The following is a 115,343-nucleotide window of genomic DNA, read 5'->3' as shown; positions in this document are numbered from 1 at the left end:
CGGGTGAATGCTCTAAATAGCGCGATCCCGGGCGGTTTGAAGTTTTCAGAACTGTACGACGAATTCGTAGTCATCTACGTGAGGGCAATCACTTTTGTGAATTCGCGACGGTGGGTTCGAGCGTTACGAATCATGGAAAAGGGCGATCAATTCGTTAGCCAGCTATTTTTCAAGGATGGTCTACCCTCACATCAGACGGTCTGAAACTAGAGGGACTCTCCATGCTCGCGCACCTTCCTCCGGCCTTACAGAATCTGCAGCTACCGTTACGCCTGCGACTCTGGGACGGCCATGAATTCAATCTGGGGCCGACGCCCAGCGTCACTATTGTGGTCAAGGACCCACAAATGGTTACCCAGTTCACTCACCCAAGCCTGGACGCGCTCGGAGCGGCGTTTGTCGAAGGTAAACTTGAGCTGGAAGGCTCCATCAGCGACGTGATTCGCGTCTGCGATGAATGGAGCCAGGCGCTGGTGAGCGAGGACGACGACAGTCAGCCGGTGCGCACCGTTCACGACAAGGAAACCGACGCCAAGGCGATTTCCTACCACTACGACCTATCCAACGCGTTTTATCAGCTATGGCTCGACAGTGACATGGCGTATTCCTGCGCCTATTTCGAGACCGGCAGCGAAACGCTGGAACAAGCCCAGCAAGCCAAATTCCGCCACCTGTGCCGCAAGCTGCGGCTGCAACCGGGGGAATATCTGCTGGATGTCGGCTGCGGTTGGGGCGGGCTGGCACGCTATGCCGCCCGGGAGTTTGGCGCGAAGGTATTCGGGATCACGCTCAGTAAAGCGCAACTGGAACTCGCCCGTGAACGGGTGACCGCCGAAGGCCTGGACGACCTGATCGAACTGCAACTGTTGGACTACCGTGACCTGCCTCAGGACGGGCGCTTCGACAAAGTGGTCAGTGTCGGCATGTTCGAACACGTCGGCCACGCCAATCTGGCCGAGTACTGCAAGACCTTGTTCGGTGCGGTGAAGGAGGGTGGCCTGGTGATGAACCACGGGATCACCGCCAAACACATCGACGGCCGTCCGGTGGGGCGCGGTGCCGGCGAATTCATCGAGAAGTATGTGTTCCCCAATGGCGAGCTGCCGCACCTGTCGATGATCTCTGCCGAGATCAGCGAAGCTGGGCTGGAGATTGTCGACGTCGAAAGTCTGCGCCTGCATTACGCGCGTACGCTGGACCATTGGAGCGAACGCCTGGAAGACAATCTGGAAGCGGCTTCCAGGCTGGTGCCAGAGCAGGCGTTGCGGATCTGGCGGCTGTACCTGGCGGGATGCGCCTACGCATTCGCCAAGGGCTGGATCAATCTGCACCAGATTCTCGCGGTAAAAACCCACCCCGATGGCAGCCATGAACTGCCATGGACGCGAGACGATATCTACAACCCTTAAAGGATCGGGGAAATAAGCCGGGCGACCCGCATGCCGATTTGTTGCAGGCGGCGGGTCTCCCGGCTTTCTTCTTTGGCAATCTCGTGAGCCTGGGCGAAGTCATCGTTGAGCATCTGTTCTACTTCGGCGGCAAAGGCGCTGTCGACCGTCAACAACATCACTTCAAAATTCAGCCGGAACGAGCGGTTGTCCAGATTGGCACTGCCAATGGCGCTGATTTCGCTGTCGATCAACACCACTTTCTGATGCAGGAAGCCCGGCTCGTAGCGGAACACCCGCACACCGGCGCGCACGGCTTCGAAGGCATAAAGGCTGGAAGCGGCGTAGACGATTCGGTGGTCCGGTCGTGAGGGCAGGAGCAATCGCACATCGACACCGCGCAGAACAGCCAGCCGCAACGCAGCGAACACAGCTTCGTCAGGGATGAAATAGGGGCTGGTGATCCACACTCGTTCGGTGGCGGCGTGGATGGCTTCGACGAAGAATAACGAACAGGTTTCGTAGGAATCCGCCGGGCCGCTGGCGAGCAATTGGCAGAGCACGCCATCGTCCGGGTAAACGTCCGGCAGAATCAGCGGCGGCAATGAGCGGGCAGCCCAAAACCAGTCTTCGGCAAAAGATTCCTGCATGCAGGCCACCACTGGCCCGCGGACTTGCACATGGGTATCGCGCCACGGTGCCAGCGGAGGTTTCTCGCCCATGTATTCGTCGCCGACATTGTGCCCACCGACGAAACCCAGCACTCCATCGACCACCACAATCTTGCGGTGGTTGCGGAAGTTGACCTGGAAGCGGTTGAGCCAGCCACTGCGGGTGGCAAAGGCTTTGACTTCGACGCCGGCATCGCGCAGTGGCTGCACGTAACTGTGAGGCAGGGAATGGCTGCCGATGCGGTCGTACAACAAATAAACCGCCACGCCTTCGGCGGCTTTCTTCAGCAGCAAGGTTTGCAGGCGTTGCCCGAGGCGATCGTCGTGGATGATGAAAAACTGAATCAGTACCGCTTCCTTCGCGTTGCTGATGGCTTCAAATATGGCGTTGAAGGTGGCCTGGCCATCGATCAACAAACGCACTTCGTTGTTCGCCAGGCACGGCATCCGTCCCAGTTTCGGCATGGCCCTCAAGGACGCGTAGGCACTTGAGGCGCGAGCGGTCAGCGCCTCTTCTACCCAAGGACGCCAGTTGAGTTCGGAGATCGCCTTGCGCATTTCTTCGTTGGCCTGGCGCCGGGCCTTGATGTAGCCATCGAAGGTGCTGCGGCCGAAGACCAGATAGGGGATGAGCGTGAGGTAGGGAATAAACACCAACGACAGGGCCCAGGCGATTGATCCCTGGGCGGTCCGGACGGTGAGCACGGCGTGGAGGGCAGCGACCAGGCCCAGCGTGTGAAGCAGTGCAATCATGTAGCCGAAAATATGCGGTCCAAAGTAATCCATGGGGCATGCCTTGCTCCTGAAGATTCAATGCTTAACAGACCATGTTCCGTGCAGAATGTCGCTATTTAATTGGCCCATGAACCGAAGCCACTGGCTGACGTCTAACGGCCACAACTGATCAGGAGTTACTCGATGAACGTTCGTCTGCTGGGTTTGGCCATGGCTGTTGGTTTGTCACTTCCTGTGGCCGCTCAGGCGCAGATGTTGCAGCCCGGTTTGTGGGAAATGACCACAAGCAACATGAAGGTCGATGACCAGAACCTCCCGGATTTGCAGCTGATCCTTGGCCAGATACAGAGCCAGATGACCCCTCAGCAGCGCGCGCAGCTCGAAAAACAGGGCATCACCATGGGCGGTAAAGGGATTCGGGCGTGCTTGACGCCGGAACAGGTAAAGACCGACGACATTCCGCTGACCGATCCGCAGTCGGGCTGCAAGCAGGAAATCACCGACCGCACCGGTAATCAGTGGAAATTCCGCTTCAGCTGTCCGAAAGCGCAGGGCGCTGGCGTCGCCACTTTCCTTAGCGATCGTGAGTTCACTACCAAGGTTAACGGCACGTTCAACGCTACCGGTATTCAGCAGAAGGGTAGCCTCGAAAGCCGCGCCGTGTGGTTGGGGCAGGATTGCGGGACCGTCAAGCCGAGAGCTTAAAAACTCGTCAGCAGGCCCGCGCCCTACACGACCGTGTGGGAGCGGGCCTGATTCAACCACTCACACACCGTCTCAACGCTCATCCTTCCGAAATCCTCTCCAGCGCGACTGCGCACACTGACAAACTTACCTACTTTTTCTTTCTCCCCGATCACCAGCAGATACGGCACGTGCCGACTGTGCTCGCGAATTTTTTGGCGGACTTTCTCGTGACGCAGGTCCGCACGGGCGCGCACGCCACTTCTGCGCAATGCCTCGGTTACCGACTGCGCGTAATCCGCCTGACGTTGGTCCATGCTGACGATCATGACGTGTGGCGGTGTCCGCCAGTTATCAAGCTCTTGTTGGCAGGACCAGCACGTACCGTAAATCCGTTGCGGCAACGTACTGCTGATGTGATCGAGGGTGAACGCTTGCAGCACTCTGGTCGCGGGAACATGCGGGTCGGCAGTCGTAGATTCGACGTTCCCCAGGCGGTACAGCGGCGTCTTTTCTTGACGGCGAATCGAGTGATTGGTCGCCGCCAGCGTCTGCATACGGGCTTCGATTAGTGGCAGGTCTGTTCGCGTTAAGGGTTGCTCGGCAGATAACTCATGAAAGAACCCGTCGCCCAGCGCCGTTCCTGCGTGCAATTGCACCTGGGGATGGAGTTGTTTCACGGCCATGGCCAGCATCAGTACACAGGAGCGTCGCAGGATCTCCAGCCCGTCGGGCTCTTGAGGCGTGACGATGCTGACCCGGGCATCGGCTTCGATCATGTATTCACAGTCCACCAGGATGCCGTCTACCCGGCCGGCCACCGCCGCTTTCGCCAGTCCCGGTCCGATACTTGCGGCGAGCTCGTACACCGACAGTGGCTGGTCGTATTCACGCAGTGAACCATCGCTCAGGGTAATGTGGATCATGACGGTGCTCCCGAGTGCTAGCGCATAAACCGTAGGGGTAAACCCTGGCAGTTGTCATTAAGACGTTGGTCGTGCCAGGCAATTTGCCCCGACACGATCGTGGTGCTGACGCTGTGGCGAAAACGCTGTCGGGCAAAAGGTGTCCAGCCGCATTGAGACAGGATCGGCTGCTGGGAAACGGCGACGCCGCCGGGTTCGGGTTTGATCATAACGAGGTCAGCCCAATAGCCTTCGCGCAGATAACCGCGGTCGGGAATGGCGAACAGATCGGCAACCCGGTGACTGGTTTTTGCGACGAGCGTAGTGATCGGCACAATCGCATCCGCGACCAATTCCAGCAGTGCGGGCAGGGCGTGCTGCACCAATGGCAAACCGGAAGGCGCCTGGCTGTACGGCCTCTGTTTTTCAGCCCAGGTGTGAGGCGCGTGATCGCTGCCTATCACGTCGAGGCGATGGCTCAGCAGTGCTTCACGCAAGGCATCGCGGTCGGCCTGGGTTTTTATCGCCGGGTTGCACTTGATCAGGTTGCCGAGGCTCGGGTAATCCCGATCATCGAACAACAAATGGTGCAGACAGACTTCGGCGGTGATGCGTTTCTGGGCCAGCGGCTTGTCTTCAAACAACGCCAGTTCGCGGGCAGTGGTCAGGTGCAGAACGTGCAGTCGGGTGCCGTGACGCCTGGCCAGGTCTACCGCCATTGAGGAGGAGCGAAAGCAGGCCTCGGCGTTACGGATCAGCGGGTGGGCCGCCGCTGGAAGGTGTTCGCCGAACAAGTCACGCAGGTTCGCGGCATTGGCGTCGATGCTGGGCGTGTGTTCGCAGTGGGCCAACAAAAGGGTCGGCACCTCGGCGAATAGCCGCTCGAGAATCCTCGGGTCATCCACCAGCATATTGCCGGTGGAAGCACCCATGAACACTTTGACGCCGGCAACTTCACAGGGATTGAGACTGGCAACGGTGTCGAGATTGTCGTTGCTCACGCCGAAATGAAAGCCGTAATTGGCGACAGAGCTGATCGCCGCCCGATGCTTTTTGTCGGCCAATGCGCTGAGGGTCAGGGTCGCCGGATGGGTGTTGGGCATGTCCATGAAGCTGGTGATGCCACCGGCCACCGCAGCCCGCGATTCGCTGTAGAAGCTGCCCTTGTCTGGCGAGCCTGGATCGCGGAAGTGCACTTGGTCGTCGATCATTCCGGGCAGCAGCCATTCCCCTTGGGCATCGATTTCCACGTCGGCGTTTTCGCCGTGGATGCTGCTGGCGATCTTCACGATTCGCCCGTTGCTCACCAACAGATCACCGTCAAACTCCCGGCCTTCGTTCACCAGCCGGGCATTGCGAATCAGCACACTGCTCATGGTCAGAACTCGTTCTGCAGGGCTTTGTAGCCGCGCACCAGATCGACGTTGGTGCGCGCCACGTCCTCGGAAAACTCCGAGGCGCTGACGCTCACCGGTGGGAACTGCGACAGATCTGTCTTCGGGCCGATGCGGGTGGTGGAGGGCACATAGAAGTCTTCGGGCAGGTCGCGACCGTCGACCACCGAGTTGTGCCGCACCACGCAACCGTCACCCACTACGCAGTTGAACAGCACGCTGTTGAACCCGATAAACACCCGGTCGCCAACCTTGCACGGACCATGAACGATCGAGCGGTGGGCAATGGAACTGAATTCGCCGATGGTCACTGCCGCCCCGGACTTGGAGTGGATCACCACGCCATCCTGGATGTTCGAGTTGGCGCCGATGGTGATCGGCTCCATCTCGCCCGAGGCATCTACTTCGTCGGCCCGAATCACCGCGTAAGGGCCGACGAAGACGTTCTCACCGATTACCACTTTGCCGCAGATGATGGCGGTTTTATCCACGTAGGCAGATTCCGCGATCACCGGCAAATCACCGGAAGGGTTCTTGCGGATCATGGCTTGCTCAGCGCGTTGTACAGGATGTTGAGGTTGTACTCGAACAACCCGATGAAGGTGCTGGCCGGACCGGTCGCCGCGAGCGCATCGGAGTACAACGTGCCACCGATGTGCGCGCCGCTTTCATCGGCAATCTGCTTGAGCAGGCGGGCATCCTTGATGTTTTCCATGAACACCGCTTTGACCTTGGCCTGGCGAATCTGGGTGATCAGTGCAGCGACTTCGGCGGCTGACGGTTCACGTTCAGTGGACAGGCCTTGAGGCGCCATGAAGTCGATACCGTAAGCCTGACCGAGGTAACCGAAGGCGTCATGGGACGTCACGATTTTGCGATTGCCCGGTGGCAGCGAGCCGAGTTTGGCCTTGGCTTCGGCAAGCAGCGCGTAGACCTTTTTCAGGTAAGCCTGGCTGTTGCGTTCGTAGTCGGCTTTATTCGTCGGGTCGGCGGCGGTCAGCGCCTTGGTGATGTTGCCGATATACAGCTCAGCGTTCGCCAGATTGTGCCAGGCGTGCGGGTCGGGAATCGTCTCGCCATCTTCATCCAGGGCGCGCGGGATGACGCCGCGGCTCGCGCTGATCACTGGCGCTTGGGTCTCGGTGCTGGTCACCAGGCGGTCCAGCCATGGCTCGAAACCCAAGCCGTTTTTGATGATGAGTTTGGCTTTGAGCAACGCCTTGGCGTCGTCCGGTGTCGGCTCGTACGTGTGAGCATCGGCATCAGGGCCGACCATGTTGGTGATCTGGATATGGTCGCCGCCGACTTGGTGGGTCATGTCGGCGAGGATGCTGAAACTGGTGACTACCTGAAGTTTTTCCGCCGCAGACAACGACATCGACAGCAGCAAACTGAACAGCACGAGTAAAGCGCGCATCGGGTAACACCTCATTGGGATGTGAACAAAGGCGGGCGGCGCAGCAAACCGTGCACCGGTCCGAACACCACGGACAGCAGATACAAACCGCCAGCCACCAGCACGATCGCCGGGCCACTGGGGAGTGAGTAGTAGAACGACAGCAACAGTCCGAGCCACACCGAGAGGCAGCCGAGCAGGGCGGCGATGGCGATTAATGTCGGCAAGCGACGACTCCAGAAGCGCGACGCGGCGGCGGGCAACATCATCAAACCGACCACCATCAGCGCGCCGATGGCTTGAAAACCGATCACCAGGTTCAGCACCACCAGGGTCAGAAATACGCCATGAGCCAAGGGGCCGAGTCGGCTGACGGTTTGCAGAAAGAGTGGATCGAGGGTGTCCAGCAACAGCGGTTTATAGATGAAGGCCATGGCAATCAGGCTGAATGCCGAGACCCACACCATACCGGTCAACGTCGGGCCATCGACCGCCAGCGCCGACCCAAACAACAGGTGCAACAGGTCCAGACGTTTACCGGCGATGCCGAGGATCAGCACACCGCAGGCCAGGGAAATTGGGTAGATCGCGGCGAGGCTGGCGTCTTCTCGCAGGCCGGTTCGACGGGTGATCCAGGCAGCGAGTCCGGCCATGCCCAGACCGGCACCGAGCCCGCCGACGGTCAGCGCCGGCAAACTCAATCCGGCAAACCAGAAGCCCAATGCCGCCCCCGGCAAAATGCCGTGGGCCACCGCGTCGCCGATCAGACTCATGCGTCGCAGGATCAAAAACACGCCCAACGGTGCGGTGCTGCATGCCAGAACCAATCCGCCGAGAAGCGCTCGCCGCATGAACACGAACTCGTGGAACGGTTGCCAAAGATGAGCGGCTGCGAGCATCAGGCCACCCGCGTGTGGGGTTGTTGGTGGATCAGATCAACGCTCGATCCGAGGACGCAGCCGGTGCTTTTGATCAGCAACGTTTGAGGAATGTGTTGGCGAACGGCGGTCAGGTCATGGCACACGATCAACTGGGTTCGGCCTTCGGCATGCCAGGCGTGAATGTGTTTCCAGAGCAGTGCCTGACCGAGCTCGTCGAGGGCGGCGTGGGGTTCGTCGAGCAATAGCAATGGTGCGTCGGCGAGACTCAAACGGGCGAGCAGGGCACGTTGTAACTCACCGCCGGACAAGGCCATCAATGGGCGTTGTTCCAGTCCGCTCAGGCACCAGTTTTCCAGCACGGCTTTGAGGCGTTGTCTGCGTATCTCGGGAGACTGCGTGCTGCCCCAGAAACCAGCGGCCACAAGCTCTTGCAGGCTGATGGGGAATTGCCGGTCCAGGTGTTGTTGCTGGGGCAGGAACGAGAGGCTGCCCTTGCGTGGAACATCCAGGATGACTTTGCCGGTCAGCGGTTTTTGCAAGCCGGCGATGACTTTCAGCAGGCTGCTTTTACCCGAACCATTGGCACCGATGACCGCGGTCAGGCTTCCTTTGGCCAGTTCGAAATCCACGGGCGGAGTCAGTGGCTGGCCGGGTGCACCCCAACGCAAGGCTTGGCAATGAATCATGCGGCCTCCCAATTCCAGCGGCTTTCGGCGACCGCATCGTGGGCGTGGAGGCTTTCCGCGTGGACGACTCGTATGTGGAAGGCGTTGATGCCGGGGGCGCGTTTCAAGGCCAGGTTCAAACGTCGTGCGGCGTCTTCGCAGAACATCAGGTTCTGACCGTTGGCCAGCGCGAAGGCTTGTTCATCGGCGCGTTTTACAGCGGTTTGCACGGCGGTGCCGAGAGCCGCTTCGGCGTCGTTGATGATCGCGATCAGCGGCAAGTCATCCAGAAAATCGTCCAGTCGAAGCCGCAATCTCGCAGTGCTCCGTTGGCTGTGAGGCGTTGCGACGATGCCTTTTGTCGAGCCAAGCCAAGACAAAACATCGGCATGTTGCAGCGGCTTGTTGGCGAAGTCATCGACGAATTGCTGCTGAATCAGCTGCCGGGAAAGCGCGGCCGAACACGGACAAGTCGAGGAATAAGGCACGTCGATTTTTAGTTCCACGTGGAACATCGCGTTTTTCAAACGAGCTTTGATGCTCACTGGATAAGTTTTCCAGCCGGCCAATGGGCTGACCAGCGCTGGTCTTTTGAGCAGTAAATCAGTGTGGATTTTTATGTACGCGCTGTTGGAGAGTCCTTCATGAGTCTTGAGAAAACGCTGTAACACTTGCCGCAACAAAGCGGGTGTCAGGTTTTCTTGCTCGAGCATTTCCAGCGCCAAGTACAGCCGCGACATATGAATCCCGCGCGCCTCGCCATCGTCGAGGCTAACGCCGGCGTCAACCATTGCACTCAATCGTTGGCCATCGAACAAAACAGGAAGAGCAATGCCGCACATGCCTACCCAGTCGAGTGGCAGGGCTTGGCGTGATGCCTGCGCGGCAATATCCGGCAGAGTCAGCGCATTCATGAGCAGGTCCGTCGTGGAAGTTGATTCTCAATGTTATGTTATTACATTGAAATCGACCACGCCTTTTTTATGAACAGACTTTCATCATGTACAGGCCAGCGCGGAGTGAAACCTGAGTCATCTCCAACGCTCGCAACAATCAGAATGGGCTTGTGCATTGTGCTCTTTGTCATCGCAGGCAAGAGGAGAGTGGCTTGATTGTGTTGTTATACTATAACATCAGGTAAGCCCGACACTGCGACCGGGCATCTCTGTGAGGAATACCTGATGCCCAATCGTCTCCCCGTAACCGTCCTGTCGGGCTTTCTCGGCGCTGGCAAAAGCACGCTGCTCAACTACGTACTGCGTAATCGCGACAACCTGCGCGTCGCCGTGATCGTCAATGATATGAGCGAAATCAACATCGATGGCGGCGAGGTCCAGCGCGATGTCAGCCTGAATCGTGCCGAAGAAAAACTGGTGGAGATGAGCAATGGCTGCATCTGCTGCACCTTGCGCGAAGACTTGCTGGAGGAGGTGAGCAAACTCGCCAAAGAGGGTCGCTTTGATTATTTATTGATCGAGTCCACCGGCATTTCCGAGCCGCTGCCCGTGGCGGAAACCTTCACTTTCCGCGATGAAGAAGGGCAGAGCCTGGCCGACATCGCCCGGCTCGACACCATGGTCACCGTGGTCGATGGCATGAACTTCCTGCTCGACTATCAGGCCGCCGAAAGCCTCGCATCCCGTGGTGATACCTTGGGTGAAGAGGACGAACGCTCGATCACCGACCTGTTGATCGAGCAGATCGAATTCGCCGACGTGATTTTGATCAGCAAGATCGACTTGATCAGCAGCAGCGAACGCCAAGAGTTGATCGCGATCCTCGAACGGCTCAATGCCCAGGCCGAAATCATTCCGATGGTCATGGGTGAAGTGCCGCTGAAGAAAATCCTCAATACCGGTCGTTTCGACTTCGAAAAGGCCGCCCAGGCACCGGGCTGGCTTAAGGAGTTGCGTGGCGAACACGTGCCCGAAACCGAGGAATACGGCATCGCCTCGACAGCCTACCGAGCACGCCGACCGTTTCATCCGCAGCGCTTTTTCAGCTTCATCGACCGCCCGTGGGTGAACGGCAAACTGCTGCGCTCCAAGGGCTTCTTCTGGCTGGCCAGCAAGCACATGGACGCCGGTAGCTGGTCCCAGGCCGGCGGATTGATGCGCCATGGTTTCGCCGGGCGCTGGTGGCGTTTCGTGCCGAAAACCCAGTGGCCGCAGGACGAAGAAAGTACCGCCGGGATCATGGAAAACTGGACCGCAACCACTGGCGATTGCCGCCAGGAACTAGTGTTCATCGGCCAGAACATCGACTTCGCGCAACTCACCGACGAACTCGACAATTGCCTGCTGACCGACGATGAAATGGCGTTAGGCGTCGAGGGCTGGCGATTGCTGGCAGATCCATTTGGCCCGTGGCACGACGAGGAGGCAGCCTGATGTTGGCACCCAGTCTGAAGCTACGGCCGATCATTTATCAGGTTCAAGGTGAGACGCCCAAAGCGTTGACTCGAGTACTGGATGACGGCGTAAACCTAGCCGTTTGGCAGCGCCAACTGCCGGCGCACATCGCTGATTTCGGGAGTTTGCTGCTGTCCCTGAACGATCCGCTGGCCGAGTCGCTGGTCCTGGAACTGCCCAGCGATGACACCGAACCCAATCTTCACGGATTGGCCTCAGGTTTCAGCGATCTCGAAGGTTACGAAGGTTTCATCGCCGACATCTCCTGGCTGGTCAGTGCTTTCGCCTGTTTGCTGGGCGCCAAGCGTGTCGGCTTGCGCCTGCGGGTCCTGGACAAGGCCATGTGCCCGCGTTTCCACGTCGATCACGTGCCGGTGCGGCTGATCACCACGTATTGCGGGATCGGCAGCCAGTGGCTGAAGGAAGGTGCGATGGATCGCCGACAACTGGGCAAGCCCGAAGCCGAACCCCAGGACGGGCCGCTGATCGAGCAGATCGCCAGCGGCGAAGTTGCGTTGCTCAAAGGCGAGAAATGGCATGGCAACGAAGGCTTCGGCCTGATTCACCGCTCGCCACAGCTTGGGTCCGGTGAGCGGCGGCTGATCCTGACACTCGACTGGTTGAGCTAGCGGCTCACGGCTTGAGCCAGGTGCCCTGGCTCTGGGCTTCGCAAAACGGCTTCAAATACGCCGCATCCGTGGCTACGCCGTAATAGTGAATATCCTGCCGGTAAGGCATATTGGCGACTTGGGCGTTGCTGCACACGCCGAACGCACCGGTGGGGCATTGATCGACGTACTGCACCTCGACTTTCTGGCCAGGAAGGTTCGGCTGGCAGAAACCGTCGGCGAACAGTTTTTCCGGGATGTTGCGGTTTTGCTGGCAGACTTTCACGTCGAGTCGCGCAGCCGTGCTATGTACCACGCAAGCTTGGGCCAGCGCTTCACCTGAAGTGAGTGCCAGGAGCAACGACAATCCCATCAACCGCATCCTTACCTCCTCAGAAACTTTCGACCATGTTGCAGAACATTCCCACGCACGTCATTGCAGGCCCTTTGGGTGCCGGCAAGACCAGCCTGATCAAGCACCTGCTGGCGCAGCGGCCTGCGAATGAGCGCTGGGCGGTGCTGATCAACGAGTTCGGCCAGATCGGCCTCGACGCTGCGTTGTTGACCCGGGATGCCGATGGTATCGCACTGGGCGAAGTGGCCGGGGGCTGTTTGTGTTGCGTCAATGGTGCGCCATTTCAGATCGGCCTCGGGCGTTTGCTGCGCAAGGCGCGGCCGGATCGGCTGTTTATCGAGCCCTCTGGGCTTGGGCATCCGGCGCAATTGCTCAGGCAATTGAGTGAGGCGCCGTGGCAAGGTGTATTGGCTGTACAACCCTGCGTACTGGTGCTGGACGCCCTGGCGCTTGCCGCCGGTAAACCGCTGCCGGTGGCGCAACAGGAAGCACTGAGCAGCGCCGGTCTGTTGCTGATGAATAAAGCCGAAAATCTAGACGACGCCGATCGCCAGCGAATCGCTGCACGGTTGCCGGCACGCCCGTTGTACTGGACGCAGCAAGCCGCGTTGCCATTGAGTGAGTTACCTGGGCTTGGGGTTCAGGCTGTAGCGGGTGTGGATAACTTCGTTGCGCCCAAAGGATTGGCGCAGCTGCCGGCCATCTGGACCGAACTTGCGCTGCCAATTTGCTTGAGCCAGGAGCAGGAGGGCGGCTGGAGCGTGGGGTGGCGCTGGCATCCGAGTCAGACTTTCGATGCGACGCTCGTTGGTCGTTGGCTTGAAAGCCTTGCCTGGCGGCGGGCGAAGCTGGTTATCCACAGCGTCAACGGTTGGGTTTCGGTAAATGCGCTGGAAAATTCGATGCTGGATTGGCAGCCCAGCGAATGGCGGCGTGATTCGCGTATCGAGCTGATTTTCAGTGAGCCGCAGGATGTTGATTCATTGCAAAGTAATCTAGCCGACTGCCGGTCGAGCAAGACGTGAATCAAGGACGCCATTTAGTGTGTTCTTGCCGCCACTGGCTCATCTCGATCACCTCGGCGCGCGGTTTCACGACATCGTCTACCGCAGGCGTGTCGTCGAACGGCATCGGGTAGGGCGCCAGCTCAATCTGCGCACTGTGGGCACCGAACTGGGTGATGGTGCCGTTGTGACGGCTTTCTCCGGTGACGGTGAACTCGAAGTTATACACACGGGCGAGGCGCCGCCGGCCGTTGGCGTCTTTAATGAACGCAATCTTCTTCAAGGCCACATTGCCGTCCAGCAGCTCGATTCCGAGCTTGGTGCAATGCAGCTTGACCCGCTCCAGCGCGCGCTCGCGCAAGCCGTGGTTATGCCATAACCACGCGCCACCGGTGGCAAGCAGCATCAGGACGAAGATATTTCCAAGGGTCAGCATCAACACGTTGCTCCAACAAGATGGTGTCAGCTTAACTGCGTCGCCGGTCTGTCGTACAGGCTGCGTTTAGTCGCATACTGCGCGGCTTGAATTTCAATCGTTTGACGGAAAACCCACCGCATGAAACGTACGCCTCATCTGCTCGCCATCCAGTCCCACGTGGTGTTCGGCCACGCTGGCAACAGCGCCGCGGTTTTTCCGATGCAGCGGGTCGGGGTGAATGTCTGGCCGCTCAATACCGTGCAGTTCTCCAACCACACCCAGTACGGCCAATGGACCGGTGAAGTGCTGGCGCCGCATCAGATTCCCGACCTGGTCGAAGGCATCGCGGCGATTGGCGAGCTGGGCAACTGCGACGCCGTGTTGTCCGGCTATCTCGGCAGTGCTGCTCAGGGCCGGGCGATCCTGACGGGAGTGGCGCGGATCAAGTCGATGAATCCCAAGGCGCTGTATCTGTGTGACCCGGTGATGGGCCATCCGGAGAAGGGGTGCAGCGTGCCCGCCGAAGTCAGCGATTTTCTGCTGGAGGAAGCGGCTGCCGTGGCGGACTTCATGTGTCCGAACCAGCTGGAACTGGACAGCTTTTCGGGGCGCAAGCCGCAATCATTGTTTGATTGCCTGGCCATGGCGCGAGCGTTGCTGGCGCGTGGTCCGAAGGCTGTGCTGGTCAAGCATCTGGACTATCCCGGAAAACCGGCGGATGTTTTCGAGATGTTGTTGGTGACCGCCGAAGACAGCTGGCACTTGCGCCGTCCGCTGCTGGCGTTCCCGCGTCAGCCGGTGGGCGTCGGCGACCTGACCTCCGGACTGTTTCTGGCTCGCGTACTGTTGGGCGATAGCCTGGTGGCGGCTTTCGAATTCGCCGCGTCGGCGGTACATGAAGTGCTGCTGGAAACCCAGGCTTGCTCCAGCTATGAGCTGGAACTGGTACGGGCTCAGGACCGGATTGCCCATCCGCGGGTGCGGTTTGAAGCGACAGCGATAAGCCTTTAAAAGCTTCGCGGGCAAGCCTCGCGCCTACAGGTACGGTGAGAAATCTGTAGGAGCGAGGCTTGCCCGCGATGCGATCTAACGACCAAACATGTCAGGCGTCGCCCTTGATGTCCTGATAGCGCTTTTCCAGCTCCTGACGAATCTGCCGACGTTGCTGGGCCTGCATGAAGCGGCGTTTGTCTTCGCTGTTCTGCGGTTGCAGTGGCGGGACAGCAGCCGGTTTGCGGTCGTCATCCACGGCGACCATGGTGAAGAAGCAGCTGTTGGTGTGGCGCACCGAGCGCTCGCGGATGTTCTCGGTCACCACCTTGATGCCCACCTCCATGGAGGTGTTGCCGGTGTAGTTCACCGAGGCCAGAAAGGTCACCAGTTCGCCGACATGGATCGGCTCGCGGAAAATCACCTGGTCCACCGACAGTGTCACCACGTAGCGGCCGGCATAACGGCTGGCGCACGCGTAAGCCACTTCGTCGAGGTATTTGAGCAAGGTACCGCCGTGGACATTGCCAGAGAAGTTGGCCATGTCGGGGGTCATCAATACCGTCATCGACAGTTGTGCGTTTCCGGGTTCCATAGCGTTCTCACGGTTCAAGGCAGAATTTCGGGAGGGCGGCACCTCTGCGGGAGCCTTGTCAGCTTTTCAAACCAACCGTTATCGGGACGCCGGGCGGGTGGCTGCCGTCACGCCCGGATCGATCTGTTTCCATATATTGCGCCGCCTTTGTGCCAGAAGTCGCGGTGTTACCCTTCAAAAGCCCTTTCTCAAGGGTAATTTCCCACGCGGAAAGTGGTTTTTTTACCTTGCCCGAACAGACCTTTCCCACGTCTGTCGATTGAGCAATGTCAGCCAAGGAGCCCCACACCATGCACGCCATCAGTTTCATTCAAGACCTGGCAGTGATTATGTTGATCGCGGGTGTGGTGACCGTGCTGTTTCATCGCTTCAAACAACCGGTGGTGCTCGGCTACATCGTCGCCGGCTTCATCATCGGCCCGCACACTCCTCCGTTCAGCCTGATCCACGACGAAGACACCATCAAAACCCTCGCCGAACTCGGGGTGATTTTCCTGATGTTCTGTCTGGGCCTGGAGTTCAGCCTGCGCAAGTTGTTCAAGGTCGGCGCCACAGCATTCATTGCGGCGTTCCTGGAAATCGTACTGATGATCTGGATCGGCTACGAGATCGGTCGCTGGTTCGACTGGAACACCATGGACTCGCTGTTCCTCGGCGCGATCCTGGCGATTTCCTCAACCACCATCATCGTCAAGGCCCTCAACGATCTGAAGATGAAGAACGAGCGCTTCGCACAGCTGATTTTCGGCGTACTGATCGTTGAAGACATCCTTGGCATCGGCATCATCGCCTTGCTGTCGAGCATCGCGGTCAGCGGCACGGTCAGTTCCGGCGAAGTGTTTTCAACGGTCGGCAAGCTCTCGCTGTTCATGGTTGTCGCACTGGTCATCGGCATTCTGCTGGTGCCGCGATTGCTGGCTTACGTGGCGAAGTTCGACAGTAATGAAATGCTGCTGATCACGGTGTTAGGCCTGTGTTTCGGCTTCTGTTTGCTGGTGGTCAAACTTGAATACAGCATGGTGCTAGGCGCCTTCCTGATTGGCGCGATCATGGCTGAATCCCGGCAATTGCTGAAAATCGAGCGTTTGATCGAACCCGTTCGCGACCTGTTCAGTGCGATCTTTTTTGTCGCCATTGGGTTGATGCTCGATCCGATGATCCTGCTGCAATACGCGTGGCCGATTGCGGTGATCACCGTGGCCGTGGTGCTGGGCAAGATGTTTTCTTGTGGCCTTGGTGCCTTTATCGCTGGCAATGATGGACGCACCTCACTTCGAGTCGGGATGGGGCTTTCGCAGATTGGCGAATTTTCTTTCATCATCGCGGCGTTGGGCATGACGTTGCAGGTCACCAGCAACTTCCTTTACCCGGTCGCCGTTGCCGTCTCTGTGATCACCACATTGCTGACGCCTTACTTGATCCGCGCGGCTGATCCGCTGTCGATCAAGCTTGCCGCGGTGATGCCGAAGCGACTGGGCAGGGTATTGGGGATGTACGGCGAATGGCTGCGCAGCATCCAGCCCCAGGGCGAGGGCGCGCTGCTGGCGTCGATGATTCGGCGGATTCTGTTGCAGGTGGGCGTCAATCTGGCGCTGGTGATTGCGATCTTCTTCTCGGGTGCTTTTTTCGCCGAGCGCATGTCCGCTTACCTGCAAGACTGGATCAGCGACCCGAGCTGGCAGAAAGCGTTGATTTGGGGCGGGGCGTTGCTGTTGTCGCTGCCGTTCCTGATCGCCGCCTATCGCAAGCTCAAGGCGCTCTCGATGCTGTTGGCGGAGATGGGCGTGAAGCCGGAGATGGCCGGCCGCCATACGCAGCGTGTGCGTCGGGTGATCGCCGAAGTGATCCCGATCCTCTCGCTGCTGGTGATTTTTCTGCTGCTGGCAGCCTTGTCGGCCAGTATTCTGCCGACCAACAAGTTGCTGGTCCTGATCGTCGTCGTCGCGGCCGCTGTGGCGGCGCTGCTCTGGCGCTGGTTCATCCGCGTGCACACGCGGATGCAGGTGGCGTTGCTCGACACACTGGACAACCACAAGGATTCGTCCGGGCATTAACCCTGTAGCGCGTCAGGCGTCTCAGCTTTCCAGCCAGACGTCCCGCGCCCAGTGCCATACCGATTCCCAGGTTTCTTCGGCGATCAGCTCTTCTTCGGCCAACCACAGCACCACGGTGCCGTCTTCTTCGACCAGGTAGTAGTTGTCACCGTCCTGGCAGATCGGAATCATGCTGCGATCAACACCCGCATCCCAGGCATTGGCGGCAACGTCCGGCAGGTAGGTGTGGGATTGCGGGTCGGTAACGGTCACCGGCTCCAGGCTGCCGTAGACGACGTCGCTGACGGTCAGCAAAAACTCCCTGAAGACAAACGGAATGTCGATGAACAGCTGTTCTTCGATTTCCACCAGTTGATCTTCGTCGGGTAACTCCAAGGGGACCGGTACCGGTTCGTTGGCTTCACGCAGTTGTTCGATGATTTCTTCCACGTCCGGGATCCTCTTGCTTGATGGCGCGGTTTAGTTGGGGCGGTTTATACAGTAGCTCGCTATAGATGCAACCGCGAAATAGAAAACCCCAGCCGAGGCTGGGGTTTTTATTACAACATGCTTAACGCGGGAGGGGATCAGCCGTTCTGGCGGATACCGGCGACCAGCCAAGGCTGGTTCTCGCCCTGCGGACGTTCCATGTTCCAGCTTTCGCTGAACACTTCGCCCTGGTCGAAACGCGAGGTCTTCGACACACCGGTGAAGGTCAGGGTGGCGATGGTCTTGTCGGCCCGATCATCCACGCCGTCCAGTTGAACATTGAGGTTATCAATGTAGGTGGACTGGAAACCGTCGCCCAGATCGGCACGTTCGCGCTTGAGGAACTCCAGCAGTTGCGGAGTCACGAACTCGGCGATCTTGTCCATTTCGTTAGCGTCCCAGTGCTGCTGCAGGGACTGGAAGTGGTTGCGGGCCGCTTCAATGAAGTTGTTCTCATTGAACCAGGCCGGAGCATTGATTACCGGACGAGCGGCAACCGGTGCTGCCGAGCCGCCGAAGATCGAGCCCATGGCCGTTGGTTTCTGCTCGAACACTTCACGCTGCATCGGGGCGCCAGCTGGAGCCATGTGCTCCTGCTGCTTGCGACGCCGAGCGGCGATGAAACGGAAGACCAGGAAGGCGATGACCGCCATGATCAGGATGTCGAAGATCTGCATGCCCTGGAAGCCATCGCCCATGAACATGGAGGCCAGCAGGCCACCGGCCGCGATGCCGGCCAGAGGGCCGAGCCAGCGCGAAGCGCCGCCGGCCTTGGCGGCAGCGCCCGCGGCACCGGCCGCGCCCGCAGTGGCGGCAGCACCACCTGCGGCAGAAGAAGGAGCCATTTGGCTGGTCTGGTGAGTCGGCGCAGCGCCGGAGCTCTTGCCGCCACCAAAGCGCTTGGCGGCATTGGCGTCGAGGCTCATCGTCAGGCCAATGCACAACGCCATGGCGATGCTAAGAAAACGTTTCATAAAGGGAATTCCCATTTGTGGAAGGCACGCGCGCCATGTTGCACAGCTGGAGTGTTACTGGCTAGCGGCAGAGTGTTTCGGGCTTTTGCCTGACAGGTTGTGTTCAGCTTCAGTCAGCGCAATAAGACCTGTTAGTTTTGGTCTGTAGGACGAGTGGATTAGTTCTGTAGGAAAAGCGACAAGCGCCGCTGCACGATCAAACTGTGGGAGCGAGCCTGCTCGCGAATAGTTGCAGCGCGGAATAGCAGAAACACCGCGTCATCGTTCATCGCGAGCAGGCTCGCTCCCACAGAAATGTCCCTGACGGTCGCTTTTAGATCGCTTCCAGCTTCGCGTAACCCAGCATCAGCCACTTGCTGCCTTCGCTGAAGTTCACCTGCACCCGAGCCTGGGCCCCGGCGCCTTCGAAGTTCAGGATCACACCGTCGCCAAACACCGAATGCCGTACGGTCTGGCCGAGGCTGAACCCGGTGTCCGGGATCTCGCTACCGCCAAACAGGCTGCTGGAGCTCTGCTGCTGGCCGCCGCCGAACGGACGGCTGACACTGTTGGACAGCCGCACTTCCTGGATCAGGCCTTTCGGCACTTCACGTACGAAACGCGACACCTTGTTGTAAGTCTCGCTGCCGTACAGGCGTCGGGTTTCCGCATAGGTCATCACCAGGTTCTGCATGGCCCGGGTGATTCCGACGTAGGCCAAACGGCGCTCCTCTTCAAGACGACCCGGTTCTTCAAGGCTCATCTTGTGCGGGAACAGGCCTTCTTCCATGCCCACCAGGAACACGTAAGGGAATTCCAGGCCCTTGGCACTGTGCAAGGTCATCAGCTGAATGCTGTCTTCATGCTCGTCTGCCTGAGTATCTCCGGCCTCCAGTGACGCGTGACCGAGGAACGCCGCCAGTGGCGACAGGTCTTCGTCTTCTTCAGCATTTTCGAAGTTGCGCGCGGCGCTGACCAGTTCCTCAAGGTTTTCTACCCGTGCCTGGCCTTTCTCGCCTTTTTCCGCTTCGTGATAGGCGATCAGCCCGGACTGCTCGATGACAGTCTGGGTCATCAGATGCAGCGGCATATCCATGCACTTGGCGGCGAGGTTCTCGATCAACTCGATGAATGCGCCCAGCGCGCCGGCCGCACGGCCGGTCAGGCCTTTGTTAGCCACCAGCAGGCGCATGGCTTCCCACATCGACACATCGCTGTGGCGGGCATGGTCGCGGATCGCTTCAACGGTTTTCTCGCCGATACCGCGGGCGGGAACGTTGATCACCCGCTCCAGCGCTGCATCGTTGCCGCGACCTTCCAGCAAGCGCAGGTAGGCCATGGCGTTTTTGATTTCTGCCCGCTCGAAGAAGCGCTGGCCGCCATAAATGCGGTACGGAATACGCTCGCGTAGCAAGGCTTCTTCCAAAACGCGTGATTGGGCGTTGGAGCGGTACAAAATCGCGATATCGCTGCGGGCCAAGCCGGTTTTCAGCGCGCTTTCGATGGTTTCCACCACGTAGCGTGCTTCATCGTGTTCGTTGAACGCGGCGTATAGATTGATCGCTTCGCCTTCGCCGCCGTCGGTCCACAGCTCTTTGCCCATCCGTCCCGTGTTGTTGGCGATCAGGGCGTTGGCAGCCTTGAGAATCCCGGCAGTGGAGCGGTAGTTCTGCTCTAGACGAATGGTTTCGGCATCCGGGAAGTCGTCGGAATACTGATAAATGTTTTCGATTTTCGCGCCGCGCCAGCCGTAGATCGACTGATCGTCGTCGCCGACCACCATCAGGCTGTCGCCGCCCTTGGCCAGCAGCCGCAACCAGGCGTATTGCACGGCGTTGGTGTCCTGGAACTCGTCCACCAGAATGTGCCGGAAGCGCTTTTGGTAATGGGCCAGCAAGCCCGGATGATCGCGCCACAGATCGAGGGCGCGCAGCAGCAGTTCGGAGAAGTCGATCACGCCAGCGCGCAGGCACGCGGCCTCGTAGGCTTCATAAATGCTGCGCATGGTCGCCAGGAACAGGTCGCCGCTGGCTTGAATATGTTGCGGGCGCAGACCTTCGTCTTTCTGCCCGTTGATGAACCACTGGGCCTGACGGGCCGGCCAGCGCTGCTCGTCCAGGCCCAGCTCGCGGATCACCCGCTTGACCAGTCGTTGCTGGTCGTCGCTGTCGAGAATCTGAAACGTCTGGCTCAGGCCGGCTTCCTGCCAGTGCGCCCGCAACAAGCGGTGCGCCAGGCCGTGGAAGGTGCCGACCCACATGCCGGCCGGGTTGATACCCATCAGTTGCTCGATGCGGTGACGCATCTCCGCAGCGGCCTTATTGGTGAAGGTCACCGACAGGATTGAGTGGGGGGAGGCGTTTTCGACCTGGATCAACCAGGCGATACGGTGCACCAGCACTCGGGTTTTACCGGAACCAGCACCGGCCAGGACCAACTGACGACCCACGCGGGCAGCTACGGCCTGGCGTTGGGCATCGTTGAGGGAGTTCAGCAGAAGGGAGAGATCATCGCGCATCGGGGCATTCTAGGGGGCGGCGTCACACCGGGCAAACCCTGCATTGTTTTAGCCGATGAAAGATAAGTGCTGGACGACCGGTCAGTCACTGGCTGCAAGCGTTGGCGGGGCTCGCTTGGCTGCTTTTACACGGGGTCAGGCCGTCGATACTTTGGTCTATTTATGATCCGGGGCGGTTTGGCCGGGGCATTTGCTTGTGTATGCTCCGTCGACGTTTCGGGCTCATGCTCATCATTATAAGAACAAGAACATTGCCTATGACCCTCAGCACCGACCTGTCGGGCCCCGTTGTGGAACCCCGGGTTATCCGCAAACAGTACGCCATGGAAATGGCGGTCGAACGCACGCGTCTGCTTTATCAGGGCTCGTTGCTGCCCACGTTATTCATGTTGATCAACGGTCTGGTCTGCGCTGGCTTGCTTTGGAGCCCGCAGCGCTACTTCCTGGTCAGCGTCTGGCTGGTGTGGCTGTTGTCGCTGGTGGCGCTGCGGGTGATTCAGGTCGCGGCCTTCGATTCGGCGATACCCAACCGTCAGGCCCATCCGATCTGGCGCCGCATGTTTTTGCTGGGTTCGGCCATGACCGGCCTGACCCTGGCCGGCGCCGGCATTGCGCTGGTGCCCGTCGATAACTTCATGCAACAAGCCTGGGTGTTCGGCCTGATCGGCGCCGCCGCCCTTTCGGCCAGCGTTGCCTATGCCGTCAGTCTGCCGGCGTTCCTGTCCTTTACCTTGCCTTGTCTGTTGCCGGCCATTGGCTATCTGTTCTGGGGCGGCGATGAACAAAGTCAGGGCTGGGGCTGGTTTGGTCTGATTTTGCTCGGCGCGTTGAGTGTGGTCGCCTGGCAGGTCAATCGGCTCATCAATAACGGTCTATTACGGCGCTTCCAGAATCAGGCGCTGATCGAACACTTGCAGCAGGCTCAAAACTGCAGCGACCAGCTCAATCAAAAGCTGGCCAAGGAAATCGACCAGCGTCGTCGTGCCGAAGACGAGTTGCGGCAAATTCAGATCGAGCTGGAAAGCCGCGTCGCCCAGCGCAGCCTGGAACTGGATGCCGCCAACCAGGCCCTGAGCAAGAGTGAAGCGCGTCTCGCCCTGGCGTTGAAGGCCAGTGAATTGGGCTTGTGGGACTGGAACCTGCAAACCGACGAAGTTCATCACACCCAGCTTCAGGAGCTGTTTGGCCTGGAACCGGAACTCGTGACGGCAATGCTTCGCCACCTCAAGCCGCGGCTGCACCCCGATGACTTGCCGTCGCTCAAGCGCGCGCTGGTCGAGCATTTGAAAGGCCGCAGCGACGACTATCAGATTGAGTACCGCGTCCGCCACGGCGATGGCCATTGGGTCTGGATCGAGGACCGAGGTCGGGCGGTTGAGCGCGGCGAAAATGGCCGGGTGATCCGCATGGTCGGTACCCGTCGCGACATCAGCGTCAGCAAGGCTCTGGAAGAGCAACAACAACTGGCCGCAACGGTGTTCGAAGCCGCCAGTGAAGGCATCGTGATTTTCGATCCGAATTACGCGTTGATCGCGGTCAATCAGGCCTTCAGCCGGGTCACCGGCTATGACACTGACGACATGATCGGACGCAACGTGGTCGAGTTGCCGTGCAGCCGCGATGCTCGCCGACACTACGCTGCGATTCGTCAGGCGCTGGAGCAGCACGGCAGTTGGCAGGGCGAGTTGGTCGAAACCCGCAAGAATGGCGAGTTGTATCCGCAATGGTTGCAACTGAACGCGGTGCGCGATGCTCGGGGAAATGTAAGCCATATCGTAGGCTTCTTCGCCGATCTATCGGCCCGGCGCGAATCCGAGGAGCGCATGCGTTACCTGGCGCATTACGATGAATTGACGGGGCTGGCTAACCGTTCACTGTTCCGCGAGCGGCTAAACGAGGCTCATCAGCGGGTGCGCCAGGGCGGTTACCGCAGTCTGGCGTTGCTGCACATCAATCTGGACCGTTTCAAGCTGCTCAACGACAGCCTTGGCCATGAAATCGCCGACCAGCTCTTGCAGAAAATGGCCCGGCGGTTGGTCAATGCATTGCCTGAGGCAGACACCATCGCTCGCTTGTCCGGCGATGAGTTTGCCGTTTTGTTCAATGCCTACGGCAACCTGTCTAGCCTGGCGCGGGTGGCGACCCGACTGTCGTCCAAGCTGCGTTTGCCGATCACTGTCGAGGGCCATGAACTGGTGGTTAGCGCGTCCATGGGCATCAGTCTGTTGCCGGACAACGCGCGAGAAATCTCCGCGCTGGTTCATCAGTCCAACATGGCGATGCAGCATGCCAAGCACTTGGGCGGAAATAACTTCCAGTTTTACACCGACAGCCTGCAAGCCAGCACGCTGGAGCGTTTGCAGCTGGAAAACCAGCTGCGTAAGGCCATCGAAGAGAAGCAGTTGAAGGTGTTTTACCAACCGAAGCTGTGCCTCGCCACGGGGCGGTTGAATGCCGCCGAAGCGCTGGTGCGCTGGGATCATCCAACGATGGGCCGTGTGCCGCCAGGGGATTTTATTGGCCTGGCCGAGGAAACCGGGTTGATCGGCCCGATCGGCGAGTTCGTGTTGCGTCAGGCCTGCTGGCAAGCCTGCGAGTGGCAGCGTCAGGGGCTTGCGCCGATTCGGGTGTCGGTGAATCTGTCGGTGCATCAATTGCGTCAGGGCAAGTTGGTCAGCCTGGTGCGTCAGGTGCTGGAGGAAACCGGTCTGGCGCCGCACTACCTCGAACTGGAACTCACCGAAAGCCAGTTGCTGGACAGCGTCGAGCACATCATCGCGACCTTCCAGCAATTGCGTGATTTGGGGGTCAAGTTGGCGATTGATGACTTTGGCACCGGGTATTCGTCCCTGAGTTACCTCAAGCGCATCCCTGTGGATTACGTGAAGATCGATCAGGCATTTATCCGCGGTCTGGGGGAGGGTAGCGAGGATGCGGCGATCACCCGGGCAATCATTGCCATGGCGCACGGCTTGTCGCTCAAAGTGGTGGCCGAGGGTGTGGAGCGGGCAGAACAGTTGGAGTTTTTGAAAGCCGAGCACTGCGATGAAGTGCAGGGCTATTTGATTAGTCGCCCGGTCGAGGCCGATGGCCTGGCGGCGCTGTTGCGTGCGGACGCGAAACCCTTGTAAGGGCTACATGGAGCGCATGTGGCGTGAAATGGGGACATCGAGTTACGCATTGAGCAGGCAAAAAGCCGATTCATGTAGTATAACTACAAGCGTGCTACATCCCCGGCACCTGCCAATAACAAAGAGTCCAGCCCTTTGAATCTGCTGCAACACATCGCCCAGTCACGCCACCTCTTACGCAAGTCGGAGCTCAAGGTCGCCGACCACGTGCTGCTTGATCCTGCGGCGGTGATGCACAGCTCCATGGCCGACCTGGCCCACAACGTGGGCATCAGCGAGCCGACCATCGTGCGCTTCTGTCGCGCCATCGGTTGCTCCGGTTTCCAGGACTTGAAGCTGAAACTGGCACAGAGCCTGGCTGCCGGCGCGAGCTTCGGTCAGTTCGCGATTCATGAAGACGACTCGGTCGCTGACTACAGCCTGAAAATCTTCGACACCACCCTGCACACGCTGATGGAGGTTCGCGAGAAGCTTGATCCGGTGGAGTTGCAGCGTGCCGTGTCGTTGATGTCGCAGGCCCAGCGGGTCGAGTTCTATGGCTTTGGCGCGTCGGGCGCAGTGGCGGCCGATGCCCAGCATAAGTTCTTCCGTTTGCTGCTGACGGCGGCGGCGTATTCCGACCCGCACATGCAAGCGATGTCGGCGGTCACGTTGAAACCGACCGACGTGGCGATCTGTATTTCCCAGTCCGGGCGTTCCAAAGATTTGTTGATCACCGCCAATCTGGTGCGCGAAAGCGGCGCTTCGCTGATTACCTTGTGCCCGAGCCAGACACCGCTGGCCGAACTGTCGACCGTCAACCTGGCGATCGATGTGCACGAAGACACCGAGATCTATACGCCGCTGACCTCGCGCATTGCCCACCTGGTGGTGATCGACGTATTGGCAATGGGCGTGGCCATGGCGCGCGGGCCGAGCCTGGTCAATCACCTCAAGAGCGTCAAGCGCAGCCTGCGCAGTTTGCGGCTTTCGCCTAAATCGGTAAAAGCGCTGGACGACTGATTCTTCTGGAATTGTGGTGAGGGGCTTGCCCCCGTTGGGTCGCGCAGCGGCCCCAAAATCTTTGCGACTGCTGCGCAGCCGAACGGGGGCAAGCCCCCTCGCCACAGAACAACGTTCATCTCCCTGTAACCCGCCCGCCGCCAAACCGTCATCCCTCGCGCCTATCTTGAAACTCCCGTAAACGCCTTGGGAGACTCGAAATGGCCCAGCCCTACGAAGAACGCAACAGCGCCGTCAGAACCCGTCGTCAGCAGGAAGACCAGCGCCGCATGGAATTTCGCCGCGCTATCGAAGATCGCTGCGAACGTCGCCAACTGCTGGCCGAGATCGGTGATTTCCCTGAGCTGGAAGTCAACTACTGGCAGGCGGCACCGGCAGCTTCCCGTCGAAGCGCTCAACCAGCGCGCTGATCTGCACCCGCTCACTGCGAATAAACGCAAGGAATGCGTGCGCCACTGGTGACAGCCGTTTTGCCTTGGCTTGCACCAGGCACCAGCTGCGGTACAACGGCAGCTCTTCGACTGGCAGCTCGACCAACCCGCCGGTCGCCAACTCAAGGTTCAGGGCGTGACGCGTCAACAGCGCCACGCCCAGACCCGCCACCACACATTCACGCTGAGCCTCGGCTGACGAGACTTCCTGGGTCTGGTTGAAGTGCACGCGCTTCTCTTTGAAGTATTCTTCGCACGCCAGCCGCGTCCCGGAGCCGGATTCGCGCATCAGCAGTGTGTAGGGTTCAAGATCCTGCAAGCGCAGCGGGCCCATGTGGCACAGCGGATGATCCGGTGGCGCCACGGCAACGATCGGGTTGTTGAGGAATGGCAAGAACTCCAGCCCCATGTCCTGCGGCACCATGGACATGATCACCAGGTCGTCGCGGTTGTCCGACAGGCGTCGAATGACCTGTCCGCGATTGACCACCGTCAGTTGCAGGTTCACTTCCGGATGCTGGCGCTTGAACGCGGCAAACAGATGCGGCACGAAATACTTGGCGCTGGATTCCACCGCCAGCTTCAGCTGTCCTTGCAGCGATCCCTGCATGTCTGAAAGCTGCATATCGAGGTTTTCCAGCCGCCCGAAAATATCCCGGCTGGCGCGTTGGAGGGCTTCGGCTGCCTCGGTCATGTAGAGCTTTTTGCCGACATAATCGAACAAAGGCTGACCAATCAGCTCTTCAAGTTGACGAATCTGTAGGCTCACGGCAGGTTGTGTAAGAGACATTTCATCGGCTGCTCGGCTGTAGGACCGCAAATCACAGACTTCATTGAAGATCTGTAATTGACGCAATGTCATACGCATCAATGACTTACGCATTTTTTTGGCTCCCTCGACGCAGGCTGATGGCTCAACTATAAGTCTTTACTTATGACTGACCCAATTATTAATCATTTTTGTTAATCCCTTGTGGGGGCTAGTGTGGGGCTGCGACTGAATCGAAACATTTGGTCACGCGTCGACCTGGTCTAGCAGGTCGTGGGTACCACCGGCTCAAGGGAACCTCCAAGTGATAAAAAAGATCCTGATCGCCAACCGTGGTGAGATTGCCGTACGAATCGTGCGTGCCTGCGCCGAGATGGGCATTCGCTCGGTCGCGATCTATTCCGACGCCGACCGCCATGCGCTGCATGTGAAGCGTGCGGACGAGGCCCACAGCATCGGTGCCGAGCCACTGGCCGGCTACCTGAATGCGCGCAAGCTGGTGAATCTGGCTGTGGAAACCGGTTGTGATGCGCTGCACCCCGGCTACGGCTTCCTCTCGGAAAACGCTGAACTGGCAGATATCTGCGCCGAACGCGGCATCAAGTTCATCGGTCCATCGGCTGAAGTGATTCGCCGCATGGGCGACAAGACTGAAGCCCGTCGCAGCATGATCAAGGCTGGCGTACCCGTTACCCCGGGCACCGAAGGCAACGTCGCGGATATCGCGGAAGCTTTGATCGAAGGCGATCGCATCGGTTATCCGGTGATGCTCAAGGCGACTTCCGGTGGCGGTGGCCGCGGTATCCGTCGCTGCGACAGCCGAGAAGAACTTGAACAAGCATTCCCGCGAGTTATTTCCGAAGCCACCAAGGCTTTCGGTTCGGCGGAAGTGTTCCTGGAAAAATGCATCGTCAATCCGAAGCACATCGAAGCGCAGATCCTCGGCGACAGCTTTGGCAACGTGGTGCATTTGTTCGAGCGTGACTGCTCGATCCAGCGTCGCAACCAGAAGCTCATCGAGATCGCCCCGAGCCCGCAACTGACCCCTGAACAGCGCGCCTACATCGGCGACCTGTCGGTGCGCGCAGCCAAGGCCGTGGGTTACGAGAACGCTGGCACCGTGGAGTTCCTGCTCGCCGAGGGCGAGGTGTACTTCATGGAGATGAATACCCGGGTGCAGGTGGAACACACCATCACCGAAGAAATCACCGGCATCGACATCGTTCGCGAGCAGATCCGCATTGCCTCCGGCCTGCCGCTTTCGGTGAAACAGGAAGACATCCAGCACCGCGGTTTCGCGCTGCAATTCCGGATCAACGCCGAAGACCCGAAAAACAACTTCCTGCCGAGCTTTGGCAAGATCACCCGTTACTACGCACCCGGCGGTCCCGGCGTGCGTACCGACACGGCGATCTACACCGGTTACACCATTCCACCGTTCTACGACTCCATGTGTCTGAAATTGGTGGTGTGGGCGCTGACTTGGGAAGAGGCGATGGACCGTGGCTTGCGCGCCCTCGACGACATGCGTCTGCAAGGGGTCAAGACCACCGCCGCGTACTACCAGGAAATCCTGCGCAACCCGGAATTCCGTAGCGGTCAGTTCAACACCAGCTTCGTTGAAAGCCATCCTGAACTGACCAACTACTCGATCAAGCGCAAACCCGAAGAGCTGGCCCTGGCCATCGCCGCCGCCATCGCCGCCCACGCAGGCCTGTGAGGAATAGAACAATGAGCAAGAAAATCCACGTTACCGACACAATCCTGCGCGACGCCCACCAATCGCTGCTCGCGACCCGCATGCGCACCGAAGACATGCTGCCGATTTGCGACAAGCTCGACAAAGTCGGCTACTGGTCGCTGGAATGCTGGGGCGGCGCGACCTTCGACGCCTGCGTCCGCTTCCTCAAGGAAGACCCGTGGGAGCGTCTGCGCCAACTGCGCGCGGCCTTGCCTAACACTCGCCTGCAAATGCTTCTGCGTGGCCAAAACCTGCTGGGCTACCGCCACTACAGCGACGACGTGGTCAGAGCCTTCGTCGCCAAGGCCGCGGTCAACGGCATCGACGTGTTCCGCATCTTCGATGCGATGAACGACGTGCGTAACCTGCGAGTCGCCATCGAAGCGGTGAAAGCAGCTGGCAAACACGCCCAGGGCACCATCGCCTACACCACCAGCCCGGTGCACACCATCGAGGCGTTCGTGGCGCAAGCCAAGCAAATGGAAGCCATGGGTTGCGACTCGGTGGCGATCAAGGACATGGCAGGCCTGCTGACGCCGTACGCTACCGGCGAACTGGTCAAGGCATTGAAATCCGAGCAATCGCTGCCCGTGTTCATTCACTCGCACGACACCGCTGGTTTGGCCGCGATGTGCCAACTCAAGGCCATCGAAAACGGTGCCGACCACATCGATACCGCGATCTCCAGCTTCGCCTCGGGCACCAGTCACCCAGGCACCGAGTCGATGGTCGCCGCCCTTAAAGGCAGCGAGTTCGACACCGGACTGAATCTGGAGCTGCTGCAAGAGATCGGTCTGTACTTCTACGCCGTGCGCAAAAAGTACCACCAGTTCGAAAGCGAGTTCACCGCTGTCGACACCCGTGTTCAAGTCAACCAGGTACCGGGCGGGATGATTTCCAACCTGGCCAACCAGTTGAAAGAGCAGGGCGCCCTGAACCGCATGAGCGAAGTGCTGGCGGAAATCCCGCGCGTGCGTGAAGACCTCGGCTTCCCGCCGCTGGTGACCCCGACCTCGCAGATCGTCGGCACCCAGGCGTTCTTCAACGTGCTTGCCGGTGAGCGCTACAAGACCATCACCAACGAAGTGAAGCTTTACCTGCAAGGCGGTTATGGCAAGGCGCCGGGCACCGTGAATGAAAAACTGCGTCGTCAGGCGATCGGCAGCGAAGACGTGATCGACGTGCGTCCGGCTGACCTGCTCAAGCCGGAAATGACCAAGCTGCGTGCCGAAATCGGCGCCGTGGCCAAGTCTGAAGAAGACGTGCTGACCTATGCCATGTTCCCGGACATCGGGCGCAAGTTCCTCGAAGAGCGTGCCGCCGGCACCCTGACTCCAGAAGTGCTGCTGCCGATTCCTGAAGCAGGCGGTGTGACCTCGGCCGGTGGCGAAGGCGTGCCGACCGAGTTCGTCATCGACGTCCACGGCGAAACTTACCGCGTCGACATCACCGGTGTGGGCGTCAAGGCTGAAGGCAAGCGTCACTTCTACCTGTCTATCGACGGCATGCCGGAAGAAGTGGTGTTCGAACCGCTCAACGAATTCGTCAGCGGCGGCAGCAGCAAGCGCAAGCAAGCCACTGCACCGGGCCACGTCAGCACCACCATGCCGGGCAACATCGTCGACGTGCTGGTCAAGGAAGGCGACACCGTGAAGGCCGGCCAGGCCGTGCTGATCAGCGAAGCGATGAAGATGGAAACCGAAGTCCAATCGGCCATCGCCGGCAAAGTCACCGCCATCCATGTGGCCAAGGGCGACCGGGTTAACCCGGGCGAAATCCTGATCGAGATCGAAGGCTGAGTTAACAGCCTCGATACACCGCTTTAAACCTCGGGGGGGCATGTGCTCCCCTTTTTTTCGCCCCGGGTTTTTGGCTGTCAGAAACTCATTCGCCACTGACCCGTGACGCCGTGGTTTCGGCTGTCGGTGCCGACCTCGCCAGTGAGGCCGACGCCCAGGGTATGTTGTGCTGATAACCCAAGGTCCAGCCCGGCATCGACCAGCAGACTGTCACGGTCCAGCGACGCGCCGGAAACGCTGAAGTTTTTTCCGCCCGTCACCAATCGTTGGCGGGTATCGCTGTAGACGTTCCCGTAGGTGTGTTTCCAACCGGCACTGAACCGCGGTGTCAGTTGCATGCCGTTATCCAGCGTGTTGAGTTTCGCCAATCGCAGGCCGAATGTGCTGTTCAAATTGTTCTGCGTTTGACCCTGTACCTTCAGCGCCGCTGCGCCACCTTTTTCTGTGTAGGTGTCGCGCTGATAGCGTTGGTAACCCAGGCTGGCAAACGGTTCGATGCTGACGTTCGCCCGGCCCAGGTTGTAACCCAATTCTGCAAAGGCCTGCTGGGTGTTGGCATCGTAACGGCCTTCGGGGCGGTCGCTGAAACCTTTGAAGGCAACCCGGCGTTTAGTGCTGCCGTCGTGGTTGCTATAGGTCGCGCCCAGGCGCAGGGACATTGGTCCGTTTTGCCGCAGGGCATAAGCGCCCAAATGCCAGCTGTCGAGATCGCCGTCGAGTCCTCGACTATCCAGGCGCGTCTCGGATTTACCGCTCATTACACCGATGCGCCATTCCTCATCGATGCCCCAATCCGCTCCCAGTACCAGGCCGTGGGTTGTGTGTTTCAGAGCATCGTAGTCGCGATCCAGCGTCCCACCGTGACCCAATGCTTGCAGCCAGACCCGGCCATTGTCTTCACTGCCGGCGGCCAGGCGTGGTGCATTGCGCTTGCTGGAATTGCTGTAGCTATTGGCGCTGTCCAGCTGACGCATGGCCGAGAGCATGGTGGCGCTGATTGGGCTGTCACTGTTCAGGGTCGCTTTTGCAAGGTTGGCGTTTTGGCCGCCAGCCAGCTGTTCGATGGCAATAGATGCCGTTTGTTTGTCAGCGCTGAGCAGGGCGACGACAGCTGCGTTTGTTGGGCTGGATGCCTTTGGCACTGTGGCGACGGGATTGGTAACAGGAGGTTGAGTTGCGGCTGCGACGGGCTGGTCGGTGATGGGTGGCGAAGCGGCTGTGACGGGCTGTTCGGTGGTATGCGGCGTTGCGGCTATCGAAGGTTTTTCAGCGGTAGTTGTTGGTGTGGTGACCTGAACGGATGTGTCGGGACTCGCAGGTGGATTCGGAGCTACAGCAACGGAGGATGCTTGAGGTATGTCCGTTGGCTCTTCAATGCTTTGGGCGACTTCCTTCCCGTTATCCGTGGTTGCGACATTTTCGATCGGCACATCGTTACGGAGGAGGATCAGGTCGACCTTCTTTTCTTGGTAATCGAGCTTGGGCGTTAAGAAGGCAAGGTTATTGATGACTTTCCCAAATTCCCCTTCGACTTTACTGGCAGCAAGGATGGTGTTTTCGCTGAGTAACGGGTAGTCACCCGGTGCTGCAACGATATTCAGTGTGGCGCCGCCGAGGTCGGCGGTGCCACCGACTAATATCGTTTCACTTTTACGGTCGGGATTGACCTCGTAGGTTAGCTCGGCAGTTTTGGAGAGATTCAAGTCACCTCTAACTTTCGGTGCTCCGTGCAAACCGTCGACAGAAAGCTTTCCGTTTACCGTCAGGGAACCCGTTACACCGTTGCCCGCAAAGGCACCTTTTTCATTGATAACTACGTCGCCTTCGATAGTTCCAGGATTGTTCAGGGTGCCGCCTGATTGCACGGTTGCGCTGCCGCCAATCCTTCCGTTGTTGACAAGCGTTCCTTGGGACAATGCCCCGCCCTGGATATCTCCGTTATTTATTAGCGTTGCTTTTGAACGTATCAAGACACCGGTATTGAAATCACCGGAACCATTCATGGTCCAAGTGCTTCGTTTGAGTTCCAGGCCTTCAAAACGACGACTCTCACCTAGCGTGCCACCGCTCGCGGTATCAAGTTGCAGGAAGTTGATGCCGCCACCACCGTCAATCAATCCTGCAAGGGCTCCGCGGCCAGACACAATGACCAGATCATCTCCATCGCCGAATTTTCGATCAATACCATCCGATGCTTTGCCAATGGTGTTTTTGTCGGTGGCGGGATCATTGATAAATGCGTCCATCGCCGCGATGAGCTGCTCTGGCGTTGCACCCGAAGGAATGGCGTCGAAGGATAGTTGCTGGGCAAGCGAAATTTGAGTGCAACCCAGCGTAAGCGCAACGGCCAGCGCCAGGTGTTTTGGTCGGAATTTGTGTTGAGCGGACATCGAGTACGGCCTCGTTTGAAAGGAGGCCAAACTCTAAGAGGCAGGCTATAGGTACTGATGTCAGCTGCTTCCCTCAGGCTTGCGGGGGTTGTCAGAAGGTTGTGTAGAAAATTGCCAGCCTCCTGAGGATGGTGGATTTTACCTGTTCTGGCTGACGCTTTTTCTTACAACAAATAGAGACATGGTCGGCTATCGCAAACTCGGAAACTCATCTGCCTTTCACTAGCTACGGCTCAAATACGCCTTCCCATAATGCCGCTCCATCCGCGCCTGAATCAGCTCCAGCCCAATCGACATCAGCCAGTAAATCACCGCTGCCGTCGTCAGCATCTCGATGTAGCGATAACTCGAGCGTCCATACGATTGCGCCAGAAACATCACCTCCCAAACCCCCATCACCGAGATCAGTGACGAGTCTTTGAGCATTGAGATGAATTGGTTGGTGGTGGGCGGGATGATGGTGCGCATGGCCTGGGGCAGGGTGACGCGCCAGAAGATCACGGTTTCACGCATGCCCAGCGCCAGGGATGCTTCGCGTTGGCCGTGGGGGACGCCGAGGATGCCTGCGCGGAAGATTTCGCTCAGGTACGCGCCGTAGTTGAGCGACAGGGCGATGATACCGGCGGCGATGGCGCCCGGGACGATGCCGAGTTGTGGCAAGCCGAGGTAGATCAGCAGGATCTGGATCAGCAGCGGTGTGCCACGGAAGAACGAGGCATAGAAGCTCGCAATACCGAAGGCCACGGCACTTTTCGACAGCCGCGCCAGGGCGGTGATGAAGCCCAGCAGCGAAGAGGTCACGATCGAGCACAGGCACAAAAACAACGTCAGTGCCGCGCCCTGCAGGAAGCCGTTGGGCGCCAGGTGCAGGCCGATCAGGTTCGGCAGTTTGTCGAGGATGATCGAGAACTTCAGGTCGAAGCTCAGGAAGAAACTGGCGAACAAGCCGAGCATCACTGCCCAGGTCAGGTACAGCCGCGTGCGGAAACCGAAGATCCGTTGCAGTCGCGACTCAGCCACCGGTTGCGGCGGCTGGGGAGGTGTTGGGAAAGAAGTCATTTACTGATGTCGGCGCCGATCCATTTTTGCGACAGCTTACTCAGGGTGCCGTCCTGTTTGAGCTGAGCGAAGACGTCACGCACTTTGGCGTCCCACTGGGCGTCGCCTTTTTCAATGGCCACCGAGTTCGGCTCCGAGTACAGCGGCTCGCCGGCGAGCTTGAAGCGTTTGTCTTCGGTCAGGCGCGGCTGGGCGGTGACAAGGTTGGTGAGGATCGCGTCCAGTCGAACGCCAGTGCCCAGGCCCAAGTCCTGGAATGCCACATTGTCAGTGTCATACGGCGCAATCTGCACGTCCTCGAACGGGTACTGCAATTGCGTGTCTTCGGCGCCTTCGATCACCAGGTTCTTGTTCAGGTAGCTTTCGTAGCTGGAGGCGCTGGTGAGACCGACTTTCTTGCCGCTCAGGTCCTTGGCGCCGTGGATGCTGTCGTCCTTGGCGTTGACCACAATCACCGCTGGCGAGGCGTAGTATTCAACCGGGAAATCGAAGACTTCGGCGCGGGCCTTGCTCGGGGTCATGGAGCAGATGCAGATGTCGTAGCGCCCACTCCAGCGGCCGGCGGCGATCACGTCCCAGGACGGGGTTTCGAGGCGCAGTTTGACGCCCAGTTTGTCTGCCACGGCCTTGGCCACATCGACGTCGAATCCATCGAGCTGGTTCTGATCATTGAGGAACGAGAAGGGTGGATAGCTTTCCATCAACACGCCCACGAGCTCTTTCTTTTTTTCGACGCGATCCAGCGTGGCGCCGCCAAAGGCTTGGGTGGAGGCAGCCAGAATCGTCAGGCCCAGGGCCAGTAGCGGTTGGAATTTCACAGTCGATCCCTGATAAAAAAGAGGTTGTTATTAACCGGATGGTGCGTATTAAATAGTTATAAGAACGACTCCGATAGTGAGTTATTTTCATAAGCTTATGAGTGAAAAGCATATGGGCGCAGCAAGCACGGTAATTCTGGATGGCGGTATGGGTCGTGAGTTGCAGCGTCGAGGCGCGCCGTTCAGACAGCCCGAGTGGTCGGCGCTGGCCTTGAGCGAAGCGCCGCAAGCGGTAGAGGCAGTGCACACGGCTTATATCGAAAGCGGTGCGAACGTGATCACCAGCAACAGTTACGCGGTGGTGCCGTTTCACATTGGCGAAGAACGTTTTGCAGCAGAAGGGCAGGCGCTCGCGGCGTTGGCCGGTGAGCTGGCGCGGCGCGCTGTAGAAGCTTCAGGCAAAGCGGTGCGTGTGGCCGGCTCATTGCCGCCACTGTTTGGGTCCTACCGTCCGGACCTTTTCGATGCTGCCCGGGCGACTGAATTGTTGGCGCCGCTGGTGAAGGGGTTGGCGCCTCATGTCGATCTGTGGCTGGCGGAAACCCAGAGCTCGATCGTTGAAGCGCGAGCGATCCACGCCGGTCTGCCAACGGACGGCAAGCCGTTCTGGCTGTCGTTTACCCTGAAGGATGAAGACACGGACGAAGTGCCGCGTTTGCGTTCGGGTGAGCCGGTGGCTGAAGCCGCAGCCGCGGCGGCTGAGCTGGGTGTCGAGACGTTGCTGTTCAATTGCAGCCAGCCGGAAGTGATCGGTGCTGCGATCGATGCCGCGCGGGAAACCTTCGAACGTCTGGGGGTGACGATTCACATCGGCGCCTACGCCAATGCCTTCCCGCCGCAACCGAAAGAGGCCACGGCCAACGACGGTCTGGACCCGCTGCGCGAAGACCTCGATCCGCCGGGTTATTTGCAATGGGCGGCAGATTGGAAAGAACGCGGTGCCAGTCATTTGGGCGGTTGCTGCGGGATTGGGCCGGAACATATTGCGGTGCTTGCCCAGAAATTGGCGTGAAGCCATTCGCGAGCAAGCCCGCTCCCACATTGGATTGGGGCTGATCACAATTTTGTGGTCAACCCAAAACCCTGTGGGAGCGAGCCTGCCCGCGAAGGCGTCCGTCCAGGCGCCGCTGATTTACCCGCGACACTCGGCCAGGGTTTTCACCTGCCCCGAATCCGTCTGGTTCTCATCGGACAGCCAGCGCTCAAACCCCGCCCCGATTGCCGGCCATTCCGAGTCGAGAATCGAATACCAAGCCGTGTCCCGATTTTGCCCCTTGACCACCATGTGCTGGCGAAACACCCCTTCAAAACTGAACCCCAGCCGCTCGGCCGCGTATTTGGAGCGGGCGTTGCCGTTGTTGCACTTCCACTCCAGCCGCCGATAACCCAGCGCAAAGGATTCCTTGGCGAGCAAGTAAACCGCCTCGGTGCTTTTCGGCGAGCGCTGCATCGGCGCACCGAAAGTGACATGGCCGATCTCGATCCGGCCTTGTGAAGGAACAATCGACATCAAACTGAGAATGCCTTGCACATCGCCGCTGGCACGGTCGATCACGCTGAAGAAATACGGATCGCTATTGGCCGCATGATTGTTCAGCCAATCGTTGAACGCGCTGCGCTCCGGGAAAGGCCCATAAGGCAAATAGTCCCAGAGTTTCGGGTCGGAGCCGGGGCCTTGCAGGGCTTTCCACAATCCGTCGGCATGACGCGCCGGATCGAGTTTTTCCAGGCGGATGAAACGCCCTTCGAGGGTTTGGACGGATGGCGCCGGAACGCCTTTCCAGTCGGCGAGTGAAATCGACATGCTGTTCTCCTTGAACCTTACAGGGCTTTGCGAAACTGGATGAAACCGGGGCGTTCGGCGATGCGCTCGTAGAGCTGGATCGCGGTGGCGTTGGTTTCGTGGGTCAGCCAGTGGACCTTGCAGCAACCGTCCTCTTTGGCTGTGGCGTAAACGTATTCGATCAACTGCCGGCCGACGCCAGTGCCGCGGGTTTCAGGCGTTACCAACAGGTCTTGCAGGTAGCAGGAGTTTTCGATGCTCCAGTTCGAGCGATGGTAGATGAAGTGCACCATGCCCACCGCTTTGCCGTCGGCCCAGGCCAGCGCGGCATGGGTCGGTTCGCCCGGGTCGAGCAGGCGCTGCCAGGTGCTTTGGGTGACGGGCTCAGGCAGTTCGGTGTTGTAGAAGCGCAGGTACGCTTGCCACAAGGGCAACCAGGCGGCGTGCTCGTCGGCGGTGACCTGGCGGATGTCGATCTGACTCATGTTCATTCCTTAACGCATCAAGTGGGCGAGGGCCTGGTCGTGCACATCAGGGCTGGCGGCAAGCCCCTCGCGCACTCCGGTGATGTCTGCGGCGTTGCGGTTCTGGCTGAGCTTGCGTTTGCCTTCCAGGCGCTGGATCGGCAAGGCAAAACCGACGATGGCCTTGAGCATCCCGTCAATGTAGTCAGCGGGGGCATCAGCGACTTTCCATGGATTGGCGCGACCCGCTTCATGACGATCGGTCAGTGCACTGACCAGAGTGCGCAGGCGATCGGTGTCGGTGAACACTTCGGCCGTGCCGTATGCATGCACGGCAACGTAGTTCCAGGTCGGCACGACTTTGCCGTGCTCGGCCTTGCTCGGGTAAAACCCAGGGCTGATGTAAGCGTCGGCACCGGCAAAAATCACCAGGGCTTCGGCGCCGTTTTGCAGTTCCTTCCATTGCGGATTGGCCTTGGCGAAGTGTCCATAAAGGGTGCCATTCGGGCCTTGGTCCGAACTCAGCAGCAGCGGTAAATGGCTGGCTTGCAGACCTTGTTCCCCATAGGTGACCAACACCGCGAGGCGGGTGCCGAGTATCTGCTGGTGCAGTTCATGCAAATCATCGATGGCAAAGTTGCTGGGCGTGTACATGGAGATTTTCCTTGGCGAATGCCTGCATCCTAGGCAGGCTATTGGTCTGTTGTAAGAGCCATTAACGACCAATTTCATAGGTCCATTGCCATGACCCGCGAGCCACTGTCCTTGTCATTCAACCCGGCGGGTATCGAACTCGATCGCCGTCAGGGTTTGAGTCGTCAGCTCTATCAAGCCCTGCGGGTGCGAGTGCTTGACGGTCGGCTGGCCAGCGGTACGCGATTACCGGCCAGTCGCGATCTGGCGGCGGCGTTGTCGATTTCCCGAAACAGCGTGGTCCGGGCCTACGATCAGCTCTACGCCGAGGGCTTTATTGAAGGGCGTGTGGGTGACGGGACGTATGTCGCGCAATTGCCTCAATCAGTGTTGCCGGTGAAAAAACTATCCACAAAAGTGTCCACAGGGTTGTCAACAGGGTTACCCACAGCCTTATCCACAAATTGGCTGGATTTACCTGTGGTTTCATCCAGCAAAGTTATCCACAGCGGTGCGCTGGGGCGCGTGGAAAAGAACCATTTGGCCTTGCCGCCGAGTGGTCCGCCCCGAGCGTTTCGGGTCGGTGTTCCGGCGTTCGACCTGTTCCCGTTCGAGGTTTGGGCCAAGCTGAATGCGGCTTTCTGGCGTAAACCGGATCTGCAGCAGTTGTGTTACGGCGATCCGGCAGGCGACGCCCGTTTACGCGGTCTGATTGCCGCGTATTTGCGCAGCTCCCGGGGGATGCAGTGCACGGCTGAGCAAATAGTGATCACCAGTGGCGCACAGCAAGGGATTAGCCTTTGTGCACAGCTGCTGGTAGAGCCGGGCGATGGCGTCGCGATCGAGAATCCGGGGTATCGGGCGGCGGGTCATGCGTTCGCCGTGGCCGGTGCGCGATTGCACGGGGTGGCGGTGGACAGCGAGGGTATCGACTGCACCGAATTGAACGGGCTCAAGGATTGTCGTTTGGCCTATGTCACGCCGTCGCATCAATACCCGACCGGGGTGGTGATGAGTCTGGCGCGGCGGTTGGAGTTGTTGGCCTGGGCCGAGCGAACCGGGGGCTGGATCGTCGAGGATGATTACGATGGCGAATACCGTTACAGCGGCGCGCCACTGGCCCCGCTGGCTGCGCTTGATCGCCACGGGCGGGTGCTCTACGTCGGCACGTTCGGCAAAGTGGCTTTTCCGGCATTGCGCCTGGGCTATCTGGTGCTACCAGCGGCATTGGTGGACGCTTTCGCCCAGCGCCGCGCGGTCGATGTGCGCCATTCCGAGGTAAGCACCCAGGCCGTCATGGCCGAATTCATGGCGGCCGGGCATTTCCAGCGGCACATCCGCCGCATGCGCCGCGCCGCGTTGAGTCGTCGCAATACACTTCTGGCCAACTGGCCCTCGGACATTCCCGGAGTTGGCAGCCTGCCGAATGTCGCGGCAGGGCTGCACTTGACGGTGGCGGTCGACACTCAGGCCCGCGAGCGCGAACTGATTGAAGCCGCAGCCCGCGTCGATGTCGAGATCAACGGCCTGAGCAGTTACTGGCTACCGGATTCGAGCACTCCGGCGGATCAGCGAGCGGGGCTGGTGCTGGGTTTTGCGGCGGTGCCGGAGGCGGCCATCGAATCAGCGCTTGCGCGTTTGCGCAGTGCCTGGTGCCGGTAAAGGGCGCACTGGTGATTCGACGCAGTACGTAGTCGGCTGCAGGATCGTCTTTTCATCTCGCTGTGCAATGTCTTCGACGCTGACAGCGAGATGAACGGGAGAGCTGGTCTGTGGATGGTGCGTCAGGAAGTGCTCACCTTGGGAAGGAACAGCGAGCGGGCCAGCTGAGGGCTGATTCTGCTGCGATAGATCTCGATCGCTTCCTGGTTGCTGGTGCTTGCCCCTATATCGACACTGCCCAGCAGCCGTTGCTCGCGGGTTTTCAAATGAGCGGCGGTATAGGCCTGGACCTCGTCCTTGAGCTGGGCGTAGTGAAAGTGGGCGTACCAAAGCACGCGGGCGGTGGTGGCCTCCCGCACTTCGTATTCCTGCAGATAGTCCCGGCGCTGCCCTTTGAGTCGACGTCGGTCTCCCACGTGCACGATGTCGACTTCGCCTTTGCTGTGTAACCATTCGACGCGGGCGGCGGTAGGCGGTTGTCGTTTGGTCATCTCAAGCCGCAGGCGATGGCCTTCGGCATAGAGTCGGGTGGTTTGTGTGGCCAGTTGCGTCAATACCGGTTGTGCCTCGTTCGTATGATCCTGCGTGGCATTGCTTTGGATGAGTGCTGCGTTGATCGCTTTGGCGGCGTCTTCAAGGCGAGAGGCCTGCTGGTGGAACACTTCCTCTATTTCCACCGGAAGCTGCCAGGACTGTTTTGAGTCAGCTTCGGCCCGTTGCATAAAGGCGGGCAGAGAATCCAGCAGCGATTGTCCTGCCGTTATGCGTGCCCCCGGGTCAGGCAGGCGCGCTTTGGGAGCCTGCGGTTTCTTCGTCAACCGTTCGACCCAGACCCCAGGGCTCTTTTCGTGGAAAGTGGCAATCACCTTGCCGGTCACCGGGGCGGTGACGTCCACGAGGACCATTTTTCCGGGCGCGGTTTTACGGGTCTGGCCGATCACGGTGCCTTTGAAGCGCGTCGTGATGACTCTCTTGTTTGACGCCGATGAGGTGCGTGAGGGGCCGGGTGCAGGCTCCAGGAGTCGCTGCTCGCGCAGCAAGTCCGCCAGATGCCCTACGGTCTGCTGATGGAACTCCTCGATACGGCCCTGCAGTCGCTCAAATTGCTTTTGCACGATCTGCTCCTGGTAGGTCGCTGTGAAGCTCTTGAGGCGCTGTTCGATGGCGGCGAACTGATCGACCAGATTGTTCAAGGCCTCGATCCGGTCACCCATGTTCAGCAGCTGCTCATCACCCATCAACTCCATTGCACTATTCACCGTCAGATCGGCATCTTCGACAATCTGCTCGATGGAAGCTTTGGCTGCGGACCGTTCGGGCGTTTCGCCAGATTTGAGGCACAGCTCGCGGGCCAGCGTGACCTGCAGGGACTTGAGGTCCGGGAGGTTGAATTTAGGCAGTGATTTTTGGTAATCGAGGAGCAACTGCTCAGCGTTTTTGCCCAGTCGTCTCAACTCCTGGAAGCGCAACTGAGCGAACTCGACCTTCTGAATAATCCCTTGGGTCAGGTCTGACATGGTTTCAAACGTCCCGGCGGGAGGAGGGGGGCCGCTTTTTTCTTCGGCATCGAGATGTTCCATGGTCAGCTTCAGGGCATCGACGAATGCCGGGTATTTCTCGTCGATCCAGGTTTGGTTGAAAAACAGTTGAGTTCCCAGCATTTCGATCATCGCAACACGATAGTTGGGCACATCCTCGACCAGATTGAGCGATTTTAATTTCTCGATCGTGGTTTCATATTCGACGGTGCGCTCCTCAAGTTTTTCGAGAAATGTTTGTCGAGCGGCAGCGATTGCCTCTGGGGGGGCGTCTTTCATGGTTATGTAGGCATCGTTAATACTTTTTCGTTTGTCCGCCATTTGCGCATCGAAGACGGCCAGATGAGTCTTGATCTCGGCGGTTTTGCTTGCGTTGGCTTTTTGTAATGCCTTGAGCCTGCTTTTCTTGCCGCCGCCCCGCAGGCGCAGCCTGATATCGATGACCCATTCGCCTTTGGAATTGCTGATCAACAAGGGGCCGTTGATGGAAGGTTGCTTGCGGGTATCAATGATCTGGACAACTTCATCGTCGTTCACGAAGACTTCGAACCATCGTTCGCCCACCGGGGCATAGTATTTGGACTGATGTTCATAGAGGTGTTTGTACAAGCCTTCGGTACTGGCCGCTCCGAGTCCTTGCGGTTTAGGGATTTTGTATCGGTCCAGGGTTGGCCCCAGCCCTGCGCTGTTGCTATTGAGCACGGTCGTGGGGTGAAGCGAGGTCTGGTGTTCAACCGGCAGATAATCGTCCGCAATATCAGGCAGTTGTATGCTGGCCGGGGTCTGGGCCGGAGGACTTTTCTGCGTGCCGGCAATAACGGGTTTTTCGGTCTGCGATACGCGGTCCCGCGCGGGTTGGCGGCGGGCAATCGCGTGGTGAGCCAGCACCATGCCCAGGGTCAGGAACAAGTCGGTCAGGGCGGACCATTGTGCCGTCGTATCCTGGTTTTCCCGGGCGTCGATGCCTTCTTGCAGATCGTCCAGAATCTGCCAGATCCACGCAGCCGTTCCGGCGGTTCGACCGAGAAACGGCAACACGGCGCTGAATATCATCCAGGCGTGTTGTTTGAAACTGGCCCAGCGGCTTTCGGCATTGGACACCGAATCCCGCTCGCCCTTCATGATCAGCGCGTTGGCGTTGGCCTTGAACAGTTTCATCAGGCGGTCATGCTCGATCACTTTCTGCCCGAACGACACCGGCCCGCTCATCTGCCGGGCAATGCTTGAGTCGACCAGCAGTTGTGACAACGTCCAGACCGAAGGCAATTCCCCCGGGAAGACATACTGCGAATAGTTGAACCGAACGTTGTCCGGCAACCATGCCAGGGTTGATGCCCGCAGCTCCTTGGAGTGTTTGATCGCATACAGCAGGTTGGCGGCCGTGGGGTACTGCGTCAGCGGTTGCTCAAGCAGTGGGCGATAGAGAATGCAGGGCCCCTTGGCCATGTCCCGTGGCCCGATCACAAACATGTTGGTGACTTCATCAGGGGTTTTGTTATTCCGCTGGCTGGGAATGAACGCCAGCGGACGGATGACGATCTCATGCCCATCGACCCACCGGTCGGCGTTCAGCACATTCATTGCCGCCACGACGTAGCGATAGCCCTTTTCGTCGATGCCATGTTCGCCGAGGATTTTGCTTTGCAATGCTTGCAGCGCCAGCTGAATACGCAAGTTACTGGCGTAGAGGCGTTGACGGCGCAGCGATTCCAGCGGGTCATCCAGTAGCTTGCTCTTGACCCACGCGGGGTAGGTCGCACCGATATCGACAGCGCTGATGGCCTTCTTGACATAGTCGGGCGTCATCCACGTGGGCACCGCTGTGCCGTCTTTGTACTGCACCGACTGGTTGCCCAGCGGAAGGGCGATGAGGTTGTCGAGTGCCAGTTCGGCAAGGCCCAGGCGTTTGGTCTCGCTCATGCCGGGAGCCGTGAATGTCCCCCATACCACTTGACTCTCAATAACGATCTCGACGTTCTCAAGCTTCATGCTGGCAACATCACTGTGGCTTTTGAGCATGTGGGCTCGAAGTGCATCCAGCGCGAATTTCTTGATCGGAGCAATATCGTCGTCGAAGGATTTTCCGTTGTTACGCAGTTGCAGCAGCGCCAGATCAAACAGGTGTCGGCTGTAGCAACCCAGATCGAATGGCGAAGCGTCGTTCAGCCATTCGGGGATCAGCCGCTGCACCTTTTCGAAGTGCGAAACCTGGGTGGTTTGAGTCCTGCCGCTCACCTCTGTTGCGGGATGGGTGAGGGCGGGAATCGCCGGCCTGCTGGTCCGTTTTGCAAACTCCAGGCTGGCAATGGCATCCGTCTGCAGAGCAATCAGTGCGACGGCCTGATGATCGAAAAAATTCCCGGCGGGTTCGAACAGGCGCCATTGGAGCGTGGCCTCGGGAGGCAGTTCTTCAACATACTTCGGCAAATCCTCGCCGAGTTTTTCCAGCGACTCATATGTCCCAAAGCCTGTAGCGATGGAGTGGGTCAGAACGATTGTGCGTGTCTCGACGGTACCGATCACGACGGTCAGATCCGTACGATTGAGGTGGCTGGACACTGCGCCATCGAGCCGGTCGAGGTCGATCAGGCAGACCCGAATCTTGTAGGTGTCATGGGGGGTACGCAACTTTGCATCGGGATAGTTGAAGACGTTGCGCGCAATGGCCAGCTGGTGCGTATCCCAGCCCTCAACCTTTTCAACATTCCAGACCTGGCGCAATGACTGCGACAACGTCTGCCAACGCAGGGTCGTGCCTTGGGCGGGCTGGTCCCAGTATTCGAGCTGTTGTTCCTGGTAAGCCACCAACAGGATAGGGGACAGTTTATTGATCAGGCGTCCTATCGCATCGATCTGGACCGGAAGGTGGATAGGCGTGGTCGCTCCGGGATTCAGGCTCAGGAAATGTTCACCGTCGAGATAGGTCACTGATCCGCCTGAGCCGGAGTGCCGCAGCAGCGTGTCCGTCAATGACTCGAATCTCAATGATCCGGGGTGGACAGTCCCGGCGATGATTTTCCAGGTCGGTGTGACGACCATCGCCATAGCGGGGTTAATGTCCAATTGTGGATACAGCTTTTTCAGGTCGTCTCGAAGAATACGAGTGGCCACCTCCCTGATAGAGGGGCCAGTAACCAGTTGGGTGAGCAGATCATTTGGATTGCTGGATGCCGGATCGGCTTCGACTGCATTCGTTTCGGTAGAAGACATGTGCATTCCTTTCTGAGGGGCTGGGACGTGCGCGCCAACGCGCCGGTCAGGTTCGGAAAGTAGCGGGGTGGGGGATCGGTCGGGCGGTACTTAAATATCGTCAGGTAAAAAAAAAGACCCGCACGGGGCGGGTCTTCAAGGGTGCGTAAATGATGGTTTGCTCAAGTCCCGGACTTGATCTTGGTCCAGGCCCGGGTCCGTGCCCGTTCGGCGTCACGGGGCAGCGGTTGCAGGGTGTACAGCGTGCTCATCGCCGCTTCGGTCGGGTACAGGTTCGGGTTGTTGCGGATCGCCGGGTCGACCAGTTCGGTGGCGTCCTTGTTCGGGTTCGGGTAGCCGACGAAGTCGCTGACAGGCGCAATCACTTGCGGCTGCAACAAGTAGTTGATGAAGGTGTAGGCGTCTTCCGGGTTCTTCGCGCCTTTCGGGATGGAGAGCATGTCGAACCAGATCGGCGCGCCTTCTTTGGGCAGGCGCATGTCGACGAGCACGCCGTTCTTGGCTTCCTTGGCGCGGTTGGCGGCCTGGGAGAAGCTGCCGGAGTAACCGACCGCGACGCAGATGTCACCGTTGGCAATGTCGGCCATGTACTTCGAGGAATGGAAGTAGGTGATGTACGGACGAATCTTCATCAACAGCGCTTCAGCCTTTTCGTAGTCCGCCGGTTTCTTGCTGTTGGGGTCCAGGCCGAGGTGTTGCAGCGCCAGTGGCAGGATCTCCGACGGCGAGTCGAGCAAAGCCACGCCGCACTGCTTGAGCTTGCTGATGTTCTCTTCCTTGAAGATCAGGTCCCAGCTGTCCACCGGTGCGTTGTCACCCAGCGCAGCCTTGATCTTGTCCGGGTTGAAGCCGATCAGGATGGTCCCGTACATGTACGGCACGGCAAATTTGTTGCCCGGATCGTTGGCTTCGATCAGCTTCATCAGCTTGGGATCGAGGTGGTTCCAGTTCGGCAGTTTGCTGCGATCCAGTGGCTGGAAAACGCCGGCCTCGATCTGCTTGGCGAGAAACACGTTGGACGGCACGACCACGTCATAACCGGAGTTGCCGGTCAGCAGCTTGGCCTCCAGCGCTTCGTTGGTGTCGAAGATGTCGTAGACCAGTTTGGTCTGGGGGTTCTGGGCCTTGAAATCTTCCAGCGCTTTGGGAGTGATGTAGTCGAACCAGTTGTAGACGCGTAACGTTCGCTCTTCAGCATGAACGGCGCCACTGAGCACGGTGGCACACAGGGCGGGCGCGATAAAACGCTTGAGACTGATCATTGTTCTAATTCCTCATTGGGCGCTTTCAAAACCTTCGAGAACGTTCACGGCATTGATGCCGATTTCTTCTACCGCGTAGCCGCCTTCCATCACGAACAGCGTCGGCTTGCCGAGGCCGGCGATGCGTGCGCCCATGGCCAGGTAATCCGGGCTGTCGAGCTTGAACTGGGAGATCGGATCGTCCTTGAATGTATCGACGCCCAGGGAAACGACGACGATATCGGCGCCGTACTTTTCGATCTCTTTGCAGGCTTGTTCCAGCGCGGCACTCCAGCTGTCCCAACCGCTCCCTGCCGGCAAAGGGTAGTTGAAGTTGAAGCCTTCGCCGGCCCCTTCACCCCGTTCATCTGCATAGCCGAGGAAGAACGGGAACTCGGCTTCCGGATGGCCATGGATCGAGGTAAACAGCACATCACTGCGCTCGTAGAAAATCGATTGAGTGCCGTTGCCGTGGTGGTAATCGACGTCGAGGATCGCGACCTTTTTATGGCCCTGGTCGAGGAAGGCTTGAGCGGCGATGGCGGCGTTGTTGAGGTAGCAATAACCGCCCATCAAATCGCTGGCGGCGTGGTGTCCCGGTGGACGGCACAAGGCGAAGGCACTGCGCGCGCCGCGTTGAATGGCGGCTTGGGCGGTCAGCGCGACTTGCGCCGCACTGTATGCCGCTTGCCAGGTGCCGGCGGTAATCGGTGCGCCGCCGTCGAAGCTGTAATAGCCGAGCTGGCCGTGAAGGCTGGTGGGGATGATCCGGCGCAGGGTGCGCGCCGGCCAGGTGTAGGGCAGCAAGTCGCCGTCAGTTCCGAATTCGGTCCAGCGCGCCCAGGCACCTTTGAAGAAGTCGAGGTAGTCGCGGCTGTGGATGCGCGCGATCGGGTCGAGACCGAAATCCTGCGGCGCTTCGACAGGGCCGAGGTCGCGGTGCTGCACACGCTGCAGAACATGATCGGCTCGCGAAGGCATTTCGAAGCAGGGCATCAGTTGCCCGTCCATCAATTCACAACGGCCATGGTGCAGGTGGTGATCGTCCGAGTAGATCGTCAGCATTTTCTTGTTCTCCGCAGGCTGATTCGGTTGAACACAGTCTTGCGGCGCCCGACGTTTGAGAGAACGGCAGGAAAGGCCAAAAGGGGATCGATATGGCCAAAAGAATTGACCGAAATTCGCCCCTTCCCTTATTGGCGCAAACCCTGGCCGATCGTTCCCATGCTCCGCGTGGGAATGCCTCTTGGGACGCTCCGCGTCCCGGTGACGCAGAGCGTCACTGGCTGCATTCCCACGCAGAGCGTGGGAACGATCAGTCGTCAGGGTCTGAACTGGCTCGGCGCTACACCGCTCCAGCGCACGAACGCATGACGGAAGCTCGCGGTCTCGCTGAAGCCCAATGCCTCGGCGATTTGATAGATCGGCAGTTGGTCATCGCAGAGCATGCGTTTGGCCTGCTCGAACCGCAGTTCATCAAGCAATTCCTGATAACTGCAGCCCAGATCCTTCAGATGCCGACGCAAGGTGCGCGCCGAGCAATTCATCTGCTCGGCCAAACCTTCGAGGCCGGGCGCCGCATTCAACTGCGCGCCGAGTAACTGGCGGATTCGCCCCAGCCACACCTGGCGACCGGTGAACTCGGTGTTTTGTTTGCGGCAGCGTTCGGCCATGGCCTGATGGGTGATGGCGTCGGCCAGAGGCAAGGGTTGATCGAGCCAGCGTTTATCAAAGGCAAAGGCGTTGGACGTAGCGTCGAACTGCAAGGGGCAATCGAAACGTTCGGTGTAGCGTGCCTGATAGTCCGGTGCGGGGTATTCGAAGCGGGCGCCAAGCAGCGGCAACGGTTGGCCGAGCAGGTCTTCGCAAGTGACCTTCATCGAAACCAGGCAAAACTCGACATTGAAGGGCGCCAGCGCAGGGTTTTCCCGATAGTCGCCAGCGGTGAGCCAGATGCGCTCGTTATCTTCTTCCAGGCTCAATTCGAACAGTGTTCCCAATAGCGCCGGGTAATGCAGTGCCAGCCGCAAGGCGTCACCTAAAGTGGCGCTGGTGAGTAAGGCGTACCCGAGCATGCCGTAGGACGAAACGTGCATCCGGCGGCCCAATTCCAGGCCGATGTCACGCTTGAGCGCGACGGCGTTGGCGCAGACCTGCATCTCCTGGTTGGTGGTGATGCGCGTGTCCGCCCGGCTCAGATCCGCCGGGCTGATGCCGCTTCCAGCCAGCAAGGCTTCGCTGGACAAGCCCTCGGCCTTGAAGGTGTTGAGCACCAGGGAGACAGCGTTGAGGGTGGTGAGATGGGAATGCAGCATGGGGTGTTCCAGCCTTGGGATGGCTGAAACGCAGCAAGTTGTATGCCTGATGGAGATCCTGTGGGAGTGAGCCTGCTCGCGATGGCGGTGTGTCAGTCAGCATCGATGTTGGATGGACGACCGCTATCGCGAGCAGGCTCCCACAGGGTTTTGCAGGGTGTCAGCTGAGTTCGCCGCAGAGGTCGAGTTCTACAAGGCGCCGCACTTCAGCGTTATCCAGATTTGCAGCCAACAACGCATGCAACTTGCCGAACGCCGCTTCGCGCGTCATGCCTCCACCGGACAACACGCCGACACCGCGCAAGCGACTGCCAGCCTCGTAAACATCCAGCTCGACGCCACCTTCATGGCATTGGGTGACGGCTACAACGACAACACCTTTGTCCCGCGCCCGTTCCAGGCTCGCGAGGAATTCTGGATTGTCGCTGGGCCCGGTACCGCTGCCGTAGCACTCCAGCACCAGGCCTTGAATGCCGCTGTCGAGCAGGCCGTCCAGCATTTCGGCACTGATGCCGGGGAACAACGGCAGCACCGCGACTTTCGCCAGCTGTTTAGCCTGGTTGTAATTCAACTGCGCTGGCACGGAAGTCGCTTTCACGCCGCCACCCTGGCGCTCAAGCCGCTTGAACGGATGACGACCGAAACTGCGCACCTTCGCGCAATGGGTCGGGTCCAGCTGCTCACCGTGGAAGTACAGATGAACGCCCGGCGCCAGGCCGTGACCCAAAGCAACCAACGCTCCACTGAGGTTTTCCCAGGCATCGCTGTCGGTTACGCCGGCCGGCAGCATGGAACCGGTGAACACCACGCGGGCATGCAGGCCGAGCAATTGAAAACTCATGGCCGCCGCGCTGTAGGCGAGGGTGTCGGTGCCATGCAGGATCAGCACGCTGTCGCAACCCTGGACATCGACGGCATCGACCACCGCTTCACGCAGTTGCTGCCAGTAAACCGGGGTCATGTTGGCGCTATCGATCAGCGGCGACATCTCGCGAAAGCGCCATTGCGGCACGACAAGGTCAGGCTGGCTGTGCAGATACTCGCGCATCCGGGCTTCGAAACCGGACGCCGGGGCCAGGCCGTGGGCGCTGGCTTGCATGCCGATGGTGCCGCCGGTGTAGAGCACCATGACGTGCTGGGCGGCAGGGTAGGAATTGGGAGTCATGGGGGAAATCTCCTGGCAGGTGGGAGCGAGCCTGCTCGCGATAGCGGTATGTTAGACACTAATGTGTTATCTGACAGTCCGTCATCGCCAGCAGGCTGGCTCCCACAGGTTGTGCACCCGTCGTTTACTGATCAGCGTTGCGCTGCGGGTACACCTTGCGGCTGGGCTTGAGCCTTGGTGGCGGCTGGCGGATTGGCTGGCCAGGCTTTCAGATCCAGGTCCAGGTCCGGGAACTTGCTCGAATCGAACACCGGGGTCTTGATGCCGGCAGCTCGCTGGTCATCGTAGTCACGCAGGATGCGCATGCCGACCTTGAACAGCAGGAACAACGCGATCAGGTTCACGAATGCCAGCATCGTCATGGTGATGTCGGCGAAGGCGAACACGGTGCCGAGGTTTTCGATGGCACCCCAGAAGATCAATACCAGTACCAGTGCGCGGTAACCGATCAGCGCCTTGCGGTTTTCACCCAGCATGAAGCGCAGGTTGTTCTCGCCCAGGTAGTAGTTGTAGAGAATCGAGGTGAACACGAACAACGACAGAGCCACCGAAATGAAGACCCGGCCCCAGTCACCGACCACGGCGGCCAGGGAGTTCTGGGTCAGGGCAATGCCATCGCCTTCGAAGCCCGGGGTGTAGAAGCCCGACAGCAGGATCAGCAACGCGGTGCAGGTGCAGATCACGAAAGTGTCGAGGAACACGCTGAACGCCTGAACCACACCTTGCGATACCGGGTGCTCGACCGAGGCCACAGCGGCCACGTTCGGCGCACTGCCCAGGCCTGCTTCGTTGGCGAACACGCCGCGCTTCACGCCCATGACGATGGCGCTGCCGATCAGGCCGCCGAAGGCTTGATCCAGACCGAAGGCGCTTTTGACGATGGTCATCAACATGCCCGGAACGTGGTCGAACTGCAGCACGATCACGTAGAGGGTCACGCCGATGTACGCCAGGGTTTTCACCGGCACCAGCAGGTCAGCGACCTTGGCGATCCGCTTGATACCGCCGATGAACACCAGACCCAGCAACACCGCCAGTGCCAGCCCGGTGTAAGTGGTGTCGAAGCCGAACGCGTTGTTCAGCGAGTGGGTCACGGCATGGGCTTGCAGGCCGTTGAAGGCGAAGCCGAAGGTGATCAGCAGCAGGAACGCCATGATCATGCCCAACCAGCGTTTCTGCAGGCCATGCTGGATGTAAAAGGACGGGCCGCCACGATACTGGCCTTCGGAGTCGCAGCGCTTGTAAAGCTGGCCGAGGGAGCATTCGAAGAAGCTGCTGGACATGCCGACCAGCGCGGTCACCCACATCCAGAACACCGCGCCCGGACCACCCAGGGTCACGGCGATACCGACACCGGCGATGTTACCTGCACCGACGCGGCCGGCGAGGCTGAGCATCAGGGCCTGGAAGGAACTGAGCTGGCCAGCGCTGCTTTTGAGGCTGTCGCGGAACACCGCGAACATGTGGAAGAAATGGCGGAACTGAACGAAACGCGAGCGGATCGTGAAGTAGCTACCGAGCCCGACAATGAGCACGATCAGTACTTTCCCTGAGAGGAAGTCGTTAATGACTTCGAGCATGGATTATTCCTCGCTGTTTTTTGTGTAGGCAAATGCTGTGCGGTCAGAAATATCGCGTTACACCGGATTGCACGCGGCAAAACAGGTGAGGCGAAGGTTCGTCCCGATTTCATATTGCGGGTTTGTTATTAGTTCGGGTTTCGCATGGGTTTGGGCCTCGTTACCGACGACCGCTCACGCGAAGAGGGGCGGCACTATACCTATGAGTGTGCCGTCCGTCTGCACGGTTGTGGTGCAAGCGATGAATCGAAGCCTTTGAAACACCTGACTTTTTTGAGCCAGGCTCTTGTAGGAGTGAGCCTGATCGCGATGAACGATAACGCGGTGTAACTGAGATACCGCGGTGTCTGCATCGCGAGCAGGCTCACTCCCACAGAAGACAGAAGTCCTTTCAAAAGTTAAAAAAAAGGGCTTGGGGAACAAATCCCCAAGCCCTCAAAAGGTGAGAGGTGTCTAGTCCCTCGACCTGGTGAGCGGTGCTACAAGTAACGCGTCGGATCAGGCTTTAAGCGGAACCAGACGCGGAGCAATCATGTTTTCCGGGCGCAGGATGTCGGCGAGCATTTCGTCGTCGAGCAAGCCTTCTTCGCGCACCAGTTCCAGCACGCCGCGGCCGCTTTCGAGGGCGATACGGGCGATACGGGTAGCGTTTTCATAGCCGATGTACGGGTTCAGCGCGGTGACCAGACCGATCGAGTGCTCGACCAGTTCACGGCAGCGCTCTTCGTTGGCGGTGATGCCGACGATGCAGTGTTCGCGAAGCATGTCCATGGCGCGTTGCAGCAGGCGGATCGAGTCGAAGATCTTGAACGCGATCAGCGGCTCCATCACGTTCAGTTGCAACTGGCCGCCTTCGGCTGCGATGGTCAGCGCCAGGTCGTTGCCGATGATCTGGAACGCCACCTGGTTGACCGCTTCCGGGATTACCGGGTTGACCTTGCCTGGCATGATCGAGCTGCCTGGCTGACGCGCTGGCAGGTTGATTTCGTTGATGCCGGTGCGTGGGCCGCTGGACAGCAGACGCAGGTCGTTGCAGATCTTCGACAGCTTGACCGCGGTGCGCTTGAGCATGCCGGAGAACAGCACGAAGGCGCCCATGTCGGAGGTGGCTTCGATCAGGTCGGCAGCCGGAACCAGCGGTTGTCCACTGATCAGCGCCAGACGCTCAACGGCCAGGTGCTGGTAGCGCGGGTCGGCGTTGATGCCGGTACCGATCGCGGTGCCGCCCAGGTTCACTTCGGTCAGCAGTTCCGGGGCCAGCGTCTTCAGACGGGCCAGGTCTTCGCCCAGCGTGGTGGCGAATGCGCGGAATTCCTGGCCGAGGGTCATCGGCACGGCGTCTTGCAGTTGGGTACGGCCCATTTTCAGGACGTGAGCGAACTCTTGGCCCTTGGCGGCGAACGCCTGGATCAGGCTGTCGAGGCTGGCCAGCAGCGCGTCGTGACCCAGCAGCAGACCCAGACGGATCGCGGTCGGGTAGGCGTCGTTGGTTGACTGCGCCATGTTCACGTCGTTGTTCGGGTGCAGGTATTGGTATTCGCCCTTCTGGTGACCCATGGCCTCCAGCGCGATGTTGGCGATGACTTCGTTGGCATTCATGTTGGTTGAAGTGCCGGCGCCGCCTTGAATCATGTCCACGACGAACTCTTCGTGGAAATCGCCGCGGATCAAACGTGCACAGGCTTCGCTGATGGCAGCGTGCTTGGCTTCGCTCAGGTGACCCAACTCGCGGTTGGCGTCAGCGGCGGCTTGTTTAACCATCGCCAGGCCGACAACCAGCTTCGGGTAATGCGAAATCGGAACGCCGGAGAGACGGAAGTTGTTCACCGCTCGCAGGGTCTGGATGCCGTAGTACGCTTGAGCAGGTACTTCGAGTACGCCAAGCAGGTCTTTTTCTGTGCGGAAAGATGCAGCGGAGGACATGATAGAAATCATCTCGATATGGACCCGGTCTGTGCCGGAACGCTGCAAATGCTAGGCTTGTGGAGAATTTTGGGCCAATGCTGTTAAACACTAGCCTATGCACATTCGGCATAATGCCCATGTGACGCCGTGTCTGTGGCGAGCGTGTGACCTAAATTGGTGCGTGTCCGGGAGGCCGTGATGAACCTTGAAAGTAAATGGCTGGAGGACTTTAGTGCCCTGGCTGCCACCCGCAGCTTCTCCCAGGCTGCCGAACGACGCTTCGTGACGCAGCCGGCATTCAGTCGACGGATCCGCAGCCTTGAAGCCGCATTGGGGCTGACCCTGGTCAATCGCTCGCGCACGCCGATCGAACTGACGGCGGCAGGGCAGCTGTTTCTGGTCACCGCGCGGACGGTGGTCGAGCAGCTCGGTGAAGTGTTGCGCCACCTCCATCACCTGGAAGGTGGGCAGGGCGAGGTGATGCAGGTCGCCGCCGCTCACTCCCTGGCGCTGGGTTTCTTCCCGCGCTGGATCGCGCAGTTGCGTAACGAAGGCCTGAACATCGCGACGCGCCTGGTGGCGACCAACGTCGGCGATGCCGTGCATGCATTGCGCGAAGGCGGGTGCGATCTGATGCTGGCGTTCTACGACCCGGATGCCGCGATGCAGATGGACCCGGAAATCTTTCCATCGCTGCACCTTGGCAACACCGAAATGCTCCCGGTCTGCGCGGCGGATGCCGACGGCAAGCCACTGTTCGATCTGGAAGGCGAAGGCAGTGTGCCGCTGCTCGCCTACAGCGCCGGTGCATTTCTCGGGCGTTCGGTGAACATGCTGCTGCGCCAGCGCGCGCTGCGCTTCACCACCATTTACGAGACGGCCATGGCCGACAGTCTTAAAAGCATGGCGCTGGAAGGATTGGGCATTGCCTGGGTGCCGCGACTCAGCGTGCGCGCCGAACTGGCTCGAGGTGAACTGGTGGTATGCGGCGGCCCACAATGGCATGTGCCGCTGGAGATTCGCTTGTACCGCTGCGCGCTGGTGCGCAAGGCGAACGTGCGATTGCTGTGGCGCAAACTGGAAGGCGGCGCAGCGCAGAGTTCTTGAACATGTCGACTAACCCTGTGGGAGTGAGCCTGCTCGCGATAGCGGACTAATATTCAACGCAAATGTCGACCGGGCCGACGCCATCGCGAGCAGGCTCGCTCCCACAGGGAATGATGTTGTATTGACTGACTCTGAAGTCAATAAAACCGGCGCTTTGCGTCGTATGACAGATGGTCGTCTCGGGGGCTGTTTATCTGCCTCATTGAGGTATACTGCGCGGCCTTCGGCCGGTTCGTCCGGCCATAATTCGTACAATCAAGCCACGCATATTGCGTGGCTTGTTGTTTTTTGACGCGCCTGCGGGCGCCCAGAGAGAAGAGGCACGACGATGAGCGCACTGGTTGGCGTGATCATGGGCTCCAAGTCCGATTGGTCCACCCTTAGCCACACCGCCGATATGCTGGAAAAGCTCGGCATTCCTTACGAGGTGAAAGTGGTCTCTGCCCACCGCACCCCGGACCTGCTCTTCCAGTACGCCGAAGAGGCTGAGGCGCGTGGCATCGAGGTGATCATCGCCGGTGCCGGCGGCGCGGCCCACTTGCCAGGCATGTGTGCGGCCAAGACCCACCTGCCGGTACTGGGCGTGCCGGTGCAGTCGTCGATGCTCTCGGGCGTCGATTCGCTGCTGTCTATCGTGCAGATGCCCGCGGGCATTCCGGTTGCCACCCTGGCCATCGGCAAAGCGGGCGCGATCAACGCAGCGCTGCTCTCGGCGAGCATTCTCGGCGCCAAGCACCCGCACTTCCATGCGGTGCTGAAAAAATTCCGCGCTGAACAGACAGACAGCGTCCTGGAAAATCCAGACCCACGCATCGCCTGAGGTTGTTGACGATGAAGATCGGTGTAATCGGTGGCGGCCAGTTGGGTCGCATGTTGGCGCTGGCGGGTACTCCGCTGGGCATGAACTTCGCTTTCCTGGACCCCGCGCCGGATGCTTGCGCAGCCGCGTTGGGCGAACACCTGCGGGCCGACTACGGCGATCAGGATCACCTGCGTCAGCTGGCCGATGAAGTCGATCTGGTGACCTTCGAGTTCGAAAGCGTCCCGGCTGAAACCGTCGCATTCCTCTCGCAATTCGTCCCGGTGTACCCGAGCGCCGAAGCCCTGCGCATCGCCCGTGATCGCTGGTTCGAGAAGAGCATGTTCAAGGACCTGGGGATTCCCACCCCGGCGTTCGCCGACATTCAATCGCAAGCCGATCTGGACGCTGCCGTGGCTTCGATCGGTCTGCCGGCCGTGCTAAAAACCCGCACCCTGGGTTACGACGGCAAGGGCCAGAAAGTCCTGCGCAAGCCTGAAGATGTGGCCGGCACGTTCGCCGAACTGGGCAGCGTGGCCTGTCTACTGGAAGGCTTCGTGCCGTTTACCGGCGAAGTCTCGCTGATTGCCGTGCGTGCCCGCGATGGCGAAACCAGGTTCTATCCGCTGGTTCACAACACCCACGACAGCGGCATCCTCAAGCTGTCCGTGGCCAGCACCGACCACCCGCTGCAAGCCTTGGCCGAAGACTATTCCAGCCGTGTGCTCAAGCAGCTGAATTACGTTGGCGTGATGGCGTTCGAGTTCTTTGAAGTCGACGGTGGCCTCAAGGCCAACGAGATCGCCCCGCGTGTGCACAACTCGGGTCACTGGACCACGGAAGGCGCCGAGTGCAGCCAGTTCGAAAACCACCTGCGGGCCGTTGCCGGTCTGCCGCTGGGTTCGACGGCCAAGGTCGGCGAGAGCGCGATGCTCAACTTCATCGGCAAAGTGCCGGAGACCGAGAAAGTCCTGGCCATCGCCGATTGCCATCTGCATCACTATGGCAAGGCGTTCAAGGTCGGTCGCAAGGTCGGCCACGCCAACCTGCGTTGTGCAGACCGCGAAACACTGGCCGCGCAGATCCTCAAGGTCGAAGCCCTTATCGCCGAGTAAACAGTTTCATGTGGCAGCGGTGGAACCATTCAGGGGCCGCCGTTCTCTCATGGCAGGATGCCAAAGTCTGTCTAGGCTTGGACGTAGCACTTAATCAGAGGGAAATGCCATGGGAATTATCGGAACCATCTTTATCGGCTTGATCGTCGGCCTGCTGGCGCGGTTCCTGAAGCCGGGCGATGACAAAATGGGCTGGATCATGACCATCCTGCTCGGTATTGGCGGTTCGCTGGCGGCCACTTATGGCGGCCAGGCTCTGGGCATCTATCATGCGGGCGAAGGTGCAGGCTTCATCGGTGCGCTGGTTGGCGCGGTGGTGTTGCTGGTGATCTACGGTTTGATCAAAAAGAACTGATTCAAAGCGACAAAGCCCCCTCTGCGCTGCAGGCAGAGCGGGCTAGAATGCTCGGCGTTGCACTGTCCTCTCCTTTGCCGAGCACCTTCATGCGCCGTCTTCTGCTGACTTTCCTTTTACTGGGCTCGGGCCTCGCCCATGCCGGCGAACTGCCGGAAACCGACTGGCTCGACCTGATGCCCAAGTCGGACCAGAAAGCCCTCGAGGCCATGCCTGAAATCGACCACAACTCCCCCGAAGCCAATGGCACCTTTACCGAAAAGGGTGGCATGAAGCAGAGCAAGGGCTTGCCGGCGGTGATGTATTCGAGCAAAACCGTGGCGTCGATGAACGACAAGCACATCCGCATCGGCGGTTATCCGGTGCCGCTGGAGTCCGACGCCCAGGGCCGCAGCACGCTGTTCTTCCTCGTGCCGTATCCGGGCGCCTGCATCCACGTGCCGCCACCGCCACCTAATCAATTGGTGCTGGTGCGTTATCCCAAAGGTTTGAAGCTGAACGACATCTACACACCGCTGTGGGTGACCGGCACGCTGAAGATCGAGCAGGTCAACAACGACCTGGCTGACGCAGCGTATGCGCTGGATGCGGCGAAAGTGCGGGTGGTGCAGGAATCAGATCTCTAGCAGCCAACCAAAATAACTGTGGGAGCCAGCCTGCTGGCGATAGCGGTCCGTCAGATACTTTCAATTTGACTGACATGACGCCATCGCCAGCAGGCTGGCTCCCACATTTCGTATTGCGGTGTTGCTTAGAGAGGTTTGCTGCCGATGCTGACACCCAGGGTATGACTCGCACCCGGCGCCAGCGTCACCACATCATCCATCACGTTCGCCGTTTCAATGCACAGCATGCGCTGCCAGCCATCGTCGGCCATGTCACTGAACGCTGCGGCGCGTTCAATCCACGGATTCCAGATCACCGCCGAGCGTGAACCGCTGCTGGTCAGTTCGATGCGCCGTTCCCAGGCCGGATCGACAATGCTCAGCTTCGCCGGGGTATTGAGATAGATACGGTCGGTCTCGTCGACAAAACGCAGATCGCCGGTCTGGGTGACGGTTTTCCAGTCGTCCAGGGTTTCGATGTAACTCAAGCCATCCAGCCCTTCGACATGTACTTCGCGTACATCGCTGACCGCGAAATAGCTGTGCAGCGCCTGGCTGATGGTGACGCTGTCAGCACCCTGGTTATGGCTGGTCAGGCTGATATGCAGTTGCTCGTCCAAACGGATGCTCAGCTTTAAATCCACCTGATGCGGCCAGCCCGGGAAGCCGTCTTCGGGGTAGGGCAGAAGGAATTCCACCTTCAGGCTTTCGCCTTCGGTTTCGATGCCGCCCAGTTCCCAGTCCATTGTCCGGACAAAGCCGTGAGCGGTTGGCGCTTCATTGCCGACGCGCATGGCCTGAACGCTCTGCGGGTTGCGCGGCAGATTGCCGAACCATGGCCAGCACACCGGAACCCCGGCGCGGATGCTCTTGCCAGTCTTGAACACGGCCTCGTCGTTGAGCCAGATCAACGGCGGTTCCCCGGCCACTTGATAACTGAGGATGTGTGCGCCCTGCTGGGCAACCAGCAATTCGGCCTGACCGTGGCGGATGCGCCAGCAGTTCAGTTCATCCAGTTTCACGGCTTCAACGTTGGGCGTGCTCATGGGGCAACTCTCGATCAGGAACAATGACTGCAATGGACCGCAGAAAGGCCGCAGTGTTTAACGAGCTCTTGGCGGAACCGAACGGGTGCGACCGCTGCCGTCGATCGCGACGAATACAAACACGGCTTCAGTCACCTTACGCCATTCGCTGGACAGCGGATCGTCACTCCAGACCTCGACCATCATCTGAATCGAGCTGCGGCCGATTTCCAACGCCTGGGTATAAAAGGAGAGCTGAGCGCCCACCGCTACCGGAACCAGAAACGCCATGCGGTCGATCGCAACCGTAGCCACGCGGCCACCGGCGACTTTGCTGGCCATTGCGGTGCCGGCCAAATCCATCTGCGACACCAGCCAACCGCCGAAAATATCGCCGAAGCCGTTGGTTTCGCGGGGAAGCGCGGTAATTTGCAGGGCCAGGTCGCCTTGCGGGATTGGATCTTCTTGTTCGAGCTCTATCATGCCGGGGGTGCCTCTGACCCGTGACTCTCATAAGTACTTCAGGTGAATAGCCGTCTCAAGGAAAAACGATTCAGCCCCGAACATACTACGTTCGTCACGTTTTTCGTAAGGCGCCTAAAGGGAAACTCTGCGAAATCGACTGGTAGAGCCAGCAGCGTCTTCGCACAGCAACCCTTGCAAGCTGTCGCAAGATTGCGAGTATATCGATCGGTAGACTCCGAGACGACCGTCCGGTTCTCATTTCGACCGTCAAATACGCACCTCTATGTGCTTTTTCGAACAATTTGCTATCGTGCCGGACCTGCCCAAGCCTCAGCCAGCGTTGTTGGGGTTGCAGATCCGACTATAAGAGAAGCCTTGCCATGACCACAGCGCCCTCGAGCATCGCGCAGCCCACTCAATCCGCACGTCCGCTGACCCGCAGCGATTACAAGACGTTGTCACTGTCTGCGCTGGGCGGTGCGCTGGAGTTTTACGACTTCATCATCTTCGTGTTCTTCGCCACGGTGGTCGGCAAGCTGTTCTTCCCGGCCGACATGCCCGAGTGGCTGCGCTTGATGCAGACCTTCGGGATCTTTGCCGCCGGCTACCTGGCGCGGCCGCTGGGCGGCATCGTCATGGCGCACTTCGGCGACCTGCTGGGACGCAAGAAGATGTTCACCCTGAGCATTTTCATGATGGCGGTGCCGACCCTGATCATGGGCCTGCTGCCGACTTACGCGCAGATCGGCATGTGGGCGCCGATCCTGTTGCTGCTGATGCGGGTGATTCAAGGTGCTGCGATTGGCGGTGAAGTGCCGGGCGCGTGGGTATTCGTTTCCGAACACGTGCCGCAGCGGCACATTGGCTACGCCTGCGGCACCCTGACCTGCGGCCTGACGGCCGGTATCCTGCTGGGCTCGCTGGTCGCCACCGCGATCAACAGCATTTACACCCCGGTCGAAGTCTCGGATTACGCTTGGCGGATTCCGTTCCTGCTGGGTGGCGTATTCGGCCTGTTCTCGGTTTACCTGCGTCGCTGGTTGCACGAGACGCCAGTATTCGCCGAGTTGCAACTGCGCAAGGCTCTGGCAGAAGAAGTGCCGCTGCGGGCCGTGTTGCGCGACCATCGCGGGGCGATCCTGATTTCCATGCTGCTGACCTGGCTGCTGTCCGCCGGCATCATCGTGGTCATCCTGATGACCCCGACCGTGCTGCAGACCGTCTACCACTTCTCGCCAACCACCGCGTTACAGGCCAACAGCCTGGCGATCGTATTTCTGAGCCTGGGCTGTGTCGCCTCCGGTGTACTGGCGGACCGCTTCGGCGCGGGTCGTGTCTTCGTGTTCGGCAGTGCTGCGTTGCTGATCAGTTCGTGGACCTTCTACCACAGCCTGTTCAACCACCCGGACTGGCTGTTCCCGATGTACGCCTTGACCGGCTTGCTGGTCGGCACCATCGGTGCGGTGCCGTATGTGATGGTCAAAGCCTTTCCGGCGGTGGTGCGTTTCAGCGGGCTGTCGTTCTCCTACAACCTGGCCTACGCCATCTTCGGCGGCCTGACCCCGATGGTTGTCACCTTGCTGCTCAAGGAAAGCCCGATGGGGCCTGCCTATTACGTAGCGATCATCTGTTGTGTCGGGATTGTGGTGGGTGGATATCTCTGGAAGAAAGGTCGCTAAGCCGACGCTTCCATCGACGGCACTGACCCCATCGCGAGCAGGCTCGCTCCCACATTGGTTCTGTGTTCGCCGCAGATCCCCTGTGGGAGCGGGCTTGCTCGCGAAGAACGATAACGCCGTGCCCCGGCGAAAGATCGAATGCTGGCCTTTCATCTAATTGTCATATTTCAGCCATAGAGTGTTCACACGGCCTGCTGATACTTGGCCCCGACTTAACACACCTATCTGCTAGGAGTAAGGCATGAAACTGAAGCGTTTGATGGCGGCAATGACTTTTGTCGCTGCTGGCGTTGCGACTGCCAACGCGGTTGCCGCTGTTGACCCTGCTATCCCGAGCTACACCAAGACCACTGGTGTGTCGGGCAACCTGTCCAGCGTCGGCTCCGATACCCTGGCCAACCTCATGACCCTGTGGGCTGAGAACTACAAAAAAGAATACCCGAACGTAAATATCCAGATTCAGGCTGCCGGTTCTTCTACCGCGCCACCTGCGTTGACTGAAGGCACCGCTAACCTGGGCCCGATGAGCCGCAAGATGAAGGACAACGAACTTCAGGCCTTCGAAACCAAATACGGCTACAAGCCAACCGCAATCCCGGTTGCCGTGGATGCCCTGGCGGTCTTCGTTCATAAAGACAACCCGATCCAGCACATGACCATGGAGCAAGTCGACGCGATCTTCTCCTCGACGCGTCTGTGCGGCGCCAAAGCCGACGTGAAAACCTGGGGCGACCTGGGTGTGACCGGCGACCTGGCCAACAAGCCGGTTCAACTGTTTGGTCGTAACTCGGTATCCGGCACTTATGGCTACTTCAAGGAAGAAGCCCTGTGCAAAGGCGACTACAAGCCTAACGTCAACGAACAACCAGGCTCGGCTTCGGTCGTGCAGTCGATCAGCTCCTCGCTGAATGGCGTGGGTTACTCGGGCATCGGTTACAAGACCGCCAGCGTGAAGACTGTAGCTCTGGCCAAGAAAGGCAGCACCGAGTTCGTTGAAGACACCGAAGAAAACGCCCTGAACGGCAAGTACCCGCTGTCGCGTTTCCTCTACGTTTACGTCAACAAAGCCCCGAACAAGCCTCTGGCCCCGCTGGAAGCCGAGTTCGTGAAGCTGATCCTGTCCAAACAGGGTCAGGAAGTGGTTGTGAAAGACGGCTACATCCCGCTGCCAGCCAAGGTTGCTGCAAAAGCACTGGCTGACCTGGGTCTGCAAGAAGGTAACAACGTAGCAAAAAAGTAAAACCTTGAGTCCGGGGTAAACCCGGACTCTGTAGGAGCTGTCGAGTGAAACGAGGCTGCGATCTTTTGATCTGGTCTCTAGCTGCAAGATCAAAAGATCGCAGCCTCGGTTCCCTCGACAGCTCCTACAACCCCCAAATTTCCGGTCCACTGCCAGTTCCCGCTGGCGGCGGATTTGTTGCGTCACTGCATTGTCATCTTTCTGTCATACAGGATCGCTAGGGTGTGCGAATGAATGATCTGGCCAACTCCACCATGACTACAAATCCCCCCAAGCGAATTGACTTCAATACGCCTGAGCTGCAACGCAAGCGCCGTATTCGTGCGCTCAAAGATCGCCTGACCCGCTGGTACGTCCTCGTGGGCGGCCTCGCCGTTCTCGGCGCGATCACGCTGATCTTTTTTTTCCTCGCTTACGTTGTCGCACCGCTGTTCCAGGGTGCCGACCTGACCTCCAAGGACGCCATCACGCCCGCCTGGATGCAAGACGCCGGCAAGCCGTTGATGATCTCCCTGGAAGAACAGAACCAGGTCGCCATGCGGGTTTCCGACAAGGGCCAGGCGTTGTTCTTCGATATCGACAGTGGCGCTGAACTCAAGCGTGTCGATCTGTTGATTCCGGCCGGCACCACCGTGACCTCCATCGGCGAAGACCAACCGGGCCATCCCTTGGTGGCGGTAGGCTTGTCCAACGGTCAGGCGCTGGTGTTCCGTCACACTTATAAAGTCAGCTACCCGGACGGCAAGAAAACCATCTCGCCAGCCATTGAATACCCGTACGGCGAAACGCCGATCGTGCTGAACGAGGCGGGCGGAGCCCTTGAGCACGTCAGCCTCAATGCGACCGATTCGACGCTGATGCTGGTCGGCTCCACCGGTTCTCAGCTCAATGTTTTGTCGCTGACCAGCGAAGAAAACATGATGACCGGCGAAATCACCAACGAGCAGAAGCGCATCGATCTGCCGCAAATGACCGAGCCGGTGAAGAACATCTTCGTCGACCCGCGTCAGCAGTGGCTGTACGTGATTAACGGTCGTGCCCAGGCCGACGTGTTCAGCCTGCGCGACAAGAGCCTCAACGGTCGCTACAAACTGCTGGAAAACGGTGAAGCCCAAATCACCGCCGCCACTCAGTTGGTGGGCGGCATTTCCTTGATCATCGGCGACTCCTCCGGCGGCCTGGCCCAGTGGTTCATGGCGCGCGACCCGGATGGCGAACTGCGTCTGAAGCAAATTCGAACGTTCCAGATGGGCACCACGCCTATCGTTGAAATCTCGGCCGAAGAACGTCGCAAAGGCTTCATCGCCCTGGATGCTTCCGGCAAGCTCGGCGTGTTCCACAGCACCGCCCACCGCACCTTGCTGGTGGACCAAGTCGTCGAAGGCCAAGGCATTTTCGGTCTGTCGCCACGGGCCAACCGGGTGATCGTGGAAGCGGGCGGCAAGATTCAACCGTTGCTGCTCGACAACCCGCACCCGGAGGTTTCCTGGAGCGCGTTGTGGAGCAAGGTCTGGTACGAGAACTACGACGAGCCTAAATACGTCTGGCAATCGACCGCCGCCAACACTGACTTCGAACCCAAGCTGAGCCTGTCTCCGCTGACGTTCGGCACCTTGAAAGCTGCGTTCTACGCCATGCTGCTGGCCGCTCCACTGGCCGTCGCCGCTGCGATCTACACCGCGTATTTCATGGCCCCGGGCATGCGCCGCAAGGTCAAACCGGTGATCGAGCTGATGGAAGCGATGCCGACGGTAATCCTCGGCTTCTTCGCCGGTCTGTTCCTCGCACCGTATGTGGAAGGACATTTGCCGGGCATCTTCAGCCTGCTGTTGTTGATGCCGATCGGCATCCTGGTCGCCGGTTTCACCTTCAGTCGCCTGCCTGAATCGCTGCGCCTGCGGGTGCCGGACGGTTGGGAAAGCGCGATCTTGATCCCGGTGATCCTGTTCGTGGGCTGGCTCTCGCTGTACATGAGCCCGTACATGGAAACCTGGTTCTTCGGCGGCGACATGCGCATGTGGATCTCCCACGACCTGGGCATCACCTACGACCAGCGCAACGCTCTGGTAGTCGGCCTGGCCATGGGTTTTGCGGTCATTCCAAACATCTACTCCATCGCCGAAGACGCCGTGTTCAGCGTGCCTCGCGGTTTGACCCTCGGTTCCCTGGCCCTCGGCGCCACGCCGTGGCAGACCATGACGCGCGTGGTGATCCTCACCGCCAGCCCGGGCATCTTCTCGGCGCTGATGATCGGCATGGGCCGTGCGGTCGGTGAAACCATGATCGTGCTGATGGCCACCGGTAACACCCCGGTCATGGAAATGAACCTGTTCGAAGGCCTGCGCACCCTGGCCGCCAACGTTGCGGTGGAAATGCCCGAATCGGAAGTCGGCGGCAGCCACTACCGCGTGCTGTTCCTCTCGGCGCTGGTGCTGCTGTTGTTCACCTTCGTCATGAACACCCTCGCGGAACTGATTCGTCAGCGTCTGCGCAAGAAATACTCGTCGCTTTAAGAAAGGTAGAAGTCTGTGAAACAGAACTCCCTGAAAGGATGGTTCAAGAGCGGCGCCCCTGGCGTCTGGATCAGCGGTGGCGCGGTGTCCATCGCGGTCATCATGACCATTGGCTTGCTGGCAGTGATTGCCGTGCGCGGTCTGGGCCATTTCTGGCCGGCGGACCTGGTGCACGCCAGTTACGACGTGCCGGGCCAGGCCAATCACCTCGTCATCGGCGAAGTGGTACAGAAAGAAGAAGTGCCGCGCGAGCGCCTGAAAAGCGCTGGCCTGCCGGTGCCCGATCAGGGCCCGGAGTTCATGACCCGCGAGCTGATCAAGGTCGGCAACCGTGACCTGAACGGCAACGACTTCACCTGGATCGTCGGCGAGTGGCTGACCAATCAGAAGACGCCACCCGAGTTGATGGCCATCGAGCGTCGCGAGTGGGGCAACTTCTACGGCTACCTGGTCAACGTCAAACAGGACGGCAAGGTCATCGCTGAAGGCGAAGCGGCATGGCCTGAATTGCAGGCCCGTGTCGCGCGCGTCAACCAGCTTGCCGCACAGCTCAAGAGCCTGGAAAAATCCGACATTGGCGCGATCAACGCCGGCCTCGAGCGCGTCCGTCTGCACGGTCGCAAACTGGAACTGGCCGGGACGATGGACGCTGCCGCGCAAGCGGACATGGAGTCCGAGCGTGCCGAACTGAACGCACGTTATCAGGACATCGAAGCCCGCCTGAACGACCTGCACGCCCAGTTCAACCGCGACAGCCTGACGGCCCGCGACGCGAACGGCAAAGAGATCGAAATCGGTATCGGCAAAGTGGTTCACGCCTATCAGCCGAACGCCATGAACACCTTCACCAAGATCGGCTTCTATATCAGCAAGGTCTGGGAGTTCTTGAGCGACGACCCGCGTGAAGCGAACACTGAAGGCGGGATCTTCCCGGCGATTTTCGGCACCGTGATGATGACGTTGATCATGGCGATGATCGTGACCCCGTTTGGCGTCCTGGCCGCGGTTTACCTGCGTGAATATGCCAAACAGAACACCATGACTCGCTTGATCCGCATCGCCGTGAACAACCTGGCGGGCGTTCCGGCCATCGTTTACGGCGTGTTCGGTCTGGGCTTCTTCGTCTATGTGTTGGGTGGTTCGGTCGACCGGTTGTTCTTCCCGGAAGCATTGCCGGCGCCGACCTTTGGTACGCCGGGCCTGCTCTGGGCGTCCCTGACCCTGGCGCTGCTGGCGGTACCGGTGGTGATCGTGGCCACGGAAGAAGGCCTGGCGCGGATTCCTCGCACCGTGCGCGAAGGCTCGTTGGCCCTCGGCGCAACCAAGGCTGAAACCTTGTGGAAAATCGTACTGCCGATGGCCAGCCCGGCGATGATGACCGGCATGATCCTCGCCGTGGCTCGCGCCGCCGGTGAAGTGGCGCCGCTGATGCTGGTGGGTGTGGTGAAACTGGCGCCGTCGCTGCCGGTGGATGGCAACTACCCGTACTTGCACCTGGACCAGAAGATCATGCACCTGGGCTTCCACATCTATGACGTCGGCTTCCAGAGCCCGAACGTCGAGGCCGCACGGCCGCTGGTGTACGCCACGGCGCTGCTGCTGGTGCTGGTGATCGCCACGCTCAACCTGTCGGCCGTCTACATCCGGAACCACCTGCGCGAAAAATACAAAGCGCTGGATAGCTAAGTTAATTGGTCGCCGCTGTCCCTTGTGGGAGCTGGCTTGCCTGCGATGGCATCACTGCGGTGCTACTGATAGACCGTGTCGTCTGCATCGCAGGCAAGCCAGCTCCCACAGGGATCGGCGTCAGACAGAGATTTTGAGTAAGCCGCCGGCCTGAACAAAGCCAGCGGTTCAACGAACCGAATTTGTTAGCACAGGGAGCCTCCCATGCAGCACGAAGCACATACCCACGGCATCAACATGTCGGCCCTGGGCCGCGACAAACAGAGCCTGAGCCTCGAGCAGGAAACCGTCGCCATTGAAGTGCCGGGCCTGAGCCTGTTCTACGGCGACAAACAAGCGCTGTTCGACGTCAGCATGAACATCCCGAAACAGCGCGTGACCGCCTTCATCGGCCCGTCCGGCTGCGGCAAGTCCACGCTGCTGCGCACCTTCAACCGCATGAACGACCTGGTAGATGGCTGCCGTGTCGAAGGTGCGATCAACCTGTACGGCAACAACATCTACCGCAAGGGCGAAGACGTGGCCGAGCTGCGTCGTCGCGTTGGCATGGTGTTCCAGAAGCCCAACCCGTTCCCGAAAACCATCTACGAGAACGTGGTCTACGGCCTGCGCATCCAGGGCATCAACAAGAAGCGCATCCTCGACGAAGCCGTCGAGTGGGCGTTGAAAGGCGCGGCGCTGTGGGACGAAGTCAAAGACCGTCTGCACGAGTCCGCACTTGGCCTGTCCGGTGGTCAGCAACAACGTCTGGTGATTGCCCGCACCATCGCCGTGGAGCCGGAAGTACTACTGCTCGACGAACCGTGCTCGGCACTCGACCCGATCTCCACGCTGAAAGTCGAAGAGCTGATCTACGAACTGAAATCGAAGTTCACCATCGTCATCGTGACCCACAACATGCAACAGGCCGCGCGGGTTTCCGACTACACGGCGTTCATGTACATGGGCAAACTGGTGGAATTCGGCGACACCGACACCCTGTTCACCAATCCGGCGAAGAAGCAGACCGAAGACTACATCACGGGTCGTTACGGCTAGGAAGCTGTTGTTGCTCACTGAACTGACGCTGCGGTCCACCGCACCTTACCGGACGCTCCAAGGACGCCAACATGATTAGTAAAGAAGGCCTTACCCATCACATCTCCGCGCAGTTCAACGCTGAGCTCGAGGAAGTGCGCAGCCACCTCCTGGCCATGGGCGGGCTGGTGGAAAAGCAGGTCAACGACGCGGTGACCGCGCTGATTGAGGCCGACTCCGGCCTGGCCCAGCAGGTGCGCGAGATCGACGACCAGATCAACCAGATGGAACGCAACATCGACGAAGAATGCCTGCGTATTCTGGCCCGTCGTCAGCCGGCGGCGTCGGACTTGCGTTTGATCATCAGCATCTCCAAGTCGGTGATCGACCTGGAGCGCATCGGTGACGAAGCAACCAAGATCGCCCGTCGCGCCATCCAGTTGTGCGAAGAAGGCGAAGCCCCACGGGGTTACGTCGAGGTTCGTCACATCGGCGACCAGGTCCGCAACATGGTTCGCGATGCACTGGACGCCTTTGCCCGCTTCGACGCCGACCTGGCGTTGTCGGTGGCCCAATACGACAAGATCATCGACCGCGAATACAAGACCGCGCTGCGTGAACTTGCCACCTACATGATGGAAGACCCGCGCTCTATCTCGCGGGTCTTGAGCATCATTTGGGTGCTGCGTTCGCTGGAGCGGATCGGCGACCACGCGCGCAATATTTCGGAACTGGTGATTTACCTGGTGCGCGGCACAGACGTGCGGCACCTGGGCCTCAAGCGCATGAAAGAAGAAGTTGAAGGCACAAGTGGTGAAACCGCTAATGTTCCGGGCAAAGCTGACGATAAGTAAGATTGCCTGAGAAAAGCGCCCGGCCTTTTGGCCGGGCGTTTTTGTTTGTGGTCGATGAATTCGAAAGCAGCACCCGCGAACGAAAAGTCCCGGCGTGACTGAAGGTTTTTGGCAATGTGCCATCAGCAAAGCGCTATGCTTGCCGGGATTTTTTAAAGGGGTGATGGATGAGTAAGGTCAGTGTGTTGGTTGTGGACGACGCGTCGTTCATTCGTGACCTGGTGAAGAAGTGCTTGCGCAACTACTTCCCGGGGATCCGGATCGAAGACGCGGTCAACGGCAAAAAGGCTCAGGCCTTGCTGGCCCGGGAAGCGTTCGACCTGGTCCTTTGCGACTGGGAAATGCCGGAAATGTCCGGCCTGGAGCTGCTGACCTGGTGCCGCGAGCAGGACAACCTCAAGACCATGCCGTTCGTGATGGTGACCAGCCGGGGCGATAAAGAGAACGTCGTCCAGGCAATCCAGGCCGGGGTTTCCGGCTACGTCAGCAAGCCGTTCACCAACGAGCAACTGCTGACCAAGGTCAAGCAGGCCCTGAACAAGGTCGGCAAGCTCGACACCTTGATGAACAGTGCGCCGACCAAAATGAACTCGGCGTTCGGCAACGATTCCCTGAGCGCATTGACCGGTGGCAAGGCTGCCGTGGTCGCACCCGCCGCGGCGCCGGTCAACCCGTTCGCCAAACCTGCTGCTGCTGCGCCAGCCCCGGCGGCTGCGCCGTCTCGCGGTCTGCTCAACAGCCCGCCGATCAAGCCTCCAGCGACCTCCGCAGCGCCGACGGGCGGTCGTGGCCAGGGCCAGCTGCGCTTGCCGAACGGCATTCAGCAATGCGTGATCAAGGCCTTGAGTCTCAAGGAAGCATTGCTGGTGGTGAAACGCACCGACACCCTGCCGCAAGTGCTCGACAGCGCCGTACTCGACCTGGAGCAGGGCGATAACGCCGAAACCGCTCGTCTGAACGGCTACCTGCACGCCATCGTCGCCCACGAGCCGAAACCCGACAGCGACTGGCTGCAACTGACCTTCCGTTTCGTCGACCAGGACGCGCAGAAGCTCGACTACATCTCCCGTTTGATCGCACGTGGCACGGCGCAGAAGCATTTCGTACCGGGCGCGTAATCCCTACCGTTGATCGTTCCCACGCTCTGCGTGGGAATGCCTCTCGGGACGCTCTGCGTCCCTGCGGCTGTGACGCGGAGCGTCACTGGCTGCATTCCCACGCAGAGCGTGGGAACGATCATTTGAAACATCTGCCGACTACCCGGGTCCATTGCAGCTGCTAGGCTCCTACCCAGGACTTACTCGACAGAATCTTGCCCATGCTCGCGCGCCTGCTGTTTTTTTGCGGTCTTTTCATGGCCTCCCTCTCGGCGATGGCCATGACGATCTACAAGTCCACCGACGCCAATGGCGTGGTCTCCTACAGCGACCGCCCTACGACGGGCTCCAAGGTGTTCGTTTTTCGTGATCGCATGGTCGAGAACCTGGAGCGCCAGGTGTACGTGGTCATCACCAAGAAGAAGGGCGTGGAAAGCGTTTATGTGCGCAACGATCTGTATGCGCCAGTAGAAATCGAGTTGAGCTTCGCCGGCCTGAAGAACGTCAGCGGTGCGCCCAGCCGACCGATTCGCCGGGTGATGCCGGCACGCAGCAGTCTTCGTCTGGCGCTGCTCACGGCCACGAAGTCCGGTAAGCCGCTCGCGTACACCCCGAAATTCGAATACTCCCTGGGCGACCCCTCAGGGGCCGCCATGGCCTATCGATACCCGTTGCCCTGGCGCGGTGGACCGTTTCGGTTGAGTCAGGGCGCCAACGGTCAATACAGCCACTTCGGTCCCAAGAACCGCTACGCCATGGACATCGCCATGCCCGTAGGCACGCCGATCGTCGCGGCGCGTGGCGGTGTGGTGGTGAAAACCGAGAATGCGCAGACCGGGCGCGGCACCGATCCGTCAGGTAATTTCGTGCGGGTGCTGCACAACGACGGGACGATGGGCGTGTACCTGCACCTCAAACAAGGTTCGGTGAGCGTTCGCGAGGGGCAACGGGTGTCAGTGGGGAGTCCGCTGGCGTTGTCGGGTAATACCGGCAACAGCAGCGGGCCACACCTGCATTTCGTGGTGCAGCGCAATACAGGGTTGGGGCTGGTGTCGATTCCGTACCAGTTCAATCAACCGGTGGGCGCATTGCCCAACTTTGCGTTGGGCAAGCAATAGACGGATCAGTGCGATTACTGTGGCGAGGGAGCTTGCTCCCGCTCGGCTGCGTAGCAGTCGTAAACCGGTGAATGCGGAGTGCCTGGAGGAACGCGTTTGCAGGAATTGGGGCTGCTTCGCGGCCCAGCGGGAGCAAGCTCCCTCGTCACAAGAGCTCACTCGCCGCCGGTGTTGCACTCAATCCAGCATCAACACCTTGGCCAGAATGATCTTCGGCCCTTTCATCTTCTTGATGATGATCCGCAAGCCTTCGACTTCCAGCACTTCTTCCTCTTCCGGCACCCGTTTCAGGGTTTCGTAGACCAGCCCGGCGAGGGTTTCGGCTTCGATGTGGTCCAGATCGATGCCCAACAGGCGCTCGACCTTGAACAGCGGCGTGTCGCCACGCACCAGCAGTTTGCCCGGCTGGTACGCGAGGATCCCGCGCTCAGCCTTGCGGTGTTCGTCCTGAATGTCGCCGACCAGCACTTCCAGCACGTCTTCCATGGTCAGGTAGCCGATGATGTTGCCATCGGCTTCTTCGACCAGGGCGAAGTGCGAGCCGCCTTTGCGGAACTGTTCCAGCAACTGCGACAGCGGCATATGGCGCGAAACCCGCTCCAGCGGCCGGGTCAGTTCGGCGAGGTTGAACGATTCGGGAATGTGGTCCAGGGCTGCCAGTTCCAGCAACAGATCCTTGATGTGCAGCAGGCCGACGAACTCCTGGCGATCGCTGTCGTACACCGGATAACGGCTGAACTTGTGGCGACGGAACATCGCCAGGATTTCCTTCAGCGGCGCGTTGAATTCCAGCGTCACCAGGTCTTCCCGGGAATTGGCCCAGTCGACCACTTCCAGCTCGCCCATTTCCACCGCCGAGGCCAAAACGCGCATGCCTTGGTCGCTCGGGTCCTGGCCGCGGCTGGAGTGCAGGATCAGTTTCAGTTCTTCACGGCTGTAATGGTGCTCGTGATGAGGGCCGGGTTCGCCTTGGCCGGCGATCCGCAGGATCGTGTTGGCGCTGGCGTTGAGCAGGTAAATGGCTGGGTACATCGCCCAATAGAACAGGTACAGCGGCACGGCGGTCCACAGCGACAGCAGCTCGGGTTTGCGGATGGCCCAGGATTTTGGGGCCAGCTCACCGACCACGATGTGCAGGTACGAGATGACGAAGAACGCGGCGAAGAACGATACGCCTTTGATCACTTCGGGCGACTGCACACCGACGGCTTCAAGGATCGGTTCGAGGATGTGCGCGAACGCCGGCTCACCGACCCAGCCGAGGCCGAGGGAGGCGAGGGTGATACCCAATTGGCACGCCGACAGGTAAGCATCGAGCTGACTGTGAACGGTGCGCAGGATGTGTCCGCGCCAGCCGTTTTTTTCAGCGATGGCTTCGACCCGGGTCGAGCGCAATTTGACCATGGCGAATTCGGCGGCAACGAAAAAACCGTTGAGCAAAACCAGGATCAGAGCAAAAAGAATCATGCCGAAATCGGCGAAGAGTGTCGCAAGGGTCAAGCCAGGGGAAGGGTCCATGATGGAGTTTTGCGGGTTCCGTGTATTCGAAAGGAAAGAAAAAAGTGCGCCTGAAGGGCAGGCACAAGTCAGCCAATGTAGCGGCTGACCAAGTGATTGACTAGTGGCGCGTGCCGGCCGGTATCAGTCGGTGGTGCTGATGACCCGGGATTTGGTGACCTGGGCCGGCGCAAAATGGCAGGTAAACGTGCTGCCGTGGCCCGGCACACTGCTGATTTCCATCCGCGCGCGGTGGCGCAGCAGCACGTGTTTGACGATCGCCAGCCCCAGCCCCGTGCCGCCGGTGTTGGAGTTGCGGCTGGAATCGACGCGGTAGAAGCGTTCGGTCAGGCGCGGCAGGTGTTTGCTGTCGATGCCGATGCCCGAGTCCTGCACGCTCAGGTGTGCGCCTTGCTCATCCCCCCACCAGCGAATACGGATGTTGCCCTCGGCCGGGGTGTATTTCACCGCGTTGAACACCAAATTGGAAAATGCACTGCGCAACTCGGCTTCGCTGCCCTTGAGCAGAATCGTCGGGTCGGCTTCCAGGGTGATCTTCTGATTGCGCTGGGCGGACAGTTGCTGAGCGTCGCTCTTGATCGATTGCAGCAAGCCGTCGATGGCCACCGGCTGGTTGTCCGAGGGGTAATCGGTGGCTTCCAGTTTGGCCAACAGCAGCAAATCGTTAAGCAACGTCTGCATGCGCCCGCCTTGCTGCTGCATTTGTTGCAGGGCACGGGACCAGCGCGGGTTCACGTCCTCGACGTTGTCGAGCAGGGTTTCCAGATAACCGCAGATCACCGTCAACGGCGTGCGCAGTTCATGGGAGACGTTGGCGATAAAGTCTTTGCGCATCTGTTCCAGTTGATGGATGCGCGTCACGTCGCGCACCAGCATCAAGTGTTCGTTGTTGCCGTAGCGGGTGATGTACAGCTGAATGCGCAGGCGATCATTGATCGGTGAAGGGATTTCCAGCGGCTCGGCGTAGCTGTCCTGCTCGAAGTATTCCTTGAAGCGCGGATGACGCACGAGGTTGGTTACCGGTTGGCCGCTGTCTTGCGGGGTCTTGAGGCCGAGCAGGGTTTCGGCGGCGCGGTTCCACCATTCCAGGTTGCCATCGCTGTCGAGCATGATCACCGCGTCTTTCAGCGCGGCAGTCGATTCCTGGACCCGATCGATCACCGCTTGCAGGCGCCCGCGCACACGCTGATCGCGGCGTTGCAGGTGATAGATGCTGTCGAACACTTCGCCCCACAGGCCATACCCATCGGGCGGTGCTTCATCGGGTTTGTGCAGGCGCAGCCATTCGTGCAGACGCAGCAGTTGCTTGAGGGTCCAGGCCAGGTAAAGACCCAGGCCCGCGGCGAGGCTCCAGCCGTAATAGCCGGTAATCAGGCCGATCACCAGGCAACCGGTCACCAGCAAAAGCATGTGGCGGATCAGGGTGCCATGCCAGTTTTGGTTCACTTGAACGCGCGTCCTTGTCAGCTTGTCGAGCGGGATAGATCCGGATCAGGCCTTTGTGGAGAACCGGTAACCGGTGCCGCGCACGGTTTGTACCAGATTTTCGTAAGCATCACCCAGGGCTTTGCGCAGGCGGCGGATGTGCACGTCGACGGTGCGCTCTTCGACATAAACGTTGCCACCCCAGACCTGGTCCAGCAACTGGCCGCGGGTGTAGGCACGTTCCTGGTGGGTCATGAAAAATTGCAGCAGGCGGTATTCGGTGGGGCCCATCTCGGCGGGTTTGCCGTCGATGGTCACGCGGTGGCTGATCGGGTCCAGCAGCAGGCCGCCAACTTCGATCGGCGTCTCGCCATCGGTTGGCCCGGCACGGCGCAGGACGGCCTTCAGGCGCGCAACCAGCTCACGTGGGGAAAAAGGTTTGGTGATGTAGTCATCGGCGCCGACCTCCAGGCCCTGGATCTTGTTGTCCTCTTCGCCCTTGGCGGTGAGCATGATGATCGGGATGTCCCCGGTCAGCTCATCGCGCTTGAGGCGTCGGGCCAGCTCGATGCCGGACGTGCCGGGCAGCATCCAGTCGAGCAGGATCAGGTCCGGCTTGCGGTCGACAATGATGGCGTGGGCCTGCTGCGAGTTCTCAGCCTCCATGCAGTCATAGCCGGCCATTTCCAACGCAACGGCGATCATTTCGCGAATGGGCGCTTCGTCGTCGACGATCAGAATGCTCCTGCCAACCATGCCTTAATCCTCTTGTCATTTAACTGTCTTGCGCCGCATTAGATAACGGAATTATTGCAGTCGTGTGACAGTATTTTAGTCGTCCGGCGATTGTCATGATCCTGAACTAAGCTCTAAGTCCGAATCCTGACAACCACAAAAGGAAGGTTTCCATGAAGCACATCGCTCAATCCTGGAAGGCGTTGCTGGTCACTGCTGCGCTAATGATGCCGACAATGGCCTTCGCCGCAGACCCGGGCATGGTTAAAGACGGCATGTTGGTCGACCACAAGGGCATGACGTTGTACACCTTCGACAACGACACTGGCGGCAAGTCGGCGTGCACCGGCAAGTGCGCAGAAAACTGGCCACCGCTCAAAGCCACCGACGCCGACAAGGGCGACGGCAAGTGGACCATTATTGAGCGTGACGATGGCACGAAGCAGTGGGCGTTCGACGGCAAGCCGCTGTACTACTTCGTTCAGGACAAGAAGCCTGGAGACATGACCGGCGACAAGAAAATGGACAAGTGGCACGTCCTCCAAGGGCCGAAGATGTAAACCTGTAGCAGCTGGCGAAGCCTGCGTTCGGCTGCGTAGCAGTCGTAAAGTCTGCTCACGCGGTGTATCAGATGAACCGCGTACTCAGGATTTACGACTGCTGCGCAGCCGGACGCAGGCTGCGCCAGCTGCTACATAAAAGCGTGTCCATCAACGCAGCGCGTAATCCAGTACGATCCCGACAAAAATCGCCAACCCCGCCCAATGGTTGTGCAGAAACGCCTTGAAGCAACGCATCCGGTCCTTGCCACGGGTGTACCAGAACTCCCACGCAAAACAGCCCGCCGCCGCCAGCAATCCCAAGTGGAACCAGCCACCGAGCTCGAATTTCGACCCGGCCAGCAGCAGGCAACCCAGCGCCAGCCCCTGCAGAATCAGGATGATCACTCGATCCGCTTCGCCAAACAGAATTGCCGTGGATTTCACGCCGATCTTCAAGTCGTCGTCACGGTCAGTCATCGCGTAATAAGTGTCGTAGCCCACTGTCCACAGCAGGTTGGCGATCCACAGCAACCACGCCGCCGCCGGCAGTTCACCGGTTTCGGCGGTGAATGCCATCGGCATACCCCAGGAAAACGCGGCGCCCAGCACCACTTGCGGGTAATAGGTGTAGCGCTTCATGAACGGGTAAGTGAGGGCCAGTGCCAAACCGCCGAACGACAGCCAGACCGTTGCCGCATTGGTGCACAACACCAGCAGGAAACTCACGCCCATCAGCAGCGCGAAGAACACCAGCGCTTCTTTGGAGCTGATCTTGCCGCTCACCAAGGGCCGCTGTTCGGTGCGTTTCACGTAGCCGTCGACCTTGCGATCCGCCCAGTCATTGATCACGCAACCGCCAGCGCGGGTCAGCACCACGCCCAGGACGAAAATCACGATATTGGCCAGCGACGGCGAACCTTTACCAGCAATCCACAGCGCCCACAGCGTCGGCCACAGCAGCAGATAAATGCCGATCGGTTTGTCCATACGGGTCAGCTGAATGAAATCCCAGGCCCGTGGATTCAAGCGATTCAGGGACTTGAGCAGGCTTTGGTACATCAGCAATTCTCCGGATGGGCGCGGGTGGCGTTCCACAAGGTCGGCAAGAAAATTTCGGCCACCAGCACGCTCAAGGCGCCGCGGTCGAAACGCGAACGGCGGCCCCACAGTTCAGGTGCCCGGGACTCCATCGGCAGCCACTCCTGAGGATAGTGACAAACCTCAATGGCGCGGCGTTGAAATGCCTGATCGCAAAACAGCAATTCGCCTAGGGAGCGGCTGCCCAATTCGTCCATGTGCAGACCGTCGCCCTGCAACGCACTGCGCGCCGCCACGCTGCGGGCAAACACCCAGGCTTCGCCGTGGCCGCGCAGATACACCTCGCGCACCCAGCCTTCGCTGCCTTCGGCCAGGTCCAGCGCGGCGCATTCGTCGCCGCGCAGCGGTTGCCAGCCTTCGAAGAGTGGCGTGACGCTGAAGCCGTCATTCGACAGACGGATCAGCCGTCGGGTCAAAGAGCCTTCGTCGAACAACCAGTCGAGGGTAGACGTGTCGGGGAGGGGCGCGAGTTGGCTTCGAGGGAGCCAAAGCGGGGTCACGGCGGGGGATTTTGAGTGCGGCACAGTGAGTCATTATTGGCAGCAAATGAGGCGGCGAGCTTACCATGTCAGCCTGCGATTTTGATTGATCCGGCCGGCCATTGCGTCGAACAGGCTTGCATCTGCCGGGCCCGATCAGTACAAAACGCCCTGAGCCGGACGGCAGCGCTCCAACCATCGACCGTTCGCGCCGGCAAAAGCCTGAATCCTGAGGATGTACGTGAATGAAAAAGTGGCAATGTGTGGTCTGCGGCCTGATTTACAACGAAGCCGACGGCTGGCCGGATGACGGCATTGCGCCGGGCACCCAATGGCAGGACGTGCCGGAAGACTGGCTATGCCCGGACTGCGGCGTAGGCAAGATGGATTTCGAAATGATCGAAATCAACTAAGACTTTTAGAGGAGCAAGGAATGAACGCACCTGTCGTGATCGTCGGCACCGGGCTGGCTGGCTACAACCTGGCCCGGGAGTTTCGCAAACTCGATGGCGAAACCCCGCTGCTGCTGATTACGGCCGATGACGGACGCTCCTACTCCAAGCCGATGCTCTCCACCGGTTTCGGCAAAAACAAAGACGCTGACGGGCTGAGCATGGCCGAACCCGGTGCCATGGCGGAGCAGTTGAAGGCCGAAGTGCGCACGCACACGCGCATCAGCGGCATCGATCCTGGCCACAAGCGTCTGTGGATCGGGGAGGAAGCGGTGTTTTACCGTGACCTAATCCTCGCCTGGGGCGCGGAAACCGTGCGGGTGCCGATCGAAGGCGACGCGGCGGACGCAGTCTTCCCGATCAACGACCTGGAAGACTACGCACGCTTTCGTGCCGCGGCGGCCGGCAAACGTCGGGTGTTGCTGCTCGGTGCTGGCCTGATCGGCTGCGAATTCGCCAACGACCTGATCCTTGGCGGCTACGAGGTGCAACTGGTTGCACCGTGCGAGCAGGTCATGCCGACTTTGTTGCACCCGGCAGCGGCCGCTGCGGTCCAGGCCGGGCTGGAAAGTCTGGGCGCACGTTTCCACCTCGGGCCGGTGCTCAATCGTTTGCAGCGTGTTGAAGATGGACTGGAAGCACATCTGTCCGATGGCCAGGTGATCCCTTGCGATGTGGTGGTGTCGGCCATTGGCCTGCGCCCGCGCATCGATCTGGCGGCTGCGGCCGGTGTGCAGGTCAATCGCGGTGTGGTGGTCGATCGCCAGCTGAAAACCTCTCACGCCAATATCTATGCCTTGGGCGACTGCGCCGAGGTCGATGGGCTGAATCTGTTGTACGTCATGCCCCTCATGAGCTGTGCGAGAGCGCTGGCCCAGACCCTCGCCGGAAACCCGACGGCGGTGAGCTATGGACCGATGCCCATCACCGTCAAAACGCCGGTCTGCCCATTGGTGGTTTCACCGCCACCACGGGGTTTAGAGGGCGTCTGGACAGTCGAAGGGCAGGGCGCGGACATCAAGGTCTTGTGCCGCGATGCCAGCGGCAAACTGCTGGGTTATGCCCTGACAGGCGCGGCGGTGATGGAAAAACTGGCCCTGAACAAAGAGCTTCCGGCACTGCTGGCGTAAATACCGGTCGTTCTGTCGGAATCACCCCTCTTTTGCCCTTACAAAGGTCGCGCCGAGACTGGCGCGGCTCTTCACTGCGTGCCATCCTCACTCCCGTCTGCCGCAGAGTAGAGCACCTGCGGCGCTTTGGGCGCTGTTCCAACGAGAACAGCACGGACATAACAACAAAAAACCGTCAAAGGGGCTTCACTAATGCGTAAACCAGAACTCGCCGCTGCAATTGCTGAAAAAGCAGACCTCACCAAAGAGCAGGCCAACCGCGTTCTCAACGCCGTTCTCGAAGAAATCACCGGCGCTCTGCACCGCAAGGACAGCGTCACGCTGGTGGGCTTCGGCACCTTCCTGCAACGCCATCGCGGTGCCCGCACCGGCAAAAACCCGCAAACCGGTGAGCCCGTCAAAATCAAGGCCAGCAACACTGTTGCGTTCAAGCCAGGCAAGTCGTTGAAAGACAGCGTTAATCCGTAACACGCACCGACTTCCCGCGTAGCGGGTGAGCGGGAATAAAAAATGGGCACGCCAACCAGGTTGGGTGCCCATTTTTTTATGGGGTGGCGGATTAGATGACGCGGCTTTGTTGCTTGGCGAAATTCGCCGCTATCTCGGGGTCATTCAGATGATCCAGCATTCGCTCCACCAACAAATGCACACCGTCGGCCATTCGGCTGAGCGCCAGGGCTACGGAGCGGCGTGAGCCGTCCACATCGTCGGCGAGGTTGGCGGCGATGGCGCTGATGGACAGCAAATCTTCCGAGGCATTGGCGAGAAGGGTTTCAGGGTTGATGCCCGGACTGACGCTGAAGAGCTGGCCGTTGCGTTTGGGTGGTTTGGGGGCGGCTGGCGGGAAGTGATGGTCGAGGGCGCGCTCGGCGGCTTCGTTGAGTTTGTTTGAATCGGGGCTTTCGTAGGGAGAGACCGGGTCGGTGTCGGGTGGGTTGGGAGTAACCTTGAACATGATCTTCAATTCCTTGAGTGATGCTGACAACACTTCGCCGACTAAACGAAGGGGTGGCAGCTGTACGCAGGTTAGTCGGACCGGGGAATTGAAGAAGCCGGCGCACCCGAAGGTGCCCTACGCACAGCCACCATCAAATGCAGGTAGGAAATACCTGTCTGACAGAAGCTTGTGCATCTTCAATTACCAGCGAGCGACTAAACCCGATCACTGATGGGCAGTGACAGGAACCAAGTTACCGACCGCCCCCAAGGCGCACAAGCCGGCGGATTCTGGCGTAGCCGTAGGCAATGGCGCAAGGTGTTGTAGCTTGCAGGAAGTAACCTTTAAACGTTTTAAACGTCGCTATGGAGGACTGCACCCTGCTCCAAGTTAATCTTGCCCCATTGGCTTGGAAGTTGTGGTAGTAGCGGATTTTTTTCAGCGGGCCGGTGCCGTCGACGCGGGCCAGGGGTTCGTAGCCTTCGTCTTCGTAGAGGCGATGGATTCGACTGATCGGATGGCGAGGGAACATGATGAGTGCGAGCTGGAAAAATGGGCACACCGCCTGGATCAGGTGCCCATTTTTGTTGGACACAGAGATGAACTTCTAACGAAGTCCCTCTACCAGTACCTTGTCTTTCTCGCCGCCCCAAGGATCGTCCAGCAGGTACCTGGCTGGAGTTTTGCTGTCTGATGGGACTAGAGTGATTTTGTAAAAGATTTCTTCACCCTCACAAACCTCGAAATACAACGCATAGTCGCGTTTCTCTAGATCAAGCTCGACCTTGAATTTTTCAGCAGCGGATGCAATTTCCACATGACCGGGATCCGTGACATGAAATGGCACGACGATGCAGCGCTGGGTGGAGGGGTCGAGGTTGAAACTGTCTTCCAGTTTCAGGTGCACGTTTGCCCCGAAAGCATCTTCGGGTAGAGGGTCAAACACAACATAGTCGCTATGGAGGACCGCACCCTGCTCCAAGTTAACTTTGCCCCATTGGCTTGAGGTTTCGTCAAAGGGCCGTGAGCGGAATTGAATTTGGCTGTGGGATATCAGTAGATCCACAGATTGAGCATTATTTTTCATCAGTAAACCTCGATTTTAACTCTGGTCCCGTTGGGGAGGTCGGATAGGGCGTTGCCGATACTCGAGCCCGCACCCCGATTATCGCCAGGATCGATGTATTTGACGCTGGCGCCGTTACCACCTTCCTTGAACATTGCCATCGGCCATTCGTCCCGATCCTTGCCTGTTTTGGTCTTGATGTCTTTCAAGCTGAGTTTGCGATTGAGCTTAGCGGTGTCACGTTGAATGGTCACAATGTAGGGGTGACCTTTCTTGATTGCACCGTCGATATGACCGAACGTCTGCGGATATTCTGAGCGTTTCAATCGCAGTTTGTAGTCGTACTGTTTCGACCGTGCCTTGGTCAGCGTACAACCGGCAAGGCCTAGAGGGTCCAACCAAGTGAATGGATTCAGAACGAATGCGTAAAGATTGAATCCTCCCGCCAACCCAATCGGATCCGGCGTCGTAAACCGCCCCACATCCGGATCATAAAACCTGAACGTATTGAAATGCAGCCCCGTCTCCCGGTCCAGGTACTGCCCCTGAAACCGCAGGTTCTGCTCTTCGATGTAGTACGGCTCGCGCACCTCTTCTAACGTGTTGCCCCACACCCGATAAGTCGCCTGCCAGACGTTGTGGCCGTCCGCTTCGGTGAGCTGTTCCGGCAGGCCGTTGAGGTCGTTGTGGTAGTAGCGGATTTTTTGCAGCGGGCCGGTGCCGTCGACGCGGGCCAGCGGTTCGTAGCCTTCGTCTTCGTAGAGGTAGAGGCTGGTCTGTTGATGGCGATGTTCCTGCAACAGGCGCAGGCCGTCCCAGGTGAAGCGGGTTTCTCCCAGTGGATAACCGTTGGGGTCGTGCTCGGTTTTTTCGATGCGCCGGCCCAGCGGGTCGTAGGTCATCCTGACCACACTGCCGTTGTCATTGCGCACTTCGATCAATCGGCTTTCGGCGTCGTAACCGAAGCGCTGCACGCCCCGTTTAGCGCTGCGTTTTTCGATCATCCGGCCAAAGGCGTCGTAGCGGTAACGCTTGTCCTGATAGGTCAGCAGTTTGTTGTGCACCACCAGCCCGGCGCGGGGTTGCGGGCCGTCCAGCAGGTTGGCGGCGGCGTCGTAGGCGAAGGTTTCGCGCTGGCCTTGCAGGCTGTCCTGGCTGGCGATGATGCGGCCGGTGGCGTCGTAGTGCAGCAGTTGGCGATGTTGCGCGGCGGGTTGCTGGTCGAGTTTGCCGATCAGGTTGTCGGCGGGGTCGTACTCGAAATGTTTCTGCACCGCTGCCGGCATCAGCGAGGGTTGGCTGCTGTGTCGGCGTTGGCGTGAGCGTAAACGGCCGCTGCGGTCGTATTCGCTGCGGGTGCTGATCTGGCCTTGGGTGCGCAGCACTTCGCGGTGCAGGCGGTCGCGTTCGAAGTCGCTGATAACCTGGCCGTCGAGGTTGATCTGGTGCAGGTGGCCGCTGCCGTAATACAGGCGATTGAGCCAGCGGCCGTCGGGCAGTTGGGTCTGGATCAGGTTGCCGAGTTCGTCGTAGTGGTGTTGCAGGCTGCCAGCCGCGCTTTGTTCGGCGAGCAACTGGCCGAGGGCGTCATAGGCGAAGCTCAGGGTTTGTGCGTTGCCGTGGTGGTCGGTGAAGGTGACAGCGGTGAGCTGGTCCAATGGGTCGTAGGTGTAGTCGGTACGGCCATCGTCGGTGATTTTGGCGATCAGCCGGCCGACAGCGTCGCGTTCCAGTCGATGAACGATGGGGGCCAGAGGCGTCTGGGGGACGATGGCCAAGCCGTTGCCGTAAGGCGCCGGAACAGCCGTTACCGCCGCGACGTTATCCAGCGGGTCATAGGCGTAGCGCTTGGCGCTGCCGTCGAGGTCTTGTTGTTCGGTCAGTCGATCCGCGGCGTCCCAGGTAAACCGATAACTTTCGCCGTTCTCGTTGATCAGCGCTTGCAGCCGCCCGTAGCTGTCATACCCGAACTGCACCTGCCTGCCATGGGCGTCGGTGCGCTGGCGCACCTGGCCGCGACGGTTGTGTTGGTAGAGCGTGGTGTGCCCGGCCGGATCGGTGTAGCCGATCAACTGGCCGCTGACGTCGCGCTGATACTGCTCGGTGCGGCCGTCCGGCAATTGGCTGCTGAGCAACCGCCCCTGGGCGTCGTAGCTGAATTGGGTGCGCTCGCCGAGGGCATCGGTGATGGTTTGCAGATAGCCCCGGTTGTCGTAGCTGAACCGCGTCGGATAACCCGAGCAATCGATGTGTTCGATCAATTGACCGAACGGGTTCCAACGCAGCTTTTTGCTTTTGCCGGTGGCATCGATGATCTCGACGACCTGACCGTGGGGGTCGTAGCGGTAGCGGGTGATGTGGCCCAGCGGATCGGTTTCGGCGATACAGTTGCCGCGCTGATCGTAGCGGTACTGCCAGCTGTTGCCGGCAGCGTCGGTTTGCACCAGCGGCAAGGCCCAGTGCTCGAGCCACAAGGTCGAATCGCTGCGGCCCAGCGGGTCGGTTTCGCCGATCAGGTTGCCGGCATCGTCGTAGCTGTATTCATAGCGACCGCCCTGTGGGTCGGTGGCGCTGAGCAATTGGCGCTCGTCGTTCCACTCGAACTGCCAGGTGTGGCCGAGGTTGTCGGTGTATTGGGTGATCTGGTGCTGGGTGTTCCAGCGCCGTGTACTGACGCGCTGCAAGCCGTCGGTGATGCGCGTGACACCGGCGCCGAGGTCGTAGTCGAACTGGTAAGCGTCGCCCTCGTCGGTCCAGTGCCGGACCACGCGCCATTCAAGGTCTTCAATCAGCGCCCATTCATAGAAACAACGCAGCCCCGTGGGCAACTGGTGCTCGACCATCCGTTGTCCGGCGTCGTAACTGAAGCGCCGTTGTACCAGGCCGGTGGCGTCGCGCACTTCGGCCAGGTTGCTGGCGGCGTCATAGCCATAGCTCACCAGCACTTCACGGTGTTGGTCAGGGTAGACGCGTTCCACCTGACTGACCCGTGTCTGAAGGTAGGTCAATTCCACCTGAACCAAGTCAAAGGTGTCCCGCAGCCGAACAAGCTGCCCGACGTCGTCATAGTCGAGATGGATGCGGTTGTCATTGCGGTCACCCAATTGATCAAGGCGCAGCAACGCGGTATTGCCCGGCGTTGGATTGAACAACCGATACACACCGTCATCGCTTTCAATCAACAACTGCCCATTAACATGGCGTCGAACACCCAGCCCTTCGCCGGCACTGAACACCGCACCGCCCAAAGGAATCGACCCCATGTCGATGCGCCGGCCCTGCTCATCGGTGTAGACCAGCGTTTCCCCGCCCTCCGGGTGCGGCAGGATTTCAACCCGCACCTCATAGGACACACTCCAACCCGCGCCAAACAACCCATCGCGCCGCTCGTCACGGCTGTTGTAAAAGCGCTGCCAATCCATCGGCAAAATGCCCGGCAACACGAAATCCAGCTCTTCATCGCCCCCCAGCACCTTGGCCCCGGTCGCCGCGTGCACCGGGTTCGACGAGCCCATGGCAGCGTTGGCCATCGCACCCATCGCGCTGCTGACGGCCATCGACGTCGCGCCACCGATCAGCATGCACGGCAATTTGCTGAAGAACTTGCCCTTGCCGCCCTTGAGCATCAGCAGCGCCGTGACCGCCAGCCCCACGCCTGGGGTCTTACCGCTGCGGATCTCGCGTACCACCACCGAACCGCCGCCAATGGTCACGTTGGAAGAGATCAGCCCGGACGATACGACCTTGGCATCGCAGGTGCTGCGGTCGCCGCTGCGCACGGCGGGCTGGCCGTTGATGGTGACCTTGTCCGAGCCCTCGGCCAGAAACTGCGGCGGCATCGGCGGATGCTTCATGCAGACGAGCAGGTCCAGCGGCTTGGGCACCGCGCCGGGTGCTGGGGTGGCGACGGTGGGGCGCCACATCTGGGAGAAGAAGCTCTCGGCCATGTCGAGGTAACTGGCTTCGGCTTCCGGCTCGGGCATTTCCAGTTCGGTGCCGGCCGGCGCGACATGGGACGGGATCGCCCCGGCGGCCCGAGCGGCGGGAATGTTGTTGGTGAGGGTGTTGGTGGAGCCGGTGAGAATGTTCGCCTGCACCGTGGGCGGAAACAGCGAATTACTGAAGCTCTCGCACAAATTGCTCAGGCCCTTGTCGGCCCCGGTCTTGCTCATGGCAAGGCCGACGATCGTGCCCACCACCAGGCCAAGCACGACGCAACCCAGCCCCCCGGTGACGACCGTGATGCCCGTGGCCGCCACCACGGCAGCGGTAGCCAGTGCGGTGATCGCGATGTTGGCCGCTACCTCCAGCACGCCGCCGAGGATGTCGGCCATCATCGAGGTGTGGTCGAGCGCATCGCCCAGCCGGGCGGCCCAGAGTGCATCAGACATGCAGGGTGCTCATCAGGCCGGAACGTCGAACAACAGCGAACTCTTGATGGTCGCCCAATGCGCGGCTTCGGCATCGCCGAGTTTTTCGGCCTTCACGTAGCTCAGGGCGAGCATTTTGCGGGTGCCGGGCAACACCAGTGCCAACTGGTATTGGAAGACTTTGTCGTTGCCCTTGTTGAACTGGCTGCGCAACTCGATGCCTTCGACTTCCTGGCTGGCACCCAGGCGCACGGCGACGCCCGGTTGGAAACGCAAGTCTTGCACTTGTTTTTCCAGACGCTTGAGCTGGTCGTCGAAGTTGCTTTGCAGGGTTTCACCCTCGGCCAGCAAGCTGCGGCTGACAATCAGCGAAGTACCCAGTTCAGGGAACTTGAGGATGTTGATCGAGGCGTCTTGCAGTTCGCCTGCCGGCAGTTGGAACTGGAATTCATTGATTCGGTAAGTCATGGAACACAGATCTCGTGATTAGCCCTTGGGCTTGGGAAACGCGGCGTTGATGTTGGCGTCGATGCTGGCCTTGACGCCCTGGCCATCAGGCGTGGCGCCAGCGCCGCCGCCGTTGTTCAGGTGCAGCACGCCGCCGGTGTTGAACTCGGCATCACCGCTGGCATAGAAGCTGATTTGCACGCCGGTCAGGTTGATCTGGCCGCTGGCATTGAGCTCCAGGATGCTTTCACCACAGACCAGCCGCAGGTTCTCGCCCACTTCAATGACGTAGCTCTGGCTGATGCTGTCGGTCTTGCGCTGGCCCACCGAAAGAATGTCTTCCTGTTTGACGATACGCAGGCGGTTGTTGCCGATGGTCACGGTCTCGTTATGCCCGATGCTCTTGTTGCGATCGTGGCCGACCGAGTGGCTTTCATCCACCTCGACCACGATGTCCTGATTGCGCTCGGCGTGGATGTACAGCTGCTCGGCGCCTTTCTTGTCTTCCATGCGGATTTCGTTGAAGTTCGCCGGTGTGCCGCCCTTGCTCGAACGGCTTTTCATGCCGCTTTGGGTGGCGTTTTCCGGCAAGTCGTAGGGCACGGTTTGTTCGGCGTTGTAGACGCGACCGGTGATGATCGGCCGGTCCGGGTCGCCTTCGAGGAAGCTGACGATCACTTCCTGGCCGATCCGCGGGATCTGCATCGAACCCCAGTTTTTACCGGCCCAGGATTGCGACACGCGAATCCAGCACGAACTGTTTTCGTTGGACTGGTCGTGGCGGTCCCAATAGAAATGCACCTTCACCCGGCCGAACTGGTCGGTCCAGATTTCCTCGCCCTTGGGGCCGACCACCAATGCGGTCTGCGGACCTTTGACGATAGGGCGGTGGGTGTTGGGCAGGGGGCGGTAGCTTTGTTGCGCATCGATGCAGGTCAGGCTGCTTTCGAACTGTGCCGAAGCAGCCGCGCCGCCGGTTTCCCCGCTTTCCTGGGCGACGTAGTAACGGGCGCCGACGATCAGGTATTCGCGGTTCTGGTCCTGGCGGCTGAAGCCCGTGAGGCTGAACAAATGTCCCGACCCCAAACCCCGGGCGTTGCCGGCGAACTCGACCTGTTCGTGCAAGGTCTGCAAGGCTTCGATGCGGGTGCGGGCGTAATGTTCGCCGTCCGCGCTTTGCACATAAGTGCCGGGGTAGTCGTACAGCGGATAGTCGCCGGCGGTGTGCGGACGAGGCATGGTCGAGCGCACGTCAATTCGCGCGCTGGGGCGCTGGAAGTCATAGTCGTTGAGTTCCAGCGAACCTGGCTGGACTTCCTGGGCCAGGTGCCAATCGTGGATGTGATCGCGTTCGCGCTGCTGTTCATTCTTGGGGTAGTAGGGCACTGAGGCATAGCCGGGCGCACTGGTGTGGGCGCCGTAAGCATCGGCCAGTACCAGCACATGACGACCCTGTTCATGGCGGAAGAAGTAGTAGATCCCTTCCTGTTCCATCAGGCGGCTGACGAAATCGAAGCTGGTTTCGCGATACTGCACGCAGTATTCCCACTCGCGATAAGGCCGGCTCAGGGCATCTTCGAAATCGGAAAAACCCAGGTCGCGAAACACCTGCTTGATGATCTGCGGGATGGTCAGGTTCTGGAAAATCCGGCAATCGGAGGTGCGGGTCAGCAGCCAAAGCCAAGGCCGCAGCGTGGCTTGATAGCTGGCGAACTGGCCCTGGTCGACGTTCTGGCTGCAACGGGCAACGATGCCATGAAAGTGACGCTCGCCACCGCCCTCCAGTTGCAGGCTCAGGCACATGGGTTTGCCCAGCAACTGGTTGAGGTCGATGGCGTTGTCCAGCGAGTGCAGTTGCAGCTCATAGTTGAACAGCCGCCCCAACTCTTCGCCGCCGCCCATGTCCTTGAGCAACAGCGCATCCGGCCCCAGGGGGCTGGTGATTTTTGCCAGGCGTGAGAGTTGCTTGAATAGCATCAGTTATCCCGTAAACGTTGTAATCGCCGCGCCGCTTTCTCCCTGCCGGAACCGGATCAAATGTGGGAGCTGGCTTGCCTGCGATAGCGGTATATCAGTCGACATCAATGCTGAATGTCACACCGCAATCGCAGGCAAGCCAGCTCCCACACTGACCGCATTCCTCCAGGGGCTATGCCGCGTCGCTGAAGTCGTAGTGCAATTCATTATCCCGGGCGCTGATTCGCACCCCTGCCAGCGCTTTGCCTTCGAGCATGCGGGTGAGGAACTCGCGGCTCATGTCCGGCAACAGGCTGTTGGTCAGGATGGTGTCGATCATCCGCCCACCGCTCTCGGTTTCGGTGCAGCGGGAGACGATCAGGTCGATCACCGCGTCGTCGTAATCGAAGGCCACTTTATGGGTGTTCTCCACGCGCTTTTTGATGCGGTTGAGTTGCAGGCGGGTAATGGCCTTGAGCATGTCGTCGTTGAGCGGGTAGTACGGAATGGTCACCAGCCGCCCCAACAATGCCGGCGGGAAAATCTCCAGCAGCGGCTGGCGCAGGGCCTTCGCGATTTCTTCGGGCTCGGGCACGTTTTGCGGGTCTTTGCAGACCTGGGCAATCAGCTCGGTACCCGCGTTGGTGGTCAGCAGGATCAAGGTGTTCTTGAAGTCGATCACTCGGCCTTCGCCGTCCTCCATCACGCCTTTGTCGAAGACCTGGAAGAAGATCTCGTGCACGTCCGGGTGGGCTTTTTCCACCTCGTCCAGCAGCACCACGCTGTAGGGTTTGCGCCGCACGGCTTCGGTCAGCACGCCGCCTTCGCCATAGCCGATGTAGCCCGGTGGCGCGCCCTTGAGGGTGGACACGGTGTGAGCTTCCTGGAATTCGCTCATGTTGATGGTGATGACGTTCTGCTCGCCGCCGTACATGGCTTCGGCCAAGGCCAGGGCGGTTTCGGTCTTGCCCACGCCGGAAGTGCCCGCGAGCATGAACACGCCAATCGGTTTGCTCGGGTTGTCGAGGCCGGCGCGGGAGGTCTGGATGCGCTTGGCGATCATCTGCAAGGCATGGTCCTGGCCGATGATGCGTTTCTTCAGGTGCTGGTCGAGGTTGAGCACGGTTTCCAGTTCGTTGCGGGCCATGCGGCCCACCGGGATACCGGTCCAGTCGGCGACCACCGAGGCCACGGCCTGGTAATCCACGGTCGGCAGAGTCAACGGGGTTTCCCCTTGCAGAGCGCTCAGACGCAGTTGCAGGTCCACCAGTTTCTCGCGCAGAGCGTGGCTGTCTTCACTGCCAACGTCACGGTCTACCACACCAACGCTTTCGCGCAGGATGGCGCGGGTGGCGAGCAGTTCGTCCACCAGGGTTTTCTCTTCGGCCCAGCGGCTTTCGAGTTCGGCCAGGCGTTCGCGCTCGGCGGCCAGCAGGTTTTCGCTGTTGCTCTGACGGGCGCCGATGACGATGCCGATGGCGTGCTCGCGGGCGATGATTTGCAGTTCGGTTTCCAGCGCCTCGATGCGGCGACGGCTGTCGTCCACTTCGGCCGGCACGGCGTGCAGGCTGATGGCGACCCGGGCGCAAGCGGTGTCCAGCAGGCTCACCGATTTGTCCGGCAACTGGCGCGCCGGGATGTAGCGATGGGACAGCTTGACCGAGGCTTCCAGGGCTTCGTCAAGGATCTGCACCTGATGGTGTTTCTCCATGGTCGAGGCCACGCCGCGCATCATCAACAGCGCCTTGTCTTCGGATGGCTCGGCGACTTGCACCACCTGGAAGCGGCGGGTCAGGGCCGGGTCTTTCTCGATATGTTTTTTGTACTCGGCCCAGGTGGTGGCGGCCACGGTGCGCAGGGTGCCCCGGGCCAAGGCTGGCTTGAGCAAATTGGCCGCGTCCCCGGTACCGGCGGCGCCACCGGCACCGACCAGCGTGTGGGCTTCGTCGATAAACAGGATGATCGGTTTTGGCGAGGCCTGGACGTCTTCGATGACCTGGCGCAGGCGCTGTTCGAATTCACCTTTCATGCTCGCGCCGGCCTGCAACAGGCCGACATCGAGGCTGCGCAGTTCCACGTCCTTGAGCGCCGGCGGCACGTCACCGGCGACGATGCGCAGGGCAAAACCTTCGACCACGGCGGTTTTGCCGACGCCGGCTTCACCGGTCAGAATCGGGTTGTTCTGCCGACGGCGCATGAGGATGTCCACCAGTTGGCGGATCTCTTCGTCACGCCCGACAATCGGGTCAAGCTTGCCACTGCGGGCCTGCTCGGTGAGGTCGACGGTAAAACGCTTGAGCGCTTCCTGCTTGCCCATGGCGCTGGGGGCCATGGCGCCGCTGGCTTCACCGGGCACGCTGCCGGCGTTGAAACCGTCGCTGGCGCTGAGCGCATTTTCCGGCGAGTCACCGACGTATTCGTCAAAACGCTCGCTCAGGGCCTCGACCTTGATTTTGTCGAACTCTGCCGACAGCCCGAGCAGCCCGTGGCGCAGGCTCGGCGTCTTGAGGATGCCCAACACCAGGTAACCGGTACGCACCTGGCTTTCGCCGAACATCAGGCTGCCGTAGACCCAGCCACGTTCCACGGCTTCTTCCACATGGGAGGACAAGTCAGTGATTGAAGTCGAGCCCCGTGGCAAACGGTCCAGGGCTTCGGTCAGGTCCCGGGCCAGGCGTGCCGGCTCGATATTGAACTGGCGGATGAGACGGTGCAGGTCCGAGTCCTGCAATTGCAGCAACTGATGAAACCAGTGGGCCAGTTCCACATAAGGGTTACCGCGCAACTTGCAGAACACGGTGGCGGCTTCGATGGCTTTGTAGGCCACGCTGTTGAGTTTGCCGAACAACGCGGCGCGACTGATTTCACCCATGCTCTTAGCTCCTTGAGGTTTGTGAGGTGTTGGCCTGCTCGGCGTAATGCCGGGCCAGTATTAAGTCCTTGGCATCTTTTTCGGGCTTGCCCAGCCAGGTATTGAACCCCAGGCGGAAGCGGCCATTGAGCTGCAGCGCCGGTACTTCGGGCTGTTTCAGAATCAGGTTCAGATCCCAGTCCAGTTCATGGCCCAGGTATTCGGCGACCCAGGCCACCAGCTCATTGAAGGGTTGGCTGCCGGGCAACATGCTCATGTAGTCATCGAGCTTGAGTGGCCCCAGGCGAATGCGGAATTTGTGCTGGCGATCCCAGACGTAACGGCCCAGGCAAAAATCCATGCCCAATTGATGGGCGCTAACGCCCACGCGGCTGCGTTCCGGCAGTTCCAGCCATTGGCCGACGTACTCTTCAATCGCCACTGGCAGGCCGAAGTACTCGCTGAGAATGGCCTTCAAACCGTCCGGGTAGCGGGTTTGTGCTGACAGATGCCCGCTGTAATGCAACTTCGCCGTGTCGGGGATCAGCCCTTGTTTGAGCAGGCTCGGCATGCCCCGACCGCTCAGTGCTGCCAGGCGTGCCGACCAGTAGTCATCGTCCGGGCGATCGTGGCTGACCGTCGGCCGCGCTTCGGCCCAGGCCCGGTAAAACAGACTCAGCAGACGGTGATGGAACACATCCAGGAAGCGTTTGCTGGTGCTGTCGGCGTTGTTACGCTGACGTTCGCGCACATATTCGGTGAGGTGCAGCGGCAGCGGGCCGTTGGGGCCGCCGAGGCCGAAAAAAAACTGCTCCAGGCGCGCCGGCGCACCATCGACACCCGGCTGGACCGACGCCAGGGTCGCCGGGGCGAAGGTGCAATCGGCCTGTTGCCCAAGGCGCAGCGGATCATCGGCCAGGCGCAACGAATGGCCCAGGCGCGGTAGCTCAGGCGATTCGCACTCGATGCGCCGCAACGCCTGGAAGAAGTCGTATTCCCAGGGCTCTTGGTGCATCGCGTCCAGAGTATTCACAGGGTCGGACGGCGTCCTGGCTTGGCTTTCCATCGCATGATCTCGCCGCGTTCGGTGGTACGGATCACCGTCTCGGTAAAACTGTTGATCGACACGTAGCGTGCCAGGAAGCGCTCGAACACTGCACCGAGCAAGAAGACTCCAGTGCCGCGAAACGCGTTTTCATCGAATTCCAGGGTGATCTCCAGGCCACGACCAAACACGATCGGGCCGGGCATCGGCAGGCGTCGGGTGCAGGCCTTGCTGCTGACTTCGCGCAGGCCTTCGATCTGCAATTGCAACGCCGCGTCGTTGCTGTCGCCGTACAGGCGCAGCAGTTCGCGCAGGGCGGCGGCGCCTTCGCCTTGTTCGCTCAGGGACAGGTAATTCAGCGACAGCTGGCTGATCAATCGCCACGCCTTGGCGTCATGGGCATGGCTGGCGCGTGGACGGCTCGGGCCTGCCACGCAGCGCACCGCCGCCACAGGTGCGCTGTCGGCCAGGGTGAAGTCGGTCTTGCTGTTGCCCACACTCATGAACAGCGGCAGGTCGCGGTTGGTGCACAACGCGGTGACACCCAGTTGGCGCAAGTCGTGGCGATAAGGCGCCTGCTGGCTGTCCACCAGGCTGACGAAGGTTTCGCTGCCGATGTACGTCGAGCGCGGGCCGTTGCGCCGCTGGCCGCTGGACAGCACGCGGGGTTCGCGCCGCACCGTGTACCAGGCCTGGTCGCGGCCGTAGCGAGATGGATCGCGTACCGCATAGAACGGCAAAAAAGGCTGCTCCGACCCGGTGCCGTGGCCGGTGAGGGTGGTCAGGGAATGAATCTCGAAATCCATTGGCCGGGTGCGGTCGGCGATCACATGGTGTTCATTGACCCGTTCCGACAAGTGGATGCGATCAAGGCGCTTGGGAAACAAGTTGATTGCCGGGGTGCAGAACGGCAGGAACTGCGCGGCTCCGACGCTGCCTTCCAGGCTCGGATCGTGACGGTCGAACAGCACGATCAATTCCAGTTCCTGGCCATTGCAGCGCTTGACTGCACGGCTCAACTGGGTGAAATCGACAAACAGAAAGCGCTGGGGCAGGGCGAAGTATTCCTGCAACAGGCGATAGCCCTGGAAGGCTCGCGACACCACCGGCAGCGCGGCGTCGGTATCGTCGAATCCCTGGGAGCGCAGTGCGTCCTGCGGCAGGCGTTCCACCCAGTCGGCGCCGGGCTGACGGACGAACACGGCACAGGCATTGCCCAGCAACTGTTCATAGAGACGGAAGGGCTGCTCGTCTGCGCCACTGAGGTACAACGGCAGGTTGTCCAGGGCCAGACTGTTGAACGGCAGTTCGGCGCCGGTGCGCAGGGTCAGGCGCAGGCCGGCCTTAGCCTTGGGCTCGCTGGCGGCCAGGCGCCCGAGCACGGCGGACGGGTTGCCGAAGTACTCGGCCTGGCTGACCTGCAACGGCCACAACGTCACCGCATGGGCGGTGCGGTACTCGCAGCAGGTTTGGCTTTCGCGGCCCAGGGCGGCGCGCAGGACCGTGTCCCGGGGCAGCGGGAAGCCGCTGCTCAGCGAGCCTTCATCGGGGTCGGCCTGCAATTGCACCACGGTCATCGACGGTGTCGGCGCCAGGTAATGGGGGTACGCGATTTCCAGCAGGTTGTGGGTGAAGGTCGGGTATTCGGCATCGAGCTTGAGCTGTACCCGCGCCGTCAGATAAGCAAACCCTTCCAGCAAGCGCTCGACGTACGGGTCGGCGCAGTCCATGCCGGACAACGTCAGCCGACTGGCGATCTTCGGGTATTCCTGAGCGAACTCCGCCGCGCTTTCGCGCACGTGGTGCAATTCCTGGTTGTACAGCTCCAGCAGGCGCGGGTTCATGAGCGTCTCCGCTGATCGGCGTTGATCACGCGCACATGGCCGGATTCCAGGTCCAGGTCGGTTTGCAGCATCAGGCGCAACGGTACTGGCTGGGCCCAGAGATCGCCTTCGATCTCGAAACTCAGGGCGTTGTGGTTCATCTCGGCGGATGCCCGGGCCCGCACGCGCAAGGTGTTACGCAAAATCCGCGGCTCGAACGTGGCGATGGCCTGGTGGATCAACGCTTCAAGCGCCGCGATATCGACATTCGACGCACTGTTGCCGGCCAGGGCTGGCAGCCCGAAGTTGATCACCGACGTGCCGGCCGGGGTGTGCAACGTCGCATCGGCGCCGAGCAATGAAGTGGTGTTGAGCAGCCACGCCAGGTCACGCAGCACCGAGGCTTTCAGTTGAGTCAGGGAGAGCACGCGCTTGTCGGCGCTTTCCTTGAGGTTGCTCGGGTCGTCATCGGTCAACCGGTCCAGCAGGGACGGTTGCAGACGATCGCGGGTGGCGATTTCGGTTACCACGAGAAATGCGCCACGAAACTTTTCTGGTCCATGACGCCGGTCATGCAGCCAGCACTATGAGCGACTTTCGACACTTCCATGGGCTGGCCTTTGATTTGGCGGATGGCCTGATACCGAGCGTCACAATCATGGCTCGGAGCGGGTTCAGGTGTGGAGTGCTCCACGATAATGATTTGGGCGTTGTTGAAGATTTCGACCCGTGGCTGACCTTTTCGGTCGACACTCAGAAAACAAGGCCACGGCATGTCTAGTTTCAAGAGGATTTGGTCCTGTTTGCGCAAGGCGCATTGCTGATCGTGGTTTTCCAGGGTCAGTGTTTGTCCGGCAAAAATGACTTGGTTGCTGGGTGCCGCGAGTTGCTTTTGTTCGGCCCAGGCATTAGCGCTCAACAGGAGGCCGCTAGAGAGCAGAATCAACAGGGTTCGCTTAGTCATTTCAAGCCTCAAAGCCAACCTGTCATAAGTGATACGCAAAGTCGTGGGCGATTGCATGTGAAGTCGCTTACCAAGTGAAAAGCGCTGTGTAGTCTTTCTGATCGCCTGCACCGCGCAAGCAACTGGCACTGGGTGCGACGATCGAAGGTTCGAGCTGGCCGTTGATTTGACGAATGGCGCGGTACTCGGACCGGCATTCACGACTGTTCGCTGGGTCAACGTTCACATGCAGCACGATCACGATCGGTACGTTGTTGAAGGATTCGACGTGAGGTTTGCCCTGTCGGTCGACAGCAAATTGGCAAGGCCATGGCATTTCGAGGGGCAGCACGCTCTGATCCGGTTTACGCAACACGCATTGCTTCTGATCGTTCTCCAGCATCAATCGTTGTCCGCCCAAGGTGACGACTTGATCCTCGGAAGCTGGAGTAGTTTCCTGGCCGGCACACGCCCACAGGCTCGGCAACACGCAGCACAAGGCCGCCAGGTTTCGGCTGGATTTGATCATGTCAGCTCCCAGAACCAGATGGCTCTGGATTGGTAGGTAAGGTCACTGTAACGGCCGATGGTAAAACCGCGATTCCAAAGGCCGATATGGTCGCCCGTGCGATTTTCTGCAGCTTCCCCAGGCTGCCGGAAACAGTCCTTGAAGAAGATGAGCCCGGTCTTGTCTTTCAACTTGCGGCGTTCTTCGGCACTTCCACCGAGAATCAGTGGCCGCCCCAGATGGTGCTTCCATAACCAGTTCGCCAGCGACTCGGCTCCCCTGGCATGTTCATGCGCACATTTGGGTTCGGTATAGGTAGATTTATTGACCTTGATGGTCAGCTCCGCATTGAGCGTCATGCTCATACGGATAGCGCACTGGTTTGCCCACGGACCGTCGCAAGGCTTTGCGTCAGGATGAGTAACCAGCAGATCGGAATACGCTTTCCACAAATTAATAAACGAAGGCTTGGCCATGACTCAGACACCGCAGGGAAAGGATTGGATTCGAGCAAGCACCAAAACACCCCCGGCGCATAACGCCGGGGGCCTCTTCGATTACACCTTGACGTTCTGGCGGATGTTCCAGCCGAACTTGACCGGCCCGCCGTCCTTGGTGCCGTCGGCTTTTTGTGGCTGATAGTCCACCAGCACCTTGGCGAAGTTCAGGGTGACGTTTTCGGTCAGGCGATCATCGCTGCCCGAGCCGCCGGTGCTCAGGGAAGTGATCAGCACTTCTTCCAGGTTGATGATCATGTACTCGACCTGGCTTTCACCGCCGGCCTTGCGCACGGTCAGCTTGACCTTGTCGATGTGCTTGCCGCTGGCGCAGTGCATCATCAGGTTCGGCGTGGCCTTGTCGACGTATTTGGTCAGCGACAGGTCCTGGATATTCACCTTGCCGGCACCGCCGCCGCTGCCCACGTGCATGTTGCCGGACTGAGCCATGCCCCAGCTCCAGTTCAAGACGTCGATTTCGTCCTTGTGGGCCTTGTCCATGGACTCGCCCTTGATGTCGCCGATCTTGATGAAAATATCAACAGCCATGTTTTCTCCCTGTGTGGTCTCTACCACATTGTTTGGTTGACGCCGACCTTGCGAAATCTGTTCAAAGCTACTGCAGAATCACGCTTTCTCGAGCCTGGTCCAATGCCAGTAAAGGCACAGAACCTGTGGGAGCCGGGCTTGCCCGCGATGCAGGCACTGCGGTTTTTCAGCAGAACCGCGTTGATGCCATCGCGGGCAAGCCCGGCTCCCACACAAGCGTGCCGCTGCAGTCTTTTATGCGCCTTTGGCCGAAGGCAGCTTGGATACCAGGCGCAGCGACACGGTCAGGCCTTCGAGCTGATAGTGCGGGCGCAGGTAGAACCTGGAGTTGTAGTACCCCGGGTTGCCTTCCACATCCTCGACGATCACTTCGGCCGCAGCCAATGGATGCTGGGCCTTGGTGGTTTCGGTGGAGTGCGCCGGATCACCGTCGACGTAGTTGAGGATCCAGTCCTGCAACCAGCGCTGCATTTCGTCCTTCTCTTTGAAGGAGCCGATCTTGTCGCGCACGATGCACTTCAAGTAATGGGCGAAACGGCAGGTGGCGAACAGGTACGGCAGGCGCGCAGCCAGGTTGGCGTTGGCGGTGGCGTCCGGGTCGTCGTACTCGGCCGGTTTCTGCAACGACTGGGCGCCGATGAACGCGGCGAAGTCGGTGTTTTTCTTGTGCAGCAGCGGCATGAAACCGTTCTTCGCCAGTTCCGCTTCACGGCGGTCCGAAATGGCGATTTCGGTCGGGCATTTCATGTCCACGCCACCATCGTCAGTCGGGAAGGTGTGCGCCGGAAGGTTTTCCACTTCACCGCCAGACTCCACGCCACGAATGCGCGAGCACCAGCCGAAGTGTTTGAACGAGCGGTTGATGTTCACCGCCATCGCGTAAGCGGCGTTGGCCCAGGTGTACTTGGAGCTGTCGGCACCGTCGGTGCTTTCTTCGAAGGCGAAGGCCTCCACCGGATCGGTCTTGGCGCCATACGGCAGACGCGCGAGGAAGCGCGGCATGGTCAGGCCGATGTAGCGCGAGTCTTCCGATTCGCGCAGCGAGCGCCAGCCGGCGTATTCCGGGGTGGTGAAGATTTTGGTCAGATCGCGCGGGTTCGACAGTTCCTGCCACGAGCCCATGCCCATCACGGTCGGCGAGGCGGCGGCGATGAATGGGGCGTGCATGGCGGCGCAGACTTTCGACAGTTCGCCCAACAGTTCCACGTCTGGAGGCGACTGGTCGAAGTAGTAATCGCCCACCAGGCAACCGTAAGGTTCGCCGCCGAACTGGCCGTATTCTTCCTCGTACATCTTCTTGAAGATCGGGCTCTGGTCCCACGCGGTGCCCTTGAATTTCTTCAGGGTCTTGTGCAGATCATTCTTGGAGATGTTGAGCACGCGGATCTTCAGTTGCTCGTCGCTCTCGGTGTTGTTGACCAGGTAGTGCAGGCCACGCCAGGCGCTTTCCAGTTGCTGGAAATCGGGGTGGTGAATGACCTGATTGACCTGAGCGGTGAGCTTGGCGTCGATGGCGGCGATGATCGACTCGATCGACTTGATCGCGTCGTTGGACACCAGGTCGGTCTGTGCCAGGGCCTGTTCGGCCAGGGTGCGCACGGCGGTCTCGACGGCTTCGCGGGCACGGTCGGTCTTGGGTTTGAATTCTTGCAGCAGCAGGGAGGCGAACTCGCTGGCTTCTTCGGTGGTGCTCAGTGTCTGAGCGTCTGCACGTACTGAATCGGTCATGATCATTCGTCCTGATTAAGCCTGAGGCTCGGCTGGCTTCGGCGCACTGGCAAGTGCCTGGAGCAGCGCCGGATCCTTGATGGCCTTCATGATGATTTCTTCGGCGCCAGTCTTGCCGTCCATGTAGGTCAGCAGGTTGGCCAGTTGGGTGCGCGCTTCGAGCAGCTTGTTCAGCGAGTCGACCTTGCGCGCCACGGCGGCGGGGCTGAAGTCGTCCATGCTTTCAAAGGTGATGTCCAGGCTCAGGTTGCCTTCGCCGGTCAGCTCGTTGGGCACGTGGAACGCGACGCGTGGCTGCATGGCCTTGAGGCGCGAGTCGAAGTTGTCGACATCCACTTCGAGGAACTTGCGATCGGCCACGGGTGCCAGAGGCTCGGCGGGCTTGCCGGCGAGGTCCGCCATGACGCCCATGACGAAGGGCAACTGGACCTTTTTCTCGGCGCCGTAAAGCTCGACGTCGTACTCGATCTGCACTCGAGGCGCACGGTTGCGCGCGATGAATTTCTGAGAACTTTGCTTCGCCACGTTGCTGCTCCTGGTCGCTCAAGCGACGGTGTTGGCGTCACCGGTGATACCGGTGACGTGACTGCGTGATCCGTTCGCTTTTATTCGCTGTCTGGTCCGCGCAGATTTTCAAATTGGCTCATGCCGTCGGGAATCAGATTGCGCACGATGGCCGCAAAGTCGGCGTGCACCAGATTCTTCGCCCGGTTCAACAGCACCGGCAGCGGGCTGGAGGGCTCATGACGGGTGTAGTACGCAAGAATCCGGTCCAGGCTGCGCAGCACGTCGTCGCGGTTGTTGATCTCGCCAGTGCCGGTACTGCGCGGAGCACTCGGTGCGCTCGGTGTAGTGGCGTATTCAACCGGCGCGGCGCTGTCGTCGCCGAGGGTATCGGGCAGGGGGCTGTCACCGCTCTGTGGGGCGAACTGGCCGAGGATCTGCAAAGCCATTTTGAGCGGTTGCTTCAACGGGCCAAGGTCAACGCCTTGGGCGGAACCAACTTGTTCGCTGACGTGCTGTTCGATGGCCTCGGCAGCACCGCGGGCCTCGTGCAGGGCGGCGCGGGTGATTTCAAGCTGTTCGGGATCGCTGTCGAGGAACGCCCCGGCGAGTTGCTCGGCACCGAGGTTTTCGTCAGGGAAGCTTTGCAGCCCGCTGGCGTTGGCGGCGGCGCGCAGGCTGACAGGGCCAAAGGCACGCGAGCGGGCCAGGATGCTTTCGCGCAGCAGGCGAACGGTGACATCGGAGGTCAGGCCGGCGAGGGCATTGATGCGCACGGTGGGGTCGTTGTTGTCTTCGGCATCCAGGCGCGGATGCAGGTCGGCCCAGTATTGCTTGAGCAATTCACTGATCAGTGTCAGGACGCGGGCCAGGCCGCTGACGCCTTCGAGGGCAAGGGAGCTTTGCAAAAGGAAATGGGTGATGCGCAGGTCTTTGCTGCGTTGCAACAACGCCAGGCTTTGCTGCTGGATGCTGCGCCATTCTGGGGGTTCGGCAGGCAATATCGAATCGCCCATGCTGCGCTCGGGCTTGCCTAGGGAGTCGCGTTCCAGGTGCAAAAAATCCGCGTCATATTCCAGATCTTCGCCACAAGGCGAAGTCGCGGACACGGCGGCGAGCAACAAAGGCACTTCCACTGAATTTGATCTCCATATCGCCCGCTCGAGAGTCGGGCAGTTCCATGTTAGTTCCAAGTGGAGCTTCACATGTTTCCTTGAATGTAATGGCCCTTTAGATGCGCGGTGATCTTAAAGTGCCATCATTCATATTCAAGAAGTTGTGCATTTTTGGTGTAGTACTTATGGCTTGTCAAGGTAAGCTATTTCCCCTGTGTGACAGATGTGAGGTGCTTAACAACCCGCGCGACCAGTGGGTCGAGGCGGGCACTGGTGCAGGTTTTTTGTCACGAAAGACGGTTAAGATCAGCAATCATGCTGGTAAAACGTGGTTTTTCAGGTTGTTTGCAAGGGTTGTCGGCGAGTCGCTCGGGCGTTAAGTCCCTCACTCGCCCGCGCGCAAAGTGTTCAGCAAGGAGGCAAGATGTCGCTGTGTTTGACTATCACTAGTTATCACAAAATTACCCCTGGTCAGTGCTCTGAAAAATCCATGGATCAGGGTGTGATGGCGATTGGCCGCAATTTGGATAATGACTGGATATTGCCTGACCCCGAGCGCTTGGTGTCCGGCAAACATTGCGTAATTCAATACAAAGATGGCCGCTACTACTTAACCGATAACAGCACTAATGGTGTGGAATTGGTCAAGGCCGGTATTCGTTTGCGCAAAGGAAACAGCGAGCCATTGCAAGATGGCGAAGTTATTAGAATCGGTGATTACGAAATCCAGGCGCGCATCGACTTCAGTCTGCCGGCGACCGACAGCAACCCTTTCGCTGATTCGTCCAACAGCTTCGAGGCCATGATGGGGCGTCAGGGCGCCGTTGCGACTACCCCGACGTCGTTGCCCATGACACCACCTGCACATTTTCAGGGTGTGTCGGCAATGGACACACTGCCAGACCTGTTCGACTTCCTGGCACCGACCACCGTCCCGCCGGCCACCCAGCCCGACCATGTCCCGGCCGAGCTGCATGACTTCCGCCCACCGACCCCGATACCCCATCCAACGCCTGTGATCGAGCCTGTGCCGCAGACGTCAATGCCGGTGATTCCGGAAGATTGGGATCTGTTCAGCGACACGCCTGTGCCGGTAGCGGTCGCCCCTTTGCCGGTCGCAGAGGTTGCGCCGCCCCCCATGCCTGAACTCCGCGTGCCGATCGAGCCGGCCCCCGAACCGCCCGCGGCCATCGTCGAACGCCCGGTCAATCCGGTCAGTTCGGCCGACAACGCTCAGCCCGACCTGTTGCAAGCCTTCCTGCGTGGCGCCGGGCTGGATCAGTTGCGCCTGGACAAGGCCCAGGCCGAAGCGCAGATGGAAAGCATCGGCCGCAGTTATCGGCTGATGGTCGAGGGCCTGATCGATGTCTTGCGTGCCCGCAGCAGTCTCAAGGGCGAGTTCCGCATTCAGCAGACGATGATTCAACCGGTGGAAAACAATCCGCTGAAATTCGCGCCCAATGTCGATGAAGCCTTGCTGTTGCTGTTGCGCCAGAGCAATCAGGCGTTCATGGCGCCGGACCTGGCGGTGCGCGACAGCTTCGATGATTTGCGTGCCCACCAATTGGCAGTGATGGCCGGTGTGGAAGCGGCGATCAAGCACCTGTTGGCGCGCTTCGAGCCGGCGCAACTGGAAGAGCGCATGGGCAAACCCGGTGGCCTGTCGAGCATTTTCAATGGCTCGCGACAGGCCCAGTACTGGCAGCAGTTCACCGAGCTCTACAGCAATATTTCCCGTGAGGCCCAAGAGGATTTCCAGGACCTGTTCGGTCGGGAATTCAGCCGCGCCTACGAACAACACAGTACAAGGCAGCGTCGCGGCTGAGCGCGCCATTCATAGCAAAAAATGGAACAACGGATAGCTGAAACGTCATTGAGGACGCAGGATGATTCCCAGGTTTTTACTCGCAGTCGCCACCGTGCTTCTGCTGGCCGCGTGTGCCAAGGATACGGTCAAACCCGAGGCCGCTGAGGCCGAGGCCGACACCGCGGCCGTCGAGTTGCACTTCCACGCCATCGCCAGCCTCAACCCCGGCACCAGCGGCCAACCGGCCCCGGTCCGGGTGCGCATTTTCGAACTGAAAAATGCCGCCACCTTCGGCCGTGCCGATTATTTCGCCTTGGCCGAACGGGCCCAGGCGACGCTCGGCGCAGACCTGATCGACCAGGACGAAGTGCTGGTCCAGCCCGGCCAGCAATTGAGCCTGCAACGCGACCTCGATCCGGCCACCCGCCACATCGGTGTGCTGGTGGGCTATCGCGAACTGGATCAGTCGTTGTGGCGCACGGTGATGAATGTCCCGCCGCGCCAATACACCGAATACCAGATCAGCCTCGATGTGCGCGCCGTGCGCAGCGCCGTCGTGGTTCCCCCATCCAGCCCTGCCCAATAAAGCAATCGGAGCTCCCATGTCCTGGAACAATCGCGTGGTCTGGTCAGAAGGCATGTTCATTGGAACGCAGCACTTCCAACAGCATGACCGTTACCTGGAAAACCTCATCGACGCCCGAAGCCGCCCGTTATCGGCCGGCGCCTGGGGTTTCTCCGAATTGCTGATCGATCAGGGCCTGTTGGCCCAGGGCAAACTGGCAATCATCTCGGCGCGGGGGCTGTTGCCGGACGGCACGCCCTTCAACATTCCCCAGGATGACCTGGCGCCGAGCCCACTGAATGTCGACGACAACCTGCGCGATGGCTTGGTGTACCTGGCCTTGCCGCTCAAGCGCGCCGGTGCCCGGGACACCGTTGATGACGGCGAAACCCTGGGCGCTGCGCGCTACGTGAGCCAGGTGCGCGAAGTACGGGACGACAACGCACCGTTCGAAAACCGTGCGCCAGTGGCCGTGGGTTCCAGGGCGCTGCGATTGTTGATTGCCGAGGATGGCATCAGCGACTACGCCGCCATCGGCCTGGTACGAATCAAGGAGAAACGCGCCGACCGCGCCCTGGTGCTCGACGACACTTACATCCCGCCGCTGCTGGATGTCTCCGCCGCCAAACCGCTGGCCGCGTTTCGCAGCGAACTGCTGGGCCTGCTGCACCAACGTGGCGAAGCCCTCGCCGGGCGGGTGGTGGCGTCCGGTGCCGGCGGTGCCTCGGAAATTGCCGACTTCATGCTGCTGCAACTGGTCAACCGCGCTCAGCCGTTGATTCAGCACTTGAGCCAGTTGAGTCCGTTGCACCCCGAGCGGTTCTACAGCGAACTGGTGAGCCTGGCCGGCGAGTTCTCGACCTTTACCGCTTCCGGGCGGCGACCGCAGGAATATCCGCAGTACCAGCACGATAACCTCGCGCTGAGTTTTGCGCCGGTGATGCAAGCCTTGCGTGAAGCGCTGTCGATGTTGATCGACAGCAAGGCCACGCCGATTCCGATTGTCGAAAAAGCCTACGGCGTGCATGTGGCGATGCTGGCCGACAAGACCCTGCTCGACAGCGCCAGCTTCATCCTGGTGGTGCGCGCCGACGTGCCCGCCGAAACCCTGCGCGGTCACTTCGGCCAACAGAGCAAGGTCGGCTCGGTGGAGCACATCCGCAACCTGGTCAACCTGCAATTGCCGGGCATTGGCCTGCTGCCGCTGCCGGTGGCACCACGGCAACTTCCTTATCACGCCGGCTCCACCTATTACGAACTGGACCGGGGCAGCGAGCATTGGCAGCAACTGGCCAACTCCGGCGGTTTTGCGTTCCACATCGCGGGGCAGTTCCCGGGGTTGAACCTGGCTTTCTGGGCGATCCGAGGATAAACCGCGATGAGCAACGACGATCGTACCCAGTTCATGCCGACCCCCGGTGGTCGTGGCGCCGACCCGGTCCGCCCGCAGGCGGGCCGTGCCCAGCCCGCGCCGCTTTCGATGCCGGCCGCGCCGCTTTTGACCGGCAAAGCCGAAGGTCTCAACCCCCTGGAGAGCGCCGCTGGCCCGCTGCTGGCTTTGCTGACCCGCTTGCGCAATACGATTGCCCACCCGGCGCCAGCGAGCCTGCGAGCGCAATTGTTGGCCTACCTGCGCCAGTTCGAGGAGCGCGCCGAGGCCGCCGGCGTGGTGCGCAACGATGTGTTGCTGGCCCGTTACGCCTTGTGCACCGCCCTCGATGAAGCGGTGTTGAGTACGCCGTGGGGCGGCACCAGCGACTGGGGCAAACAGAGCCTGCTGATCACCGTGCACAACGAAGCCTGGGGCGGCGAGAAGGTGTTCCAGCTGTTGGAACATTGCCTGCAAAGCCCCCGCGAACGTTTGTATCTGCTGGAGCTGTTGTACCTGTGCATGTGCCTGGGTTTCGAAGGGCGCTATCGGGTCATGATCGACGGTCGCAGCCAACTGGAAGCCTTGCGTGAGCGCACCAGCGCAGTCATCCGCAGCGCCCGTGGCGAATACGAGCGTGAACTCTCGCCCCATTGGCGCGGCGTCACCGTGGCCCGCGACCGGCTGGCGCAATTCATGCCGCCATGGATCGCTTTGGTCATCGGCGTGGCGCTGCTGCTGGCACTGCTGTTCGGTCTGCGTTTGAAACTGGCTGCCGATGCTGAGCCGGTGTTCAAGAACATCCATGCCCTCGGCGAGATCCCGGTGCAGGCCATCGACCGTCCGGTGGCGCAACCGAAACTGATCGAGCGTCCGCGTCTGGCAGGTTTCCTGGCCGATGAAATCAAGGCCGGTCGGGTAGCCGTGGAAGATGCCGTTGACCGTTCAGTGGTGACCATCCGTGGCGATGAGCTGTTCGCCTCGGGCAGCGCCAGCGTCGTCGACAATTTCCAGCCGCTGATGCTGCGCATCGCCGATGCCATTCGCAAGGTCAAGGGTCAGGTCCGGGTGACCGGTCACAGTGACAATCGCCGGATTGCCACCCTGCGGTTTCCATCGAACTGGGCCTTGTCCGAGGCTCGGGCCACCTCGGTGCTGCAAATCCTCTCGGCCAAGACCGGCCAGCCTGAGCGCTTCAGCGCCGAAGGCCGTAGCGACACCGAGCCACTGGCCTCGAACGCTACAGCAGAGGGCCGCGCACGCAATCGTCGGGTCGAAATCACAGTGTTGGCGGAGGGGGTCGAGTGAAGGCGTTTTTCAGTTTTATCATCCGCTGGGTCATCCCGCTGCTGGGGCTGATCGCCCTGAGCCTGATCATCTGGTTTATCGGGCCGCTGCTCGAATGGCTGGTGCCTGAAGGTCGGCGCTGGGCGCTGATCATTCTGGTGTTCGCGGTGTGGATTGCCTACCGGGTGTTTCGCATCATCCAGGCCCGCCGTCAGGCCGCCGAAGTGATGCGCAGCCTGGCGGCGCAAACCCCGCCGGACCCGACCAGCATCGCCACGGCCGAAGAGCTTGAAACCCTGCGCCAGCGCATGGACGAAGCCTTGACGCTGTTGAAGAAAGCCAAGCTGGGCGGTGACGAGCGACGCAATCTCTACGAACTGCCGTGGTACGTGATCATCGGCCCGCCGGGTTCGGGCAAGACCACGGCGCTGGTCAACTCCGGGCTGCACTTTCCGTTGGCGGCGCAGTTGGGCGCCGGGGCGGTACGCGGCGTCGGTGGCACGCGCAATTGCGATTGGTGGTTCACCGATCAGGCCGTGCTGCTCGACACGGCCGGGCGCTACACCACCCAGGACAGCGATGCGACGGTGGATAAAGCCGCATGGCTGGGCTTTCTCGGCCTGTTGAAAAAACAGCGGCCCCGACGCCCGATTGACGGCGCGTTTATCGCCATCAGCCTTTCCGATCTGCTGCTGGGCAGCGACGCCGAGCGCGCCGCCCATGCCGCCGCGATCCGCCTGCGAATCCAGGAGCTTTACACGCAACTGGGCGTACGTTTTCCGATCTACCTGATGCTGACCAAACTCGATCTGGTGCCGGGGTTCATGGAGTATTTCGATACCCTGAGCAAGGAAGAGCGGACTCAGGTCTGGGGCACGACCTTTGCCCTGGACGACGGTAAGAGCAATGACAGCCCGCTGGCCCATCTGCAAAGCGAATTCGCCGGCCTGGAGCAGCGCCTCAACGATCGTTTGGTGGAACGTTTGCAACAGGAACGCGACCCGACGCGGCGCGATCTGATCTACGGCTTCCCGCAGCAGTTCGGCGCGTTGAAGGATTGCCTGCAAAGCTTCCTTGAGGGCGTATTCAAACCCAACGCCTTTGAAGAGCGAGTGCTGTTGCGCGGGGTGTATTTCACCAGCGGTACCCAGGAAGGCAGCCCGATTGACCGCCTGATCGGTTCCATGGCCCAGAGCATGAACCTGGACCGCCAGCACCTGGCGCGCCAGAACGGCACCGGACGCAGTTACTTCATCGAAAAACTCTTCAGCGCCGTGGCCTTCGCCGAGCGTGGGCTGGTGGGGGTCAACCCGAAAGTCGAACGTCGGCGCAAGTGGATTGCCCGGGGCGTGCTGGCGTCGACCGTGGCCCTGGTGCTGGTGGTCGGGACCTTGTGGTGGGTCAGCTACCGCGCCAACCAGGCGTATATCGCGCAAGTCGATCAGAAAGTCGCACCCCTGGGCCAGGCCGTGCAAAACCTCAGCCCGGCGCAACGGGACGTGCTTGCGGTGTTGCCGTTGCTCAACGCGGTGAAGCATCTGGCCGGCGACGCACCGAACTGGGCCGAAGGCCTGGGCCTGTATCAGGGCGACATGCTTGAAGCCGAGTCCGGCAGCGTCTATCGCAAGCTGTTGATCGCGGTCTTCGCGCCACGCTTGCTCACGCGCATCGAAGAGCAACTGCACGGCGGCGGCAACTCGGACTTCCTTTACGAAGGCTTGAAGGCCTACCTGATGCTCGCCGACGGCGAGCATTACGATGCCGACTTCATCAAGGCGTGGATCGCCCTCGACTGGGACCGCAGCCTGCCGCGCGACTTGCCGGCCGAGCAGCGTCTGGCCCTGGCAGAGCACTTGCGGGCGCTGTTCGAGCGCCATCCGCCCACCGCACGTCTGGACCCGCGCCTGATCGATGACCTGCGCCGACAGTTGCAACAACTGCCGGTGGCCCAGCGTGTCTATGACCGGGTCAAGCGGCAGAAACTGCCGGACGGCATTCCGGATTTTCGTATCAACGAAGCGGCCGGGCGCGATGCCGCGCTGGTGTTCAGCCGCAAGAGCGGCAAGCCGCTGGGCGAACCCTTGAGCGGCTTCTTCACGGCCAAGGGTTACCGCCAAGGGTTTTTGCTCACCAGCCTGAACCAGACCGGCACCTTGGCCGAGGAGCAGTGGGTGCTCGGTCGCGACCAGGCAGAACAGCAGAACGTCGCCAGCCTGGCCGCCGATGTGCGACGCCTGTATTTCCAGGATTACCAGCGTCAGTGGGACGCCTTGCTGGCGGATATCGACTTTGTGCCGATCACCAGCGTGGCCCAGGCCGCCGATGTGTTGCGGGTGATTTCCAGCCCGACCTCGCCATTGAAAAAACTGCTGGTGGCGGTGGCGAAGGAAACCGATCTGCAACAGGAAGAACGCCTGCTGGCCGCCAAGGGTGCGCCGGTGGAAGGCGGGGTCGACAAGCTCAAGGAGCGCTTGGGCAGCTTGCTCGGCCAGGAGCAGGCGAGGCAAAACACAGCTGAGGCGAGTGAAGATCCAATCACCGCGCATTTTGCCGAGCTCAACCGCATCGTCAGCAAAAACGAAGGCGAGCCGGCGGCCATCGACGGCCTGCTGGCCGACATGAACGCCCTGTACGTGCAGGTCAGCGCCATGGTCGGCGCCAGCGGCGATGCCTTGCTCGGCGAAGCCAAGAACCAGGCCGTAGCCGCTGCGACACGGGTCAGCCTCAATGCCGAACGTCAGCCGCCGCTGGTGCAGGGGCTGGTCAAGTCGGTGGTCAACTCCACCACCAACAGCATGATGGGCGGGGTACGCAATCAACTGAATGCAGCCTGGACCAGCGAAGTGGTGAACATCTATCGCCAGTCCCTGGCCGGGCGTTATCCGATGTCGCCGGGCAGTGCGCGGGACGCGACGCTCGACGACTTCGGCCAGTTCTTCGGTGTGGGCGGGGTGATGGACAACTACTTCCGCAAATACCTGCAACCGTATGTGGATACCTCGACCCAGGCCTGGCGCTGGCAACCGGGCGCCGCGCAGAAGCTCGGTATTGCCCCTGGCGTGCTGCAAACCTTCCAGCGGGCAGCGACCATCCGGGATGCATTTTTCCGTTCCGGCGGCACCCAGCCGATGGTGCGCTTCGAACTCAAGCCAGTGACGATGGACGCCACTGTCACCCAGTTTTTGCTCGACCTCGATGGCCAGCAATTGAGCTACGACCACGGTCCGAGCCGCCCGACCTCCATGCAATGGCCCAACCCCGGCAGCATCGGCGTGGTGCGGATCTCGATCATGCCGCCTTCGGCCAACGGTCGTTCCGGCATCACCCTGGACGGGCCATGGGCGTGGTTTCGCCTGCTGGAGCAATCGGACCTGACGGCCGGCAATTCGCCGGATCGCTTCAACCTGCGACTGCGGGTCGACGGTGCCAGCGCCTCTTATGAACTGCGGGCCAACAGCGCCTTCAACCCGTTCAAGAGCCGTGTGCTCAGTGGTTTCAGCTTGCCGGAGCGGTTATGAACACGCCGGGCTTCTATGGAAAGTTGGCCAGTCGCGGGGACTTTGTCAGCCGAGGCTTGCCGCAGAGTTTTATCGGCCCTTGGGATTCGTGGCTGGCGGCGGGCCTGCTCGCCAGCCAGACCAGCCTCGGTGACCGTTGGCTGGATGCCTATCTGGTCAGCCCGCTTTGGCGCTTTATGGTCGGGCCCGGTGTATGTGGGCCGCAGGCCGCCGTTGGGGTGGTGATGCCGAGCATCGATCGGGTTGGCCGGTATTTTCCGCTGACCGTCGCGGTGCTGCTGGACCACGATGCTGATCCGGCATCGCTGGTGGGCGGTTCGGATATCTGGTTTGAACAGGTTGAGCAATTGCTGTTGAGCACGTTGAGCGTGGAGGCGAGCTTCGAAGCCTTCGGCGCGGCGTTGGAAGCACTGGGTAGCCCGGCGTGCCTGCCGCGCACGCCAAGCAGCCGTTTTGCCGGCCTGCATCGCTTCGATGCCACCGATTCGAAGGCGCGAATGAGCGCACTTGCCGAACAGGCCTGCGAAGGCTCAAGCCTGTGGTGGGGCCAGGGTTCGGAGCGTATCGCCCCCGCTTTATTACGGTGTCAGGGCCTGCCTGTCGCCGCCGATTTTGCGCAATTTTTGCTCGGCCAAGAAGGTGTTGCGTAGATGCGTCCAAGCGCTGGAAAGACGTTCAAGTCTGCAAGCAAGAGCCACGTCGGTATGGTCCGCCAGGTTAATGAAGATGCTTATCTGGACTTGCCGGAAAACGGCCTGTGGGTGGTCGCCGATGGCATGGGCGGGCACGCGGCGGGCGATTACGTCAGCAGTCTGATCGTCGACAGCCTGCGCCGTATTGGCGTGGGTCGTTCGCTGGATGAATACGTCGCGGCGCTGCAAACCGACCTGCTGCGAGTCAACGCCGCCGTGCGCGAAGAAACCGCCCATCGTGGCGTGATCATGATGGGCAGCACGGTGGTGGTGCTGGCCACGCGCGACTTGCGCGGGGTATGCCTGTGGGCGGGTGACAGCCGCTTGTATCGCCTGCGTGACGGCCTGCTCGAAAGCATCTCGCGGGACCACAGTTACGTTCAGGATTTGCAGGACAGCGGCCTGCTCAGCGAAGCCGAAGCCCGGGTGCATCCACGGGCCAATATTGTCACCCGCGCCATCGGGGTCGAGGCGCAACTGGAGCTGACGATGGTCGAGCTGCTGTTGATGCCCGGCGACAGTTACCTGTTGTGCAGCGACGGCCTGAACAAGACCGTCGAAGACCATGAAATCACCGAGGTGCTGAGCCACGACGAGCCCGGGGAAATCGCCAGCAGCCTGGTGTCCCTGAGCCTGATGCGCGGCGCTCCGGACAACATCACCGTCATCGTCGTGAAGGTGCCTTCATGATCCCCACCGCGAACATTCTGATCCCCGGCTACGACATCGGCGACGAGATCGGCGAAGGCGCCATGGCCAGCGTTTACCTGGCGACCCAGCGCTCGCTGGAGCGCAAGGTGGCGCTGAAGGTCATGGCTGCCGCACTGGCGGCCGACCCGAGCTTCTGCGAGCGCTTCCTGCGTGAAGGCAAAACCCTGGCGCGCCTGTCTCACCCGCATACGGTCACTATCCATGACATCGGCAATGTCGGTGAGCTGTATTACATGGCCATGGAATACCTGCCCAACGGGACGCTGAAGGAGCGCATCGCTGGCGGCCTGACGCCGGAGCAGGGCCTGATCTACATCCGCCAGATCGCTTCGGCCCTGGGTTATGCCCATGGGCTGGGGCTGGTTCATCGCGACGTCAAACCGGCGAACATTCTGTTCCGTGCCGATGGCACGGCGGTGCTCTCGGACTTCGGCATCGCCAAGTCCCTGGACGACCGCACCCAATTCACCCAGGCCGGTTTCGCCGTCGGCACGCCCAGCTACATGAGCCCGGAACAGGCGCGCGGCCAGGACATTGACGGCCGGGCCGACCTGTATGCGCTGGGCGTGGTGCTCTACGAAATCCTCGTCGGCAAGCTGCCGTACACCGGCAACGACGCGCTCTCCACGGCCCTGGCGCATTTGACCGAACCGTTGCCGGAACTGCCGGAGCACCACGGTCGTTATCAGGACGTGCTGCGAAAGCTGTTGGCCAAGGACCCGGCGGAGCGGTTTGCGGACGCGGCAGCGCTGTTGCAGGCGCTGGATACTCTGCCCAAGGCATCGGTTGAAGCTGAAGCGACCTTGATCCAGCCATTGGCGATTCCGCTGTCGCTGAAATCGACCGGCGATGACCTGGCGGGATTGACGCCGGTGTCCATCGACATACCCAGCGGCCCCGCGCAGCCACAACCTCGGTCCAATCCTGTTGCGCCGACTGTGAAGCCGACGCCGTCGTCCACGGTCTCGGCGCAGCGAAAGGGGCCGGTGTTCGCACTCGCTGCCGTCGCGGTGGCCGTGGCGCTGGCCTTGGGCGGCGCGGGTTATTGGTGGCTGTCCGGTGACGGCGAAGCCGACGCCAAGGTGCCGGTGGTTTCAGCACCGCCGGCCAGTGCGCCGCCGACCGTTGCGCCCCCCGTAAAGCCCCCTGTGGCGGCGGAGGTCGATGGCGGTCAACGTCCGCTGCTGATGGCCGGCAAAAAAACCTTGTTCCAGCGGGTACTCAGCAAGCCGGGGGCGAAGCTCGCCAGCGAAGCGGGGGCCGCGCCAGGCAAGGCGTTGCCGGCGTTTTCCGTGCTTTACGTCTATCAGCGCAAAGAGGTTGATGGCAGCCCTTGGCTGCGTGTCGGCGCCGCCACCGACGGGCGCAGTGACGGCTGGTTGCCGGCCGCGCAAGTCAGCGACTGGAAGCAGAGCCTGGTGCTCAAGTTCACCGAACGCTCCGGCCGTGCGCCGGTGATGTTCCTGCGTCAGCCTGGCGATGTAGAGAAGCTGCTGGCCGATCCGTCGGCGGCGAAAAACCTGCTGCTCAAGACCCAGCAGAACCATGAGGACAATCAACGGGTGTTGGCCCTGGAACCGGCGGCCAGCGCGGTGCCGCAGAACCAGTTTTACCTGTTGCCGATCTTCGATTCGCGCGAGAGCTTCGATGAAAACGGCCAGCCGGTGCAGTTGCTGAACGTGGCGTCCATCGATCCCGGTAATGCACCGAAGGCTGCCGCCAACAACACGCCGATCACGACCGCTAACGCCGACGCGTTCCGCACCGCCGTGGTGTTGGTCGTGGACACCACCGTGTCCATGCAGCCCTACATCGATCAGGTACGCGATGTCGTGCACGAACTGCAAACCCGCATTGCCGAGCGTGGCGAGTTGGGCAGCGTCAGCTTCGGCCTGGTGGGCTTTCGCAGCAGCACCCAGAAAACCCCGGGCCTGGAATACGTCGCCAAAACCCTGATCACCCTGGAACAGGGCCGCGACCCGCAGCGCTTCATGGACCTGGCGCGGCAGGTCAAGGCGTCTACGGTGTCCAGCCATTCGTTCAACGAAGATGCGTTTGCCGGTGTGATGGAAGCGGTCGAGGGCATGGACTGGTCCGGCTATGGCGGGCGCTTGATCCTGTTGGTCACCGATGCCGGTGCCTTGCGCAAGAACGACCCCTATGCCGCAACGCAAATGAACGAAGCCGAAGTGCGCCAAGCCGCGCTGGGCAAGCAGATCAAGATCTACGCCTTGCACCTGCTCAGCGATGCCGGCAAGAAAACCCACGGTGGTGCGCAAAGCCAGTACCGCACCCTGACCGCCGACGCCAATCCGCAGATCGGCGACTTGTACATTCCGGTGCCGGGCGCTGATGTGCGCAAGTTCGGGCAGCGGGTGGACGAGATCGGTTCGGTGTTTGCCGACCTGGTGCATCAGGTGCGCAGCGACAAGCCGCAAGCCGTGCCGCTGCTGAGCGCTGCGCCGAGCCTGAGCGACAAATCGGCGGCCGTCGGCTACGCGATGCACATGGACTTCCTGGGGCGCAAAGCCGCCAGCCAGGCGCCGCAACTGGTCAGCGCCTGGACCGCCGACCGCGACCTGACCAACCCGGCACTGCCGGCGTTCCAGGTGTGCGTGATGCTGACCAAATTGCAGCTCAACGACTTGCAGCAATCGCTGAAACTGATCGTCGATGCCGCCCGCAAGACCCAGAGCTCGCCGAAGAATTTCTTCCAGGAAATCGCCAGCGCCAGCGCCTACATGAGCCGCGATCCTTCGGCTTTGCGCAAGGGCGGCAACCTGGCCAATGGCGGGGTTCTGGGTGAGTACCTGGAAGGGCTGCCCTATCGCAGCAAGTCGTTGAGCATGACCCAGGACTTGTGGCTTTCGTTGAGCGTGGCCGAGCAGGAAGACTTTATCGACGAGCTGGATTCGAAAATCCGCCTCTACGAAACCTTCCACAACGACTTGGCCAACTGGGTGCGTTTCGGCGATGCCGAACCGGGTGATGCCTTGTACCGCGTTCCGTTGTCGACGCTGCCGTGATGTTGAACATGAGTGCCGTGTACAAAAACCGGGGCGCCGGCAGCCAACGCTACAGCCTGGTGATTCCACGGCTGCAACTGCGTGCCGGTGAACAACTGGCGGTGGTCGGTCCCAGTGGCTGTGGCAAAAGCACATTGCTGGATTTGCTGGCGCTGGTGCTGGCTCCGGATCAGGCCGGGCAGTTTGATTTTGCGCCCGACCAAACCAGAACGGACATCGCCGGGCTGTGGCGTGCAGAGGCTCAAAGTGCCTTGGCGGACCTGCGTCGCCGGCACTTGGGCTACGTGCTGCAAACCGGTGGCCTGCTGGATTTTCTGGACGTGCGCGGCAACATCGACCTGTCGCGCAAACTGCTCGGTTTGAAAGACGACGGCAGCGTGGATCGCCTGGCCGGGGCGTTGGATATCGTCGAGCAACTGGGCAAAAAACCTGGCGACTTGTCCGTCGGCCAACGGCAACGGGTCAGCTGCGCCCGCGCCCTGGCCCACGGGCCGCGTCTGCTGCTGGCCGATGAGCCGACCGCCGCCCTCGATCCGCTGAACGCCGAGCGGGTGATGCAGTTGCTGGTGACCCAGGCCCGCGAACACGGCGTGTGCTGCGTCGTCGCCACCCACGATGAGTCGCTGGCCCGCGCCAGCGGTTTGCAGGTGCGGCGCATCAGTTGTCGTCGCGACGTCGATGGCGGTGTCACCGCCACCCTCGGGGAGGCCTGCTGATGCGCGCGCTGGTGGCTTCCCTGGCCTGGCAGGATTACCGCAACGATGCGTGGCTGTCGGCCTGTTCGGTTCTGGCGCTGGTGGCAGTGGTCGCGCCGTTGCTGGTGCTGTTCGGCTTGAAATTCGGCCTGGTCAGCAGCTTGACCGAGCGCCTGGAAAACGACCCGGCCACTCGGGAAGTCATCCCCTTGGGTGGCGGCCGGTTCAGTGCTGCGTTTATCGAACAATTGAACCAGCGCGGCGACGTGGCTTTCGCCTTGCCGCGCACCCGGCAGATTGCCGCGACGGCGGATCTGAGCGCTGGTGCTGCGACGGTAACCGTCGAAATGATCCCCACCGCCGCCAACGATCCCTTGCTCGGCAATCTGCCGGTGCCCCAAGGGCTGGATCAGGTGCTGCTCAGCCAGACCGCCGCCGAAAAGCTCGGGGCCAAGGCCGGTGATTGGCTGCAGGCCAGCGTCGGCCGGCAAGTAGCCGGTCGTGGCGAGGCGCAGCGCACGCGCGTTCAGGTGCTGCGCGTACTGCCGCTGGAAGCCTTCGCCCGGGACGGGGTGTTCGCACCGTTGGCCTTGCTCGAAGCGGCTGAAGATTACCGGGACGGTCGCGCCGTGCCTGCGCTCGGCTGGCCAGGTGATGCGGTGGGCGTGACAGAGCAGCGGGTGTACCCGGCGTTTCGTCTGTACGCCCGGCGTCTCACGGATGTCGAGCCGCTACGCCAGTATTTCGCTGCGCACAACCTGCTGGTCTCGACCCAGGCCCAGACCATCGCCCAGGTGCAATCGCTGAGCCGCAACCTGTCGATCGTGTTCTGGATCATCGCCGCATTGGCCTTGGCGGGAGCGTTCGCGGCGATTTTTGCCGGCGCGTTGGCGGCGGTCGAGCGCAAGCGTAGAGAGTTGTCGGTGCTGCGCCTGCTGGGGTTTTCCACGGCGGCGTTGCTTTTGTTTGTGGTGTTGCAGGCGCTGTACAGCGCCGGCCTTGCCGCCCTGTTGAGCGCCGGGCTGTATGGCCTGGCGCAATCGGGCCTGAACCATTTATTTGTGCAGATGCCAGGCGAGTACGCCAGCCATCTGCTGGCGCGTCACTACGCGTTGGCCCTGGTGGCCGTGCTCGGCGTCAGCGCCGTGGCAGCGGCCTGTGGTGGCTGGCGAGTGGCGCGTATCCAGGCATGTGAAGGAATTCGAGATGTATAAGTTACTGGGCGCCGCCGTGGCGCTGAGCCTGGCCAGCATGGTCTGGGCTGATGAAAGCACCGACAAACTGGACAATCCCAAGCCGTTGCCCGATGACGTCAGCCTGCCGCTGCCGTGCGAAGGGCAGATGGTGTTCCGCTACGTCTACATCCTGGCGCAAGGCACGCTGGACGACCGCGAGATCAGCCTCGGCTATCCCTTCAGCGAGGGCGAGGCCGGTTATCAACAGTCGTTCATCTCCGGTTACCGTCGGGACTTTATCAACGGCCAGTTCACCCTCAAAGATCTGCCCAAGGATTGGGGCAAGACCATTACGCCGTTGATGCCCAAGACGGACGCCAAGACCCCGCTCAAACCGATGCTCTATTTCATCGGCAAATACGAAGTCACCGCCCGCCAATACGCCCAGGTCATGGCCCAGGCGCAATCGCTGGCCAGCGGCGAGCCGGCGCCGGCCTGCGAGGCCTTGCAAGCCGAGGCACCGCAAGGCATGGCCGGGCGTTTGCCCAAGGTGAAATTGTCGCGCTTCGAGGCCGAACGCTTCTCGGCGGTGTACAGCGCCTGGCTGATGAAATACCACAAGGAGCTGCTACCAGTGAGCGGTCGTGGTACCTCGGCGGAGGAGGGCGGGCTGGGTTTTGTGCGCTTGCCGACCGAGGTCGAATGGGAATTCGCTGCCCGTGGCGGGCAGGCCATCAGTCGTCAGGATTTGGAAGGGCGGCTGTTTCCCCGTCGTCTGGAGGGCAGCGAAAGCGACGGCCCGCTGGCCGATTGGGCAGTCTTCAACCAGGTCGCTGGCGGCACCGGCCAGGCTGCGCGCCTGATGCCGATCGGTACCAAGCTGCCCAACCCCATCGGCCTGTTCGACGTGATCGGCAACGCCGCCGAGATGGTCCAGGAATCCTTCCAACTCGTGCACGCCGGACGCCGCCAGGGCACCTATGGCGGTTTCGTGGTCAAGGGCGGCAACTACCTGGAAGGCGAGGGCACCTTGTTCACCGGGATGCGTCGCGAGTACCCGCTGTTCGCCGCCGACGGCACCGAGCAAAGCAACGAAACCACCGGGTTCCGGGTGGCGATTGGCGCGTTGTCGGCGCCACGTTCGCGCTACAAGGAACTGTTTGCCCAATGGCAGAAAGAAGGTCGGCTGGCTTCGCTGACCGATGCCATCGACGACGCCCAGGACCCGACCAAACGCCTGGACAGCATCATTGCCGCCAGCGTCGATCCGCGCCTGCAAGCCGAGTTGGGGCTGGTCAACGAAGAGCTCAAGCGCAACGTCTCGCTCATCGCCCAGCAGCGCGAGGAAGCGGCCGGCAACCTGATCCAGTCGGCGGCCCTGGTGGCCGAAACCGTCAACAACTACAACATTCGCCTGACCAATTTGCACAAGAGTCGCCAACAGGCCTTGGACGCCAAGGACGAGGCCAGCGCCAAGCTGTTCGCTACTGCCATCGACAATGGCCGCAGCGCGCTGGACGGCGCGGTGGCGATCTACATCGACAACCTGGCGACCGGCACGCGCTACACCGATGCCGTGATCCAGGCGCAGTTTCAACGCATCAAGGAAGAGTTGGAGCGCAAGCCGGTACTGGGCAAAAGCCTGGTCACGCGCGCAACGTTATTCGTTCGCCATGTCGGTGATTATCGTCAGCAACGACGAGCCGACCCGGCGGCGATATTGAAGGAACTGCTCGCATCGAACGCTCAGCGATCTTGATCGTTCGTTGTACAGCGAGCTTGGAAGGGACTCAGGCGGCGGTGGGCCGTGCTGAGCTAGTCAAACTTAAAAGAGAACACAACCATGCTTTCCTCCCGTAAAACAATTGCTTCGCTTTCCAAGCGTCATCTGCTGCTGATGGCCGTTGGCTTCAGCACCGTACTGACCGGTTGCGCCACGTCGCCGACCTCCAAGGTCGCCTCGAGCACCAAGGTCGAGTACTACCCTAACTGCTACGAGCCGGTGCAGCACCTGCGTGCCACCGATTCGAACATGACCAAGTCGGTCGTCACCGGCGCGGCTGTCGGCGCTGTCGGCGGTGCCCTGCTGGGCGCCCTGGTCGATTCCGAGAACCGTGGCCGCAACGCCGCCATCGGTGCAGCGGGCGGTGCCGTGGCGGGTGGCGCGGCCGGTTACTACACCGAGCGCCAGAAGCAGATCACGGATGACAACCAGCGCATCGCCTCCTACGCCACCGACGTCAACAAAAGCGCTGCCGACATCGATCGCAGCACGGCGTACGCCAAGACTTCGCAACAGTGCTACCAGAACGCATTTACCAAACTGGTCGCCGACCGCAAGGCCAAGACTGTCAGCGACACCGAAGGCCGCAAGCGTCTGGTAGAAATCGTCGCGGGCCTCAAGGAGTCCAACGACCTGATCGTCGCGGTAAACGGTAAAGCCAGCGAAGACCTGAACAACTACACCCAGGCCTACGAAAAAGACCTGCAGCAAGTAGGCGTGCAGCGCACTGACGTGGTCACCGTGGCAACTGCCGACACCACGCCGGTCGTGGCACCGACCAAGAGCAAAAAAGCGGTGAAACCGGCGAAAAAACCGGTGCTGCCAGCCGTGCCGAAAGAAGCGGTCACCACCGAGAAAACCCTGCAGACCGCAAAAGCCAAACAGGCTGAAAGCAAGCAGGTCGCCAGCGCCGGCACCACTCAGGTCAACAGCATGTGCAAAAACCCGGACCTGGGCGACTGGGCACCGGTGCCTTGCCCGAATGTTTGATTGAGTTTTCTGTAGGCCTTCAGGCATTCCCACGCGCTACGCGTGGGGGTGCTTTGTACGGGCGACCCCTTGGCGCCGTGCCGAGAAAAACCCCGATGGGTGGGACACACTCATCGGGGTTTTTTACTGCTTGGCGAGTCAGCAGGTTCGACTTTGCTGCTTGGCAAGTATGGCCGCCATTTCCGGCTCATCCAGATGATCCAGCATTCGCTCCACCAACAAATGCACCCCATCGGCCATGCGGCTGAGTGCCAGGGCTACGGATCGGCGTGAGCCGTCCACATCGTCGGCGAGGTTGGCGGCGATGGCGCTGATGGACAGCAAATCTTCCGAGGCATTGGCGAGAAGGGTTTCAGGGTTGATGCCCGGGCTGACGCTGAAGAGCTGGCCGTTGCGTTTTGATGGTTTCTTTTCAGTGGGTGGGAAGTGATGGTCGAGGGCGCGCTCGGCGGCTTCGTGGAGCTTGTTCGAATCGAGTGATTCGTAGGGCGATGCCGGATCGGTTTCCGGCGGATTTGGAGTTACCTTGAACATGTCTTAGCTCTCTCTTGAGTGAGGCTGCAACCAGTTCGCGACTAAACGAAAGGGAGGCAGCTGTGCACAGGTTAGTCGACCGATGAGCCAAGAAATCGGCGCGCCGAAGCGCCCTGCGCACAGCCACCATCAAGTACAGGTAAGAGATACCTGAATGATAGAGACATCGTGCGTCTTGACATCGACGGGCGACTAAACCCGACCACTGATAGGCAGTGGCAGGGAAACGATAGAGGCCAAGGCTAAGGCGCACAAGCCGGCGGATTCTGGCGTAGCCGTAGGCAATGACGCAAGGTGTTGTAGCTTGCAGGAAGTAACCTTGAGCCGTTTTAAACAAGCGCTGTCGATCGGTGTTTAACAATCGGAAATGCTGGCAAGAAACGATATTCGACTACCTTCGGTTTAACGGAAGCGTCCTACGCTAAATATCGAACCGCCTGACTGCGCCAATAGGTAGATCCACGCAAAGTCCCGTGCTTACAAATAGACACAGGGACATGTGGATGCTCAGCGATGCCAATCAGGTCGTTTTCAAACTCGACATTGAAGGTTTCCCCCACGACCTTCAGGTACTCGAATTCCGCGCCAAGGAGAGGCTCAACCAACCCTTCGAAGTCAAACTCGAACTGGTCAGCGAACGCCCCGGCCTCGACCTCGAGTCTGTGCTACATCGCTCGGCTTTTCTGAGCTTCGGCCCTGACGGTGGAGGCATTCACGGACAGATCCATGGGGTTGCCCAAGGCGATTCCGGCAAACGCCTGACCCGCTATCAGATGACCTTGGTGCCTCGGCTCGCCTACCTAGGCCACTGCCATAACCAGCGCATTTTTCAGCACCTGAGCGTGCCGCAGATCATTGCAAAAGTACTGACAGACCAGGGATTGCAGCCCGATATCTGGCGCTTTCACTTGAGCGCCGAGTACCGGCCACGGCTCTATTGCGTGCAGTACGAGAGCGATCTGCATTTCCTTCAACGGTTGTGTGAAGAAGAAGGTCTGCACTTCCATTTCGAGCACAGCCCCGACGCACATGTGCTGGTGTTCGGCGACGATCAAACCAGCTTTTCGAA

The 115,343-nt window shown here is 60.3% G+C and carries 98 protein-coding genes (1 of these 98 only partly in view); 44 read left to right on the top strand and 54 right to left on the bottom strand.

The features are described from left to right. The first annotated feature begins 221 nt into the window (after nt 1–221). Entirely contained in the window at nt 222–1,409 is a 1,188-nt protein-coding gene (gene cfaB, locus BLW70_RS05105; protein WP_074872175.1) for a C17 cyclopropane fatty acid synthase CfaB, read from the top strand. Here cfaB and cls read toward each other — a convergent pair. Further along, nucleotides 1,406–2,845 carry a cardiolipin synthase gene (cls, locus tag BLW70_RS05100; RefSeq protein WP_074872173.1) on the bottom strand — a complete coding sequence of 480 codons (1,440 nt, stop codon included), beginning with the start codon at nt 2,843–2,845 and terminating at the stop codon, nt 1,406–1,408. The genes cfaB and cls overlap by 4 nt on opposite strands. Before the next feature lie 132 nt (nt 2,846–2,977). Between cls and BLW70_RS05095 the strand changes: the two genes are divergently transcribed. Next, the gene (locus BLW70_RS05095) at nt 2,978–3,499 is read left to right on the top strand and encodes a DUF3617 domain-containing protein (protein ID WP_074872171.1); all 522 of its coding nucleotides are present in this window, start codon (nt 2,978–2,980) and stop codon (nt 3,497–3,499) included. Nucleotides 3,500–3,522: 23 nt separating this feature from the next. Here BLW70_RS05095 and BLW70_RS05090 read toward each other — a convergent pair whose 3' ends face one another. The 7 genes from BLW70_RS05090 to folE2 are packed head-to-tail and all read right to left on the bottom strand — an operon-like array spanning nt 3,523 to nt 9,633. Continuing rightward, nucleotides 3,523–4,404: a His/Gly/Thr/Pro-type tRNA ligase C-terminal domain-containing protein gene (locus BLW70_RS05090; RefSeq protein WP_074872169.1), complete on the bottom strand. Its 882-nt coding sequence runs from the start codon at nt 4,402–4,404 to the stop codon at nt 3,523–3,525. A 17-nt stretch (nt 4,405–4,421) separates the two neighbouring features. Then, entirely contained in the window at nt 4,422–5,759 is a 1,338-nt protein-coding gene (locus tag BLW70_RS05085; RefSeq protein ID WP_074872167.1) for a dihydroorotase, read from the bottom strand. Between the two features lie 2 nt (nt 5,760–5,761). Further along, a complete protein-coding gene (locus BLW70_RS05080; RefSeq protein WP_046044954.1) occupies nt 5,762–6,322 on the bottom strand; it encodes a gamma carbonic anhydrase family protein in 561 nt (186 codons plus the stop codon). Further along, nucleotides 6,319–7,194 carry a metal ABC transporter substrate-binding protein gene (locus tag BLW70_RS05075; protein ID WP_074872165.1) on the bottom strand — a complete coding sequence of 292 codons (876 nt, stop codon included), beginning with the start codon at nt 7,192–7,194 and terminating at the stop codon, nt 6,319–6,321. The genes BLW70_RS05080 and BLW70_RS05075 overlap by 4 nt, the downstream gene beginning before the upstream one ends. Nucleotides 7,195–7,205: 11 nt before the next feature. Continuing rightward, on the bottom strand, nt 7,206–8,072 hold the full coding sequence (locus BLW70_RS05070; protein WP_074872163.1) for a metal ABC transporter permease: 867 nt from the start codon (nt 8,070–8,072) through the stop codon (nt 7,206–7,208). After that, nucleotides 8,072–8,740: a metal ABC transporter ATP-binding protein gene (locus BLW70_RS05065; RefSeq protein ID WP_074872161.1), complete on the bottom strand. Its 669-nt coding sequence runs from the start codon at nt 8,738–8,740 to the stop codon at nt 8,072–8,074. Before BLW70_RS05065 ends, BLW70_RS05070 begins: the two co-directional genes overlap by 1 nt. Continuing rightward, nucleotides 8,737–9,633 carry a GTP cyclohydrolase FolE2 gene (gene folE2 / locus BLW70_RS05060; RefSeq protein ID WP_074872159.1) on the bottom strand — a complete coding sequence of 299 codons (897 nt, stop codon included), beginning with the start codon at nt 9,631–9,633 and terminating at the stop codon, nt 8,737–8,739. Before folE2 ends, BLW70_RS05065 begins: the two co-directional genes overlap by 4 nt. 267 nt (nt 9,634–9,900) lie before the next feature. Between folE2 and zigA the strand changes: the two genes are divergently transcribed. Next, nucleotides 9,901–11,109, top strand: coding sequence for a zinc metallochaperone GTPase ZigA (gene zigA, locus BLW70_RS05055; protein ID WP_074872157.1), 1,209 nt, complete (start codon nt 9,901–9,903; stop codon nt 11,107–11,109). Beyond that, nucleotides 11,109–11,759 carry a DUF1826 domain-containing protein gene (locus BLW70_RS05050; protein WP_074872156.1) on the top strand — a complete coding sequence of 217 codons (651 nt, stop codon included), beginning with the start codon at nt 11,109–11,111 and terminating at the stop codon, nt 11,757–11,759. Before zigA ends, BLW70_RS05050 begins: the two co-directional genes overlap by 1 nt. A gap of 4 nt (nt 11,760–11,763) precedes the next feature. Here the strand turns inward: BLW70_RS05050 and BLW70_RS05045 are convergent, their stop codons facing one another. Continuing rightward, nucleotides 11,764–12,120 carry a hypothetical protein gene (locus BLW70_RS05045; protein ID WP_008156668.1) on the bottom strand — a complete coding sequence of 119 codons (357 nt, stop codon included), beginning with the start codon at nt 12,118–12,120 and terminating at the stop codon, nt 11,764–11,766. A gap of 26 nt (nt 12,121–12,146) precedes the next feature. Here BLW70_RS05045 and BLW70_RS05040 point away from each other — a divergent pair, with 26 nt between their 5' ends. Next, entirely contained in the window at nt 12,147–13,118 is a 972-nt protein-coding gene (locus tag BLW70_RS05040) for a CobW family GTP-binding protein (RefSeq protein ID WP_074872154.1), read from the top strand. Nucleotide 13,119: 1 nt separating this feature from the next. Here BLW70_RS05040 and BLW70_RS05035 read toward each other — a convergent pair whose 3' ends face one another. Next, nucleotides 13,120–13,533: a DUF3301 domain-containing protein gene (locus BLW70_RS05035; RefSeq protein WP_074872152.1), complete on the bottom strand. Its 414-nt coding sequence runs from the start codon at nt 13,531–13,533 to the stop codon at nt 13,120–13,122. A gap of 120 nt (nt 13,534–13,653) precedes the next feature. Between BLW70_RS05035 and pdxY the strand changes: the two genes are divergently transcribed. Then, complete coding sequence (gene pdxY, locus BLW70_RS05030; protein WP_074872150.1) at nt 13,654–14,526, top strand: pyridoxal kinase PdxY; 873 nt, start codon at nt 13,654–13,656, stop codon at nt 14,524–14,526. Between the two features lie 91 nt (nt 14,527–14,617). On the opposite strand, the gene BLW70_RS05025 is transcribed toward pdxY, so the two are convergent. After that, on the bottom strand, nt 14,618–15,100 hold the full coding sequence (locus BLW70_RS05025; RefSeq protein ID WP_074872148.1) for an acyl-CoA thioesterase: 483 nt from the start codon (nt 15,098–15,100) through the stop codon (nt 14,618–14,620). Nucleotides 15,101–15,158: 58 nt separating this feature from the next. Further along, a complete protein-coding gene (locus tag BLW70_RS05020; RefSeq protein ID WP_139273359.1) occupies nt 15,159–15,377 on the bottom strand; it encodes a hypothetical protein in 219 nt (72 codons plus the stop codon). Between the two features lie 13 nt (nt 15,378–15,390). Here BLW70_RS05020 and BLW70_RS05015 point away from each other — a divergent pair, with 13 nt between their 5' ends. Then, the gene (locus BLW70_RS05015; protein ID WP_074872144.1) at nt 15,391–17,154 is read left to right on the top strand and encodes a cation:proton antiporter; all 1,764 of its coding nucleotides are present in this window, start codon (nt 15,391–15,393) and stop codon (nt 17,152–17,154) included. A 21-nt stretch (nt 17,155–17,175) separates the two neighbouring features. Here the strand turns inward: BLW70_RS05015 and BLW70_RS05010 are convergent, their stop codons facing one another. The 3 genes from BLW70_RS05010 to uvrD all read right to left on the bottom strand — a co-directional run bounded on the left by BLW70_RS05010 (nt 17,176) and on the right by uvrD (nt 21,093). Further along, nucleotides 17,176–17,583 carry an SMI1/KNR4 family protein gene (locus BLW70_RS05010; RefSeq protein WP_008156656.1) on the bottom strand — a complete coding sequence of 136 codons (408 nt, stop codon included), beginning with the start codon at nt 17,581–17,583 and terminating at the stop codon, nt 17,176–17,178. 137 nt (nt 17,584–17,720) lie between these two features. Continuing rightward, nucleotides 17,721–18,596 (bottom strand): Tim44 domain-containing protein, encoded by an 876-nt coding sequence (locus tag BLW70_RS05005; RefSeq protein ID WP_074872143.1) that lies wholly within the window; start codon nt 18,594–18,596, stop codon nt 17,721–17,723. 313 nt (nt 18,597–18,909) lie between these two features. Further along, complete coding sequence (gene uvrD, locus BLW70_RS05000; RefSeq protein WP_074872141.1) at nt 18,910–21,093, bottom strand: DNA helicase II; 2,184 nt, start codon at nt 21,091–21,093, stop codon at nt 18,910–18,912. A 257-nt stretch (nt 21,094–21,350) separates the two neighbouring features. Here uvrD and BLW70_RS04995 point away from each other — a divergent pair, with 257 nt between their 5' ends. The 3 genes from BLW70_RS04995 to BLW70_RS04985 all read left to right on the top strand — a co-directional run bounded on the left by BLW70_RS04995 (nt 21,351) and on the right by BLW70_RS04985 (nt 25,636). Continuing rightward, nucleotides 21,351–24,224 carry an EAL domain-containing protein gene (locus BLW70_RS04995; protein WP_074872139.1) on the top strand — a complete coding sequence of 958 codons (2,874 nt, stop codon included), beginning with the start codon at nt 21,351–21,353 and terminating at the stop codon, nt 24,222–24,224. Nucleotides 24,225–24,359: 135 nt separating this feature from the next. Next, entirely contained in the window at nt 24,360–25,226 is an 867-nt protein-coding gene (gene hexR / locus BLW70_RS04990) for a transcriptional regulator HexR (protein ID WP_008156648.1), read from the top strand. 200 nt (nt 25,227–25,426) lie between these two features. After that, entirely contained in the window at nt 25,427–25,636 is a 210-nt protein-coding gene (locus BLW70_RS04985; protein ID WP_074872137.1) for a PA3496 family putative envelope integrity protein, read from the top strand. Here BLW70_RS04985 and BLW70_RS04980 read toward each other — a convergent pair. After that, nucleotides 25,578–26,540: a LysR family transcriptional regulator gene (locus BLW70_RS04980; RefSeq protein WP_074872135.1), complete on the bottom strand. Its 963-nt coding sequence runs from the start codon at nt 26,538–26,540 to the stop codon at nt 25,578–25,580. The genes BLW70_RS04985 and BLW70_RS04980 overlap by 59 nt on opposite strands. Nucleotides 26,541–26,730: 190 nt before the next feature. Between BLW70_RS04980 and BLW70_RS04975 the strand changes: the two genes are divergently transcribed. Continuing rightward, nucleotides 26,731–28,146 carry an acetyl-CoA carboxylase biotin carboxylase subunit gene (locus tag BLW70_RS04975; RefSeq protein ID WP_008156643.1) on the top strand — a complete coding sequence of 472 codons (1,416 nt, stop codon included), beginning with the start codon at nt 26,731–26,733 and terminating at the stop codon, nt 28,144–28,146. An 11-nt stretch (nt 28,147–28,157) separates the two neighbouring features. Beyond that, complete coding sequence (gene oadA / locus BLW70_RS04970) at nt 28,158–29,966, top strand: sodium-extruding oxaloacetate decarboxylase subunit alpha (RefSeq protein ID WP_074872132.1); 1,809 nt, start codon at nt 28,158–28,160, stop codon at nt 29,964–29,966. 77 nt (nt 29,967–30,043) lie between these two features. Here the strand turns inward: oadA and BLW70_RS04965 are convergent, their stop codons facing one another. From BLW70_RS04965 to BLW70_RS04955, 3 genes are all read right to left on the bottom strand, one after another. After that, nucleotides 30,044–32,356 carry an autotransporter outer membrane beta-barrel domain-containing protein gene (locus tag BLW70_RS04965; RefSeq protein WP_074872131.1) on the bottom strand — a complete coding sequence of 771 codons (2,313 nt, stop codon included), beginning with the start codon at nt 32,354–32,356 and terminating at the stop codon, nt 30,044–30,046. A 222-nt stretch (nt 32,357–32,578) separates the two neighbouring features. Next, the gene (locus BLW70_RS04960) at nt 32,579–33,415 is read right to left on the bottom strand and encodes an amino acid ABC transporter permease (RefSeq protein ID WP_074872130.1); all 837 of its coding nucleotides are present in this window, start codon (nt 33,413–33,415) and stop codon (nt 32,579–32,581) included. Then, nucleotides 33,412–34,233 carry an ABC transporter substrate-binding protein gene (locus tag BLW70_RS04955; protein WP_074872128.1) on the bottom strand — a complete coding sequence of 274 codons (822 nt, stop codon included), beginning with the start codon at nt 34,231–34,233 and terminating at the stop codon, nt 33,412–33,414. Before BLW70_RS04955 ends, BLW70_RS04960 begins: the two co-directional genes overlap by 4 nt. Before the next feature lie 112 nt (nt 34,234–34,345). On the opposite strand from BLW70_RS04955, the gene BLW70_RS04950 reads away from it, so the two are divergent. After that, complete coding sequence (locus BLW70_RS04950) at nt 34,346–35,245, top strand: homocysteine S-methyltransferase family protein (RefSeq protein WP_074872127.1); 900 nt, start codon at nt 34,346–34,348, stop codon at nt 35,243–35,245. A gap of 120 nt (nt 35,246–35,365) precedes the next feature. On the opposite strand, the gene BLW70_RS04945 is transcribed toward BLW70_RS04950, so the two are convergent. Genes BLW70_RS04945 through BLW70_RS04935 form a run of 3 tightly spaced genes read right to left on the bottom strand, consistent with a single transcriptional unit; the run spans nt 35,366 to nt 37,134 of the window. After that, nucleotides 35,366–36,037, bottom strand: a complete 672-nt coding sequence (locus BLW70_RS04945; RefSeq protein WP_074872125.1) for a GNAT family N-acetyltransferase — start codon at nt 36,035–36,037, stop codon at nt 35,366–35,368. 17 nt (nt 36,038–36,054) lie between these two features. Next, a complete protein-coding gene (locus BLW70_RS04940) occupies nt 36,055–36,501 on the bottom strand; it encodes a GNAT family N-acetyltransferase (RefSeq protein WP_074872124.1) in 447 nt (148 codons plus the stop codon). Between the two features lie 9 nt (nt 36,502–36,510). Next, nucleotides 36,511–37,134 (bottom strand): FMN-binding negative transcriptional regulator, encoded by a 624-nt coding sequence (locus BLW70_RS04935; protein WP_074872122.1) that lies wholly within the window; start codon nt 37,132–37,134, stop codon nt 36,511–36,513. Between the two features lie 90 nt (nt 37,135–37,224). On the opposite strand from BLW70_RS04935, the gene pdxR reads away from it, so the two are divergent. Continuing rightward, a complete protein-coding gene (pdxR, locus tag BLW70_RS04930) occupies nt 37,225–38,775 on the top strand; it encodes a MocR-like pyridoxine biosynthesis transcription factor PdxR (protein ID WP_074872120.1) in 1,551 nt (516 codons plus the stop codon). Between the two features lie 122 nt (nt 38,776–38,897). Here pdxR and BLW70_RS04925 read toward each other — a convergent pair whose 3' ends face one another. The 7 genes from BLW70_RS04925 to aspA all read right to left on the bottom strand — a co-directional run bounded on the left by BLW70_RS04925 (nt 38,898) and on the right by aspA (nt 51,747). After that, the gene (locus tag BLW70_RS04925; protein WP_074872118.1) at nt 38,898–43,523 is read right to left on the bottom strand and encodes a dermonecrotic toxin domain-containing protein; all 4,626 of its coding nucleotides are present in this window, start codon (nt 43,521–43,523) and stop codon (nt 38,898–38,900) included. Between the two features lie 161 nt (nt 43,524–43,684). Next, nucleotides 43,685–44,785 carry a polyamine ABC transporter substrate-binding protein gene (locus tag BLW70_RS04920; protein WP_074872116.1) on the bottom strand — a complete coding sequence of 367 codons (1,101 nt, stop codon included), beginning with the start codon at nt 44,783–44,785 and terminating at the stop codon, nt 43,685–43,687. Nucleotides 44,786–44,797: 12 nt separating this feature from the next. Further along, a complete protein-coding gene (locus BLW70_RS04915; RefSeq protein ID WP_074872114.1) occupies nt 44,798–45,829 on the bottom strand; it encodes a histone deacetylase family protein in 1,032 nt (343 codons plus the stop codon). 257 nt (nt 45,830–46,086) lie between these two features. Beyond that, nucleotides 46,087–47,079 (bottom strand): AraC family transcriptional regulator, encoded by a 993-nt coding sequence (locus tag BLW70_RS04910; protein WP_074872112.1) that lies wholly within the window; start codon nt 47,077–47,079, stop codon nt 46,087–46,089. 160 nt (nt 47,080–47,239) lie between these two features. Then, nucleotides 47,240–48,244, bottom strand: coding sequence for an asparaginase (locus BLW70_RS04905; protein WP_074872111.1), 1,005 nt, complete (start codon nt 48,242–48,244; stop codon nt 47,240–47,242). 131 nt (nt 48,245–48,375) lie between these two features. Next, complete coding sequence (locus tag BLW70_RS04900; protein WP_074872109.1) at nt 48,376–49,824, bottom strand: alanine/glycine:cation symporter family protein; 1,449 nt, start codon at nt 49,822–49,824, stop codon at nt 48,376–48,378. Nucleotides 49,825–50,322: 498 nt separating this feature from the next. Continuing rightward, the gene (gene aspA / locus BLW70_RS04895) at nt 50,323–51,747 is read right to left on the bottom strand and encodes an aspartate ammonia-lyase (protein ID WP_008150027.1); all 1,425 of its coding nucleotides are present in this window, start codon (nt 51,745–51,747) and stop codon (nt 50,323–50,325) included. Nucleotides 51,748–51,927: 180 nt separating this feature from the next. On the opposite strand from aspA, the gene BLW70_RS04890 reads away from it, so the two are divergent. From BLW70_RS04890 to BLW70_RS04870, 5 genes are all read left to right on the top strand, one after another. Continuing rightward, nucleotides 51,928–52,836 (top strand): LysR substrate-binding domain-containing protein, encoded by a 909-nt coding sequence (locus BLW70_RS04890; protein WP_074872107.1) that lies wholly within the window; start codon nt 51,928–51,930, stop codon nt 52,834–52,836. 328 nt (nt 52,837–53,164) lie between these two features. Continuing rightward, nucleotides 53,165–53,656: a 5-(carboxyamino)imidazole ribonucleotide mutase gene (gene purE / locus BLW70_RS04885; RefSeq protein ID WP_074872105.1), complete on the top strand. Its 492-nt coding sequence runs from the start codon at nt 53,165–53,167 to the stop codon at nt 53,654–53,656. A gap of 11 nt (nt 53,657–53,667) precedes the next feature. Continuing rightward, on the top strand, nt 53,668–54,750 hold the full coding sequence (locus BLW70_RS04880; protein WP_074872103.1) for a 5-(carboxyamino)imidazole ribonucleotide synthase: 1,083 nt from the start codon (nt 53,668–53,670) through the stop codon (nt 54,748–54,750). A 109-nt stretch (nt 54,751–54,859) separates the two neighbouring features. Further along, complete coding sequence (locus BLW70_RS04875; RefSeq protein ID WP_074872101.1) at nt 54,860–55,105, top strand: GlsB/YeaQ/YmgE family stress response membrane protein; 246 nt, start codon at nt 54,860–54,862, stop codon at nt 55,103–55,105. Between the two features lie 89 nt (nt 55,106–55,194). Beyond that, a complete protein-coding gene (locus BLW70_RS04870; RefSeq protein WP_074880413.1) occupies nt 55,195–55,731 on the top strand; it encodes a DUF3299 domain-containing protein in 537 nt (178 codons plus the stop codon). A 125-nt stretch (nt 55,732–55,856) separates the two neighbouring features. On the opposite strand, the gene BLW70_RS04865 is transcribed toward BLW70_RS04870, so the two are convergent. Both BLW70_RS04865 and BLW70_RS04860 read right to left on the bottom strand, forming a co-directional pair. Then, entirely contained in the window at nt 55,857–56,756 is a 900-nt protein-coding gene (locus tag BLW70_RS04865) for a D-hexose-6-phosphate mutarotase (RefSeq protein ID WP_074872099.1), read from the bottom strand. A 57-nt stretch (nt 56,757–56,813) separates the two neighbouring features. After that, nucleotides 56,814–57,218, bottom strand: coding sequence for an acyl-CoA thioesterase (locus BLW70_RS04860; RefSeq protein WP_003177184.1), 405 nt, complete (start codon nt 57,216–57,218; stop codon nt 56,814–56,816). Between the two features lie 362 nt (nt 57,219–57,580). On the opposite strand from BLW70_RS04860, the gene BLW70_RS04855 reads away from it, so the two are divergent. The 8 genes from BLW70_RS04855 (at nt 57,581) to BLW70_RS04820 (ending at nt 68,404) form a co-directional block, all read left to right on the top strand. Beyond that, nucleotides 57,581–58,879 carry an MFS transporter gene (locus BLW70_RS04855; RefSeq protein WP_074872097.1) on the top strand — a complete coding sequence of 433 codons (1,299 nt, stop codon included), beginning with the start codon at nt 57,581–57,583 and terminating at the stop codon, nt 58,877–58,879. A 241-nt stretch (nt 58,880–59,120) separates the two neighbouring features. Beyond that, nucleotides 59,121–60,119 carry a phosphate ABC transporter substrate-binding protein PstS gene (locus BLW70_RS04850; RefSeq protein ID WP_074872095.1) on the top strand — a complete coding sequence of 333 codons (999 nt, stop codon included), beginning with the start codon at nt 59,121–59,123 and terminating at the stop codon, nt 60,117–60,119. Between the two features lie 230 nt (nt 60,120–60,349). Further along, nucleotides 60,350–62,632 carry an ABC transporter permease subunit gene (locus tag BLW70_RS04845; RefSeq protein ID WP_074872093.1) on the top strand — a complete coding sequence of 761 codons (2,283 nt, stop codon included), beginning with the start codon at nt 60,350–60,352 and terminating at the stop codon, nt 62,630–62,632. Between the two features lie 15 nt (nt 62,633–62,647). Beyond that, nucleotides 62,648–64,318, top strand: a complete 1,671-nt coding sequence (gene pstA, locus BLW70_RS04840; RefSeq protein ID WP_074872090.1) for a phosphate ABC transporter permease PstA — start codon at nt 62,648–62,650, stop codon at nt 64,316–64,318. 204 nt (nt 64,319–64,522) lie between these two features. Beyond that, a complete protein-coding gene (gene pstB, locus BLW70_RS04835) occupies nt 64,523–65,356 on the top strand; it encodes a phosphate ABC transporter ATP-binding protein PstB (protein ID WP_007896484.1) in 834 nt (277 codons plus the stop codon). A 71-nt stretch (nt 65,357–65,427) separates the two neighbouring features. After that, on the top strand, nt 65,428–66,189 hold the full coding sequence (phoU, locus tag BLW70_RS04830; RefSeq protein ID WP_008150055.1) for a phosphate signaling complex protein PhoU: 762 nt from the start codon (nt 65,428–65,430) through the stop codon (nt 66,187–66,189). 167 nt (nt 66,190–66,356) lie between these two features. After that, complete coding sequence (locus BLW70_RS04825; RefSeq protein WP_074872088.1) at nt 66,357–67,307, top strand: response regulator; 951 nt, start codon at nt 66,357–66,359, stop codon at nt 67,305–67,307. Nucleotides 67,308–67,507: 200 nt separating this feature from the next. Then, nucleotides 67,508–68,404: a peptidoglycan DD-metalloendopeptidase family protein gene (locus BLW70_RS04820; protein ID WP_074872086.1), complete on the top strand. Its 897-nt coding sequence runs from the start codon at nt 67,508–67,510 to the stop codon at nt 68,402–68,404. A 177-nt stretch (nt 68,405–68,581) separates the two neighbouring features. Here BLW70_RS04820 and BLW70_RS04815 read toward each other — a convergent pair whose 3' ends face one another. The 3 genes from BLW70_RS04815 to phoB form a co-directional block, all read right to left on the bottom strand. Further along, nucleotides 68,582–69,922: a hemolysin family protein gene (locus tag BLW70_RS04815; RefSeq protein ID WP_074872085.1), complete on the bottom strand. Its 1,341-nt coding sequence runs from the start codon at nt 69,920–69,922 to the stop codon at nt 68,582–68,584. Between the two features lie 123 nt (nt 69,923–70,045). Then, nucleotides 70,046–71,332, bottom strand: coding sequence for a phosphate regulon sensor histidine kinase PhoR (gene phoR / locus BLW70_RS04810; protein ID WP_232252249.1), 1,287 nt, complete (start codon nt 71,330–71,332; stop codon nt 70,046–70,048). Between the two features lie 81 nt (nt 71,333–71,413). After that, nucleotides 71,414–72,103 (bottom strand): phosphate regulon transcriptional regulator PhoB, encoded by a 690-nt coding sequence (phoB, locus tag BLW70_RS04805; RefSeq protein ID WP_046045002.1) that lies wholly within the window; start codon nt 72,101–72,103, stop codon nt 71,414–71,416. A gap of 152 nt (nt 72,104–72,255) precedes the next feature. On the opposite strand from phoB, the gene BLW70_RS04800 reads away from it, so the two are divergent. After that, nucleotides 72,256–72,642 (top strand): COG4315 family predicted lipoprotein, encoded by a 387-nt coding sequence (locus BLW70_RS04800; protein ID WP_074872081.1) that lies wholly within the window; start codon nt 72,256–72,258, stop codon nt 72,640–72,642. 150 nt (nt 72,643–72,792) lie between these two features. Here BLW70_RS04800 and ubiA read toward each other — a convergent pair whose 3' ends face one another. Together ubiA and BLW70_RS04790 are read right to left on the bottom strand one after the other, a co-directional pair. Continuing rightward, nucleotides 72,793–73,683: a 4-hydroxybenzoate octaprenyltransferase gene (ubiA, locus tag BLW70_RS04795; RefSeq protein WP_074872079.1), complete on the bottom strand. Its 891-nt coding sequence runs from the start codon at nt 73,681–73,683 to the stop codon at nt 72,793–72,795. After that, entirely contained in the window at nt 73,683–74,246 is a 564-nt protein-coding gene (locus BLW70_RS04790) for a chorismate--pyruvate lyase family protein (protein ID WP_074872077.1), read from the bottom strand. Before BLW70_RS04790 ends, ubiA begins: the two co-directional genes overlap by 1 nt. Before the next feature lie 200 nt (nt 74,247–74,446). Here BLW70_RS04790 and BLW70_RS04785 point away from each other — a divergent pair, with 200 nt between their 5' ends. The 3 genes from BLW70_RS04785 (at nt 74,447) to BLW70_RS04775 (ending at nt 76,251) form a co-directional block, all read left to right on the top strand. Then, entirely contained in the window at nt 74,447–74,614 is a 168-nt protein-coding gene (locus tag BLW70_RS04785; RefSeq protein WP_074872076.1) for a rubredoxin, read from the top strand. Nucleotides 74,615–74,634: 20 nt separating this feature from the next. Beyond that, a complete protein-coding gene (locus BLW70_RS04780; RefSeq protein ID WP_074872074.1) occupies nt 74,635–75,783 on the top strand; it encodes an NAD(P)/FAD-dependent oxidoreductase in 1,149 nt (382 codons plus the stop codon). 192 nt (nt 75,784–75,975) lie between these two features. After that, complete coding sequence (locus BLW70_RS04775; protein ID WP_003213368.1) at nt 75,976–76,251, top strand: HU family DNA-binding protein; 276 nt, start codon at nt 75,976–75,978, stop codon at nt 76,249–76,251. Between the two features lie 91 nt (nt 76,252–76,342). Here the strand turns inward: BLW70_RS04775 and BLW70_RS04770 are convergent, their stop codons facing one another. The 17 genes from BLW70_RS04770 to tssA all read right to left on the bottom strand — a co-directional run bounded on the left by BLW70_RS04770 (nt 76,343) and on the right by tssA (nt 96,143). Further along, on the bottom strand, nt 76,343–76,738 hold the full coding sequence (locus BLW70_RS04770; RefSeq protein WP_074872072.1) for a DUF6124 family protein: 396 nt from the start codon (nt 76,736–76,738) through the stop codon (nt 76,343–76,345). Between the two features lie 235 nt (nt 76,739–76,973). Then, nucleotides 76,974–77,315: a hypothetical protein gene (locus BLW70_RS04765; protein ID WP_074872070.1), complete on the bottom strand. Its 342-nt coding sequence runs from the start codon at nt 77,313–77,315 to the stop codon at nt 76,974–76,976. A gap of 12 nt (nt 77,316–77,327) precedes the next feature. Then, a complete protein-coding gene (comJ, locus tag BLW70_RS04760) occupies nt 77,328–77,807 on the bottom strand; it encodes a competence protein ComJ (RefSeq protein ID WP_074872069.1) in 480 nt (159 codons plus the stop codon). Then, a complete protein-coding gene (locus BLW70_RS04755) occupies nt 77,807–82,177 on the bottom strand; it encodes an RHS repeat-associated core domain-containing protein (RefSeq protein WP_074872067.1) in 4,371 nt (1,456 codons plus the stop codon). The genes comJ and BLW70_RS04755 overlap by 1 nt, the downstream gene beginning before the upstream one ends. A 12-nt stretch (nt 82,178–82,189) precedes the next feature. Further along, on the bottom strand, nt 82,190–82,624 hold the full coding sequence (locus BLW70_RS04750) for a DcrB-related protein (protein ID WP_008007718.1): 435 nt from the start codon (nt 82,622–82,624) through the stop codon (nt 82,190–82,192). An 18-nt stretch (nt 82,625–82,642) separates the two neighbouring features. After that, nucleotides 82,643–84,580: a type VI secretion system Vgr family protein gene (locus BLW70_RS04745; protein WP_074872065.1), complete on the bottom strand. Its 1,938-nt coding sequence runs from the start codon at nt 84,578–84,580 to the stop codon at nt 82,643–82,645. Nucleotides 84,581–84,752: 172 nt separating this feature from the next. Then, a complete protein-coding gene (tssH, locus tag BLW70_RS04740; RefSeq protein ID WP_074872064.1) occupies nt 84,753–87,431 on the bottom strand; it encodes a type VI secretion system ATPase TssH in 2,679 nt (892 codons plus the stop codon). Between the two features lie 4 nt (nt 87,432–87,435). After that, nucleotides 87,436–88,476 carry a type VI secretion system baseplate subunit TssG gene (gene tssG / locus BLW70_RS04735; RefSeq protein WP_074872062.1) on the bottom strand — a complete coding sequence of 347 codons (1,041 nt, stop codon included), beginning with the start codon at nt 88,474–88,476 and terminating at the stop codon, nt 87,436–87,438. Then, a complete protein-coding gene (gene tssF, locus BLW70_RS04730; RefSeq protein ID WP_074872061.1) occupies nt 88,440–90,299 on the bottom strand; it encodes a type VI secretion system baseplate subunit TssF in 1,860 nt (619 codons plus the stop codon). Before tssF ends, tssG begins: the two co-directional genes overlap by 37 nt. Further along, nucleotides 90,296–90,808, bottom strand: a complete 513-nt coding sequence (gene tssE / locus BLW70_RS04725; protein WP_074872059.1) for a type VI secretion system baseplate subunit TssE — start codon at nt 90,806–90,808, stop codon at nt 90,296–90,298. Before tssE ends, tssF begins: the two co-directional genes overlap by 4 nt. Continuing rightward, nucleotides 90,802–91,299, bottom strand: a complete 498-nt coding sequence (locus BLW70_RS04720; RefSeq protein ID WP_235864985.1) for a hypothetical protein — start codon at nt 91,297–91,299, stop codon at nt 90,802–90,804. Before BLW70_RS04720 ends, tssE begins: the two co-directional genes overlap by 7 nt. Nucleotides 91,300–91,309: 10 nt before the next feature. Then, entirely contained in the window at nt 91,310–91,750 is a 441-nt protein-coding gene (locus BLW70_RS04715) for a hypothetical protein (RefSeq protein WP_074872055.1), read from the bottom strand. After that, nucleotides 91,747–92,205 (bottom strand): T6SS effector amidase Tae4 family protein, encoded by a 459-nt coding sequence (locus BLW70_RS04710; protein WP_074872053.1) that lies wholly within the window; start codon nt 92,203–92,205, stop codon nt 91,747–91,749. The genes BLW70_RS04715 and BLW70_RS04710 overlap by 4 nt, the downstream gene beginning before the upstream one ends. 81 nt (nt 92,206–92,286) lie before the next feature. Next, entirely contained in the window at nt 92,287–92,775 is a 489-nt protein-coding gene (locus tag BLW70_RS04705; protein ID WP_074872051.1) for an Hcp family type VI secretion system effector, read from the bottom strand. Nucleotides 92,776–93,009: 234 nt separating this feature from the next. Further along, entirely contained in the window at nt 93,010–94,503 is a 1,494-nt protein-coding gene (gene tssC, locus BLW70_RS04700; protein ID WP_074872049.1) for a type VI secretion system contractile sheath large subunit, read from the bottom strand. 15 nt (nt 94,504–94,518) lie between these two features. After that, nucleotides 94,519–95,028 (bottom strand): type VI secretion system contractile sheath small subunit, encoded by a 510-nt coding sequence (gene tssB / locus BLW70_RS04695; protein WP_007894500.1) that lies wholly within the window; start codon nt 95,026–95,028, stop codon nt 94,519–94,521. A gap of 80 nt (nt 95,029–95,108) precedes the next feature. Beyond that, complete coding sequence (gene tssA, locus BLW70_RS04690) at nt 95,109–96,143, bottom strand: type VI secretion system protein TssA (RefSeq protein WP_074872048.1); 1,035 nt, start codon at nt 96,141–96,143, stop codon at nt 95,109–95,111. 403 nt (nt 96,144–96,546) lie between these two features. Between tssA and tagH the strand changes: the two genes are divergently transcribed. From tagH to tagQ, 12 genes are all read left to right on the top strand, one after another. After that, complete coding sequence (gene tagH, locus BLW70_RS04685; protein WP_074872046.1) at nt 96,547–97,947, top strand: type VI secretion system-associated FHA domain protein TagH; 1,401 nt, start codon at nt 96,547–96,549, stop codon at nt 97,945–97,947. Nucleotides 97,948–98,008: 61 nt separating this feature from the next. After that, nucleotides 98,009–98,515 carry a type VI secretion system lipoprotein TssJ gene (gene tssJ / locus BLW70_RS04680; RefSeq protein WP_074872044.1) on the top strand — a complete coding sequence of 169 codons (507 nt, stop codon included), beginning with the start codon at nt 98,009–98,011 and terminating at the stop codon, nt 98,513–98,515. Nucleotides 98,516–98,531: 16 nt separating this feature from the next. Further along, on the top strand, nt 98,532–99,866 hold the full coding sequence (gene tssK / locus BLW70_RS04675; RefSeq protein WP_074872042.1) for a type VI secretion system baseplate subunit TssK: 1,335 nt from the start codon (nt 98,532–98,534) through the stop codon (nt 99,864–99,866). A 6-nt stretch (nt 99,867–99,872) separates the two neighbouring features. Further along, nucleotides 99,873–101,171, top strand: a complete 1,299-nt coding sequence (locus BLW70_RS04670; protein ID WP_074872040.1) for a DotU family type VI secretion system protein — start codon at nt 99,873–99,875, stop codon at nt 101,169–101,171. Next, on the top strand, nt 101,168–104,668 hold the full coding sequence (gene tssM / locus BLW70_RS04665; RefSeq protein ID WP_074872038.1) for a type VI secretion system membrane subunit TssM: 3,501 nt from the start codon (nt 101,168–101,170) through the stop codon (nt 104,666–104,668). Before BLW70_RS04670 ends, tssM begins: the two co-directional genes overlap by 4 nt. Then, nucleotides 104,665–105,318: a type VI secretion system-associated protein TagF gene (gene tagF / locus BLW70_RS04660; protein ID WP_074872035.1), complete on the top strand. Its 654-nt coding sequence runs from the start codon at nt 104,665–104,667 to the stop codon at nt 105,316–105,318. The genes tssM and tagF overlap by 4 nt, the downstream gene beginning before the upstream one ends. Then, nucleotides 105,319–106,050: a PP2C family protein-serine/threonine phosphatase gene (locus BLW70_RS04655; protein WP_074872033.1), complete on the top strand. Its 732-nt coding sequence runs from the start codon at nt 105,319–105,321 to the stop codon at nt 106,048–106,050. It begins immediately after the preceding gene. Further along, a complete protein-coding gene (locus BLW70_RS04650) occupies nt 106,047–109,097 on the top strand; it encodes a serine/threonine-protein kinase (protein ID WP_074872031.1) in 3,051 nt (1,016 codons plus the stop codon). The genes BLW70_RS04655 and BLW70_RS04650 overlap by 4 nt, the downstream gene beginning before the upstream one ends. Next, nucleotides 109,097–109,813 (top strand): ABC transporter ATP-binding protein, encoded by a 717-nt coding sequence (locus BLW70_RS04645; RefSeq protein WP_074872030.1) that lies wholly within the window; start codon nt 109,097–109,099, stop codon nt 109,811–109,813. Before BLW70_RS04650 ends, BLW70_RS04645 begins: the two co-directional genes overlap by 1 nt. Beyond that, nucleotides 109,813–111,006: an ABC transporter permease gene (locus tag BLW70_RS04640; RefSeq protein ID WP_074872029.1), complete on the top strand. Its 1,194-nt coding sequence runs from the start codon at nt 109,813–109,815 to the stop codon at nt 111,004–111,006. The genes BLW70_RS04645 and BLW70_RS04640 overlap by 1 nt, the downstream gene beginning before the upstream one ends. After that, on the top strand, nt 110,999–112,726 hold the full coding sequence (locus tag BLW70_RS04635) for a formylglycine-generating enzyme family protein (protein WP_074872027.1): 1,728 nt from the start codon (nt 110,999–111,001) through the stop codon (nt 112,724–112,726). Before BLW70_RS04640 ends, BLW70_RS04635 begins: the two co-directional genes overlap by 8 nt. Nucleotides 112,727–112,810: 84 nt before the next feature. Beyond that, nucleotides 112,811–113,740, top strand: a complete 930-nt coding sequence (gene tagQ, locus BLW70_RS04630) for a type VI secretion system-associated lipoprotein TagQ (RefSeq protein ID WP_074872025.1) — start codon at nt 112,811–112,813, stop codon at nt 113,738–113,740. A gap of 138 nt (nt 113,741–113,878) precedes the next feature. Here the strand turns inward: tagQ and BLW70_RS04625 are convergent, their stop codons facing one another. Then, on the bottom strand, nt 113,879–114,274 hold the full coding sequence (locus BLW70_RS04625) for a DUF6124 family protein (RefSeq protein ID WP_074872023.1): 396 nt from the start codon (nt 114,272–114,274) through the stop codon (nt 113,879–113,881). Nucleotides 114,275–114,777: 503 nt separating this feature from the next. Between BLW70_RS04625 and BLW70_RS04620 the strand changes: the two genes are divergently transcribed. After that, nucleotides 114,778–115,343 carry the 5' end (the start) of a type VI secretion system Vgr family protein gene (locus tag BLW70_RS04620; protein ID WP_074880410.1) on the top strand. Its footprint extends 1,435 nt past the window's final position, so the window shows 566 of its 2,001 coding nt (coding positions 1–566); the start codon lies at nt 114,778–114,780; its stop codon lies beyond the right edge, outside the window.

Source organism: Pseudomonas frederiksbergensis (assembly GCF_900105495.1).
GTDB lineage: Bacteria > Pseudomonadota > Gammaproteobacteria > Pseudomonadales > Pseudomonadaceae > Aquipseudomonas > Aquipseudomonas frederiksbergensis.
The sequence above is the reverse complement of the archived record's forward strand: the minus strand, read 5'-3'. Positions and strand labels throughout refer to the sequence as shown.

What these genes read in the sequence shown, in the direction of transcription:
- BLW70_RS05095 (WP_074872171.1), top strand. Translation starts at nt 2,978, where the DNA reads ATGAACGTTCGTCTGCTGGGTTTGGCCATGGCTGTTGGTTTGTCACTT.
- BLW70_RS04880 (WP_074872103.1), top strand. Translation starts at nt 53,668, where the DNA reads ATGAAGATCGGTGTAATCGGTGGCGGCCAGTTGGGTCGCATGTTGGCG.
- BLW70_RS04950 (WP_074872127.1), top strand. Translation starts at nt 34,346, where the DNA reads ATGGGCGCAGCAAGCACGGTAATTCTGGATGGCGGTATGGGTCGTGAG.
- BLW70_RS04815 (WP_074872085.1), bottom strand. Translation starts at nt 69,922, where the DNA reads ATGGACCCTTCCCCTGGCTTGACCCTTGCGACACTCTTCGCCGATTTC.
- BLW70_RS04715 (WP_074872055.1), bottom strand. Translation starts at nt 91,750, where the DNA reads ATGATCAAATCCAGCCGAAACCTGGCGGCCTTGTGCTGCGTGTTGCCG.
- BLW70_RS04900 (WP_074872109.1), bottom strand. Translation starts at nt 49,824, where the DNA reads ATGCTCGAAGTCATTAACGACTTCCTCTCAGGGAAAGTACTGATCGTG.
- BLW70_RS04960 (WP_074872130.1), bottom strand. Translation starts at nt 33,415, where the DNA reads ATGACTTCTTTCCCAACACCTCCCCAGCCGCCGCAACCGGTGGCTGAG.
- BLW70_RS04770 (WP_074872072.1), bottom strand. Translation starts at nt 76,738, where the DNA reads ATGTTCAAGGTTACTCCCAACCCACCCGACACCGACCCGGTCTCTCCC.
- BLW70_RS04925 (WP_074872118.1), bottom strand. Translation starts at nt 43,523, where the DNA reads ATGTCTTCTACCGAAACGAATGCAGTCGAAGCCGATCCGGCATCCAGC.
- purE (WP_074872105.1), top strand. Translation starts at nt 53,165, where the DNA reads ATGAGCGCACTGGTTGGCGTGATCATGGGCTCCAAGTCCGATTGGTCC.
- BLW70_RS05040 (WP_074872154.1), top strand. Translation starts at nt 12,147, where the DNA reads ATGTTGCAGAACATTCCCACGCACGTCATTGCAGGCCCTTTGGGTGCC.
- BLW70_RS04645 (WP_074872030.1), top strand. Translation starts at nt 109,097, where the DNA reads ATGTTGAACATGAGTGCCGTGTACAAAAACCGGGGCGCCGGCAGCCAA.
- BLW70_RS04980 (WP_074872135.1), bottom strand. Translation starts at nt 26,540, where the DNA reads ATGCGTAAGTCATTGATGCGTATGACATTGCGTCAATTACAGATCTTC.
- BLW70_RS04655 (WP_074872033.1), top strand. Translation starts at nt 105,319, where the DNA reads ATGCGTCCAAGCGCTGGAAAGACGTTCAAGTCTGCAAGCAAGAGCCAC.
- phoR (WP_232252249.1), bottom strand. Translation starts at nt 71,332, where the DNA reads ATGCTTTTGCTGGTGACCGGTTGCCTGGTGATCGGCCTGATTACCGGC.
- BLW70_RS05085 (WP_074872167.1), bottom strand. Translation starts at nt 5,759, where the DNA reads ATGAGCAGTGTGCTGATTCGCAATGCCCGGCTGGTGAACGAAGGCCGG.
- tssC (WP_074872049.1), bottom strand. Translation starts at nt 94,503, where the DNA reads ATGACCGATTCAGTACGTGCAGACGCTCAGACACTGAGCACCACCGAA.
- BLW70_RS04785 (WP_074872076.1), top strand. Translation starts at nt 74,447, where the DNA reads ATGAAAAAGTGGCAATGTGTGGTCTGCGGCCTGATTTACAACGAAGCC.
- BLW70_RS04860 (WP_003177184.1), bottom strand. Translation starts at nt 57,218, where the DNA reads ATGATAGAGCTCGAACAAGAAGATCCAATCCCGCAAGGCGACCTGGCC.
- BLW70_RS04755 (WP_074872067.1), bottom strand. Translation starts at nt 82,177, where the DNA reads ATGTCTGATGCACTCTGGGCCGCCCGGCTGGGCGATGCGCTCGACCAC.
- pstB (WP_007896484.1), top strand. Translation starts at nt 64,523, where the DNA reads ATGCAGCACGAAGCACATACCCACGGCATCAACATGTCGGCCCTGGGC.
- cfaB (WP_074872175.1), top strand. Translation starts at nt 222, where the DNA reads ATGCTCGCGCACCTTCCTCCGGCCTTACAGAATCTGCAGCTACCGTTA.
- tssK (WP_074872042.1), top strand. Translation starts at nt 98,532, where the DNA reads ATGTCCTGGAACAATCGCGTGGTCTGGTCAGAAGGCATGTTCATTGGA.
- tssJ (WP_074872044.1), top strand. Translation starts at nt 98,009, where the DNA reads ATGATTCCCAGGTTTTTACTCGCAGTCGCCACCGTGCTTCTGCTGGCC.
- BLW70_RS05045 (WP_008156668.1), bottom strand. Translation starts at nt 12,120, where the DNA reads ATGCGGTTGATGGGATTGTCGTTGCTCCTGGCACTCACTTCAGGTGAA.
- BLW70_RS04710 (WP_074872053.1), bottom strand. Translation starts at nt 92,205, where the DNA reads ATGGCCAAGCCTTCGTTTATTAATTTGTGGAAAGCGTATTCCGATCTG.
- BLW70_RS04910 (WP_074872112.1), bottom strand. Translation starts at nt 47,079, where the DNA reads ATGCTGCATTCCCATCTCACCACCCTCAACGCTGTCTCCCTGGTGCTC.
- BLW70_RS04905 (WP_074872111.1), bottom strand. Translation starts at nt 48,244, where the DNA reads ATGACTCCCAATTCCTACCCTGCCGCCCAGCACGTCATGGTGCTCTAC.
- BLW70_RS04995 (WP_074872139.1), top strand. Translation starts at nt 21,351, where the DNA reads ATGACCCTCAGCACCGACCTGTCGGGCCCCGTTGTGGAACCCCGGGTT.
- folE2 (WP_074872159.1), bottom strand. Translation starts at nt 9,633, where the DNA reads ATGAATGCGCTGACTCTGCCGGATATTGCCGCGCAGGCATCACGCCAA.
- BLW70_RS04780 (WP_074872074.1), top strand. Translation starts at nt 74,635, where the DNA reads ATGAACGCACCTGTCGTGATCGTCGGCACCGGGCTGGCTGGCTACAAC.
- aspA (WP_008150027.1), bottom strand. Translation starts at nt 51,747, where the DNA reads ATGTCCTCCGCTGCATCTTTCCGCACAGAAAAAGACCTGCTTGGCGTA.
- tagH (WP_074872046.1), top strand. Translation starts at nt 96,547, where the DNA reads ATGTCGCTGTGTTTGACTATCACTAGTTATCACAAAATTACCCCTGGT.
- BLW70_RS04650 (WP_074872031.1), top strand. Translation starts at nt 106,047, where the DNA reads ATGATCCCCACCGCGAACATTCTGATCCCCGGCTACGACATCGGCGAC.
- BLW70_RS04625 (WP_074872023.1), bottom strand. Translation starts at nt 114,274, where the DNA reads ATGTTCAAGGTAACTCCAAATCCGCCGGAAACCGATCCGGCATCGCCC.
- BLW70_RS04745 (WP_074872065.1), bottom strand. Translation starts at nt 84,580, where the DNA reads ATGCTATTCAAGCAACTCTCACGCCTGGCAAAAATCACCAGCCCCCTG.
- BLW70_RS04670 (WP_074872040.1), top strand. Translation starts at nt 99,873, where the DNA reads ATGAGCAACGACGATCGTACCCAGTTCATGCCGACCCCCGGTGGTCGT.
- BLW70_RS04750 (WP_008007718.1), bottom strand. Translation starts at nt 82,624, where the DNA reads ATGACTTACCGAATCAATGAATTCCAGTTCCAACTGCCGGCAGGCGAA.
- BLW70_RS05005 (WP_074872143.1), bottom strand. Translation starts at nt 18,596, where the DNA reads ATGAAACGTTTTCTTAGCATCGCCATGGCGTTGTGCATTGGCCTGACG.
- BLW70_RS05080 (WP_046044954.1), bottom strand. Translation starts at nt 6,322, where the DNA reads ATGATCCGCAAGAACCCTTCCGGTGATTTGCCGGTGATCGCGGAATCT.
- BLW70_RS04920 (WP_074872116.1), bottom strand. Translation starts at nt 44,785, where the DNA reads ATGATCAGTCTCAAGCGTTTTATCGCGCCCGCCCTGTGTGCCACCGTG.
- BLW70_RS04890 (WP_074872107.1), top strand. Translation starts at nt 51,928, where the DNA reads ATGAACCTTGAAAGTAAATGGCTGGAGGACTTTAGTGCCCTGGCTGCC.
- phoB (WP_046045002.1), bottom strand. Translation starts at nt 72,103, where the DNA reads ATGGTTGGCAGGAGCATTCTGATCGTCGACGACGAAGCGCCCATTCGC.
- zigA (WP_074872157.1), top strand. Translation starts at nt 9,901, where the DNA reads ATGCCCAATCGTCTCCCCGTAACCGTCCTGTCGGGCTTTCTCGGCGCT.
- tssF (WP_074872061.1), bottom strand. Translation starts at nt 90,299, where the DNA reads ATGAACCCGCGCCTGCTGGAGCTGTACAACCAGGAATTGCACCACGTG.
- BLW70_RS05070 (WP_074872163.1), bottom strand. Translation starts at nt 8,072, where the DNA reads ATGCTCGCAGCCGCTCATCTTTGGCAACCGTTCCACGAGTTCGTGTTC.
- cls (WP_074872173.1), bottom strand. Translation starts at nt 2,845, where the DNA reads ATGGATTACTTTGGACCGCATATTTTCGGCTACATGATTGCACTGCTT.
- BLW70_RS04850 (WP_074872095.1), top strand. Translation starts at nt 59,121, where the DNA reads ATGAAACTGAAGCGTTTGATGGCGGCAATGACTTTTGTCGCTGCTGGC.
- BLW70_RS05035 (WP_074872152.1), bottom strand. Translation starts at nt 13,533, where the DNA reads ATGCTGACCCTTGGAAATATCTTCGTCCTGATGCTGCTTGCCACCGGT.
- BLW70_RS04915 (WP_074872114.1), bottom strand. Translation starts at nt 45,829, where the DNA reads ATGCTGACGATCTACTCGGACGATCACCACCTGCACCATGGCCGTTGT.
- BLW70_RS05090 (WP_074872169.1), bottom strand. Translation starts at nt 4,404, where the DNA reads ATGATCCACATTACCCTGAGCGATGGTTCACTGCGTGAATACGACCAG.
- BLW70_RS04720 (WP_235864985.1), bottom strand. Translation starts at nt 91,299, where the DNA reads ATGCAATCGCCCACGACTTTGCGTATCACTTATGACAGGTTGGCTTTG.
- BLW70_RS04985 (WP_074872137.1), top strand. Translation starts at nt 25,427, where the DNA reads ATGGCCCAGCCCTACGAAGAACGCAACAGCGCCGTCAGAACCCGTCGT.
- tagF (WP_074872035.1), top strand. Translation starts at nt 104,665, where the DNA reads ATGAACACGCCGGGCTTCTATGGAAAGTTGGCCAGTCGCGGGGACTTT.
- pdxR (WP_074872120.1), top strand. Translation starts at nt 37,225, where the DNA reads ATGACCCGCGAGCCACTGTCCTTGTCATTCAACCCGGCGGGTATCGAA.
- BLW70_RS04820 (WP_074872086.1), top strand. Translation starts at nt 67,508, where the DNA reads ATGCTCGCGCGCCTGCTGTTTTTTTGCGGTCTTTTCATGGCCTCCCTC.
- BLW70_RS04945 (WP_074872125.1), bottom strand. Translation starts at nt 36,037, where the DNA reads ATGTCGATTTCACTCGCCGACTGGAAAGGCGTTCCGGCGCCATCCGTC.
- BLW70_RS04640 (WP_074872029.1), top strand. Translation starts at nt 109,813, where the DNA reads ATGCGCGCGCTGGTGGCTTCCCTGGCCTGGCAGGATTACCGCAACGAT.
- comJ (WP_074872069.1), bottom strand. Translation starts at nt 77,807, where the DNA reads ATGAAAAATAATGCTCAATCTGTGGATCTACTGATATCCCACAGCCAA.
- BLW70_RS04935 (WP_074872122.1), bottom strand. Translation starts at nt 37,134, where the DNA reads ATGTACACGCCCAGCAACTTTGCCATCGATGATTTGCATGAACTGCAC.
- BLW70_RS04775 (WP_003213368.1), top strand. Translation starts at nt 75,976, where the DNA reads ATGCGTAAACCAGAACTCGCCGCTGCAATTGCTGAAAAAGCAGACCTC.
- oadA (WP_074872132.1), top strand. Translation starts at nt 28,158, where the DNA reads ATGAGCAAGAAAATCCACGTTACCGACACAATCCTGCGCGACGCCCAC.
- tagQ (WP_074872025.1), top strand. Translation starts at nt 112,811, where the DNA reads ATGCTTTCCTCCCGTAAAACAATTGCTTCGCTTTCCAAGCGTCATCTG.
- BLW70_RS05015 (WP_074872144.1), top strand. Translation starts at nt 15,391, where the DNA reads ATGCACGCCATCAGTTTCATTCAAGACCTGGCAGTGATTATGTTGATC.
- pdxY (WP_074872150.1), top strand. Translation starts at nt 13,654, where the DNA reads ATGAAACGTACGCCTCATCTGCTCGCCATCCAGTCCCACGTGGTGTTC.
- BLW70_RS04940 (WP_074872124.1), bottom strand. Translation starts at nt 36,501, where the DNA reads ATGAGTCAGATCGACATCCGCCAGGTCACCGCCGACGAGCACGCCGCC.
- BLW70_RS04825 (WP_074872088.1), top strand. Translation starts at nt 66,357, where the DNA reads ATGAGTAAGGTCAGTGTGTTGGTTGTGGACGACGCGTCGTTCATTCGT.
- BLW70_RS05050 (WP_074872156.1), top strand. Translation starts at nt 11,109, where the DNA reads ATGTTGGCACCCAGTCTGAAGCTACGGCCGATCATTTATCAGGTTCAA.
- BLW70_RS04875 (WP_074872101.1), top strand. Translation starts at nt 54,860, where the DNA reads ATGGGAATTATCGGAACCATCTTTATCGGCTTGATCGTCGGCCTGCTG.
- phoU (WP_008150055.1), top strand. Translation starts at nt 65,428, where the DNA reads ATGATTAGTAAAGAAGGCCTTACCCATCACATCTCCGCGCAGTTCAAC.
- BLW70_RS04865 (WP_074872099.1), bottom strand. Translation starts at nt 56,756, where the DNA reads ATGAGCACGCCCAACGTTGAAGCCGTGAAACTGGATGAACTGAACTGC.
- BLW70_RS04845 (WP_074872093.1), top strand. Translation starts at nt 60,350, where the DNA reads ATGAATGATCTGGCCAACTCCACCATGACTACAAATCCCCCCAAGCGA.
- BLW70_RS04635 (WP_074872027.1), top strand. Translation starts at nt 110,999, where the DNA reads ATGTATAAGTTACTGGGCGCCGCCGTGGCGCTGAGCCTGGCCAGCATG.
- tssG (WP_074872062.1), bottom strand. Translation starts at nt 88,476, where the DNA reads ATGGAAAGCCAAGCCAGGACGCCGTCCGACCCTGTGAATACTCTGGAC.
- BLW70_RS04705 (WP_074872051.1), bottom strand. Translation starts at nt 92,775, where the DNA reads ATGGCTGTTGATATTTTCATCAAGATCGGCGACATCAAGGGCGAGTCC.
- ubiA (WP_074872079.1), bottom strand. Translation starts at nt 73,683, where the DNA reads ATGTACCAAAGCCTGCTCAAGTCCCTGAATCGCTTGAATCCACGGGCC.
- BLW70_RS05075 (WP_074872165.1), bottom strand. Translation starts at nt 7,194, where the DNA reads ATGCGCGCTTTACTCGTGCTGTTCAGTTTGCTGCTGTCGATGTCGTTG.
- BLW70_RS05025 (WP_074872148.1), bottom strand. Translation starts at nt 15,100, where the DNA reads ATGGAACCCGGAAACGCACAACTGTCGATGACGGTATTGATGACCCCC.
- tssH (WP_074872064.1), bottom strand. Translation starts at nt 87,431, where the DNA reads ATGGGTGAAATCAGTCGCGCCGCGTTGTTCGGCAAACTCAACAGCGTG.
- BLW70_RS04800 (WP_074872081.1), top strand. Translation starts at nt 72,256, where the DNA reads ATGAAGCACATCGCTCAATCCTGGAAGGCGTTGCTGGTCACTGCTGCG.
- BLW70_RS04855 (WP_074872097.1), top strand. Translation starts at nt 57,581, where the DNA reads ATGACCACAGCGCCCTCGAGCATCGCGCAGCCCACTCAATCCGCACGT.
- uvrD (WP_074872141.1), bottom strand. Translation starts at nt 21,093, where the DNA reads ATGCGCGATGATCTCTCCCTTCTGCTGAACTCCCTCAACGATGCCCAA.
- BLW70_RS04965 (WP_074872131.1), bottom strand. Translation starts at nt 32,356, where the DNA reads ATGTCCGCTCAACACAAATTCCGACCAAAACACCTGGCGCTGGCCGTT.
- BLW70_RS04870 (WP_074880413.1), top strand. Translation starts at nt 55,195, where the DNA reads ATGCGCCGTCTTCTGCTGACTTTCCTTTTACTGGGCTCGGGCCTCGCC.
- BLW70_RS05065 (WP_074872161.1), bottom strand. Translation starts at nt 8,740, where the DNA reads ATGATTCATTGCCAAGCCTTGCGTTGGGGTGCACCCGGCCAGCCACTG.